The organism is Pseudoruminococcus sp., from assembly GCF_047012705.1.
Taxonomy (GTDB): Bacteria; Bacillota; Clostridia; order Oscillospirales; family Acutalibacteraceae; genus Pseudoruminococcus.
Map to the genome: position 1 here is coordinate 97155 of NZ_JBKXNW010000004.1, position 115343 is coordinate 212497.

Annotated in this window: 111 protein-coding genes, 6 tRNA genes, 2 other RNA genes and 2 pseudogenes (1 of these 121 only partly in view); 55 read left to right on the plus strand and 66 right to left on the minus strand. The window is 40.0% G+C overall.

Features of this window, described 5'->3' with window-relative positions; genetic code table 11:
- Window positions 1–609: 609 nt before the first annotated feature.
- The gene (locus tag ACLU24_RS05125) at window positions 610–1878 is read right to left on the minus strand and encodes a chloride channel protein (RefSeq protein WP_412610791.1); all 1269 of its coding nucleotides are present in this window, start codon (window positions 1876–1878) and stop codon (window positions 610–612) included.
- Window positions 1879–2067: 189 nt separating this feature from the next.
- Between ACLU24_RS05125 and ACLU24_RS05130 the strand changes: the two genes are divergently transcribed.
- The 8 genes from ACLU24_RS05130 (at window position 2068) to ACLU24_RS05165 (ending at window position 12648) form a co-directional block, all read left to right on the plus strand.
- Window positions 2068–3387, plus strand: coding sequence for a DUF5711 family protein (locus ACLU24_RS05130; RefSeq protein ID WP_412610792.1), 1320 nt, complete (start codon window positions 2068–2070; stop codon window positions 3385–3387).
- A 478-nt stretch (window positions 3388–3865) separates the two neighbouring features.
- Complete coding sequence (gene adhE / locus ACLU24_RS05135) at window positions 3866–6502, plus strand: bifunctional acetaldehyde-CoA/alcohol dehydrogenase (protein ID WP_412610793.1); 2637 nt, start codon at window positions 3866–3868, stop codon at window positions 6500–6502.
- Between the two features lie 91 nt (window positions 6503–6593).
- Complete coding sequence (locus ACLU24_RS05140) at window positions 6594–6986, plus strand: hypothetical protein (protein WP_412610795.1); 393 nt, start codon at window positions 6594–6596, stop codon at window positions 6984–6986.
- A gap of 13 nt (window positions 6987–6999) precedes the next feature.
- Window positions 7000–7434, plus strand: a complete 435-nt coding sequence (locus ACLU24_RS05145; RefSeq protein WP_412610796.1) for a YaiI/YqxD family protein — start codon at window positions 7000–7002, stop codon at window positions 7432–7434.
- Window positions 7435–7782: 348 nt separating this feature from the next.
- The gene (locus tag ACLU24_RS05150; protein ID WP_412610797.1) at window positions 7783–8661 is read left to right on the plus strand and encodes a radical SAM protein; all 879 of its coding nucleotides are present in this window, start codon (window positions 7783–7785) and stop codon (window positions 8659–8661) included.
- An 86-nt stretch (window positions 8662–8747) separates the two neighbouring features.
- A complete protein-coding gene (locus ACLU24_RS05155; protein WP_412610799.1) occupies window positions 8748–9605 on the plus strand; it encodes a patatin-like phospholipase family protein in 858 nt (285 codons plus the stop codon).
- Window positions 9606–9616: 11 nt separating this feature from the next.
- Window positions 9617–10615 carry a hypothetical protein gene (locus ACLU24_RS05160; protein ID WP_412610801.1) on the plus strand — a complete coding sequence of 333 codons (999 nt, stop codon included), beginning with the start codon at window positions 9617–9619 and terminating at the stop codon, window positions 10613–10615.
- A gap of 212 nt (window positions 10616–10827) precedes the next feature.
- Complete coding sequence (locus ACLU24_RS05165; protein WP_412610802.1) at window positions 10828–12648, plus strand: hypothetical protein; 1821 nt, start codon at window positions 10828–10830, stop codon at window positions 12646–12648.
- Window positions 12649–12724: 76 nt separating this feature from the next.
- Here ACLU24_RS05165 and ACLU24_RS05170 read toward each other — a convergent pair whose 3' ends face one another.
- The 12 genes from ACLU24_RS05170 to ACLU24_RS05225 form a co-directional block, all read right to left on the minus strand.
- Window positions 12725–13579, minus strand: coding sequence for an IS3 family transposase (locus ACLU24_RS05170; RefSeq protein WP_412610972.1), 855 nt, complete (start codon window positions 13577–13579; stop codon window positions 12725–12727).
- On the minus strand, window positions 13576–14112 hold the full coding sequence (locus tag ACLU24_RS05175) for a helix-turn-helix domain-containing protein (RefSeq protein ID WP_412609989.1): 537 nt from the start codon (window positions 14110–14112) through the stop codon (window positions 13576–13578). Before ACLU24_RS05175 ends, ACLU24_RS05170 begins: the two co-directional genes overlap by 4 nt.
- Before the next feature lie 71 nt (window positions 14113–14183).
- Entirely contained in the window at window positions 14184–15884 is a 1701-nt protein-coding gene (locus ACLU24_RS05180; RefSeq protein WP_412610804.1) for a glycosyltransferase family 2 protein, read from the minus strand.
- Window positions 15885–15960: 76 nt separating this feature from the next.
- Window positions 15961–17073 carry a UDP-galactopyranose mutase gene (gene glf / locus ACLU24_RS05185; RefSeq protein WP_412610974.1) on the minus strand — a complete coding sequence of 371 codons (1113 nt, stop codon included), beginning with the start codon at window positions 17071–17073 and terminating at the stop codon, window positions 15961–15963.
- Window positions 17073–17957, minus strand: a complete 885-nt coding sequence (locus tag ACLU24_RS05190; RefSeq protein ID WP_412610805.1) for a DUF4422 domain-containing protein — start codon at window positions 17955–17957, stop codon at window positions 17073–17075. The genes glf and ACLU24_RS05190 overlap by 1 nt, the downstream gene beginning before the upstream one ends.
- 147 nt (window positions 17958–18104) lie before the next feature.
- Window positions 18105–18359: an LPXTG cell wall anchor domain-containing protein gene (locus ACLU24_RS05195; protein WP_412610806.1), complete on the minus strand. Its 255-nt coding sequence runs from the start codon at window positions 18357–18359 to the stop codon at window positions 18105–18107.
- 143 nt (window positions 18360–18502) lie between these two features.
- The gene (locus tag ACLU24_RS05200) at window positions 18503–19627 is read right to left on the minus strand and encodes an EpsG family protein (protein WP_412610808.1); all 1125 of its coding nucleotides are present in this window, start codon (window positions 19625–19627) and stop codon (window positions 18503–18505) included.
- 14 nt (window positions 19628–19641) lie between these two features.
- The gene (locus tag ACLU24_RS05205; protein WP_412610810.1) at window positions 19642–21039 is read right to left on the minus strand and encodes an undecaprenyl-phosphate glucose phosphotransferase; all 1398 of its coding nucleotides are present in this window, start codon (window positions 21037–21039) and stop codon (window positions 19642–19644) included.
- Between the two features lie 39 nt (window positions 21040–21078).
- On the minus strand, window positions 21079–22377 hold the full coding sequence (locus ACLU24_RS05210; RefSeq protein ID WP_412610811.1) for an Ig-like domain-containing protein: 1299 nt from the start codon (window positions 22375–22377) through the stop codon (window positions 21079–21081).
- A 13-nt stretch (window positions 22378–22390) separates the two neighbouring features.
- Window positions 22391–23521, minus strand: coding sequence for a glycosyltransferase (locus ACLU24_RS05215; RefSeq protein ID WP_412610812.1), 1131 nt, complete (start codon window positions 23519–23521; stop codon window positions 22391–22393).
- Window positions 23508–24296 carry an ABC transporter ATP-binding protein gene (locus tag ACLU24_RS05220; RefSeq protein ID WP_412610813.1) on the minus strand — a complete coding sequence of 263 codons (789 nt, stop codon included), beginning with the start codon at window positions 24294–24296 and terminating at the stop codon, window positions 23508–23510. Before ACLU24_RS05220 ends, ACLU24_RS05215 begins: the two co-directional genes overlap by 14 nt.
- 15 nt (window positions 24297–24311) lie before the next feature.
- A complete protein-coding gene (locus tag ACLU24_RS05225) occupies window positions 24312–25094 on the minus strand; it encodes an ABC transporter permease (protein WP_412610814.1) in 783 nt (260 codons plus the stop codon).
- Between the two features lie 273 nt (window positions 25095–25367).
- Between ACLU24_RS05225 and hemZ the strand changes: the two genes are divergently transcribed.
- From hemZ to ACLU24_RS05250, 5 genes are all read left to right on the plus strand, one after another.
- Window positions 25368–26846, plus strand: a complete 1479-nt coding sequence (hemZ, locus tag ACLU24_RS05230) for a coproporphyrinogen dehydrogenase HemZ (RefSeq protein WP_412610815.1) — start codon at window positions 25368–25370, stop codon at window positions 26844–26846.
- Window positions 26830–27792: a uridine kinase family protein gene (locus ACLU24_RS05235; protein ID WP_412610817.1), complete on the plus strand. Its 963-nt coding sequence runs from the start codon at window positions 26830–26832 to the stop codon at window positions 27790–27792. The genes hemZ and ACLU24_RS05235 overlap by 17 nt, the downstream gene beginning before the upstream one ends.
- Window positions 27793–27877: 85 nt before the next feature.
- On the plus strand, window positions 27878–28321 hold the full coding sequence (locus ACLU24_RS05240; protein ID WP_412610818.1) for a zinc-ribbon domain-containing protein: 444 nt from the start codon (window positions 27878–27880) through the stop codon (window positions 28319–28321).
- 180 nt (window positions 28322–28501) lie between these two features.
- Entirely contained in the window at window positions 28502–30268 is a 1767-nt protein-coding gene (locus ACLU24_RS05245; RefSeq protein ID WP_412610819.1) for a putative polysaccharide biosynthesis protein, read from the plus strand.
- Window positions 30269–30893: 625 nt separating this feature from the next.
- Window positions 30894–33647: a cation-translocating P-type ATPase gene (locus ACLU24_RS05250; RefSeq protein ID WP_412610821.1), complete on the plus strand. Its 2754-nt coding sequence runs from the start codon at window positions 30894–30896 to the stop codon at window positions 33645–33647.
- A gap of 70 nt (window positions 33648–33717) precedes the next feature.
- On the opposite strand, the gene spoVAE is transcribed toward ACLU24_RS05250, so the two are convergent.
- Window positions 33718–34086 (minus strand): stage V sporulation protein AE, encoded by a 369-nt coding sequence (gene spoVAE, locus ACLU24_RS05255; protein ID WP_412610822.1) that lies wholly within the window; start codon window positions 34084–34086, stop codon window positions 33718–33720.
- A gap of 161 nt (window positions 34087–34247) precedes the next feature.
- Between spoVAE and ACLU24_RS05260 the strand changes: the two genes are divergently transcribed.
- Window positions 34248–35210, plus strand: coding sequence for an NAD(P)H-dependent glycerol-3-phosphate dehydrogenase (locus tag ACLU24_RS05260; protein WP_412610823.1), 963 nt, complete (start codon window positions 34248–34250; stop codon window positions 35208–35210).
- A gap of 96 nt (window positions 35211–35306) precedes the next feature.
- Here ACLU24_RS05260 and ACLU24_RS05265 read toward each other — a convergent pair whose 3' ends face one another.
- Complete coding sequence (locus ACLU24_RS05265) at window positions 35307–36683, minus strand: glycine--tRNA ligase (protein WP_412610825.1); 1377 nt, start codon at window positions 36681–36683, stop codon at window positions 35307–35309.
- A gap of 453 nt (window positions 36684–37136) precedes the next feature.
- Here ACLU24_RS05265 and ACLU24_RS05270 point away from each other — a divergent pair, with 453 nt between their 5' ends.
- The 16 genes from ACLU24_RS05270 to ACLU24_RS05345 all read left to right on the plus strand — a co-directional run bounded on the left by ACLU24_RS05270 (window position 37137) and on the right by ACLU24_RS05345 (window position 52232).
- Window positions 37137–37901 (plus strand): hypothetical protein, encoded by a 765-nt coding sequence (locus tag ACLU24_RS05270; protein ID WP_412610827.1) that lies wholly within the window; start codon window positions 37137–37139, stop codon window positions 37899–37901.
- A 16-nt stretch (window positions 37902–37917) separates the two neighbouring features.
- On the plus strand, window positions 37918–39618 hold the full coding sequence (locus ACLU24_RS05275; RefSeq protein ID WP_412610828.1) for a vWA domain-containing protein: 1701 nt from the start codon (window positions 37918–37920) through the stop codon (window positions 39616–39618).
- A gap of 29 nt (window positions 39619–39647) precedes the next feature.
- Window positions 39648–40796 carry a toxic anion resistance protein gene (locus tag ACLU24_RS05280; RefSeq protein ID WP_412610830.1) on the plus strand — a complete coding sequence of 383 codons (1149 nt, stop codon included), beginning with the start codon at window positions 39648–39650 and terminating at the stop codon, window positions 40794–40796.
- 486 nt (window positions 40797–41282) lie between these two features.
- The gene (locus tag ACLU24_RS05285; RefSeq protein ID WP_412610831.1) at window positions 41283–41924 is read left to right on the plus strand and encodes a TetR/AcrR family transcriptional regulator; all 642 of its coding nucleotides are present in this window, start codon (window positions 41283–41285) and stop codon (window positions 41922–41924) included.
- 68 nt (window positions 41925–41992) lie between these two features.
- The gene (locus ACLU24_RS05290) at window positions 41993–42511 is read left to right on the plus strand and encodes a hypothetical protein (protein ID WP_412610833.1); all 519 of its coding nucleotides are present in this window, start codon (window positions 41993–41995) and stop codon (window positions 42509–42511) included.
- Between the two features lie 11 nt (window positions 42512–42522).
- Window positions 42523–42933, plus strand: coding sequence for a hypothetical protein (locus tag ACLU24_RS05295; protein WP_412610835.1), 411 nt, complete (start codon window positions 42523–42525; stop codon window positions 42931–42933).
- A gap of 906 nt (window positions 42934–43839) precedes the next feature.
- Complete coding sequence (locus ACLU24_RS05300) at window positions 43840–44724, plus strand: MurR/RpiR family transcriptional regulator (protein WP_412610836.1); 885 nt, start codon at window positions 43840–43842, stop codon at window positions 44722–44724.
- Entirely contained in the window at window positions 44702–45952 is a 1251-nt protein-coding gene (locus ACLU24_RS05305; RefSeq protein ID WP_412610975.1) for a BaiN/RdsA family NAD(P)/FAD-dependent oxidoreductase, read from the plus strand. The genes ACLU24_RS05300 and ACLU24_RS05305 overlap by 23 nt, the downstream gene beginning before the upstream one ends.
- Before the next feature lie 25 nt (window positions 45953–45977).
- A complete protein-coding gene (locus tag ACLU24_RS05310; RefSeq protein WP_412610837.1) occupies window positions 45978–46535 on the plus strand; it encodes a GNAT family N-acetyltransferase in 558 nt (185 codons plus the stop codon).
- A gap of 65 nt (window positions 46536–46600) precedes the next feature.
- Window positions 46601–47068: a GNAT family N-acetyltransferase gene (locus ACLU24_RS05315; protein ID WP_412610839.1), complete on the plus strand. Its 468-nt coding sequence runs from the start codon at window positions 46601–46603 to the stop codon at window positions 47066–47068.
- 56 nt (window positions 47069–47124) lie between these two features.
- On the plus strand, window positions 47125–47787 hold the full coding sequence (gene cmk, locus ACLU24_RS05320) for a (d)CMP kinase (protein ID WP_412610841.1): 663 nt from the start codon (window positions 47125–47127) through the stop codon (window positions 47785–47787).
- A complete protein-coding gene (locus tag ACLU24_RS05325; RefSeq protein WP_412610842.1) occupies window positions 47787–48407 on the plus strand; it encodes a lysophospholipid acyltransferase family protein in 621 nt (206 codons plus the stop codon). Before cmk ends, ACLU24_RS05325 begins: the two co-directional genes overlap by 1 nt.
- 41 nt (window positions 48408–48448) lie before the next feature.
- Complete coding sequence (locus tag ACLU24_RS05330) at window positions 48449–49099, plus strand: lysophospholipid acyltransferase family protein (protein ID WP_412610844.1); 651 nt, start codon at window positions 48449–48451, stop codon at window positions 49097–49099.
- Window positions 49029–50984, plus strand: coding sequence for a bifunctional 4-hydroxy-3-methylbut-2-enyl diphosphate reductase/30S ribosomal protein S1 (locus ACLU24_RS05335; protein WP_412610846.1), 1956 nt, complete (start codon window positions 49029–49031; stop codon window positions 50982–50984). The genes ACLU24_RS05330 and ACLU24_RS05335 overlap by 71 nt, the downstream gene beginning before the upstream one ends.
- A 104-nt stretch (window positions 50985–51088) precedes the next feature.
- A complete protein-coding gene (locus ACLU24_RS05340) occupies window positions 51089–51640 on the plus strand; it encodes a TIGR01440 family protein (RefSeq protein ID WP_412610847.1) in 552 nt (183 codons plus the stop codon).
- Window positions 51641–51647: 7 nt separating this feature from the next.
- Window positions 51648–52232 (plus strand): hydrolase, encoded by a 585-nt coding sequence (locus ACLU24_RS05345; RefSeq protein ID WP_412610849.1) that lies wholly within the window; start codon window positions 51648–51650, stop codon window positions 52230–52232.
- Between the two features lie 477 nt (window positions 52233–52709).
- On the opposite strand, the gene ACLU24_RS05350 is transcribed toward ACLU24_RS05345, so the two are convergent.
- Genes ACLU24_RS05350 through ACLU24_RS05365 form a run of 4 tightly spaced genes read right to left on the minus strand, consistent with a single transcriptional unit; the run spans window position 52710 to window position 57279 of the window.
- Window positions 52710–55178 carry an ATP-dependent Clp protease ATP-binding subunit gene (locus tag ACLU24_RS05350; RefSeq protein WP_412610850.1) on the minus strand — a complete coding sequence of 823 codons (2469 nt, stop codon included), beginning with the start codon at window positions 55176–55178 and terminating at the stop codon, window positions 52710–52712.
- Window positions 55179–55238: 60 nt separating this feature from the next.
- A complete protein-coding gene (locus tag ACLU24_RS05355; RefSeq protein WP_412610851.1) occupies window positions 55239–56294 on the minus strand; it encodes a protein arginine kinase in 1056 nt (351 codons plus the stop codon).
- Window positions 56295–56311: 17 nt separating this feature from the next.
- Window positions 56312–56806 carry a UvrB/UvrC motif-containing protein gene (locus ACLU24_RS05360; protein ID WP_412610852.1) on the minus strand — a complete coding sequence of 165 codons (495 nt, stop codon included), beginning with the start codon at window positions 56804–56806 and terminating at the stop codon, window positions 56312–56314.
- A gap of 11 nt (window positions 56807–56817) precedes the next feature.
- Window positions 56818–57279: a CtsR family transcriptional regulator gene (locus ACLU24_RS05365; RefSeq protein WP_022265503.1), complete on the minus strand. Its 462-nt coding sequence runs from the start codon at window positions 57277–57279 to the stop codon at window positions 56818–56820.
- A 253-nt stretch (window positions 57280–57532) separates the two neighbouring features.
- On the opposite strand from ACLU24_RS05365, the gene ACLU24_RS05370 reads away from it, so the two are divergent.
- A complete protein-coding gene (locus ACLU24_RS05370) occupies window positions 57533–58201 on the plus strand; it encodes an ABC transporter ATP-binding protein (protein WP_412610853.1) in 669 nt (222 codons plus the stop codon).
- Between the two features lie 66 nt (window positions 58202–58267).
- On the opposite strand, the gene ACLU24_RS05375 is transcribed toward ACLU24_RS05370, so the two are convergent.
- Complete coding sequence (locus ACLU24_RS05375; protein WP_412610854.1) at window positions 58268–58873, minus strand: TetR/AcrR family transcriptional regulator C-terminal domain-containing protein; 606 nt, start codon at window positions 58871–58873, stop codon at window positions 58268–58270.
- Window positions 58874–59044: 171 nt separating this feature from the next.
- Here ACLU24_RS05375 and ACLU24_RS05380 point away from each other — a divergent pair, with 171 nt between their 5' ends.
- Genes ACLU24_RS05380 through ACLU24_RS05390 form a run of 3 tightly spaced genes read left to right on the plus strand, consistent with a single transcriptional unit; the run spans window position 59045 to window position 65278 of the window.
- Complete coding sequence (locus ACLU24_RS05380) at window positions 59045–59380, plus strand: hypothetical protein (RefSeq protein WP_412610855.1); 336 nt, start codon at window positions 59045–59047, stop codon at window positions 59378–59380.
- A complete protein-coding gene (locus ACLU24_RS05385; protein WP_412610856.1) occupies window positions 59368–61848 on the plus strand; it encodes an efflux RND transporter permease subunit in 2481 nt (826 codons plus the stop codon). The genes ACLU24_RS05380 and ACLU24_RS05385 overlap by 13 nt, the downstream gene beginning before the upstream one ends.
- Entirely contained in the window at window positions 61835–65278 is a 3444-nt protein-coding gene (locus tag ACLU24_RS05390) for a GLUG motif-containing protein (RefSeq protein WP_412610857.1), read from the plus strand. Before ACLU24_RS05385 ends, ACLU24_RS05390 begins: the two co-directional genes overlap by 14 nt.
- Before the next feature lie 255 nt (window positions 65279–65533).
- On the opposite strand, the gene ACLU24_RS05395 is transcribed toward ACLU24_RS05390, so the two are convergent.
- Window positions 65534–65620: transfer RNA gene (locus ACLU24_RS05395), tRNA-Leu, on the minus strand.
- Between the two features lie 139 nt (window positions 65621–65759).
- Between ACLU24_RS05395 and ACLU24_RS05400 the strand changes: the two genes are divergently transcribed.
- The 11 genes from ACLU24_RS05400 (at window position 65760) to ssrA (ending at window position 70189) form a co-directional block, all read left to right on the plus strand.
- Window positions 65760–65833: transfer RNA gene (locus tag ACLU24_RS05400), tRNA-Gly, on the plus strand.
- A 3-nt stretch (window positions 65834–65836) separates the two neighbouring features.
- Window positions 65837–65913: transfer RNA gene (locus ACLU24_RS05405), tRNA-Arg, on the plus strand.
- Between the two features lie 4 nt (window positions 65914–65917).
- A tRNA-His gene (locus ACLU24_RS05410) sits at window positions 65918–65994 on the plus strand.
- Between the two features lie 57 nt (window positions 65995–66051).
- A tRNA-Gln gene (locus ACLU24_RS05415) sits at window positions 66052–66127 on the plus strand.
- A 5-nt stretch (window positions 66128–66132) separates the two neighbouring features.
- A tRNA-Lys gene (locus ACLU24_RS05420) sits at window positions 66133–66208 on the plus strand.
- A 396-nt stretch (window positions 66209–66604) separates the two neighbouring features.
- Window positions 66605–66702, plus strand: an RNA gene (ffs, locus tag ACLU24_RS05425) — signal recognition particle sRNA small type.
- 73 nt (window positions 66703–66775) lie between these two features.
- Window positions 66776–68368, plus strand: a complete 1593-nt coding sequence (gene dnaX / locus ACLU24_RS05430; RefSeq protein WP_412610977.1) for a DNA polymerase III subunit gamma/tau — start codon at window positions 66776–66778, stop codon at window positions 68366–68368.
- A 1-nt stretch (window position 68369) separates the two neighbouring features.
- The gene (locus tag ACLU24_RS05435; protein WP_022264169.1) at window positions 68370–68720 is read left to right on the plus strand and encodes a YbaB/EbfC family nucleoid-associated protein; all 351 of its coding nucleotides are present in this window, start codon (window positions 68370–68372) and stop codon (window positions 68718–68720) included.
- Window positions 68721–68722: 2 nt separating this feature from the next.
- Complete coding sequence (recR, locus tag ACLU24_RS05440) at window positions 68723–69325, plus strand: recombination mediator RecR (RefSeq protein ID WP_412610858.1); 603 nt, start codon at window positions 68723–68725, stop codon at window positions 69323–69325.
- Between the two features lie 29 nt (window positions 69326–69354).
- Window positions 69355–69822 carry an SsrA-binding protein SmpB gene (gene smpB / locus ACLU24_RS05445; protein ID WP_412610859.1) on the plus strand — a complete coding sequence of 156 codons (468 nt, stop codon included), beginning with the start codon at window positions 69355–69357 and terminating at the stop codon, window positions 69820–69822.
- A gap of 15 nt (window positions 69823–69837) precedes the next feature.
- Window positions 69838–70189: a transfer-messenger RNA gene (gene ssrA, locus ACLU24_RS05450) on the plus strand.
- Window positions 70190–70793: 604 nt separating this feature from the next.
- Here the strand turns inward: ssrA and ACLU24_RS05455 are convergent.
- From ACLU24_RS05455 to ACLU24_RS05560, 22 genes and pseudogenes are all read right to left on the minus strand, one after another.
- A pseudogene (locus tag ACLU24_RS05455) lies at window positions 70794–71882 on the minus strand (recombinase family protein); the annotation flags it as partial.
- Window positions 71883–72040: 158 nt separating this feature from the next.
- Window positions 72041–72277 carry a DUF4314 domain-containing protein gene (locus tag ACLU24_RS05460; protein ID WP_412610860.1) on the minus strand — a complete coding sequence of 79 codons (237 nt, stop codon included), beginning with the start codon at window positions 72275–72277 and terminating at the stop codon, window positions 72041–72043.
- Window positions 72277–72996, minus strand: coding sequence for a virulence protein (locus tag ACLU24_RS05465; protein ID WP_412610862.1), 720 nt, complete (start codon window positions 72994–72996; stop codon window positions 72277–72279). The genes ACLU24_RS05460 and ACLU24_RS05465 overlap by 1 nt, the downstream gene beginning before the upstream one ends.
- Entirely contained in the window at window positions 72993–73250 is a 258-nt protein-coding gene (locus ACLU24_RS05470) for a DUF7678 domain-containing protein (protein ID WP_412610863.1), read from the minus strand. Before ACLU24_RS05470 ends, ACLU24_RS05465 begins: the two co-directional genes overlap by 4 nt.
- 186 nt (window positions 73251–73436) lie before the next feature.
- Complete coding sequence (locus tag ACLU24_RS05475; RefSeq protein ID WP_412610865.1) at window positions 73437–73697, minus strand: hypothetical protein; 261 nt, start codon at window positions 73695–73697, stop codon at window positions 73437–73439.
- A gap of 5 nt (window positions 73698–73702) precedes the next feature.
- Window positions 73703–73909, minus strand: a complete 207-nt coding sequence (locus tag ACLU24_RS05480) for a DUF5049 domain-containing protein (RefSeq protein WP_412610866.1) — start codon at window positions 73907–73909, stop codon at window positions 73703–73705.
- A 32-nt stretch (window positions 73910–73941) separates the two neighbouring features.
- Window positions 73942–74199 carry a hypothetical protein gene (locus ACLU24_RS05485; RefSeq protein WP_412610867.1) on the minus strand — a complete coding sequence of 86 codons (258 nt, stop codon included), beginning with the start codon at window positions 74197–74199 and terminating at the stop codon, window positions 73942–73944.
- A complete protein-coding gene (locus tag ACLU24_RS05490; RefSeq protein WP_412610868.1) occupies window positions 74192–74656 on the minus strand; it encodes a gamma-glutamylcyclotransferase family protein in 465 nt (154 codons plus the stop codon). Before ACLU24_RS05490 ends, ACLU24_RS05485 begins: the two co-directional genes overlap by 8 nt.
- A 14-nt stretch (window positions 74657–74670) precedes the next feature.
- Window positions 74671–75090: a hypothetical protein gene (locus tag ACLU24_RS05495; protein WP_412610869.1), complete on the minus strand. Its 420-nt coding sequence runs from the start codon at window positions 75088–75090 to the stop codon at window positions 74671–74673.
- A gap of 16 nt (window positions 75091–75106) precedes the next feature.
- Entirely contained in the window at window positions 75107–76135 is a 1029-nt protein-coding gene (locus ACLU24_RS05500) for an amidoligase family protein (RefSeq protein ID WP_412610870.1), read from the minus strand.
- A gap of 294 nt (window positions 76136–76429) precedes the next feature.
- Window positions 76430–76603 carry a hypothetical protein gene (locus ACLU24_RS05505; RefSeq protein ID WP_412610872.1) on the minus strand — a complete coding sequence of 58 codons (174 nt, stop codon included), beginning with the start codon at window positions 76601–76603 and terminating at the stop codon, window positions 76430–76432.
- 104 nt (window positions 76604–76707) lie between these two features.
- Window positions 76708–76959, minus strand: coding sequence for a hypothetical protein (locus ACLU24_RS05510; protein WP_412610874.1), 252 nt, complete (start codon window positions 76957–76959; stop codon window positions 76708–76710).
- Window positions 76949–77215, minus strand: a complete 267-nt coding sequence (locus tag ACLU24_RS05515) for a hypothetical protein (protein ID WP_412610875.1) — start codon at window positions 77213–77215, stop codon at window positions 76949–76951. Before ACLU24_RS05515 ends, ACLU24_RS05510 begins: the two co-directional genes overlap by 11 nt.
- Window positions 77216–77363: 148 nt before the next feature.
- The gene (locus tag ACLU24_RS05520; protein ID WP_412610876.1) at window positions 77364–77588 is read right to left on the minus strand and encodes a hypothetical protein; all 225 of its coding nucleotides are present in this window, start codon (window positions 77586–77588) and stop codon (window positions 77364–77366) included.
- A gap of 141 nt (window positions 77589–77729) precedes the next feature.
- Window positions 77730–78698, minus strand: a complete 969-nt coding sequence (locus ACLU24_RS05525) for a replication-relaxation family protein (protein ID WP_412610878.1) — start codon at window positions 78696–78698, stop codon at window positions 77730–77732.
- Window positions 78698–80863 (minus strand): type IV secretory system conjugative DNA transfer family protein, encoded by a 2166-nt coding sequence (locus ACLU24_RS05530; protein ID WP_412610879.1) that lies wholly within the window; start codon window positions 80861–80863, stop codon window positions 78698–78700. The genes ACLU24_RS05525 and ACLU24_RS05530 overlap by 1 nt, the downstream gene beginning before the upstream one ends.
- Window positions 80864–80878: 15 nt before the next feature.
- Window positions 80879–81076 (minus strand): hypothetical protein, encoded by a 198-nt coding sequence (locus ACLU24_RS05535; RefSeq protein ID WP_412610881.1) that lies wholly within the window; start codon window positions 81074–81076, stop codon window positions 80879–80881.
- 3 nt (window positions 81077–81079) lie between these two features.
- Entirely contained in the window at window positions 81080–81721 is a 642-nt protein-coding gene (locus ACLU24_RS05540; protein WP_412610882.1) for an MT-A70 family methyltransferase, read from the minus strand.
- A gap of 427 nt (window positions 81722–82148) precedes the next feature.
- The gene (locus ACLU24_RS05545; protein ID WP_412610883.1) at window positions 82149–83576 is read right to left on the minus strand and encodes an AAA family ATPase; all 1428 of its coding nucleotides are present in this window, start codon (window positions 83574–83576) and stop codon (window positions 82149–82151) included.
- 3 nt (window positions 83577–83579) lie between these two features.
- Complete coding sequence (locus ACLU24_RS05550) at window positions 83580–84617, minus strand: ThiF family adenylyltransferase (protein ID WP_412610885.1); 1038 nt, start codon at window positions 84615–84617, stop codon at window positions 83580–83582.
- Entirely contained in the window at window positions 84611–85036 is a 426-nt protein-coding gene (locus ACLU24_RS05555; protein ID WP_412610886.1) for a Mov34/MPN/PAD-1 family protein, read from the minus strand. Before ACLU24_RS05555 ends, ACLU24_RS05550 begins: the two co-directional genes overlap by 7 nt.
- Before the next feature lie 472 nt (window positions 85037–85508).
- A complete protein-coding gene (locus ACLU24_RS05560) occupies window positions 85509–85637 on the minus strand; it encodes a hypothetical protein (protein WP_412610888.1) in 129 nt (42 codons plus the stop codon).
- Window positions 85638–85847: 210 nt separating this feature from the next.
- Here ACLU24_RS05560 and ACLU24_RS05565 point away from each other — a divergent pair, with 210 nt between their 5' ends.
- From ACLU24_RS05565 to ACLU24_RS05595, 7 genes are all read left to right on the plus strand, one after another.
- The gene (locus tag ACLU24_RS05565) at window positions 85848–86861 is read left to right on the plus strand and encodes a hypothetical protein (protein WP_412610890.1); all 1014 of its coding nucleotides are present in this window, start codon (window positions 85848–85850) and stop codon (window positions 86859–86861) included.
- A 146-nt stretch (window positions 86862–87007) separates the two neighbouring features.
- Window positions 87008–87211 (plus strand): helix-turn-helix domain-containing protein, encoded by a 204-nt coding sequence (locus ACLU24_RS05570; RefSeq protein WP_412610892.1) that lies wholly within the window; start codon window positions 87008–87010, stop codon window positions 87209–87211.
- Window positions 87212–87270: 59 nt separating this feature from the next.
- Entirely contained in the window at window positions 87271–89817 is a 2547-nt protein-coding gene (locus ACLU24_RS05575) for a type I restriction-modification system subunit M (protein WP_412610893.1), read from the plus strand.
- Window positions 89818–89819: 2 nt separating this feature from the next.
- The gene (locus ACLU24_RS05580; RefSeq protein ID WP_412610894.1) at window positions 89820–91004 is read left to right on the plus strand and encodes a restriction endonuclease subunit S; all 1185 of its coding nucleotides are present in this window, start codon (window positions 89820–89822) and stop codon (window positions 91002–91004) included.
- A gap of 16 nt (window positions 91005–91020) precedes the next feature.
- Window positions 91021–94173, plus strand: a complete 3153-nt coding sequence (locus ACLU24_RS05585; protein WP_412610895.1) for a type I restriction endonuclease subunit R — start codon at window positions 91021–91023, stop codon at window positions 94171–94173.
- Between the two features lie 59 nt (window positions 94174–94232).
- The gene (locus tag ACLU24_RS05590) at window positions 94233–95432 is read left to right on the plus strand and encodes a restriction endonuclease subunit S (protein ID WP_412610897.1); all 1200 of its coding nucleotides are present in this window, start codon (window positions 94233–94235) and stop codon (window positions 95430–95432) included.
- A 75-nt stretch (window positions 95433–95507) separates the two neighbouring features.
- Window positions 95508–96440, plus strand: coding sequence for a site-specific integrase (locus ACLU24_RS05595; protein WP_412610899.1), 933 nt, complete (start codon window positions 95508–95510; stop codon window positions 96438–96440).
- A gap of 4 nt (window positions 96441–96444) precedes the next feature.
- Here ACLU24_RS05595 and ACLU24_RS05600 read toward each other — a convergent pair.
- Window positions 96445–96930: pseudogene (locus ACLU24_RS05600) on the minus strand (restriction endonuclease subunit S); the annotation flags it as partial.
- A 116-nt stretch (window positions 96931–97046) separates the two neighbouring features.
- Between ACLU24_RS05600 and ACLU24_RS05605 the strand changes: the two are divergent.
- Together ACLU24_RS05605 and mcrC are read left to right on the plus strand one after the other, a co-directional pair.
- Window positions 97047–99200, plus strand: coding sequence for an AAA family ATPase (locus ACLU24_RS05605; RefSeq protein WP_412610901.1), 2154 nt, complete (start codon window positions 97047–97049; stop codon window positions 99198–99200).
- Window positions 99197–100237 carry a 5-methylcytosine-specific restriction endonuclease system specificity protein McrC gene (gene mcrC / locus ACLU24_RS05610; protein WP_412610903.1) on the plus strand — a complete coding sequence of 347 codons (1041 nt, stop codon included), beginning with the start codon at window positions 99197–99199 and terminating at the stop codon, window positions 100235–100237. The genes ACLU24_RS05605 and mcrC overlap by 4 nt, the downstream gene beginning before the upstream one ends.
- Window positions 100238–100479: 242 nt before the next feature.
- On the opposite strand, the gene ACLU24_RS05615 is transcribed toward mcrC, so the two are convergent.
- The 22 genes from ACLU24_RS05615 to ACLU24_RS05720 all read right to left on the minus strand — a co-directional run bounded on the left by ACLU24_RS05615 (window position 100480) and on the right by ACLU24_RS05720 (window position 114839).
- On the minus strand, window positions 100480–100950 hold the full coding sequence (locus ACLU24_RS05615) for a zinc-ribbon domain-containing protein (RefSeq protein WP_412610905.1): 471 nt from the start codon (window positions 100948–100950) through the stop codon (window positions 100480–100482).
- A gap of 38 nt (window positions 100951–100988) precedes the next feature.
- On the minus strand, window positions 100989–103268 hold the full coding sequence (locus ACLU24_RS05620; protein ID WP_412610907.1) for a recombinase family protein: 2280 nt from the start codon (window positions 103266–103268) through the stop codon (window positions 100989–100991).
- A 153-nt stretch (window positions 103269–103421) separates the two neighbouring features.
- Window positions 103422–103652 (minus strand): DUF4314 domain-containing protein, encoded by a 231-nt coding sequence (locus ACLU24_RS05625; RefSeq protein WP_412610909.1) that lies wholly within the window; start codon window positions 103650–103652, stop codon window positions 103422–103424.
- Window positions 103642–104361, minus strand: coding sequence for a virulence protein (locus ACLU24_RS05630; RefSeq protein ID WP_412610911.1), 720 nt, complete (start codon window positions 104359–104361; stop codon window positions 103642–103644). The genes ACLU24_RS05625 and ACLU24_RS05630 overlap by 11 nt, the downstream gene beginning before the upstream one ends.
- A complete protein-coding gene (locus tag ACLU24_RS05635; protein WP_412610912.1) occupies window positions 104358–104615 on the minus strand; it encodes a DUF7678 domain-containing protein in 258 nt (85 codons plus the stop codon). Before ACLU24_RS05635 ends, ACLU24_RS05630 begins: the two co-directional genes overlap by 4 nt.
- A gap of 13 nt (window positions 104616–104628) precedes the next feature.
- Window positions 104629–104835, minus strand: coding sequence for a hypothetical protein (locus ACLU24_RS05640; protein WP_412610914.1), 207 nt, complete (start codon window positions 104833–104835; stop codon window positions 104629–104631).
- Window positions 104822–105031, minus strand: coding sequence for a DUF5049 domain-containing protein (locus ACLU24_RS05645; protein ID WP_412610916.1), 210 nt, complete (start codon window positions 105029–105031; stop codon window positions 104822–104824). The genes ACLU24_RS05640 and ACLU24_RS05645 overlap by 14 nt, the downstream gene beginning before the upstream one ends.
- A 1-nt stretch (window position 105032) precedes the next feature.
- Entirely contained in the window at window positions 105033–105317 is a 285-nt protein-coding gene (locus ACLU24_RS05650) for a hypothetical protein (RefSeq protein ID WP_412610918.1), read from the minus strand.
- Window positions 105310–105774 carry a gamma-glutamylcyclotransferase family protein gene (locus ACLU24_RS05655; protein ID WP_412610920.1) on the minus strand — a complete coding sequence of 155 codons (465 nt, stop codon included), beginning with the start codon at window positions 105772–105774 and terminating at the stop codon, window positions 105310–105312. The genes ACLU24_RS05650 and ACLU24_RS05655 overlap by 8 nt, the downstream gene beginning before the upstream one ends.
- A 12-nt stretch (window positions 105775–105786) precedes the next feature.
- Window positions 105787–106206 carry a hypothetical protein gene (locus tag ACLU24_RS05660; protein ID WP_412610922.1) on the minus strand — a complete coding sequence of 140 codons (420 nt, stop codon included), beginning with the start codon at window positions 106204–106206 and terminating at the stop codon, window positions 105787–105789.
- The gene (locus ACLU24_RS05665) at window positions 106193–107161 is read right to left on the minus strand and encodes an amidoligase family protein (RefSeq protein WP_412610924.1); all 969 of its coding nucleotides are present in this window, start codon (window positions 107159–107161) and stop codon (window positions 106193–106195) included. Before ACLU24_RS05665 ends, ACLU24_RS05660 begins: the two co-directional genes overlap by 14 nt.
- A gap of 329 nt (window positions 107162–107490) precedes the next feature.
- Window positions 107491–107643, minus strand: a complete 153-nt coding sequence (locus tag ACLU24_RS05670; RefSeq protein ID WP_412610926.1) for a hypothetical protein — start codon at window positions 107641–107643, stop codon at window positions 107491–107493.
- Window positions 107644–107762: 119 nt separating this feature from the next.
- On the minus strand, window positions 107763–108011 hold the full coding sequence (locus ACLU24_RS05675) for a hypothetical protein (RefSeq protein WP_412610928.1): 249 nt from the start codon (window positions 108009–108011) through the stop codon (window positions 107763–107765).
- Entirely contained in the window at window positions 108001–108264 is a 264-nt protein-coding gene (locus ACLU24_RS05680; RefSeq protein WP_412610930.1) for a hypothetical protein, read from the minus strand. The genes ACLU24_RS05675 and ACLU24_RS05680 overlap by 11 nt, the downstream gene beginning before the upstream one ends.
- A 137-nt stretch (window positions 108265–108401) precedes the next feature.
- Entirely contained in the window at window positions 108402–108623 is a 222-nt protein-coding gene (locus ACLU24_RS05685; protein ID WP_412610932.1) for a hypothetical protein, read from the minus strand.
- An 11-nt stretch (window positions 108624–108634) separates the two neighbouring features.
- The gene (locus ACLU24_RS05690) at window positions 108635–108853 is read right to left on the minus strand and encodes a hypothetical protein (protein WP_412610933.1); all 219 of its coding nucleotides are present in this window, start codon (window positions 108851–108853) and stop codon (window positions 108635–108637) included.
- 19 nt (window positions 108854–108872) lie between these two features.
- On the minus strand, window positions 108873–109838 hold the full coding sequence (locus tag ACLU24_RS05695) for a replication-relaxation family protein (RefSeq protein ID WP_412610935.1): 966 nt from the start codon (window positions 109836–109838) through the stop codon (window positions 108873–108875).
- Window positions 109835–111991 carry a type IV secretory system conjugative DNA transfer family protein gene (locus ACLU24_RS05700; RefSeq protein ID WP_412610936.1) on the minus strand — a complete coding sequence of 719 codons (2157 nt, stop codon included), beginning with the start codon at window positions 111989–111991 and terminating at the stop codon, window positions 109835–109837. The genes ACLU24_RS05695 and ACLU24_RS05700 overlap by 4 nt, the downstream gene beginning before the upstream one ends.
- A 15-nt stretch (window positions 111992–112006) precedes the next feature.
- Window positions 112007–112204, minus strand: coding sequence for a hypothetical protein (locus tag ACLU24_RS05705; protein ID WP_412610938.1), 198 nt, complete (start codon window positions 112202–112204; stop codon window positions 112007–112009).
- Window positions 112205–112210: 6 nt separating this feature from the next.
- Window positions 112211–112762 (minus strand): MT-A70 family methyltransferase, encoded by a 552-nt coding sequence (locus ACLU24_RS05710; RefSeq protein ID WP_412610940.1) that lies wholly within the window; start codon window positions 112760–112762, stop codon window positions 112211–112213.
- Between the two features lie 214 nt (window positions 112763–112976).
- Window positions 112977–114476 (minus strand): AAA family ATPase, encoded by a 1500-nt coding sequence (locus tag ACLU24_RS05715; protein WP_412610942.1) that lies wholly within the window; start codon window positions 114474–114476, stop codon window positions 112977–112979.
- Between the two features lie 12 nt (window positions 114477–114488).
- Entirely contained in the window at window positions 114489–114839 is a 351-nt protein-coding gene (locus tag ACLU24_RS05720) for a hypothetical protein (protein ID WP_412610943.1), read from the minus strand.
- Window positions 114840–115108: 269 nt separating this feature from the next.
- Between ACLU24_RS05720 and ACLU24_RS05725 the strand changes: the two genes are divergently transcribed.
- A protein-coding gene (locus ACLU24_RS05725; RefSeq protein ID WP_412610944.1) for a hypothetical protein crosses the window boundary here: on the plus strand, window positions 115109–115343 show its 5' portion. 797 nt of this gene lie beyond the right edge of the window; the window shows 235 of its 1032 coding nt (coding positions 1–235); it begins with the start codon at window positions 115109–115111; the stop codon falls past the right edge of the window.

The window sequence follows — 115343 nt, forward strand, 5'->3', positions numbered from 1 at the left end:
GATTAAGAAATTAGCAATGAACTACCGCTCAGCCAATAAGTTTATCTAAGACAAATAAAAGTTTTGCTCAAGCTTTTTCAAAAGCTTGCAGGGTCGAGGGACGGAGTCCCTCGTAGGTTTTAAGGGCAAAGCCCTTAAGCGGCGAGTCGCCGCCTCCAAGACGCGGAATCGCTCGACACTTGCAGGGGTAGTTTATTGACGCGGATTAAGAAATTAGCAATGAACTACCGCTCAGCCAATAAGTTTATCTAAGACAAATAAAAGTTTTGCTCAAGCTTTTTCAAAAGCTTGCAGGGTCGAGGGACGGAGTCTCTCGTGGGTTTTAAGGGCAAAGCCCTTAACATCTCTTGCTCTATAAAGGCGGACAAAGTCCGCCCTTATGAAACTAATGTTGTTAACAAAAGAAAAAGTGGCGGATAAAATCCGCCACTCAAAGGCAAAGGAATGTTGAGTTTTGCCCAAAGGTATTTCGCTGTCTGCGGACGACGACCAAAGGCTTTGCCTTAGGTGACTATCCTTTGGAAACTGCGAGCAACTTTCACCAGCTAAGCTGGTGTAGAAAAGGCTCAAGCGAAACTTTTGAGTGTCTTAGGAAGCGATGGCTCGCCGTTAATATTTGGTACGGCGATTGATATATTTTGTTTTGTATTTTGAATATACTATTGTTTGATCGTGATATAATCCATAGTAACCAGACATAAAATAACTTATTGCAACTGCAATCATAAAAAATGGTATGCCGCCTGCACCGAAAAGCTCAAAGCTGATAAGAATAGAAGTTATCGGACAGTTTGTAACACCGCAGAAAAGTGCAATAAGTCCGACGGCCGCACAGACCGAAGGGGAAAATCCAACGATATTTCCGAAAAGACATCCAAAAGTTGCACCAATAAAGAATGTAGGAACAATTTCTCCACCACGAAAACCGGCACCAATAGTTATAGCTGTAAAAATCATTTTCAATATAAAAGCATAGGGAACAGTTTCGCCTTGAAGAGCTTTTGTTATTACAGGTATTCCCGCACCGTTATAATCTCTTGTATTGAATAATAATGTAAGACAAACTATTACTAAGCCGGCAAGAAAAATTCTTATATAAGGATTTTTAAGGTATTTTCTTAGTAAATCGCTTGTTTTATGGAGCATAATGCAGAATGCAATGCTTATACCAGCACAAAAAATTGAAAGACAGACTATTTCAAAGGCGTTGAAGAATGTTAAAGATGGGAATTTTATAAATGTGAAATCCTCGCCGTGAACACCAAAATTAGTTGCAAAGTATGATGCAATCAGAGATGAAAATACACAGGGAACAAGTGCTGCGTAATACATTATGCCAATGCTGACAACCTCCATAGAGAAAACCGCTGCAGCCATAGGTGTTCCGAAAACTGCTGAAAAGGCTGCGCTCATACCACAGAGAACTACAACTCGTTTATCTGCATCATCAAATTTGAACCAGCGTCCAAGCTGATTTCCGATACTTCCGCCAAGCTGTAAGGCAGCACCTTCACGACCTGCTGAACCTCCGAAAAGATGGGTAAGTATTGTAGTTATAAATATAAGTGGAGCCATTCTGAAAGGAATTTCACTTTGTGCATGAATCGTGGACAAAACAAGATTTGTACCTTTATCATTTTTGAATTTAAAAGCGTTATACAGAAAAACAGTTATAAGACCTGCAAGCGGAAGAAAGTAGATGATATAATCATTATTAGTACGAAAGTCTGTAACAACATTCATCATGAAGGCAAATAGTGTGCTAAATCCGCCGACAGTAAGACCTGTTACAATGGAAACAAGCGTCCATCTTAGGAATTTTTTCATCTTGAAATAGATTTTTTTCAGATAGGTTTTAATCAGCTTAAAAAAGGTCAAATACAACACTTCCAATTTTATTTATATAAATAATTATACAGAAGATATTAGATTAAATCAATGATAATATGATTTATTTGACGACTTATAACACCATTATATAGTAGGCTTGAATTTCTTAGGGAATGAATGTATAATAGAGAATATATTGGATTTTTTTATCGAATTGTCGAAAGGATTTAGATATATATGGCAGAAAAAAACAATAGATTTAATGAAGAAAATGAAAAACAAAAAAGACATTCTTCAAGAGGGGAAAGACACGCTGCCGCAAAAGAAAAAAATGTTGCAGATAGACAGGTTGTAAGCTATGAAGATGTTCCTATTGATAAATATGATGAGCCTGCTCCAATTCAGCCTGAACTTATAAAAAAGCTTTTGAAGGTATTGCTGATAATTTTTGGCTGCGTAATTTTACTTCTGGTTATACTTAACTGGGAAAAGCTTTCTCCGGATAATGTTTCAAGATTTATTCAGTATGATTTACTTGGTATATCTCAAGGTGATGGGTATCCTACAAGCATAAACGGAAACGAGATTGCAGACGGAAATTTCGCTCTTATGGACGAGAAAACTCCTGTATATGTAAGCGATACAAGTATTGTACTTTTGAATGATAACGCCGGTCAGAGGCAAAATCTCGGAAATGCCTTCGCAAAGCCTATATTAAGGACAAGTCGCGATTATTCTATGGTTTTCAATGCTGGCGGTACTGGAATTAGAATTTTTAGCCACAGTAATGAAGTTTATAATATATCTCTGAAAAATAAGATTTTCTGTGCTGATATTTCAGCGAGCGGTGTATTTGCAGCAGTAACTCAGTCCGGCGATTATCTCGCAAAGCTTAATGTATATAGCAAGGACAACAAAGAAAAATACGCATATTCTTTTGCAGATTATTATATAAATAATATTTCATTAAATTCCGATGGTACTCGTGCAATAGTTTCAGGTATTTCTGCGCAGAAAGGTTCGCTTGTAAGTGCAGTATATATTCTTGATTTCAGTCAAGAAGCTTATATCGCAAAGTATGAACTCAAGGATAATAGTATTTATGATGTGAAATTCTTTGATAACGGAAATGCGGTCGCAATCGGAAAAAATGAAAGTTATTTTTTTGATATAGAAAATAATAAAAAAAATCTTATAAGCTATGATTCAAAAACAATTACAAATTATGATATCTCAAATGAAAAGGGAATAGCACTTTCTCTTGCAAAATATCCTGATGGTCGAGATTGTGATATTGTAACAATTTCAACAGACGGAAAAACTACTGCGACCATTTCAACAGATATTAAGGTTGAATCAATTTCTAATGCAGATAAAACGGTTGCAGTTTCATTTGGAGATACGATTTATCTTTATGATAAGGAAAGCGGAAAACTTGTTGACCAAAAAAAGTGTGAACAAACACTAAAGAAGATTGCTATGGCTAATGACAATATAGTTTATGCACTTGGAGCAACAGAAGTTATTAAGACTGAGATGAACACTACGGTAAAATAACTGTAAATGAAAGCAAACTTCTCTTTACAGAAATAACACAATAGAGTTACTTTTTAAAACTCTTTTTTTGAAAGGCATTTATTGTTAAAAAGTTTTTTTTGACAATAAATGCCTTGATTTCTGTATTTATAGTCGTTACAAAAAATAAAATATAGCTTCTTATGCGAAAAAGTAATTTTCTACTTTTTTGACAAATAAATTTAAAATTTAAGGCTTAAAATAGCCGAAAAATGGAATTACTATTTTTAAAACAAAATGAATATGTGAAAATTAAACAGAAAATAAAATTATCTCAATATTTTATAAGACAAAATTCCGCAGACAAACTACACACTTTTTGCACCTTAATTAAATTGAAAATTTTTCAGCGAAAATTACATAAAAATGCTTATTGACATTTTTTTAACAATGTCTTATAATCATTCTTGTAAGCAAAACAACTACAAAGCAGATTATATTTATAACAGGAGGACTTATCATGGCTAAGGAGAAAATCCAAGAGGTTGCAGCAGAAAATACTGCAACTGAAACAATCATTGACAACATTGAAGCTCTTCAGGCTAAGATTGCTGCAATGAGAGAAGCTCAGAAAATTTTTGCTAATTACACTCAGGAGCAGGTTGACAAAATCTTTTTTGCTGCTGCTGATGCTGCTAATAAGCAGCGTATCCCTCTTGCAAAGCTCGCTGTTGCTGAAACAGGCATGGGCGTTGTAGAGGATAAGGTTATTAAGAACCACTACGCATCAGAATATATCTACAACTACTACAAGAACACAAAGACTTGTGGTGTTATCGAAGAGGACACAGCATATGGAATTAAGAAGATTGCAGAGCCAATCGGTCTTATCGGTGCTGTTATCCCAACAACAAACCCAACTTCTACAGCTATCTTTAAGTCACTTATCTGCTTAAAGACAAGAAACGCAATCCTTATCAGCCCACACCCTCGTGCAAAGAAGTCTACTATTGCTGCTGCAAAGGTAGTTCTTGACGCTGCTGTTGCTGCCGGTGCTCCGGAAGGCATCATCGGCTGGATTGATGTTCCATCACTCGAACTCACAAATGAGCTTATGAGAGAGTCTGACACAATCCTTGCAACAGGTGGTCCTGGCATGGTTAAGGCTGCTTATTCTTCAGGTAAGCCTGCTCTCGGCGTTGGTGCTGGTAATACACCTGTTATCATCGACGATACAGCTGATATTAAGCTTGCTGTTAACTCTATCATTCATTCAAAAACATTTGATAATGGTATGATTTGTGCTTCTGAGCAGAGCGTAACTGTTCTTAAGGGCGTTTATGACGCTGTTAAGAAGGAGTTCGCAGACAGAGGCTGCTACTTCCTCAAGGGCGACGAGCTCGACAAGGTTAGAAAGACAATCATCATCAACGGTGCTCTTAACGCTAAGATTGTTGGTCAGAAGGCTCACACAATCGCTAAGCTCGCAGGCGTTGATGTTCCAGAAAATACAAAAATTCTTATCGGTGAAGTTGAATCCGTAGACATCAGCGAAGAGTTTGCTCACGAGAAGCTTTCTCCAGTTCTTGCTATGTATAAGGCTGAGGACTTTGATGACGCTCTTGCAAAGGCTGCACAGCTTGTTGCTGACGGCGGTTACGGCCATACATCTTCTCTCTACATTCACCCGGCACAGAAGGAAAAGATTGAGAAACATTACCACGCAATGAAGACTTGCCGTATTGTTATCAATACTCCATCTTCACACGGCGGTATCGGTGACCTTTATAACTTCAAGATGGCACCATCTCTTACACTTGGCTGCGGCTCATGGGGCGGTAACTCTGTTTCTGAGAATGTTGGTGTTAAGCATCTTATTAACATCAAGACAGTTGCTGAGAGGAGAGAAAATATGTTGTGGTTCAGAACACCTCAAAAGGTTTACTTTAAGAAAGGCTGTATGCCAGTTGCTCTTGATGAGCTTGGCACAATTATGCACAAGAAGAAGGCATTCATCGTTACTGACTCCTTCCTTTATAAGAATGGTTATGTAAAGCCAATCGAAGAGAAGCTTGACCAGATGGGTATTCAGCATACTTGCTTCTATCATGTTCAGCCAGACCCAACACTCGCTTCTGCTGAGGAAGGCGCAGCTGCTATGAGAATGTTCGAGCCTGATGTTATTATCGCTCTCGGTGGCGGTTCCGCTATGGACGCTGGTAAGATTATGTGGGTTCTTTATGAACATCCAGAAGCAAACTTCCAGGATATGGCTATGAGATTCATGGATATCAGAAAGAGAATCTACACATTCCCAACAATGGGCGAGAAGGCTTACTTCGTAGCTATCCCAACATCTTCAGGAACAGGTTCTGAGGTTACTCCTTTCGCTGTTATCACAGACGAAAAGACAGGTCAAAAGTATCCTCTTGCTGACTATCAGCTCCTTCCAAATATGTCAATTATTGATGCTGACAACATGATGAACCAGCCAAAGGGTCTTACAAGTGCATCCGGTATCGATGCTCTTACTCATGCTCTCGAGGCTTACGCTTCAATCATGGCAACAGATTACACAGATGGTCTTGCTCTTAAGGCAATGAAGAACATCTTCACATACCTCCCGTCAGCATACGAAAACGGTGCTAACGATCCACACGCTCGTGAGAAGATGGCAGATGCATCTTGCATGGCTGGTATGGCATTCGCTAACGCATTCCTCGGTGTTTGCCACTCACTCGCACATAAGCTTGGTGCTTATCATCACCTCCCACACGGTGTTGCTAACGCTATCCTTATCACATCTGTTATGCGTTTCAACGCTGATCCAGTACCTGCAAAGATGGGTACATTCTCACAGTATCAGTATCCACACGCTCTTGAGAGATATGTTGAGTGTGCTAACTTCTGCGGTATCTTCGGTAAGACAAACGAAGAAACATTCGAGAAGTTCATCGACGCTATCGAAGAACTCAAGGCAAGAGTTGGTATTAAGAAGACAATCGCTGACTACGGCGTAGACGAGAAGTACTTCCTAGATAACCTCGATAAGATGGTTGAGGATGCATTTGACGACCAGTGCACAGGTGCTAACCCAAGATACCCACTTATGAGCGAGATTAAGGAAATGTATCTCAAAGCTTACTACGGTAAGTAATACCGCTTATAAATATTAACTGCTTAAGGAATTCCCACGGACGCTTAGTCGTTTCGTGGGATTTTCTTTAATATCAAAAGGGGGAATTTTGTTGCAATTAGACTTTATCAAGCTTGTAGCGGGTTTAGGCTTGCCTCTTTTGTCAACGATTCTTGGTCTATTTGTCGGAAATATTATACTTTTCGATAGCCTGCTAATTTCGGCTGTCTGTGGCTATTTTTGCTATTCAATTTTAGCAATTCACCCTGCATATTGTATTGCAGCAGCGGCAGTTTTATGTCTGATATTGTTTTTGATACAGCATACGCAGATAGGATTTTGGGCAGTTGCTATGCTTCTTTCGTATTGCTGGGGATTTGCATTTGCGGTATTTGCTTATTTTATAAGTGGAAATAGTCAACTATGGTTTTATTCAGTGCTGATTTCAGGTTTTATAATAATGCTTTTGCTACATATAAAGGCAAATAAAAATAGTTTGAAATAAAAGAGATATAATTATGAAGATTTTTATTGATGGCGATGGCTGTCCTGTTATAGATTTGACTATCTCTACGGCTAAAAATTATGGCTTAGAGTGTATTATAATCTGCGATACTGCTCATTCCATAGAGCGAGATGGTGCAAAAACGATTACAGTTTCAAAGGGCAGAGATAGTGCAGATTTTTATTTGGTAAATATGCTCTCTAAGGGGGATATATGTGTAACACAGGATTATGGACTTGCGGCAATGTGTTTATCAAAAAAGGCGTTTGCACTTAATCAAAATGGACTTATATACGATGAAACAAATATAGATTCACTTTTGCAATCACGCTATCAGGCACAAAAAATAAGGCGAGCTGGTGGTAGGTTGAAAGGTCCAGCAAAAAGAACTGCAGAGCAGAACGAGAAATTCAAAAAATCGCTCGAAAATTTGATTAACATAAATTAAAAGTTTAGCTTGAGTCTTTTCAAAGGCTCATAAGTCAAGGGCAAAGCCCTTGTTGCTCTCCGCAGAGAGCGAAATACTTTATCCTTCTCAAAGCGCAGGAGGGTAGAAAAACATTCTAAAGAAATGTTTTTTCGTAGGGAACCTTCGCAGGGGGTTCCCTGTGGGTATCGACCCACAACGAAGTTGTAAAATTGCTCTACAAGTTTCAATCATGGTGGTATTAGGGAAGGTTATTGATACTGATGAAGTAACTATCAATGAACTACCGCAGAAGTAGAATTATGTTATGTAAATATATACAACAAATTTCGCCTATAGAAGATTATGGTGAAAGAGGGGAGAGTAATTGTGAATGTTATAGAGGCTTGTACTATTTGTCCAAGAAAATGTTCGGCCTATCGAGATGAAAACGGTGGAAAAGGCTTTTGCCATGCTGGAACACTTCCTAAAATAGCAAGAATAGCTCCACATCTTTGGGAAGAACCTTGTATAAGCGGAGAAAATGGTTCAGGAACGATATTCTTTTCAAGCTGTGTGCTTGGCTGCGTTTTTTGTCAGAATAGCAAAATAAGCAGAGAACCTATTGGTAAGATTTTTACAAAAAAAGATTTTATCAATGCTTGTGAAGAATTGATAGAACAGGGAGTTAATAATATAAATCTTGTCAGCCCGACACCTTATGCTGAATTTTTGCTTGATGTGTTCAAGGAATATCGTCCGTCTGTGCCGATTGCTTTTAATACTGGTGGTTATGAAAGTGCTGAAACAATCCGTAAATTCGAGGGCATAGTGGATATTTATATGCCTGATTTTAAATATGCAAGTAACATTCTTGCAAAAAAATATTCCAATGCACCGAATTATTTGGAAAATGCTCTTGCTTCGCTTAAAGAAATGATTCGTCAAAGGGGAGAGGCAAAGTTTGATGATAAGGGGATTATGCAGAGTGGTGTTATTGTTCGACATCTGATTTTGCCGAATAATATCGAAAATTCTCTTGATGTGCTTGATATACTTGACCAATTTTCAGATAAAATTTTATTAAGCCTTATGGCACAATATACACCGCTTGGAAATGCAGAAAAATATCCAGAAATAAACAGAAGGCTTACAGAAAAAGAGTATCAGAGAGTGCTTGATTATCTTGATACCACAGAGCTTGACGGCTTTTTGCAGGAACTTTCATCTGCAAGTGAGGAATATGTTCCGGATTTTAATTTGATATGAAATTGTCTAAATGCTTTTTATGAAATATATGGATTTTTTTCAAAAATAAGGATATAATAAAATTATTACTATAAGGTGGTGGAATTATGTCAGTTGGTTTGATACTTGAGGGAGGAGGTACTCGTGGAGTTTATACTGCGGGAGTGCTTGACTCCTTGATTGATAATAAGATATTTGTTAATGATGTTTATGGAGTTTCGGCCGGTGCTTGTAATTCGCTTAGTTATATTTCTAAGCAGCGTGGCAGGAATTATAAAATATTTGATGAATATATTCATGACCCGAGGTATCTTAGCATTAATTCATACTTTAAAACGGGTTCGGTTTTCGGCTTGGATTTTATATTTAATGAGCTTTCAAGAGAGCTTGTGCCATTTGATTATTATGAATTTTTTAAAAGTCATACAAGACTTACAATAGGTACAACGGATTGCGTTACCGGTAAACCTTTGTATTTTACTAAAAAAGATTTAGACGAGGATTTTATACCTGTAAGAGCTTCATCTTCTTTGCCACTTGTATCACCGATTGTTAATTTCAGAGATTATAAGCTTCTTGATGGAGGTATAGGCGACCCTATTTTGATTGAAAAGGCTATTTCAGACGGCCACGAATATAATATTATTATTTTGACACAGGATAAATATTATAGAAAACCACCGAAACCAGATTTCCCTAAGCCTATATTGAGAAAAAAATTTAAGGATTATCCGAATTTTGTAGAAACTATGTTGGTAAGACCGGCTGTATATAATAGACAAAAGGAGCTTTGCTATAAACTACAAGAACAGGGAAAGGCCATCGTTATTCAACCACCAGAGCCTATGCCTGTCGGCAGATATACACGAAACAGAGATAAGCTTAGAGCTGTTTATGAATGGGGCTTGAATGACGGTAATAATGCCGCAAGAGAAATTAGAAAGTTTATGATAATTCATTCTTGATGAGGTGTGAAATGACAGACTACCAAAAGCTATTAAAAAAACTTTTTGAAAAGTATGATGAAGAATTAGCTTTAGCGTTAGACGGAAATATAGAACAGTATTGTTATAAAGAGATTTATACAAAAGAATATGGTACAAGTGACGCAAATTATAAAAATAGATTGAGATTATCATATGCTATTTTATATACTAAAAAGTATGAGGAGAATTTTAGAATTGATGGCTTGATTCTAAAGCTATTTAACGAGGAATTGTTTGATAGAGAAAGCAACAGCTTTCAGGGAATAGGAAGATGTCTTGAAATTCTTACTGAATTGATGAATAAGTATGATGTTCCAGATAGAGATATGCTTTTTGAGAGGGCAAAGAAAGCTAATTTCGACTGCTATTGTGGATATAATAGCGAATATGTTTCTCCAACGCTTGAAAGTTATAATATTGAAGAAGCAATTGAACTTTTAGTAGAGCTTGATGAAAAGAAACTTGCCCAAAAATTGCTTGTTGAGTATACATATTCAGATGATATATGCGATGAAGCCAAGATGTATTTCTGTATGAGGAATTTTAAGAATATTGGTGATATTGATAATGAGATTTATTGTGCAAAAATGCTCTTAAATATGGAGGTTATGACCGGCAATAACTATGCAATTTGCAACCGTATGCTTGAGCTTCTTACAATCTATAATAAGAACAATCAATATAACGAGGCATCAAAAGTTTTTGATATGCTTATTCCAAGGCTTCATTCTATTGATGAATGGTATAATACTGTATTAGGCAGAAATGCTCTTGAGCAGTGTATGGATATTATTTTGCATTGTGAGGATTTAGCAGAGGATTTGTGGGAATGGTCTGAGCCGATTCTCAAGAAAATTATAGAAAAAATGCACGGAAGGTTATATAATAAGGCATCTTTTGCAGCGTATAAGATGGGAGATTTCCTTTTTTCAGAAACTTTATCTAATAAATATGATGAACTTATGTCTCCGCTTGGTAATAAATACTAATTATTACATATAAAAAATGTGTGATTTGTAGTATTATATCAGTATTGCAAGAATGTTGTTGACAATTAGGTTTTAAGGCTGTATCATTATATATATATGAAAAAATGTAATTTTGTTTTGAAAAATGCTTTAAAAGAATTTATAGTACTAATAAATTCAAAAAATAATTTTACAAATAAATAATATTTATGTTTTAGGAGAGTTTAAAATCTATGGGTCTTGTTACACTAAAGCTTCAAAATTTAGTATTTCCAACTAACAAGTATCTCAACGAACATTGGTGGCTTCAATATCGTGGAGATAGATTATTTTATAACGATGAGCGTGGTTGCTATATGCTTCCACAGTATCGTTTTGTTGAATTTTTTACTTATTTTAATTCATTTTCTATTAAAAAATGGAAACACTTTACCAACATAACAAATGTATCACTTCATTTGAAAATTAAGGGACACTTTTTTGTAAACACTTTTGGCCATTATATTAGAAACAATGTTATAGAAAAAGAAATTTCTGAGGATAAACATTATAATTTCCCAGAACCAACAGAGCTTGTTATTAATTTCGAGCAAGAAAAGAGTTCGGTTATTTCTTTTCAGATTTCTTCACTTTCAGAATGTGAAATATATTCCGGCTACTATGCAACAGAGATTGACGAGGAGCAAATTCGCAATGTAGATATAGCTATTGCTACAACTACATTTAAGAAAGAAGAATTTATTACTAAAAATGCAGAGATGCTAAAGAATGAAATTCTTTATTGTGATGATGAATGCTCAGACCATTTTTATGTTAATATAGTCGATAATGGCAGAACGCTTAATCCCGATGATTTCAATGGCAGTAAGATGCATGTTTTCCCGAACCAGAATGTTGGTGGCTCAGGTGGATATGCAAGAGGCATGATTGAAGCCCTGCGTGGTAAGAAAAAACCTACTCATGTTCTTCTTATGGACGATGATGTTATTATCGTTGCAGAGAGTTTAAAACGTACATTCTATCTTCTCAGAGTCATTAAAGATGAGTATAAGGATAGATTTGTCAGTGGCGCTATGCTTTACTATGAAAAAATGAATGTTCAGCATGAAGATGTCGGTTATGTACATAAAGACGGTTCATATGGTCCTCAAAAGCCTTCATTTGAGCTTCAGAAATGGGATTCTGTTGTTAAAAACGAGGAAAACTATGATAAGTTTGATGACCATTATGCAGGTTGGTGGTACTGCTGTATTCCTACAACATATATCGAGGCAAACAAGCTTCCACTTCCGCTCTTTATTCGTGGTGATGATGTTGAGTATAGCCTTAGAAATGATGCGAAATTTATCACATTGAATGGTATCTGTATTTGGCATATGGGCTTTGTTACAAAATATAATGCCGCTATGGAGCTTTATCAGGTTCATAGAAACAGCCTTATTTTCCAAGCATTCAGTGGAGTATGCCAAGATATAGACTTTGTTAAGAGAATTACAGATTTCTTTAAGGTTGAAATCCGCAGATTTAACTATAATAGTTGTGAACTTTTACTTGAATCTATTGATGACTTTATGAAAGGCCCTGATTTTCTCTTTAAGCCTGAGGGTGAGCGCATTATGAAAGAACATGGTGCGATGAACGAAAAGCTTGTACCAATAGAGGAAAATTATCCTGATATTGAGGTTAATCTTGATAATCTTTATAAATTTGAAGAGCTTGGATTCTGGCAGAAAGTATTTTATAAGATTACAGTGAATGGACATTTATATCCAAAATTTATGCTTACTGATGAGGTTGGCGTAATTGCTTACGACTGGTTTAACTGCCCGAAAAAGCAATATAAAAGAAAGGTTTTACTTGCTGTTAATCCTTATGAAAATACCGGTGCTATGCGTGTTCTTTCAAGAAAAAAATATCTTGAGCTTCGCAAGCATTATAAAAAGACTTTAAGAAATTACAAGAAAAATCATAAGAAGGTTGAAGAAGAATTCAGAAAGAAAAAAGATGAATATACATCTTATGAATTCTGGCTAAACTATCTTGGAATTAAATAATAAATCATAAATAAAAGAGCTAATCTTCTGAATTTAAAGTGATATGTACCCAGAATTCTGGACACATATTTATAAATTAAGCTGAACACATGGATGTCTTCCTGTATTGTACAGGAGGCATCCATTTTGTTTTTGCCTGAATTCTTTTATTGTTGTAATAATCTATATATTCTTTGACAGCTTTTGCAAACTCATCAAATGTTTTATAAGCATTTTCGTACCCATAATACATTTCATTCTTCATCCTACCAAAGAATGTTTCCATAATACAGTTATCGTAGCAATTGCCCTTTCGTGACATACTCTGGATAATGCCATGTTCTTTTAAACAATTCTGATAGTAAGTGTGCTGGTATTGCCATCCTTGATCTGAATGAAAAATCAATCCAGTTACATTTGGGAAACTTCTAAATGCTTGATCAAGCATTCTTTTTATTTGTTCCATATTGGGGCTTAATGAGATGTCATAAGATATTATTTCATTTGTTGCCATATCAAGTATTGGAGACAAATAACATTTACCCCAAGAAAAATTGAACTGAGATATATCGGTTGTCCACTTTTGAAGTGGTTTATCGGCAGTAAAATTTCTATCTATTATGTTGCTAGCAATTCTTCCAATTTCACCTTTGTAAGAATGATATTTCTCCTTTGGACGCTTGCCTATCATTCTAGTTTCGTGCATAATGCGCTGTACTCGTTTGTGATTCACCTCATAGCCTCTATTACGTAGTTCTCTGTAGACACGTCTAACGCCATATCTGCATTTGTTTTGTTCAAAGATAATTTCGATTTCTTTAACCAAATCCGCATTTTTTACAGCAATAACATCTTCTTTGCTAAGCTCAAAGTAGTAAGTGGATTTAGCCATTTGCATAGCTTTAAGAAGATACTTTAATTGATATCCTTTTTCTCTGAGTTCTTTGATTATTGCCGCTTTTTCGCCTTGAGATGCGCAGCTTCCTTTTTTTCTCTCAAGGCGATCTCTTTTTTTATTACTTCAATCTCTGTCTTGATATATTCATTTTCGGCACGAAGTCTAACTAATTCTTCATATTCTGATTCTTCTAACTTCCTTGGCTTATTGTAATTAATCTTCTTCATATCTAGATTCTTTTTGGGACGACCTTTCTTACAATTTACAAGACCATTATATCCCAAAATCATATATTTGTGAACCCATTGATATAATAGACCATCACCTATTCCTGCAGAAAATGCAACAGATTTGTTAGATTCACCAGCCAAAACACGTGCAACTAAGGCATAACGTTCCTCTGGAGTCCATTCTTTGTTATTCCCTTTGTGTCTTAATGCATCAGGACCACATGCATCCTCAATTCTAACCCATTTACGAACTGTTATATGAAACGCCTTAGTGCTTAGACCATCTGGTGTATCAGGCCATTGACCCTGTCGATATAATTCTACGGCATTTCTTTTGTACTCATAACTATAACGCATAAAAATAACCCTCCTTACTGGTTTTGTCCAGCAAAGAGGGTACATATCAAAGAAGATTAGCTCTTTTTGACTTATTTTGAGAAGTAATTTTGCCAATATTGTTTTGAGCTTAGTTTTTTCTGATTACTTATATAAGCTTTTCTAACTTTCTTATATTTTGTTAGAAATTTAAAAAATATGCGAATTGTCTGCCCAACAACCCAAAAAAGTTTTCGTTTTTTGAGTTTAGTGACAAAAGCAAACGAACCATCTGATTTAGTATGTGCAATGTATCTTGCACGAAATGTCTTTCTGACCTCGGTATCTGTCAAGGGGAGTTTTATGCAAATGTTCTTTGATGGAAAAATATTTCCTCCGAAGCTTGGATAATATATTGCAAAATTTACTATCTTAGGCTTAGAAATAACTTTCGCATTGCCAATAATGCTATTATCATTTGAAGGTTTTGCGAGTGAGGAAAGGTAAGTATTATATTCTGCAATATCTATGCTGAGAAGCTTTTCAGGCCCTTCCATAAAATCATCATATGCTTTAACTATTAATTCTGCAAGAAAATATCTTTGTAATAGTGTGAAGCGTGTAATTGATGCAAATAGTTTTCGGATATTTGTAATTACGCCTGTATTTTTGTTATGGAGAGCAGTATTTATAAGTTCGTTTCTTTTTATATAGTATTCAAAGTGTCCTGCGTATTTTCCCTCAAAGCCATCATGCCAAACAGCAATACCATTCATGGTTATTATGGGTTTACGACAGCGAATACCATATTCTACATCATCGCTTTTGATAAAATATGGCATAGGGTAACCGAATTTTTCCCCAAATGCAGTTGGAAAACAACAATACCACCAGGCTTGATAATCTGCTTTTGGAAGTTTATCATTTTCGATAATGCTTTCTTTTTTACGCAAATCTACTTCGTGACCAATAGGTGAAAGGTAGAATCCGTCCCATAAAGCGCCACATTCGTGTTGTAGATATGGAATCTCAGAATGTAGCATTACACCACCAATAAAGCTATCATAATATTCGGGTTTTAGGATTTTTAGTAGGGAATAGGTTTTGAGAATAACATTTGTATCGAGAGTTATGTCATCATCAAGAAAAATGATATGTGAACAGCCAAAATTAACAGCTTCAAGCAAACCTCTTGCAAAGCCTCCACTGCCACCACAGTTTGGATTATGTATAATTGTAATGGTACTGTCAGAAAGTGTTTCAGGCAGTGTAGAGCCATTATCTATAACAAAAACCTTCAGAGGTATAGAATACTTTAAACTGAAATCACGCAGACGTTCCATATTTGAAATAATGTACTTTTCACGCTTATATGTGCAGAATGATGCAGCAAGAAAAATATCTCTTTGTAGGTTTATTTCAGTTTCATAAGAACCAGAAAAAATTTGACAATCACTTTTTGCCAATATTTCGGGATAAAAAATTTCTCCATCTTTAGCCTCTGAAATTGAAAAGCTTATTGAAACAGTTTCAGGATTACTATTTTTTATAAGTTTTGAAGTAATAATGTTGCCATTTTCACGCTTTATAAAAATTTCGGCAGAGCCTTGAATTTTAATTTTAAAGGCAATATTTTTGGCAAGGGTATATTTTTTATATTTTCCTGCGGAAAAGCTGTTAAAGTAACTGCACAAACTACAAGAAGTGCCACATTTGATATTAAGACAGTTATTTTTGTAGTTTGTGTTATTACCATCGAAATAAAGCTTACTTTCATCGACAAGTATAGGAAAAGATAGCTCAAATAACAGCATCTTGCAGTACCCCTTTTGTAAAATGATAGGGAATCCAAACGGATTCCCTATTGAAAATTTATTAGAAGTTTATATCTTATTCACCAAATTCTTTAGCAATAGCCTCGAATACAGCAGCTATAACTTTATCCATATCATAATACTTATAGTTGCCAAGACGACCACCAAAGATAACATTTTCTTCCTTATCAGCAAGCTCTCTGTATTTAGCGAAAAGTGTGTTATTCTTATCATCGTTGATTGTGTAGTATGGTTCGTCGCCAAGCTTCCACTCGGAAGAATATTCACGAGAAATGACAGTCTTAGGTTGTTTGCCAAATTCGAAATGCTTATGTTCGATGATTCTTGTATATGGAACTTCTCTATCGGTGTAGTTTACAACAGCATTACCTTGGTAGTTATCTGTATCGAGAACCTCTGTTTCAAAACGAACAGAACGGTATTCAAGAACACCGTAGCAATAGTTATAAAATTGGTCTATCGGACCTGTGAAAAGTGTTTTCTTTATGCTTTCTGCATTCTTGCTATCCTTAATCCACTCGAAATAATCTGTATCTGTAAGAACATCAATGCCTTCAAGCATCTTCTCGATAATTTTTGTGTAGCCTCCGATAGGAATGCCTTGATAACGGTCATTGAAGTAGTTGTTATCGAATGTAAAGCGGAGTGGCAGACGCTTAATGATAAATGCTGGAAGATCCTTGCAGTCACGCTCCCATTGCTTTTCAGTGTAACCCTTTATAAGCTTTTGATATACATCTGTACCTACGAGTGAGAGAGCCTGTTCTTCAAGGTTTTTAGGCTCTGTGATGTTGAGGTCAGCAATTTGGTCAGCAATAATTTTCTTAGCTTCAGCAGGTGTTTTAATGCCCCAAAGCTTAGAAAATGTATTCATATTGAACGGGAGATTATAAAGTTCATCCTTATAAATAGCGACAGGGGAGTTGATATAGTTATTAAACTCTGCAAATGTGTTGATATAATCCCAAATCTTTTTGTCACTTGTATGGAAGATATGAGCACCATATTTATGTACATTGATACCCTCAATATTTTCGCAGTAGATATTTCCGCCGATATGGCTTCTTTTATCAATTACAAGGCACTTTTTTCCTCTTTTTTTTGCCTCATATGCGAACATAGCACCATAAAGACCTGACCCAACAATTAGATAATCGTACATTTTAATCAACCTTTCATTATTTTTCTTAATATATTTCGTCTGAAAGACCCCGGAGGGAAAATCAAATTTCCAAGCTTATTACACGAGAAATTTTTGGTTGCACCACCGACTTTGGCAAAATGAATCCTTGGTAATTCAGCCCAATTTATAGAACCTTCTTTTTTGATATATGTCATAAATACTCCGAACAGTCTTTCAGCCATCATACCGTCATCTCGTTCAATACGCTGTGGCAGATTTGCATCGACATATTCAAGAATATCAAAAAGCCAACTGCAATAGCTATCAAAAATATCTCTACGCATAACAAACATATTACAAAAATATAAGTATTTGCCAAACATATATTCATCAAATGCAGGCAAAAACTTAGGATAGCTCAATTTCAATTTTTCTTTAATTAATTTATATTCCGCTTCTCCATTCTTTTGTGTTCGTATTAGATTTTGATATGTAGTTTCTGGCATTTTCTCAGGAATAACTCCTATAATAGGATAAACTTTAAGAAGTGATAGAATGTATTCTTCATTATATCCATTTTTTTCAAGAAGTTCTTTTGTCGGATAATCTTTAACTATATATGGTTTTGGCAATTTTCTTTTAGAATGACTTTTATCGACCAAATTTTGTCGATTGAACGATATATATCTTCGGCTATGAAAAAAACCGAGATAATCTGCATCAGAGTTTTTCCAAGCATAATAATGAACTGTAAGTTCACAATAATATGGGTTTTTTTTAGAAATATTATCACCGATATTATCTTTAAGCATATTTAAATCGATATTATTATGTAAAGCAGCACCTGCATATATATTATAAAGAAATGGAAAACAAGGTTTATTATTTAATGCGGAGCAAGAAATATATATTGCAAGTTTACTATTCAAATTATCATCACCCATAGAAATATATCAATTTCATTATAATATATTTTATGGAGCTTGGCAATAGTTTTTTGGCTATAAACAACAAACAGCAGACCGATTGAGCGGCCTGCTGTTTCGAAAACACAATTGAATTTTCGACTGTAAGGATTATTTTGCAGTTTTCTTTGCCTTTACAGCAACAATGATTGTTGTAAGAGCAACTACAGCTACTGCACCAGCAACGAGAAGAAGAGTTGTAGAAGCGTCGCCAGTTGTAGGTACTTTGCCGTTGCTTACGACATTTGAAACTTCACTTGGCTTAACTGATGTACTATCGCCAAGGTTTGCTGCTGAAACGCTTGCTGCAATAGAACTTACTGCTACACTTGCTGTTGCAAGAGCTGCAAGAATCTTCTTTTTCATTTAGGGTTCCTCCTAACATCATTTATTATACATTTTTCAGTACAATAGAATTATATCATTAAGTTACAATATTGTCAATAATAGAAAAACTAAAAAATAACAGTAAAAAGAGGCTATATTGTGAGATTTTATGGTAATTATAATTAAAATGTCCAAGATGTATATGGTATAACGCCATGTGCATTCTTAAACATACCATATGTGAATATAGAATATGATAGAACTAAAATGACTATTGTGAGTATATTTGATTGTCTTTTAAACCTTTTGACATCTTCCGCAGGCGTTTCATTTGGTAACATCGCGTTATTTTTAACACGGCCGAAACCATATTTCTCAACAGACGAAATAAGCTCCGGAACAAGTAATGCAATATAGATAAAGAAATAATATGAGAAACGCTCCAAAATAGAATGTTTTGCCATAATTACCATAAAGAATGTTCCTGCGAATACCATACTTATAATATAACGGTTATTTGGATTTGTTTTGAGCATTTTTTCTGCATTTAATAATGTAAATACAAGAATAATAATCGGAACTACTGCATAAATCAAGGAAATTCCTTCGTTTATGAATTGTGTATTATTATATTCCTGATGGAAAATTTTTGTAATGAGGTTAAGTATTCCTGTTGAAGAAAAATAGAAAACTGTTAGAGCATAGCCATAGAATATTACTTGTTTTCCGGTAGGACGCATTTTTGTTATGAAATAGAATGGAATCATAACAAGTACGGTTGAATGGAAAAGCGAGGCGAAAAGAATTATTAAAAGGAACCAGAAGAATTTCTTTTTTTTGATGAATTGCCAAGCAAGTAATGTTATTGAAACTGCGATAGCTTGACGAATAAAATTCATTTGCATAAAGAAGAGGAAGAAATTTATATACATAAATGTTCCAATCCAGACTTTTTCTGTGTTGCGATAGATAAATATAGCAACAGGAATCAGAGTGAAAATTGCAATTACTGCGAAATAAGAAGTATAGCTTGGAAGAATCATTCCGAGAAGCTTTGTTATAAGAACAAAACCATATTCCCAGTCATAATAGGTGAAATTCCAGAAATCTTGAGTTTGTAAATCCATAAAGGCTTTGGCGTATAAAACATAGTCGTATCCGATAAGAAATCTAAATATAGTTAATAAATAAAGCTGTCCGAAAGCTAAAAATAGAAATATCATATTTTTAGCTTTTGATGGCTTATGAAAGCAGAGTATTACTGCCCAAACTAATATAAGTAAGTTGTTTAAATGATAAATCAGCATATTGTTCCTCCAAGTTAAAATCCATTTTTTGAGAAAATGCCTTTGGTTATGGTCATAAATAGAATTTTTATATCAAACATAAATGTCCAGTTATCTATATAATACATATCATATTTAATTCGTTCCTCAATAGAAGTATTTCCGCCTCTTAGGTCGTTCACCTGTGCCCAGCCTGTCATACCAGGTTTAACATAATGTTTTAACATATATTGAGGAATTGATTTTTGAAATTTCCGAACGAAAAAAGGGGTTTCGGGTCTTGGCCCTATAAGGCTCATATTTCCTATAAGTACATTGAAAAGCTGTGGAAGCTCATCAATACTGAAACGTCTTATGAATTTTCCGACCCTTGTGCAACGTTCATCATCTTTTTCTGTCATTTTATCTAAGATTTCAGAATTTTCTTTCATAGAGCGAAATTTGTACATAACAAATCTTTTTCTGTTATAACCTATACGCTCCTGTTTAAATATAACCTTACCTTTAGATGTAACCTTTATAGCTATTGCAACGCCGAGCATAAGCGGGGAGGTTATTATGATTCCTATAATTGATATGACAATATCGCATAAACGCTTTATAAAGGCATTAAATCTGTTATCAAGCGGGACATTTCTTAGACTCATTACCGGCACAGAGCCAAAGTTGCTGATATATATTCTTGAAGAAAATGAGCCGAATATATTTGGAATGATTGAAGTTTTTATTCCAAAGCGTTCGCAAATATTATAAACTGTCAGTAGGATTTTTTCGTTGTTATCACTTGTCATAAGTACAGCCTCGTCTATGGTATTAGACTCAAAATATCTTGAAAGAGCTTTATAAGAGCCAAGAAAAGGCTTTTTTATGCTGCTTAATGGTTTTTCACTAAAATATCCTGCAATCTCATAGCCGAGGTCAGGATTTTTTTTAATATTCTCTATAAATTTTTCAGTACAGTTATTTATACCAACTATAACTATATATTTTTTATTATAGCCCTTGCTTCTTAGATATCGTAATATTTTTCTTAAAAAAAATCTATATGCGATAGTTATCATCGTATCTGATAGAAAGAAGATAATTAAAAAAAGCTGTAACTGATAGATAGATTCAGTTATAAGCAAGATGAGTTCAAGTATAAAGAAAGCGGTAATATTTGCTTTGATTATATTTATAGCTTCATATCTCAAACGAGTTGTTCTATAAGAGCGATATAGGTCATATAGAGCATATAGCATAAGATGTAGAAGAACTAAACCCAAAGAAAGTATGATTAAAACAAAACCGTCATTTTTTATATGCGTACTGCTAAGGTCTATTTTTTGAATATTAATTGATATAAATAAAGCAATTATAATACTTAAAATAGCAGATAAAGCGTCTACAAAGACATGTATAGTGTTAAATTTTCGTTGGTTCTGTTTTATCATTATCTCACTTCCAATATTGAGAAATCTTGCTTTGCAGTATTAATCTAATGTATCCTCACGAAGCTTTTTCTGAATTATAAATTTCTTGTATAATTTTACAAACCATAAGAATAAGATAAAAACTATCAGAAAAATTGCTGATATATAGATTAAACTATATTGTGTGGATTCTGCTTCAAGTACATTTACTTTACATACAGCACTACTTTTTCCATCAGGAGTTTTATAAGTGATATCAGCATAACCGCTCTTTATTGCAACGAGTTCACCTTTATCATTAATATCTACAACAGATTTATCTGAACTTGTTATTTTTAGTTTAGTAATATCAGCATCGCGAGGTGTAGTTGTAATATTTAGTTCTTTGATATCGCCAATATTCATAGAGAGATATTCTTTTGAAAGACTTACAGTTTTTGGAATTGTATTTTCCTCGGATTTAAGTTCACCCTGAACTGCAATAATAGTTCCTTTATTGAATATAGCAGTGTATTTTATGTCCTTTCCGCTTACAGTAATTTTATTGCTGTGAATTACTTTTTTAGATGAATTATCGTAATATGAAAGAGTATAAGTACCATCTTTAATTCCATTAAAAGTAAAGTTTCCAAATGCATCTGTAGTAGCAGTTGCATAATAATTCTTTTTCTTTTTGGTATATGAGATTGCGATGGTAGTGTTCTTATAGAATTTATTAGAGGCGTTTAAAAAGGTTCCGCTAACTTTTCTGCCCGATACATATTCTGCTCCTTCGCCTACATTAACCTTGCAAAGACGGGTTATTTTGCCAAAGGTGGCATTGATTGTTGCAGAACCATTTTCGATGGCTTTAATTGTGCCATCTTCATTAACAGAGGCAATTTTTTCATCATTGCTTGAAAAGTTTGAAGTTTTTGAGAATACATATTCATCTTTATTAAAATTATAAAAAATTGAAGAAGAACTGCCTTTTCTTAAATAAAGCTCTGATTCTGCAAGATTGATAACCTCGGTGTTTTTATTTTCAGTGACTTTTACCTTGCAGGTTGTAAAATTAAGACCGTCTCCGCTTGTTATAACAATTTCAGTAGAACCTTTTCCAGTAGCAATGATAAGGCCTCCGGTTGAAACATTTGCTATATTGGTATCCTTAGAATAAAAAGTAGCATCTTGACTGTCTTTAGATGGAATAACTGTCCATTTAAGCTGATATGAATTTCCTACTGCAAGGCTTATATCGTTTTTATCGAGTACAATGCCCTGAGATGCTGCATTTGCAGGAAATTGAAACAGCGAAAGTGTTATCAGAATAAAAAGCATAATGCTTGGTATTTTTATAGATTTTAATTTATCTTGCATGGAATGACCTCCATTAAACAGAATGAATTGGAATTGCTTCGGGCAACTGAAGATAGTAACGCAAGAGAACCTCTGTTGCTTCTGAAACTTCGTATTTGCTTTCGAGAAATACATTTTTTTGTATGTCTTTATAAAGCTTAGTATCTGAAATTTCAGACATTTTTACTGATAAGGCTCTTTGGTCGTTATCCGCAAAAAGCATACCGTTAAAGCCGTCAATTATCAAATCTTTGTGTCCTTTAACATTTGATGCAATAACGGGAATCCCACATTCAAGAGCTTCCATTATATTAAATGGCAAACCCTCTATATGACTCGCAGATATAACAACTTGTGCTGAACGATATAAGATATTCGTATCTGAAATATGTCCTAAAAATCGTACTTTATGTGAAATCTCATAATATTCAGCGAGAAGTTTAGCGTTTTCAATAAGTTCACCTTCACCAGCAAAGAGAAGTAACGAATTGGGTTTTACTTTCAATAGCTCAGAAAATGCTTTTATAATAAGCTGTTGATTTTTTCTTTCAGAAAATTCAGCTACGCAGAGAAAAACAAAATCTTTTTCATTTATGCCAAGAGATTTGCGGAAGATATTACATTCGTCAGAACTTAAAGCAGGAAATCTATCAGGATTAATTCCCATGCCATTTATTTGTTGAATGTTTTTGCAGAGAGAATATTTTTTCGCAATCTCAAAGTCATTGTTATTCATTGTAAGCAATAAATCAATTTTTGAGGCAGTTGCTTTTTCAATATTACAATAAAGCTTTGCCTTTCTTGAATTATCGTCGTTGAAAAGATAACCATGACATATGTATATATGATAGGGCTTCTTTTTCATTTTCGGAATTGCAAGTCTTGTAATAATTCCTGCGAGGGTTGTATTTGAAATTATCACATCGTAGGAATTGGCTTTTATTATTTTAGAAAGTTGATTTATTGTTCCGATATTTCTCGGGGAATAGATTTTTTTTCTAAATGTAAGATTATATGAGTAATCTACTAAGTCTTGTTTTACATAACCCTCTGTTGCAGTATCAACAATATGACCGTTTTGACGCAGAGAGTTTATTGCTGAGATATGAAAATTCTCAATATGTGATGCTCTTGATGCTGTAAACAAAAATTTAAGCTTTTTCATCTTTTAATGCCTGAACTTCTTTTGCCATACGGTTTTGTTCTTCTATATATCTTTTGTAGGCGATACATACTTCACGAACATTGCCATTCTGAATAACTCTACCTTTATCAAGCCATAAAGCCTTTTGGCAGGTCTTGATAACTGAATTTATATTATGTGAAACATATAAAATAGTTGTACCCTCTTTAAGCAGACTAGAAATTCTTGTTTCACATTTCTTTCTGAATCTTGCATCGCCAACTGAAAGGACTTCATCAGCAATAACTATATCAGCATGAACAGAAGTTGCAATCGCAAAACCAAGTCTTGCAAGCATACCTGAGGAAAAATTTTTGACGGGAACATCAACAAATTCCTCCAGTTCAGCAAAGGTTATAATATCATCAAAACGCTTTTTCATAAAATTAGTTGAATGACCGTGCATAGCACCGTTGAGGTATATATTTTCTCTTGCCGAAAGTGTAGGTTCAAAGCCACCGCCTAAGGCGATGAGTGGAGCTATAGTGCCTTTTGTATAAATAGTTCCATGTGTAGGCTCCATAATTCCGGCAATAAGTCTTAGCAAAGTAGATTTACCTGAACCATTAACGCCGACAAGCCCTATAGATTCACCCTTTTTTAGCTCGAATGAAACATTTTCCAAAGCCCAAAATTCATCAAAGAAAAGGTTGCCTTTAACCATATCTATGAAATATTGCTTTAGGCTTGTTTGCTTATTTTTGCTTAGGTTGAACATCATATAAACATTGTCAACCTTGACTGATGTTTCAGCCATTTTATTCCCTCCAAATTATAGGTAGTTATAGAATTTACCTCTTTTTTCTTTAAATACAAGTATTCCAAGAGCTAAGGTGAGTACAGCATAACAAGTTGCAACAATCAAGGTTTTCTCATTAGGAACTGTATTATAAATGAAAGTTTCTCTTAAAATTCTTATATATAGATATAACGGGTTGAAATCCCATACAAAACGATATTCAACAGGAATAATATCAATCGGATAGAATATAGGTGTAAAGAAATTAAGCGCATAGGTGAGGATACCATAAAGATGGTATAAATCTCTGAAAAACACGCCATATGCAGCGAGAATGAGCGAACAGCCAAGAGTAAATATAAGAGCAAGTAAAATCGGTAAAGGGAAAAGCAACATTGTAAGATGTAGCGGTACATTTAAAATAAAAGCTAATACTAACATCGGAATAGATGAAAATAGAAGCGTTATAAAAGCAATTATTACATTAGAAAGGCAATACATATATTGTGGGACTTTAAATTTTCGAAAAACGCTGGAATGAAAATAAACCGAAGTAAGCGATTGCTTAGTTGCGGTTACGAAGAAAGTTAATATAAGGTGACCAGAAATATTATAAATAGGATAATATTCAATTGACCTTTTAAAAAGAGTAGAAAATATGATTGTTAAAATAAATGCCATAATCAAAGGATTAAGCACTGTCCAAAGAACACCGAAAAAGGACTTATAATATTTCATCTTGAAATCTCTTTTAATAAGTTCCTTTAAGAATGGCAGATATTCCATAAATTCATATAAAGCTTTATTTTTTATCATTAGATTCTCTCCAATATAGTTTTTAAGTTTAACTAAACTAAATTATAACACTTTTTAGGGTTGTATGTCTATACATATGAACTGACAAATTATTGTTTTTAGATGATTTTAATGTAAAATTATGTTTTTTTATAAAAGGATAAATTGTATATAAATTACATATACTTATCAATTTGCATATATTGTATATTTTGAGTGAAAGGCTTTTCTTGATTAAAATAAATATGTGTGATATTATGAAATTAATAAATTTTTAAATTAAGGATTGCTGTTATGAATATCTATATTATAAATAATCCCTTTCATTATGAGATTGAAAATCTGACTCGTGCATTTTTTAATAATGAAAAAATGAATGTCATAAAATGCGATGAAAATATAAATCGTGAAAAGCCTTTTGTCGCAATAGAACTTATAAAGCACGAAAAAGATTCTGATATAATTGTAAGCTTTGCTGATGAAGATTTTGAAAAGACTTTATCTAAAAAAATAGATGGCGAGTTTGATTCTGAGTATTCGGAATGTGAAAGAGCGGCTGCCATTATGCTTTTTGAGATATTGAGCGAATATACAGGCATAAGACTTCCTTGGGGAATATTAACAGGAGTTCGTCCGATAAAGCTTTTGCATAACCTCGTGAGAGAACTTGGCACAGACGGTGCAGATAAATATTTCAGAGAAAAGTTGCTTGTTACTGAGCAGAAAACAAAGCTTGCACTAACAACAGAAAAGAATGAGCGTAAAATTCTTGAACTTTCAAAGCCTGATTCATTCAGCCTTTATATATCCGTTCCGTTCTGTCCGACAAGATGTTCTTATTGTTCATTTGTTTCTCAGTCGATAGAAAAAGCAAAAAAGCTTGTTGAGCCATATCTTGATTTACTATGTCAAGAGATAAAATATACAGCTGAAATAGCCAAAGAACTCAATCTCAGACTTGAAACTGTATATATAGGCGGAGGTACCCCGACAACTTTTTCCGCTGAACAGCTTACAAAGCTTATTGCTGCGATAAATGCTTCTTTTGATATGAAAAAATGCCGAGAATTTACGATAGAAGCAGGCAGACCGGATACTATAACTCGTGAAAAGCTTGAAGCAATTCTTGATGGTGGCTGTGATAGAATAAGCATAAATCCACAGACTTTGAATGATGAAGTTCTGGAGGCTATCGGCAGACGACACACCGCCGCACAAACCTTAGAGGCATATAAGCTTGCGGAAGAAATCGGCTTTAAGCATATAAATATGGATTTAATTACCGGGCTTCCAAAAGATACTCCAGAAACTTTTAAATATACTCTTGATACCTTGTGCGAACTTTCGCCTGCAAGCATAACTGTTCATACTCTTGCTATGAAGCGTTCGTCTTTCCTTACGCTTGGCGGAGCATTGGTCAAGACAGGTGCAGAGCCACCGGCAGCTATTATGATGAAATATTGCGAGGAAAAACTTCCACAATTCGGCTACCACCCATATTATCTGTATCGTCAGAGCAGAATGGAGGGTAATCTCGAAAATGTAGGTTGGTCTAAAGATGGTTTTGATGGCTTATATAATGTATATGTTATGGACGAAACCCATACAATTCTTGCTTGTGGGGCAGGCGGAGTTTCTAAACTTCGTGAACCGGGAGTAAATCATCTTGAACGAATATTTAACTATAAATATCCATATGAATATATCAACGGTTTTGATGAAATGCTAAGACGAAAGGAGCAGATTAAGACTTTCTATGGTAATCTTAAATAATACATACAGAAGATATTCTTATAATCTTCCTGTAATAAACTACTATGCTGAAAATGAGGCTAAAGACTTTATAGATACAGTAGAGGAACAGTTTCACAGCGACTTGGATAATATTGCTGAAAACATTATGGGACTTGAAAAACAGTGTAATATCATAATGCTTACAGGTCCGTCATCAAGTGGAAAAACTACAACAGCAAAACTACTTGAATCAAAGTTTGAAAGTGCTGGCAGAAATACTCATATAATTTCTCTTGATAATTTCTATACAGGAAAGAAAAATATTCCTAAACTTCCGAATGGTGAGTATGATTTTGAGGCTCTTGAGGCACTGGATATTCCATATATAAAATCTTGTATAAAAAGTATTCTTACAAATGGCAGTTGTATGCTACCTAAGTATAGCTTTACAAAGGGCGAAAGAGAGCCTATTTTCACAGAGCTTAAAGTTGAAAAGGATAGCATTATAATAATTGAAGGAATCCACGCACTTAATCCGATATTCACAGAGGGAATAAATGCAGATGGTATCAAGAAAATTTATATAAGTGTAAAGCAGGGTATAAAAAATACTGAAAAGAAAATTTTGAGAGCGGAGGATATACGCTTTTTGAGAAGACTTGTCAGAGATACGGCGTTCAGAGGTTCTGATGGTGAGGAAACTATATCTATGTGGGATAATGTCTGCCTTGGCGAAAGAAAGTATATTCGTCCGTTTAAATATATGAGCGATTATACTTTGAATACATTTCACCCATATGAAGTATGCATTTTGAAAAATGACGCAATAAGAATACTTTCTGAAGTTGATAGAAGCTGTGAAGATTATAGATATGCTGAGAGGATAATTTCAGCCTTGGAACAGTTCTCTGCGATAGACCAAGAACTTGTACCAAAAGACTCTCTTTTGAGGGAATTTATAGGCGGCAGTTCGTTTGAATATTAACTAAAAAACTATTGAAGATGTAGACAGTTTGTGCTATACTTTAGGATATACTTTAATCGAAAAAATAAAAAAGGAGTGTCTGTTTATGGGAATACTTGAAGATGCAATCTATAATGCAAAGACTGCCGCAGGTTTTGTTGGCAAAAAGGCAGAAAAATTCGTTGATATTTCTAAGCTTACTATTTCAGCCGCAGAACTTAGCAGCGAGATTTCTAAAAAGTGCGAAATTCTTGGACGAGTAGTCTATGAAGCAAAGACAAGCGACAAGTGCTATGATAAAGCAATAGCGGAACTTGTTGAAAAGATTTCAGACCTCAAGGGACAGCTTGATTCTGTAAATGAACTTATTGCAGAAACAAAAAACAGAGCAAAATGCCCTAAATGCAGTACTGTAAATTCTAAAGATGCAATTTTCTGTGGAAAATGTGGCGAAAGACTTAGAAATTCAGAAGATATGCCACAGCCTGATGAAGCAGAAGAACCAGAGGAAACAGCAGAAAATACAGTTGAAACTTCTACTGAAGAATAATATTGCAATTTAAAAATTGTGTTAATTGGTTTCGACGCATATAGCGTGGATTGAAATAATCTAAATTAGTATTTTGACGGGCGAACACAGTTCGCCCCTAATATTTGCAGTATTATTTGCGTAAAAATCTGATTTTATGAGTTTGTCGGAAATTACGCTGCACTGTAGGGAGGTTAATGAGTGCTTAGAAAAAAAAGTATACCAAAAGCAAGAAAAAATCAATCCTTTTTACAGGGAGCTTTTATTCTTGCGGCAAGTATGATTATTGTTAAAACATTCGGAATGGTTTATAAAATCATCCTTGCAAATATGTTCGGTGGTGTTGGTACAGGTCTTTTTAATGCTGCTTATGCACTATATAACCCGCTTTTTATGCTTGCTACTGCAGGATTTCCTATTGCTATTTCACGAATGGTTTCGGAAAGCGTAGCAAACGGTAGGTATAAAGATGTAAAGAAAATACATAGAGTGTCTGTTCCTATATTTATAGTTACAGGCTGTGTGTGTTTTCTTTTAATGGTGGGCGGAAGCTTTATTTATGTTAACCTTATTAAGACACCAAATGCTATTTTTGCAATATTGGCTCTTGCACCGACAGTTCTTTTCGGTTGTCTGATGTCAATATACAGAGGTTACTTTGAGGGTATGCGAAATATGGTTCCGACAGCAATTTCGGAAATTATAGAAGCAACCTTCAAACTTTTTGTCGGACTTACTATGGCATATCTCACAATTAAGTTTGGCACAAATCAGTATGAAACAACGGGTTATGTTCTTGGAATGAAATGCTCAAGTCTTGAACAGGCAACGGATTATATCATGCCTATTGCAGTAGGTGCGGCAATTACAGGAATATCTCTTGGCGGAATTATGGGCTTTGTATTCCTTTATATCCGTTATAGAAAGAACGGTGACGGAATCACTCAAGAAGAGCTTGCAAATTCTCCAAGACCTCGTTCAGACAGAGAAACAATAAAAATACTTGTAAGAACAGCTATTCCTGTCGGTATGGGTGCGATTTTGTTAAGTATTACAGATGTTATAGATACATCTATCGTACAAAGCCGAATCTATGATATTATGCAGACCAATCCAGACGCATTGCTTAATGTTTATGGAACGCTCTTGCCGGATAGTGTATATTATGCAGGCACAACGCACACCTATCTTTTCGGCTGCTATGGTTATAGCTCAACTTTGACTATGCTCATAACAGCACTTACACAGGTATTCGGCTCGAGTGCTTTGCCATCGGTAACTGCTGCTTGGGCAAGTAAGGATAAAGCAAAGCTAAAACAAAGTCTTGAGGCAGTTTTAAGAATAACTTTGGTAGTTACAATTCCATCAGGTATCGGACTTTCGGTTCTTTCTGAGCCTATACTTGGTTTGATTTACAGCAGCCCTAATGTATCTAACGAAGTAGAAATTGCTTCTAAGGTTTTGACCACAATGGGCATAGCTATTATCTTTGTCGGAACAGCAACACCTATATGCAGTATGCTTCAGGCTGTTGGCAGAGTTGATTTACCGGTTAAGCTTATGGCTATCGGCGTTGCCGCTAAGATTGTTACTAACTATGTTCTCGTTGGTATTCCTGAGATAAATATTCAGGGTGCACCTATTGGAACATTCGTATGCTATTTGTTTATATCTGTTGTGGGAGTATTCTTCCTTTGCAGGCATACCAAAATCGTGCCAAACTTTATGTCGATACTTGTGAAGCCGCTTCTTGCATCGCTTGTGTGCGGAGTTGGAGCTTTTGTATCATATCATCTTTTTGATTATTTTATGAGTGGAAAGATTGCTACAATTCTTGCAGTTGTAGTTGCTGTAATAGTATATATATTCTGCCTGTTTATTTTTAAGGCTATACAAAAGGACGATGTTCTTCAGATGCCAAAGGGCGAAAAAATTGCAAGATTTCTTGAGAGAAAGGGAATTTTTTAAACTTAAAAATTTGTTTTTGCAGAATATTTTATTGACAGCTAATATTTGATATGATAAAATACAAATATTAGGAATCCCTTGTGGGGGAGTAGTAAGCGTACTTAATGTGCGTAGTAAGTCAACACTCATGGCTCTTTATAAAAGACCTGGCTTGCTTTAAATTACCAGACTCACACATAACTCTAAACGAGGCTATGTGTTGAGTCTTTTTTATTATCTAAGGATAAGCCACTTAGCTAACGTACTTTCCTAAGACAGTTAAAAGTTTAGGTCAAGCCTTTTTAAAGGCTTGCAGTTTCCAAAGGTAGTCACCTACGGCAGAGCCTTTGGTGGGTTTTAAGGGCGAAGCCCTTAATATCATCTTGCCCACTTAGGGGCGAACTAAGTTCGCCCCTAAATTTCTTTTGGTAGTAACATTAGTAAATAAGGGCGGACAAAGTCCGCCCTCAAGAGTAAAGAATGTTAAGGGCGTTGCCCTTAAAACCTATGAGGGACTCCGTCCCTAAACCCTGCAAGCTTTTGAAAAAGCTTGAGCAAAACTTTTAATTGTCTTAGAGAAAAATATAAACTGATTTGGGTTGTTGAGAGGATTTTTAAATTTTATATAAAGGAGAAATAATAAGTTATGAAAAAACAGCAAAATGTAGAAACTTTTTCGACTTTCAAACTTGCAAACGAGTATGAAACGGACTTGAAAAACGGTTTGACCGAAAAAGAAGCTAAAAGACGCTTGGAGCTTTTTGGCGAAAACAAACTCAAAGAAAAGAAAAAGAAACCTTGGTTCTTGGTTTTTCTTTCACAGCTTAATGACCCTATGATTTATGTACTTTTTGCCGCAATAGCTGTCACAATAGGTGTATCAACATATGAAACAGTTAATTGGCTGAAAGCAGGTAATGCGTTTAATTTTTTAGAAGTCGGCGACTGGCCTGATGTTATAATTATCCTTGCGGTTATCATAATAAATGCAATTATCGGAACAGTTCAGGAATTAAAAGCACAATCTTCACTTGACGCATTGAAAAAAATGTCAAGCCCTGAATCTACTGTGATTCGTGATGGTAAGCGCAAGAAAGTTAAATCAAGTGAGCTTGTTCTTGGTGATATTGTTGTGCTTGAAGAAGGCGATACAATAGGTGCGGATTTAAGACTTATAGAATCGGCTAATCTTAAAGTAAATGAATCAAGTCTTACTGGCGAATCTATGCAGGTTGAAAAGAACGCAGATATTATATTCAGTGAACCTGTTGGCGTTGCAGACAGAGTTAATATGGTCTATATGTCAACGCCTGTAACATATGGCAGAGGAATGGGTATTGTAAGTGGTTGTGGAATGGAAACTGAAATAGGTAAAATTGCTTCTGCTCTTGATAACGAGCAGGAAGAACTTACACCACTACAAAAGGTTCTTGCAAAGCTTTCTAAAGCACTCGGAATAATAACACTTATAATAGTTCTCCTTGTACTTGCAGTTGACCTTGTATGGATTTTTGTTGACGGTAAGGGTACAAATATTGAGGCTTATATAGAAGCTATCCTTTCATCGATTTCACTTGCGGTTGCGGCTATACCAGAGGGCTTGCCAGCAGTTGTAACAATAGTTCTTGCTATTGGTGTGCAAAAGATGGTTAAGGCAAATACGATTGTAAGAAAACTTCCTTCCGTTGAAACGCTTGGTGCGGTTTCTGTTGTATGTTCAGATAAGACAGGTACACTTACTCAAAATAAGATGACCGTTGTTGAGGCATACTGCAATGGTCAGGTTGTAGTTGGTTCGGATTTTAAAGCCCAGAAAAGTAATGAATTTAGATTCCTTGCAAAAGGTATGAGCCTTTGCTCTAATGCTACTGTTGATGATGGCTTATATGGTGACCCGACAGAAATTGCACTTGTCAACTTTGCGAATGAACTTAATCTTCATAAGAAATATCTTGAAACAACTTTCCCAAGAATAGATGAACTTCCATTTGATAGTGACAGAAAAATGATGACTACTGTTCACAATGAAAACGGAAGGAATGTTGGTTATACAAAGGGCGCTTTGGATTCTATCTTGAAGCATACAACTAAAATCCTTGAAAATGGCAAGGTCAGAAATATTACAGATGACGACATAAAGAAAATTTATAGCATAAATAGCTATTTCAGCGATAAGGCTCTCAGAGTCCTTGCTCTTGCATATCGTATGACAGACAAGCCAATAGAGGACGATTTGATTTTTGTCGGTTTGGTAGCAATGATAGACCCTGAAAGACCTGAGGCGAAGGGTGCAGTTGAAAAATTCAAGCGAGCAGGTATTGCAACTGTTATGATTACAGGCGACCATAAGGATACAGCCTTTGCAATAGCTAAAAATCTTGGAATTTGCGAAACAAAGGAGCAGTGCCGAACAGGCGCAGAAGTTGATGCAATGAGTGAAGATGAGCTCAAAGAATGTTGCAATACTGTAAGAGTTTTTGCAAGAGTTTCGCCTGAAAATAAGGTTCAGATTGTTAAGGCATTTAAAGCGAACGGAAACATCTGCGCTATGACGGGTGACGGCGTTAATGACGCCCCAAGTCTTAAAGCTGCTGATATTGGTATAGCAATGGGTATTACTGGTACAGATGTCGCTAAAGGCGCAGCTGATATGGTTCTTACTGATGATAACTTTGCATCTATCGAAAAGGCTGTTGAAGAGGGCAGAGGTATCTTTGCGAATATCAAAAAAACGATTATATTCTTAATTTCAAGCAATATTGCCGAAGTTCTTGCTATGTTCTTTATCATATGTCTTGGTTTGCCTGCACCACTTATTGCTATTCATCTTTTGTGGGTAAATCTTATTACGGACAGCTTGCCCGCGATTGCTTTGGGTATGGACCCTAAAGCACCTGATGTTCTTGATGAAAAACCAAGAGACCCGAAAAAGGGTATCTTTGCCGACGGCGGAGTTAAGCTGACGGCCGGTTTTGGCATTGTAATAACAGTAGCAGTTCTTATCTCATATTTTGCAGCAGGTTGGCTCAATGGTGTTTTCTCTCTTGGAGATATAAAAGCACTTTATGAAGGCAATGCAGATATACTTCATCAGGCACAGACAATGGCATTTACAACCCTTGCATTCTGCGAACTTTTCCATATGGTAGGTATGAGCAATGTCAAGAAATCATTTATTCATGTTTTCAGCAACAAAAACTGGATGATGGCACTTGCATTTGTAGTTGGTATCGGACTTCAATTTTTGGTTATTGAAGTTCCTGCTGTCAGAGCTGTTTTCTCAACAGCAAATCTTACAGGCAACGAATGGGTTATAACAGCAATATGTTCTATACTTCCGTTGATAATACATGAGATAGTAGCTCTTGGTTATTCTATCCGCAGTAAAAAATCTAAATAAATACAAAATTGCATTAGAACACAGATTCTAATGCAATTTTATATAGCCTAATGTTTTTGTTGTTTTAAATTTATTTTTTTGCTCTTGGCTTTGAAATTAACGCTGCTAAATATCCAAAGAAAATTGCTGCGGCAATTCCTGCTGCACATGAACTTATTCCACCAGTCAATACACCAAGCCAGTTATCTTCTTCTACAGCAGCTTCTACTCCTTTTGCAAGCGTGTATCCAAATCCCGAAAGAGGAATAGTAGCTCCCGAACTTGCAAATTCAACTATTGGTTCATAGATTCCGATTGCAGTAAGAACAACACCTGATACTACAAAAATTACAAGTATTCTTGCGGGGGTGAGCTTAGTTTTATCTATAAGTATTTGTGCGATAAGGCATATCAGACCACCTACTGCAAAAACCTTGACAAATTCCCAAAGTATATCCATATGATTTTGCTCCTTTTTTTATTATAAATTTATATTTTACTGTTTTTAGAAAACTATTCATATATTTCAAAGAAAATGTTCATGTTTTAATGTGAAATATAGATTTTCGGAATCTGATGTGTTATAATTTTTATATAATTGATTCAACGGAGGATTTTATAATGAATATAACCTTGCTTGGCTGTGGAAGATGGGGTTCTTTCATTGGCTGGTATCTTGATAAAATTGGTCATAAAGTTAAGATATGGGGTCTTGCAGATGCTCCACAATTTATAGAACTAAAAACAACAAGAAAAAATAATATGCTTAGCTTTCGTGAATCTATTGAATTTACGGATAATCTTGAAGAAGCTGTTGCTTCTGCGGATGTTATGATTATTTCTATAAGTTCGCAAGCTTTGCGCTCGTTTATGGCAAGGCTTTCTAAGTTGGATTTAAAGGGTAAAACAATAGTTCTTTGCATGAAGGGAATAGAGGTTGCCACAGGAAAGCGTCTTACTGAGATTGTTTCAGAATTTATAACAGATGAAACAAAGCTTGCCGTTTGGGTTGGTCCGGGACACCCTCAAGATTTCAGTAATGGTATTCCGAACTGTATGGTTATCGATTCAAACGATGATGAAGTTAAGCATTTCCTTATTGATGAATTTTCAAGCGAACTTATTCGTTTTTATGTTGGTAAAGACTTAATAGGAAGTGAAATTGGTGCTGCATCTAAGAATACTATCGGAATAGCGGCAGGTATGCTAGATGGTATGCGTCTTTCATCTCTGAAAGGTGCTTTGATGTCAAGAGGTACACGAGAGATTGCAAGACTTATCAAGGCGATGGGAGGAAATGAACTTTCTGCCTATGGCTTGTGTCATCTTGGCGATTATGAGGCTACATTGTTTTCACCATATAGTCACAATCGTCGCTATGGTGAAATGCTTGTAAAGGGCGAAAAGTTTGCACAGCTTGCTGAAGGTGTAGATACAACGAAGGCACTTGTATTTCTTGGTGAAAAATATAATGTGGATTTACCGATATGTAAGGCGGTTAATAAGGCACTTCTTGGTGAGTATACGCCTAAGGAATGTTTGGACGAACTATTTTTGAGAAGCCTTAAACCAGAATTTTATTAATAGATTTTTATGCGAATCCGAAAGGGTTCGCATTTTTTGTGCAAAAAAATAACGGTAAAGCTGTTTAGCCTTACCGTTATAATTCAGAATTTTATTTTAGAATGAAATCTTTTCATTGATATAATCAACAAGCTTATCAATGGAAATTCTTTCCTGTGCCATAGTATCTCTGTCACGGATAGTTACGCAACCATCATCAACAGATTCAAAGTCATATGTTATGCAGAAAGGTGTACCGATTTCGTCCTGACGGCGATAACGCTTACCGATAGAACCTGCATCATCATATTCAACCATAAAGTGCTTTTGGAGCATCTCAAATACTGCCTCAGCCTTGTCATTAAGCTTCTTAGAAAGTGGAAGAACAGCAGCCTTGAATGGTGCAAGAGTTGGGTGAAGTCTTAATACAACACGAGTATCCTTTTCGTCAATAACTTCCTCATCATAAGCCTCTGTCATAAGTGCGAGGAAAAGTCTTTCTACGCCAAGTGAAGGCTCAATAACATAAGGAATATAACGGGAATTGTCTGTTGGGTCGAAATATTCAAGACTCTTACCAGAAGTATTCTGATGCTGAGTAAGGTCATAATCTGTTCTGTCAGCAACGCCCCAAAGTTCGCCCCAACCGAATGGGAAGAGGTATTCAAAGTCTGTTGTAGCCTTAGAATAGAAGCAAAGTTCCTCTTTGGAGTGGTCACGAAGTCTAAGGTTTTCCTCTTTGATATTGAGAGAATAGAGCCAATCACGGCAGAAACCTCTCCAGTAATCGAACCATTCGAGGTCAGTACCAGGTTTGCAGAAGAACTCAAGCTCCATCTGCTCAAATTCTCTTACTCGGAAAATGAAGTTACCTGGAGTAATTTCGTTTCTGAAAGATTTACCAATCTGAGCAACGCCGAAAGGAACTTTTTTACGGCTTGTACGCTGAATATTAGCGAAGTTTACGAAAATACCCTGTGCTGTTTCAGGACGAAGATAGATTTCGTTCTTGCTATCCTCAGTAACGCCTTGGAAAGTCTTGAACATAAGATTGAATTGGCGAATATCTGTGAAATTGTGCTTGCCGCAGAGTGGGCATGGAATTTGCTTTTCTTTGATGTAGTTCATCATTTCCTCGTTAGACCAACCTGCAACATTAGTGCCGTCAAAGTCTTCGATAAGGTTATCTGCTCTGTGACGAGTTTTGCATTCACGGCAATCCATAAGAGGGTCAGAGAAACCGCCGAGGTGACCTGATGCAACCCATGTCTGTGGGTTCATAAGAATAGCAGAATCAAGTGCAACATTATATTTATTTTCCTGAACGAATTTCTTGTGCCAAGCGGATTTGATGTTATCCTTAAGTTCTCTGCCGAGAGGGCCGTAATCCCAAGTATTAGCAAGACCGCCATAGATTTCAGATCCTGGGTAAACAAAACCTCTGTTTTTACAGAGAGCTACAATTTTGTCCATAGTCTTTTCAGTATTTTTCATTTCAACGCTTCCTTTCATTGTGCGTGATATTGACATATGAATTTATTTTACCATTTTATCGGTAAATCTTCAATAGCTGAAAGGCAAATTTTATAAAAATGGTGGTTTCTTAACTCAAAATAAGACTATCATTTAGTTGGTGGATTTTATATAATATTATATAAAAAGTTTTGCTAAATATTTTTCAAAGGATTGCAAGGGTGAGGATAGAGTGTCTTGTAAATTTTAAAGTGGCTGAGTAAAGCTTGTACATATAAGTCTTATTCGTTGAATTATTATATGTTTTGCTTATAACCTGTAGTAAGTATATATTTATTTTTGAAATATATTGAAATTTATAAACGAAAGTGTTATTATATATTTGTTGACAAATTTTATGCAAAATAGTAAAATTAACTTGATATTATATGATTGTTGCTCCGCTACAACATTATTATTTTGGGAGGATATAAAATGTCAAAAAAACAGATAATCAAACTTCTTTGTTTGAATCTGGGAATAGCCTTACTTAATGTAATACTCTTTTCAGCAGGTTTTGTAGGGTTGAATTTCAGCGGTAATGCTTTTACTACCGCTCTCGGCGTAACTGTTATAGTGATGAGTATAGTAGCATTTTTATATGGAAACTATACGATACTCTTTAAACAGCCGTCTATACAGCTTTTTAAAAATACCGAGCTTGTTGATGATAAGGATTACATAGATGCTTTGGAGGAAAGACGAGAGAAAAAAGTTTTTGATGAGGAAATTTCAAATGCAATAGACCAAGTTTATCGTTTGCAAGATAAGGACAAGGCTTTGGATAGTATTCTTGCACAATATTTCTCACCACAGGAAATGACCTATACGAAATTTCAAAGTGTTATAGATTCTGTACAGGCTCTTTTCTATAATAATCTTAAAAAAATGATTAACCGAATGATAATCTTCGACTATAAGGATTATACCAAACTTATAAATAAGCTTAAAAACGCCCCGACTTCTGATGGTATAACAGTTGCTTCAAAATCGGCCGGTACACAACTTAAAATCTATAATGAACATATAGATTATGTTAAGGGACTTGTGGATATGAATGAAAGCATTTTAGTAAAGCTCGATAGCCTATTGCTTGAAATCTCTAAGCTTGATGATATTGATGAGGCTGGTCTTGAAGAACTTACAGCAATTCAGGAAATCAATGATTTGATTTCTCAGACAAAATATTATAAGAATTAATTTTAGGAGGTAAAAAATGACTAATTTGTCTAATGGTAAAAAAATTGCGATTTTCGCAGGCATTGCTATTGTTGTTTTCGGACTTGTTTTCGGCGGGATTATGTTGACTAAAGATGTTGGAAAAAGCCAAGAAACAATAACAAGTGAACAGGCTGAAAATCAGATGAACAAACTGCTTGGTGGAATCAGTGTTACAAATGTAGACCCTATAAAAGCATCTATAAGTGATGATGATATATTGAGCGAGGAAGAGGAACTTCCTGATATATCCAAAACACCTTTGACAGTAACAGGTAATGGCGAAATCAATATCGAAATTTTTGCCTCTCCTGAAAAAGCAGGCGAAGATACTGACGGTTGGATAAACGAAGTTGCAAAGAATTTTAATAATGAAAATTATAAAATTAATGGTAAGACTATTTCCGTTTCAATCCGTTCCGTTACATCAGGTCTTGGTGTAGATTACATAACCTCGGGAAAATATGTTCCAGACGCTATCACACCATCAAATGAATTTTGGGGTAAGATGATAGAGGCAAAGAATGTAAATGTTAAGCTTAAAGAGAAAAAGCTTGTCGGCAATGTTGCAGGCGTTCTTATCTCTAAAAATAAGTATAATAAGATGATTAAAAAATATGGTTCTGTAAATATGAAGGTTATCACAGAGGCTACTGCAAATAACGAAATTGCAATGGGTTATACCAATCCTCTTGTTAGCTCCACTGGTTTTAATTTCCTTGTAAGTACGCTTTATTCATATGATACTGATGACCTTCTAAGTGAAACAGCTACTGAGGGTTTTAAGAAATTTCAGCAAAATGTTCCGCTTGTTTCTTACAATACTTTGCAGATGAGAAAATCTGCTGAATCAGGCTCTCTTGACGCTTTTGTTTTGGAATATCAATTATATGTTAATGACCCTACATTGAAAAATGACTATGTTTTTACACCATTTGGTGCAAGACACGATAACCCAATGTATGCAGTTGGAACACTTTCAGCTGATAAAGAATCCGTTTTGGATAAATTCTGCGAATATTGCCTTAATGACGCATCTCAAAACCTTGCAAAGCAGTATGGCTTTAATCAGAATGATTCTTATAAGTCAGAACTTCCTAATGATATTGACGGCAGTAAGCTTTTAAGCGCTCAAAAGCTTTATAAGAAAAATAAGAATAGCGGTAATCCGATTATAGCAGTATTTATTGCCGATACTTCAGGAAGTATGGCGGGCGAATCTATCAACGCGCTTCAAACTTCACTTATAAACTCTATGCAGTATATAAATAAAGAAAATTATGTAGGACTTGTTTCATATAATAGCAAGGTTTATGTAAATCTCCCAGTAGCAAAATTTGACCTTAATCAGCAGGCTCTATTTAAAGGCGCTGTGCAAAGTCTTGAGGCTAATGGGCAGACCGCTACATATGATGCAGTTATAGTTGCACTTGATATGCTTAATAAAGCTAAGAAAGACCATCCCGATGCTAAGCCGATGCTTTTCCTTTTGAGTGATGGTGAGCAAAATACAGGCTGTTCTCTTAATGATATTTCGTCTGTGCTCAGCAACTATGAGGTTCCGGTATATTCAATCGGATATAATGCAAATATCGCTGCGCTTAATCAGATTTCTGAGATAAACGAGGCGGCTACAATCAATGCGGATAGTGATGATATTGTCTATCAACTTAAAAATCTTTTCAATTCAGAAATGTAATATAAAATATATAATAAGGAGGATTACAGATGGGATTTTCAATGGATTTACCTGATGTAGATGCGGTTAAAGAGGAAGTTAAGGTTGAGCTTGCGCCAAAGCCTGAGACAGAGGATAAGCTTGAAAAAATTGCCGACAACAACACACAGTCACTTTTTACAGTTGATTTAGGTTCTCTTGAAGGTAGGAGAGAGATAGTTTCTTCAGTTGACAGCTTTGGCAATGATGTTGTTGAAAAGTCAACAAGAAAGAATGAACTTCTTAGTGTCCGTCTTGCAGATTTAAGCAAGATGGGCGGAGAGAATGGCGAGGTCGTAAATGGTCTTGCACAGCTTCAAACTCAGATGAAGGACCTCGACCCATCAGGCATAGACTTTGTCAAAAATGGTGTTTTAGGAAAGCTTTTCAACCCTATTCGCAATTATTTTGCAAAATTTGAAAAGGCTGATACTATTATAGCAGAAACAATCGAGTCACTTGGCAAGGGTAAAGCAACTCTCAAGAATGATAATACAACACTCGAGATTGAACAGCTTGCTTTAAGAGATTTAACACAAAAGCTTACACAGCAAATCGACCTCGGAATGAAAATGGACGAATCCATTACTTCCGCAATCGAACAAGCTAAGGTACAAAATGTTGATGAGGAAAGAATAAAATTTATTGAAGAAGAGGTTCTCTTCCCATTAAGGCAAAAGGTTATGGATTTACAACAGATGCAGGCTGTTAATATGCAGGGTATCATTGCGATGGAAATTGTTCGCCGTAACAATAAGGAATTGATTCGTGCGGTTGAAAGAGCAGAGAGTGTAACGGTTTCAGCTCTTAGAATAGCAGTTACAGTAGCGAGTGCTTTGTATAATCAGAAGGTTGTGCTCGAAAAGGTTAATGCCGTAAATGAGGCAACAAATAAGATTATTGGTGCAACAGCAAAGATGCTCAAAGACCAAGGAGCAAGTATTCAACAACAGGCTATGGAGGCAAATATTTCTGTCGATACACTTAAAAGTGCTTTTGCAGATACATTTGATGCCCTTGATGCTGTTACTGAATATAAATCTAAGGCTTTGCCACAGATGAAAACAACTATTGAGCAATTCAAAACTTTGGCTGATGAGGGTCAGAAGCGTATCGAAAGTATGGAACATAGAGAAAGTGAGCTTGATAAGCTTAAATAATCTATAAATAAAAATCTAAAAAGACGCTATATGAATAGTAATTCTATTTATATAGCGTCTTATTTTTTAGATAAAACTAAGATATGATAAATAAATTGATACTCGCATAATGTAATAAATGGGATAAAAACAACAAAATGCTTAAAATTTGGAATTAGTTGAAATAATTGAATATCAAGGATATTTAACTTGATAATGTCTTAAACTTTCGAAAAATTAGAAAACAAGGTGTAACATAAAAATAATATTTTGCTTATTTCAATATGGCATAAAAGATTGCAAATTATGATTAATAAAATACATTATTTGGTGATAACTGTATTTGAAGGCTAAAAATTTAGTGATATTTATTTTTAAGTGTAGGACAACAAATCCTGATATTATTTTTGAATTATTTTAATTTTTTTTTCACAAGTGCTTGACAAGTAACCATTCGGTAACTATAATAAAGTTACCGAATGGTTACTTATGTAAAGGAGGACAATTATGGCCGGAGGCACAAAAGAGCGTATCATGGAGACTGCATTGGAACTATTTGCACAAAGTGGTTATTTGGGAACATCTATGAACGACATTGCAAAGCAGTTGGGAATTACAAAAGCTGCCCTATATAAACACTATAATAGCAAGCAGGAAATTTTGAATCGAATTGTGGAACAAATGAATGAAACGGATTATGAACGAGCGAAAGAATACGAAATGCCGGAAACAGAACCTGAAAGCTTTGCAGAAGCCTATTTACATACGTCGATTGAAAAAATTCGTATGTATAGTATGGCACAGTTTCGGCATTGGACAGAGGAAAAATTTTCTTCCTGTTTTCGTAAAATGCTGACATTGGAACAATATCGTGACCCGGATTTATCTAAGCTATATCAAAATTATCTTGCAACCGGACCATTGAATTATATGTCAGCTATTTTTAGAAAAATGACAAACTCTGATGAAATGGCAAAACAACTTGCACTGGAATTTTATGGACCAATATTTTTTCTCTATAGCGTTTATGATGCTGCAGATAACAAGGCACAAGTTTTTGATATGCTGGAAACGCATATTGAACGATTTATTGCACAGATAGAACTAATCCGTGGAAAGACGGTTGAAAATATTGTAGAGGAAAAGTAATGTTTTTATACCTAATAGAGTGAAAATTATGATTGTAACTCATTCTGAAAACAAGGAGTGGTTAATTTATGAATGTAATCATTTATACAAGCAATACTGGAAGTACGGAACAATATGCAAAATTATTGTCTCGTGAAACAGAGCTTCCTGTATATTCGCTGAAAGATGCTAAGAAAAAGGTTTCTGCCGATTCAGATATTATCTATCTTGGGTGGATTATGGCAGGTAAGGTTAAAGGTTATACCTATGCTGCCAAACACTACAAGGTACATGCTGTCTGTGGAGTCGGTATGGCTCAGACTGGAACACAAACGGATGTCATTCGGAAAAAGACGGCTATTCCTGTTGATATTCCGATATTCACACTGCAAGGAAATTTTAACTTAAAAAATCTTCGTGGTATTTATCATTTAATGATGGAGATTATGGTAAAAACTGCTGGCAAAGGTCTCAAAACCAAGCAGAATCGAACACCCGAAGAGGACGATATGCTTGATATGATGTTACATGATGGAAAGCGTGTAAGAGTTCAAAATTTAAGAGATATTCTTGAGTGGTACATAAAACAAAAAGATAATAAGAAATGAGGTGTTAAGCAATGAAACTTTATTTTGGAAATACAATTACAACGATTACAACTCTTATGCTTATTGCTATTTTAGGATTTATAGGATATTCTGTTTTTAATCGCAATAATATTCAGTATTGGGGACGCAGAAGTTTAATCTTATTAATTTTTGGTCTTATAGTCTGTTGCCTTGCAGCAACGCGAGATGGCTTAGATAAAACTATTCAGCATACTATTGACGGAAGTTGTGAACCAGGCATTTTTGAACTTATCAGCGTTCCAACCATAATTGGTTGTGTTGGTGCACTGATGATTATCATTGCTGCCATTGCGACACTGTTTGCAAAATCTCAGCATATACGAGAAATTTGGTTCTATTTGATGTCTATTGGTACAGTGCTTAAAATACTGACAATGGAGATTGCAAGAATCTTACTATGATGTATCTAATTTATGACTTATAATCCTGTTTAGGAGTATATATTTTCTATAAGGATACATATTACTTTATTTACGGAAATGCAATGCCAAATTTCTACAAAGCGTTTGTAACTGAATATTTTTTGAAAATACGGCTTTAATATGATATTTACGAATTTCAGATAATACCACTTGAATATCTTTGGTTTGATAAATGGTTATGGTCATAATCTCACTTAATGACACTGATATTTTCGGGATAACCTTTTCTTTGCTCATCAAAAGATGCATTTGTCAGTATTCCTCATAAGCTTTTCAAAAGTCGTCAACATCGCAAAATATTGCTAATAGTTATTCTATGAAAAGCTGTATTTTCTTTTGGTTGATGTTTGTTTTGTGTTTCCATTACACCAAATCCTGGGCAGATTTTCTTTTTTCATCGAATCTACGTTATTTAAGTATTAAAAAGCAGAAAGCTTGAGAACTGTCGTAAATAATACCGTTTTAGTTATTCAAGAAGAAAAAGGTTTATGTGAAAATTCCAACTGAAACCAAAACTATTATAAAAATTACCTGTTAATGAAGACTATTGACAAGGTTCTTAGAAAATATATAGAAGATAAGTAATATAATATATATATCATTAAATATGCAAAGTTACATCTTAGTTTTATGTGATTTTGCATATTTTTTATCTTACAAATTTTCTGCAATTTATATTTCAAAGAATATATGAAAATTTTATATAGCTGCCATTTATACCAAATTATATCATATTTTACTTATTTTTCATGTGATTACTTTGAGATTTTTAAATTATATGACTTGATTTTATTAATAATTAGTAATAAAATATTTATAAGTATGCCAAAAGGGGCATAAATAACGCTGTTTCGGTAGATTGATATGGCGTTCGGAGGGTTAAAAATGGCGGAAAATCTTGTTTCTAAAATTGAAAAGCAGTTACCAAGTTTTTCAAAAGGACAAAAGCTCATAGCTGCATATATAAGCAATCATTGTGATGAGGCGGCATTTATGACGGCTTCTAAGCTAGGAAATGCTGTTGGGGTAAGTGAATCTACTGTTGTTAGGTTTGCAACAGAGCTTGGATATGATGGATACCCCAAATTACAACACGCTATGCAAGAAATGATTCGTGAAAAGCTGACTTCGGTACAGAGAATTGATGTTACGGCAAAGCGTATCGGCAAAAAGGATATTCTTGAATTTATCTTGCAAGAGGAAATTGATAGAATAAATTCAACAATAGAAGAAACTTCCAAGGAGGATTTCTATAATGCTGTTGATGCTATATCAAAAGCAAGAAAAATTTATATATTTGCAGTTAGAAGTTCGGAAGCATTGGCAAATTTTCTTGGATATTACTACTCTATGATTTTCGGAAATGTCACAGTAATAAGTACATACAGTGAAACAGAAATAAGTGAAAAGCTTATGCGTATGTGCAAAGATGATGTTATAATCGGAATAAGCTTTCCAAGATATTCAAAGGCTGCTGTTTTTGCTGTTGAAACAGCAAGAAAGCGTGGAGCTAAGGCAATAGCACTTACCGATAGTCTTATAAGTCCATTGGCTGATTCTGCGGATTATTTGCTTCTGGCAAGAAGTGGCATGGCAAGTGTTGTTGATTCTCTCGTAGCACCTCTCGGAATGATTAACGCACTTATTGTAGCTACTGTTCTGAACAGGCGTGAGGAGTCTGAGAGGACATTTAATACACTTGAAGAAATCTGGTCGCAATATAATGTCTATAAAAAAAGCGGAGAGGATGACGCTCTTGACAAAAAATAAAAGTGTAATAGTTGTCGGGGGAGGAGCGGCAGGACTTATGGCAGCAATCCATTCGGCATGGAGTGGAGCAAAAGTTATAATTTTTGAGAAAAATTCTCGTCCTGCAAGAAAAATTCTCATAACCGGTAAGGGCAGATGTAATGTCACTAATAATTGCAGTATCGAAACAGTTATGAGTAATACGCCGACAAATCCTAAATTTCTTTATAGTGCATTGAATCGCTTTTCTCCTGAGGATACTATGAACTTTTTTGAAATGCTTGGAGTAGAGCTTAAAACAGAGCGTGGAAACAGAGTTTTTCCTGTTTCAGATAAGGCTAAGGATATAGCAGATGCTTTGATAAACTGTGCAGAAGGTGCAGGCTGTTCAATCTATGAGAAAAATATAAAATCTCTTATAATAAAAGATAATACTATAAAAGGTGTCAAGGATTCAAATGGTATTGAATATTTTGCTGACAGCGTGATTTTAGCTTGTGGCGGTGCTTCATATCCTAAGACGGGAAGTGACGGTTATGGCTATGTTCTGGCTCGTCAGGCAGGACATACTGTCACAAAGATAAAGCCCTCGCTTGTACCGCTTGAATCTATTGAAAGCTATTGTCGTGATATGATGGGACTTTCACTTAGAAATATAAAAATAGACCTTTTAGATACAAAAATAGAAAAAACGATTTATTCGGATTTCGGAGAGCTTTTGTTTACACATTTCGGACTTTCAGGACCGGTTATTCTTAGTGCCTCATCTCACATACAAGAGATGGAGAGCGGAAGATATAAGATTGTTATAGATTTAAAGCCGGCGCTATCTGAGGAGCAGCTTGACGCAAGAATACTTCGTGATTTTTCAGAATTTAAGAACAAGGATTTTATAAATTCACTGGGCAAACTTTTGCCACAGAAAATGATACCTGTAATCATTTCACTTTCGGAAATATCTGAACATAAGAAATGTAACGAGATTACGAGGGCAGAACGACACAGGCTTTTGAAATTGATTAAGGCTTTTCCGATTACGATTAAGGCTTTCAGACCAATAGCTGAAGCAATCGTCACATCAGGTGGAGTAAGCGTTAAAGAAATAAATTCAAAGACAATGGAATCGAAATTAGTCAAGGGCTTATACTTTGCGGGAGAGCTTATAGATATAGATGCATATACAGGTGGATTCAATCTTCAGTTAGCCTTTGCGACAGGTGTTATTGCAGGGGAGTCGGCTGCGGAATAAAATAGAATTTTAAGGATGAAAATAAATGCTTAATCATTTTGGAACTCAATCAGTAGAAACTGAAAGATTGATATTAAGGCGATTTAGATATTCAGATAATGAAGCTATGCTTAAAAATTGGATAGCTGATGAAAAAATACAATCTATGTATTCAGAACCCACATATACAACTATTGAAGCTATAAATGAACTTTTGAAAAAGTATATAGATTCATATGAAAATTCAGACTATTACAGATGGGCAATTATTCTGAAAGATAGTGGTGAATGTATCGGGCAAATTGCTTATTTTTTGGTTGACACAAAGAATAATTTTGCAGAGATAGAATATTGTATAGGTTCGGATTTTCAATGCAAAGGATTGGCAACTGAAGCTACAAAGGCTGTAATTGAATATGGTTTTTCAAAAATCAATCTCCACAAAGTACAGATTTGTACTAAAACTATAAATATTCCATCTCAAAAGGTTATTGAAAAATGTGGATTTCATTATGAGGGAACTTTAAGAGATTATTTTTATATGAATGGCGAATATGTCGGAAGATTGTATTATTCAATTTTGGAAACAGAATATAAAAGATGATTAGTGTAATAATTAACAATATTTTAGAGGAACTATATCAATTTAAGTTTGGAGAGGTGCTTTAGGTGATTATCAGAAAATTTAAAAATGAAGATAGTGTAGAATTGGCAGAAGTTATTGCTAAAACACTACGAACAACAAATTCAAAAGATTATTCAAGTGAGTACATAGAAAATGACATTAGTTTTTTAACTGCCGATAAACTAATTGAGCGTTCAAACTGGACAAATCTGTATGTGGTCTGTGAAGATGAAAAAATAGTTGGCTGTGGTGCGATTGGTTCTTATTGGGGCAAAGAAGATGAAAGCAGTTTGTTCACAATTTTTGTATTACCTGGATATCAAGGACAGGGAATTGGACGAAAGATTATGGAAACACTTGAGCAAGATGATTATTTTTTTAGAGCAAAGAGAATTGAAATACCTTCATCAATTACAGCGGTAGAATTTTACAAAAAATTTGGCTATGATTATAAAAACGGTGTTAAAGAAATTGATGATGAACAATTATATCGACTTGAAAAATTCAGATAAATCTTATAGTGCTTTTACAATTTTCAAGAATGACAATTTTGAAAGGAAGTTTAAAAATGATTTCAATAGCAATAGACGGACCTGCCGGTGCAGGAAAAAGCTCAATTGCAAGAGCTGCTGCCGAAAGACTCAACTATATTTATGTTGATACAGGTGCTTTGTATAGAACTATTGGTCTTGCAGTTGCAAGAAATAATACCGATATTCAAAACGAAGCAGAAATTGAGAAACTTTTGAAAAGCCTTGATATTAACATAGTTTTCTTTAATGGCGAACAGCATGTTTTGCTTGGTGATGAAGATGTTTCAGGCGAAATTCGTACAGAAAAGGCATCAATGATGGCGTCTAAGATTTCTGCAATTCCTGCGGTAAGAGCATATTTGCTTGATACACAAAGAGATTTTGCAAAAACGGATAATGTACTTATGGACGGCAGAGATATTGGCACAGTTGTTTTGCCTAATGCAAGCGTTAAAATTTTCCTTACAGCCTCACCGGAAATCCGTGCAAAACGCAGAGTTAAACAGCTTGAAGAAAAAGGAATTAAATGTGATTATGACGAGGTTCTAAAGGACATAATAACAAGAGATTATAACGATTCTCATCGTGATATTGCTCCTTTAAAGCCAGCAGAAAATGCCATTATTCTCGATACCTCAGATATGACGCTTGAGGAATCCATAGATGCCTTGGTTAAGCTTGTAGAGGAGAGAGTTTGATGAAACGAAATCCACTTTATGTAGTCGGAAGAATTGTTGTAATCCCAATATTTAAGCTGTTATTTTTCTATAAAGTTAAGGGAAAGCACAATGTTCCTGATGAAGGTGCGTTTGTTGTTGCATCAAACCACCTTTCAAACTATGACCCTGTACTTCTTGCATTAACTCAAAAGCGTCAAATATTCTATATGGCGAAAGCTGAACTTTTTCAGAATAAATTTCTTGCAAAGCTGATAAGAACACTTGGTGCTTTTCCTGTTGAAAGGGGAGCGGGTGACGGCAAAGCTATAAATGAGGGCGAAAGACTTATTTCAGAGGGAAAGCTTCTTGGTATTTTTATAGAAGGTTCTCGCTCTAAGACAGGAGAGCTTTTAAGACCTCGTTCAGGAGCTGTTATTGTTGCACATCAGATGAATGTTCCGGTAATTCCTGTATGTATTACTCCGAAAAATAAGAAAATCAAAGTCTTTCAGCGTGTAACTATCTCGTGGGGAAAGCCTATTTCTGTAGAGGAGCTTGGAATTAAAAATGGTGATCGTCAAGAATACAGATATGCAAGTAACGTTGTAATGGATAGAATTAAGGAAATGCGTGCAGAAGAACTTAATTTGAGAAAATAACGGCCTATTGGGATATATTTCCCGAAAGGACAGTTGTACTAATGTACCATTTTTTAAAAGTATTGTGTAGGGTCTTGTTTTTTTCTCTGTTTCGAGTTAAAATAATAGGAGAGCAAAATTTTCAGGGGAGTGCAATTTTATGTGCAAACCACCGTTCACTGCTTGACCCTATAATTATTTCCTGCGTTATGAAGCGGAAGGTTTATTATATGGCTAAGTCAGAGCTTTTTGATGACCATGGTAGAATTTTTGCATGGTTTTTAAAAAGTGTCGGAGCTTTTCCTGTTGCAAGAAGCAGTGCTGATAAATCGGCAATGCTAAGAGCAGAAAAACTTCTCGATGATGACTGTATAGTGGGAATTTTTCCTCAAGGAAAAATTGTTAATGATGAAACGAGTTTTAAAATTAAAGCTGGTGCATCGCTTCTTGCTATGAGAGTTGGAGTGCCGATAATTCCTGTTTCAATATATTTTGAAGGGAAAATTTTTCCGTTTAAAAAGATAACGGTAAGAATAGGCGAGATTATACAAGTTGAAAAAGAAAACGGTGCTTGTGCAAAGAAATGTCGGGTTCTTTCGGAAAGGCTTTCTAAAACAATAGAAACTCTCTTGGAGGTGAAGCATGAAAATAATTTTAGCAAAGTCAGCGGGATTTTGTTTCGGAGTGAACAGAGCCGTTACGATAGTAAATAATCTGCTCGATGAGGGCAAGAAGGTTACTACACTCGGTCCAATTATTCATAATCCGCATATGGTTGCGGAGCTTGCAGAAAGAGGCGTCGAAATTGCTGATACTCCGGACGATTTGAGCAGTATGGATAGAACGCTTGTTATACGCTCTCATGGAGTTCCTCAAAGTGTGATTGATGAAATCGAACAGAAAGGAATTTCATATGAAAACGCCACCTGTCCATTTGTTTCTAAAATTCATAAAATCGTAAAAGATAATTCCCATGATGGCAAGGTTGTACTTATTGCAGGAGATGAAAATCACCCTGAAGTTCAGGGTATCGTAGGTCACTGCGAGGGCGAGCATTATATCTTCAAAGATCATGAAGATTTAGAAAAATTACTGAAAAAATTTAAAAATGTTGAAAACATTTCTATATGCGTCGTTGCACAGACTACTTATGATGTAAAAGAATGGAAAAATTGTTTAAAACTTCTCAAAAAAGTATATACAAATGCTAAAATATTTGATACAATATGTAGTGCCACATCAATTAGGCAATCAGAGGCAGAAGAACTTGCCTCTATCTCCGATATTATGGTTGTCATAGGCGGAAGGCAAAGCTCTAATACGGCAAAGCTTTTCTCGGTGTGTAAAAGCAAATGCGAGAGAACTTATCTTATTGAGAGTGTTGCCGAGCTTGATGACATTGCTCTGATTGATGCTGATATAATTGGCATAACTGCAGGGGCTTCTACTCCTGCAAGGATTATTAAGGAGGTATTTAATACCATGACAGAGAACATTGAAAAAACAGAAAACACAGCAGAAAACTTTGCAGAGCTTCTTGAGGAATCTCTCAAAAATTTTAATACAGATGAGAAGGTGCATGGCGTTGTAGTTGGCATAGCTCCTAACGAAGTCTATGTTGATGTCGGCAGAAAGCAGGCAGGCTTTATTCCTCTTGCAGAGCTTTCTAACGACCCTAATGCTAAGGCTGAAGATCTTGTTAAGATTGGCGATGAGCTTGACCTTTTGATTATGCGTACAAATGACCAAGAGGGTACAATCATGCTCTCTAAGAAGCGTCTTGACGCTATCAAGGGCTGGGACGAAATCATTAAGGCTAATGAAGAAGATACACCTGTAACTGGCTTTGTAACTGATGTTGTGAAGGGCGGCGTCATTGCAGTAGCTAATGGTGTTCGTGTATTCATTCCTGCATCACAGGCAACTGCTACAAGAGGCGAGCCACTTGAGAACCTTCTCAAGAAGGAAGTTACTTTCAAGATTATTGAAGTAAACAAGGGCAGAAGAAGAGCTGTTGGCTCAATTCGTGCTATCCTCAAGGAAGAGCGTCAGAAGCTTGCTGATAAGTTCTGGGAAACAGCAGAAATCGGCAAGAAGTACACAGGTACAGTTAAATCCCTCACTTCTTATGGTGCATTCGTTGACATCGGCGGAATTGACGGTATGATTCATATTTCTGAGCTTTCATGGGGACGCATTAAGCACCCATCAGAGGTTGTAAAGGTCGGCGACACTGTTGAAGTTTACATCAAGGACCTTGACCGTGAAAAGGGCAAGATTTCTCTTGGCTACAAGAATACAGAGGATAACCCTTGGGAAATCCTTAAGCGTGATTATCCAGAAGGAACTGTAACAGAGGCTACTATCGTAGGTATGACAGACTTCGGTGCTTTCGCTAACATTCTTCCTGGCATTGATGGTCTTATCCATATTTCACAAATCTCTACTGAGAGAATCGAAAAGCCACAAGATGTTCTTAAGATTGGCGATAAGGTAACTGTTAAGATTACTAAGATTGACTTCGATAAGAAGCGTATCAGCCTTTCTATCAGAGAGCTTCTTGAGGACCAAAAGTCAGAAGAAGCAACTGAGGAATAATTCAGTTGATTAAGTAAAATAGTATAACTATTGGAACATAGGCGTTCTGCTGATATGGCAGAATGCCTTATGCTCTATTTGAGAGTTTTATTGGGAGTGATTTTATGTTTGAAGAGCTTACACAGCAAGCAAAAACGGCAGTACTTGAAATTATTGAACAGGCAAAAATCGGCAAGGGAAGTATTTTTGTTGTTGGCTGTTCCTCAAGTACAGTTAAGGGTGAAAATTACGGCAAAGCATCAAGTATGGAAATTGCACAGGCAATTTTTGACGGAATTTATCCTGAACTTAAGTCAAGGGGAATTTTCCTTGCGGCTCAATGCTGTGAGCATTTGAACAGAGCAATCATAACAGAGCGTGAAGCTGCCGAAAAGCTTCGTGAGCCGGAGGTTAATGTTATACCTCAGCCGAAGGCAGGCGGTTCGTTTGCTACGATTACCTATAATACACTTGAAAATCCTGTTGCGGTTGAGCATATCAAGGCTGACGCAGGAATCGACATAGGCGGAGTTCTTATCGGTATGCACCTTAAAGAAGTTGCTGTACCACTTGTAATTTCAGTTAAGAATATCGGCAAGGCACATATTACAAGTGCAAGAACTCGTCCTAAATTTATCGGTGGCGAAAGAGCCCATTATAATGACGATATGAAATGAGGTATCTATGACAAACAAGGAAGAATTTTTGCAGATTTATAACGAGTATATCAAGCGTCAAGGTTCACAGGAATTTCTTGAGTGGCTTTTAAAAACAGACTTTTTTACAGCACCTGCAAGCACAAAATATCATGGTGCTTGTGAGGGTGGGCTTTTACTTCATAGCCTTAATGTCTATAAGACACTTCGTGAAAGATATTTCGAGGAGGGCAAGGATAGCGAGGAAAGTTTCGCTATTTGTGCCTTGCTTCACGATTTATGTAAGGCTCAGTTCTATAAGGTTTCGACAAGAAATGTCAAAAATGATGTTACAGGTCAGTGGGAGAAAGTTCCTTATTATACGGTCGAAGATGCATTCCCTTATGGACACGGTGAAAAGTCGGTGTTTCTGATTGAACGCTTTATGCGTCTTAAAACAAGCGAGGCTATGGCTATTCGTTGGCATATGGGCGGCTTTGACGATTCAGCAAGAGGAGGAAGTTTTGCGATAAGTCTTGCTTATGAGAAATATCCACTTGCTGTCAAACTGCATCTGGCAGACCTTGAATCTACATATCTAAAAGAAAAGAACACCAGTACGGTTAATAAATAAGTGGCAAACCACCAGCGGAATCGCATCAGATGACTACCTGCGACAAGCCTCGTTTGGAATGTATATGGTAGGTTTGTTCACATGTAGGAAGTAAATATCAGATTTCCTAAGACACTTAAAATTCAAGTAAAACCTTTTTAGGCTTGCGGATTCCAAAGTCAGAGCCTTTGTTGGGTGTTAAGAGCAACGCCCTTAACATTTTTTGTCCGAACGGGCAAACGCAGTTTGCCAATACAATTTAGTTTTTAGTGAAATGAAAATCGCTTACAGAGTTGTTGTCTGTAAGCGATTTTTTTATTTATTATAGCTATAATATCTTAATAAAATTTTTGATGTATCAGGGTAGTGAACTGAATGAAAAAATAAAAAAGAAAATCTGCCCTAATTTGGTGTAATGAAATTACTAACCAAATTAAAGGACAGATTTTTTAAAGAACTATTGGTGATATTTTAAAATGCTAATAGTTTTCTCAAACTTTATTCTGATTTAGGTGTAAAGGTAAACTTGTTATCTACAAATTCGCAGATATATTTGCCACCCTTAGCAATAGAGCCATCAAGAATTTTTTCGGAGATATCATCTTCGAGCTTAGATTGAATTGCACGACGGAGAGGTCTTGCACCATAAACAGGGTCAAAGCCTTCCTTAGAGATTTCATCAATAGTGCTATCAGCAAAGGTAATGTCGATTTCCATATTTTCAAGTCTCTTTGTGAGGGTCTTGAGCATACGCTTAGCAATATTTTTGATATCTTCATCATTCAGTCTGTTGAAGACAATTATATCGTCAATTCTGTTAAGAAATTCAGGCTTAAAGGTATTTTTAAGCTCGCCCATAACAGCTTCTCTGATTTCCTCTGCGGTTTCTTTTTCGGACTTTGGCTTATCTGGGTCATCGCTGAGGAAGCCAAGACTCTTTTGCTCGTTAGTGATAAGTTTTGCACCAACATTAGATGTCATAATGATTACGGTGTTACGGAAGTCAACCTTTCTGCCTTGAGAATCTGTCAAACGACCGTCATCAAGAATCTGAAGGAGCATATTGAATACATCAGGATGAGCCTTTTCAATCTCATCAAAGAGGATTACTGAATATGGCTTCCTTCTTACTCTTTCAGTAAGTTGACCGCCCTCGTCATAACCAACATATCCTGGAGGTGAACCGATGAGTTTAGAAACCGTATGCTTCTCCATAAATTCCGACATATCGAAACGAATCATAGCGTTTTCATCACCGAACATTGCTTCTGCAAGAGTTTTGCAAAGCTCTGTTTTACCTACGCCTGTTGGACCTAAGAAGATGAATGAGCCTATTGGACGATTAGGGTCTTTCAAGCCGACACGACCTCTACGGATAGCCTTTGCAACAGCCTTAACAGCTTCGTCCTGACCGATAATTCTTTCGTGGAGGATTGATTCAAGCTTGAGCAAACGCTCGCTCTCTTCTTGAGTAAGCTGTACAACAGGGATACCTGTCCAACCGGAGACGATTTCAGCAATATCTTCAGGTGTAACCTCATCGTTGGTATGGTCATTTTTATCACGCCAATCACGCTTTGCAGCTTCGATCTTATCTTTGAGAGCCTTTTCTTTATCACGAATTTGTGCGGCACGCTCAAAATTCTGCTCATTGATAGCGGATTCTTTTTCTTTCTGGAGCTGTGAAAGTTCGTCCTCAAGTCCCTTGACATCAGCCGGAGGAGTAAAGTTCTTTAAACGAACCTTAGAAGCAGCCTCATCTATAAGGTCGATAGCCTTATCAGGAAGGAATCTGTCTGCAATATATCTTGATGAAAGCTTTACAGCAGATTCTATAGCATCGTCTGTGATTTTTACCTTGTGGTGAGCTTCATATCTGTCACGAAGTCCTTTAAGGATTTCGATAGCTTCTTCTTCTGAAGGTTCGCCGACCATAACAGGTTGGAAACGACGCTCCAAAGCACTATCTTTTTCGATATACTTTCTATATTCGTTTATGGTTGTTGCACCGATAACTTGGAAATCACCCCTTGCAAGAGATGGCTTTAAGATGTTTGCAGTATCGGCTGAACCTTCTGCTGAACCCGCACCAATAATGGTATGAAGTTCATCAATAAAGAGGATTACATTACCGGCCTTTTTAAGCTCACTGATGACATTGTTAATTCTGTCCTCAAAATCGCCTCTATATTTTGTACCAGCAATCATACCTGTAAGGTCAAGAGCGATAACACGCTTATTTTTAAGTGTTTCAGGAACATCGCCTGAAACAATCTTCAAAGCAAGACCTTCAGCAACGGCTGTTTTACCAACACCAGGTTCACCGATTAAGCAAGGGTTATTCTTGGTTCTACGAGAAAGAATCTGGATAACACGCTGAATCTCATCCTTTCTGCCGATGACAGGGTCAATACCACCCTGTGCGGCAATAGCTGTTAAATCTCTGCCGTATTTATCAAGGGTTTTAGTATTACCTGAACCTTTTGATTGCTTCTTATCAGGTGATGAAATATTTCCTTGTTCATCGGAGCTGCCAAGAAGATTTTGAAGATTATCTATAAGATCGTTAGCTCTTACACCCATTTCGCCAAGGAATCTTACAGCATAGCTATCTGTATCAGCAAGTATTGCAAGTAAGATATGCTCAGTGCCGACATAGTTATTACCGAGTCTTGATGCCTGCATAATTGATGTTTGAATAATACGCTTTGTGCGTGGTGTGAAATCATCAGGCGAAAGTGTAATATATTCGCCTATGCCGATTTCAGATTTGATAAGTTCTTCAAGCTTATCGGCAGATGCACCTGCTTCTGTAAGAGCAGTATAGGCAACACCATCATTTACTTTAAGAAGACCAAGCAGAATATGCTCGCTTCCGATGTATGTGAAGCCTAATTCTTGTGCGGATTCGATTGCAAGATTGATTGCACTGTTTGCCTTTTCTGTAAATCCATTAAACTTATACATAAAGCAATACCTCCCATTTATAATATACAATAAACTTAATCAATAATTTCTCGGAATTTGTTAGTTTTCGAGTCGTCTGTTATTTGGAATGTTCGTTTTGAGCATTGTGGAACGGACAACATCTGCTCTGATTCTATCTCGTTCTGATGGAGAAAGTTTTTTGCCGACATTCTTCATAAGTGTTGCAGGCTGTGTTTCAATCATAAGCCTGTTGATAATATCGAAGTCGATTTTGTCGATAATTCCTGTTGCAATACCGAAACGAATGTTAGAAAGAAGTTTCATACATTCTTCGTTAGACATAAGCCTTGCGTATCTTGAAAGACCATAGGAACGGCTGATAGCATCTACAACCTCAATGTTTTTAGTAAGATTGTTTCTTGCCTCACGCTCCTGTGCAACAAGCTGAAGTGCTACATCTCTAAGATTGCTCATAGCCTGCTCTTCGGAGATACCAAGTGTAACCTGATTAGAAAGCTGATACAAAGCACCTTTTGGTTCGCTGCCTTCGCCGTACATACCACGAAGGACAAGTCCAAGCTTTGAGAGAGTGGAAGCTATTCTATTCATAGCCTTGCTCTGTTGAAGTCCCGGAAGATGTAACATAAGAGAAGCTCTCATACCTGTGCCGAGGTTTGTCGGACACTGGGTAAGATAACCAAGCTTATCATTGAAAGCGAAGTTAAGACGCTCATCAAGTAGAGTATCAATCTTATCAGCAATATCATATGCGGCTGCAAGGTCAAGACCCTGATGCATAACCTGAATACGGATATGATCCTCTTCGTTAATCATAACGCTGACGCTTTCGTCATCAAGGAGAAGAAGCCCTCTGCCTTGTCTGTCGGAAATAAACTCAGGACTTACGAGGTGACGCTCTACAAGAGAAACTGCCTCTTCCTGAGTAAGCTCAGGCATCTGAATGTATTCAAATCTGCTTGCGAGAGCGGAATTGCCATTAAGAATGGCGTCCTTTACAAGTGCGGCAACTTTGCATTTTGTTTCGTCATTAAGTCGGCAGGGGAAAGGATATTCTTTGAGATTTCGTGCGAAACGAATTCTCGTGCTTATGACTACATCGCCCTCATTACCGCTTTTGTTATACCACTTATCCATAATTAAATCCCCCTCTCTTAGCCTTTAGCTTCAAGCTCTTTGATTTGGTCACGGAGCTTTGCAGCTTTTTCAAATTCTTGTTCTTTAATTGCGGCTGTAAGCTCCTCTTTGAGCTTTGCGAGTGTGCTCTTCATTTTAACCTCGCTGCCCGCAGATTTTGCAAGCTTGCCGATATGAACTGTCTTGCCGTGTATTCTTTGAATTGAAGGAAGAAGCTCATCATAGAATATGTCATAGCAGTTTGCACAGCCGACCTTACCACTTTTTGCGATATCCTCAAAGGTACTACCGCAACAGTTGCAACGTTTTCTGCTTTTTAAGGTTCTGCTCTCATTGCCACCCATAAGACTTCCTAAGAATTTATCGAAATCCATTCCGAAATTTCCGAAGAAAGAATTATATCCGAGCTTCTGGGCACATTCACGGCAAAGATTTACTTCTGCAAGTTCACCGTTAATTATTGTTTTGATGTGAGTAGTTGCTTGGTTTTGACCACAGGATTGACATAGCATAAAGATTCCTCCTATTCATTTATTATCATATGTGTTATAAGCAAATTTTTGAAGATTGAGGCTCTGAGCGAATCACGCTTTTGCGGTGGAGTATCGCCATAAGCCTTATCGGAAAGTGCCGCACTCATCAATGCTGAATCATATGCGGAAATTATACCGCTATCCTTCATATTCCTAAGCATAATTGCTGCGGAAGATGAACTTAGCTTATCGCCAATGGAATTAACTATGTGCATAATAGCGGAGCGTCTGTCGGTGGTAACTCTTGTGATTCTGATGTAGCCGCCGCCGCCACGCTTGCTCTCTACGATATATCCCTGTTCAGGAGTGAATCGGGAAGTTATAACATAGTTTATTTGGCTTGGTACACAACCAAGCTCACCAGCAAGGACATTACGCTGAATTTCTGCATTGCCATCGCTTTCATCAAGCGCACGCATTATATAGTTGGCAACGAGGTCACTCATTCTCATTTATTCTCACCTCTTATTTTATCTCTTGTCTTTGACTTTCCTTGACCTTGTGATTGTATTGTACAGCAATGGTCAAAAAAAGTCAAAGTCAAATAAAGTCAAAAACATACTGTAATATACACAAAAACTCTCGAATACTCTCTTTTTCTATCAAATACTAATTATTTTAAATTTTTTGAAAAATTTTTAGTCGGTATTTTTGCGGAAATATTTGACCAATCTGGGTTAATACTATTATCAGGAGTGATGTTTTATGCAGAAGCTTATTGAAATAAAAAATATTTCTAAGGTTTATAATACTGGCTGTGCAGAGGTTTATGCACTTTCAGACATAAGCCTTAATATAAATAGGGGAGATTTCACTGCTATTATAGGCAAATCAGGTTCAGGTAAATCAACACTGCTGAATATTCTTGGCTGTCTTGATATTCCGACAAGTGGAAAATATTTTCTTGACGGCGAGGAAGTTTCTAAATTAAGCGAACGGAGACTTTCCTATATAAGAAATAAGGTTATCGGTTTTATCTTTCAAAACTTTAATCTTGTGCCGACAATGACGGCACTTGAAAATGTAGAACTTCCTCTTATATATAGAAAAACTGAAAAGCAAAAGCGTCATAGTTTAGCAATATCTGCACTTGAGATGGTTGGGCTTTCTGAAAGAATGAATCATCGTCCCTTTGAGCTTTCCGGGGGACAGCAACAGAGAGTAGCAATCGCAAGAGCCATTGCCGCTGAACCGCCACTTATTCTTGCAGACGAACCAACAGGCAATCTTGATGAAGGTTCAAGTGCGGAGATTATGAGAATTTTATCTGAACTTCATAATTCTGGCAAAACAGTTGTAATAATTACACACGATAATTCAATAGCAAATATGGCGGATAATAGAATAAAAATCAGTGACGGAAAAATTATATAAATGATAACGCTTTCGAGATTTTCTAAGGTCTTACCAGTTACGAAAAGTGATTGGTACATATGTAAATTATATAGTTGCAGTATTTTCCTGTAATCGCATTTTTGCACCACGAACATGGTCTTGCAAGAGTTGGTCGGCAAAAGAAACTAGCTCCTGCGGAGTTCTTTCAATCTCACCCAAAAGCCAGCTTTCCATTATACCTACCAGAGAAACCACATAGAAATGCGTCAAAAGGTCTATATCGGCTTTAGTTATTTTTTTATCCAAAATGCCAATATCCATACCGATTTGCTCTATAGTGTGATGAATAATATCATAAATATCCGACGCAAAAAATCGTTTTATATGTTCTCTTCCAAGAGATTTCAATGCACAATAGCACACAGCATGATTTTCTTCAATATATTGAAAAAGTTGCAGAAGTCCATCTTGCCAAAGAAGCATTCCTTCATGACGACGCAATAGTGAGATTGCCTCTTCGTCAAACATCCAGCGTAACAACTCGTAAACATCTGAAAAATGGTAATAGAAATTCTGACGACGCATTCCGCATAGTTCTGTTATTTCATTGATTGTTATTTTCTCGAAAGGTTTTTGTGCCATTAAAGTTTTTAGCGCTGCGGCTAAAGCGTGTTTTGTGTTGTTTGATGTGGTGTAAGTTTTCTTTTCCATTTCGATGCCTCCCAACTTATATGTTTTTATTATAGCATAAAATTATACCGATTTCATTCGGTCAAATTAGGGTTGATTGTCATAATTCTGACATAGCACTTTTGTTTGACCTTTGAAATTTGAAATGTATTGAAGTAGTATTAAATCGATTTTTAAAAGGAGGAAATTTCTATGAAAACGAGCTATAAAATTTTTCTGGATAGTCAACTTGGTGTTCGTGAAGGGAAACTTGCTTTGAATACAAAAGAAGGAAAAGTCGATGGTATTATGACTTTGCTGGAGTTTGATAATCTTATAAAAGGTGAGTATGTAGGGCAGATTTATCACTTGAGGCATAGTCTGCACACTATGACACGAGAACTTTCCTGCAATACCACATTTGAGATAGTAGGAGATGAATTATCTGGAATTATTGAAACAGAAAATGCAAGAATGAAATTATGGGGGCATAAGATTTATGATGAAAAACATTTGGAAAGAGGCGAGAAAAGAGAATGCCGAAAATGAAAAATCACGCAAAGCAAAGTACATCTTTTATGCTGAAGCTTTCTACACTAATTGTAGATAAACGAAATCTGATTTTTTTGATTACTGTTATTCTATTGATTTTTTCTGCTTTTTCACGAAATTGGGTTGAAGTAGAAAGTGATTTGACCTCTTTTTTACCAGATACAGCCGAAACCAAGCTGGCGTTAAATGTTATGGAAAATCAGTTTACAACCTACGGTACAGCGGACATTATGGTAGCAAACATTACATATAAAGACGCCGAAGCTCTTAGTGAAAAACTTTCTGATATCAAAGGAGTACAAGGAGTTGCTTTTGATAATTCTACCGACCATTATGAAGATGCCTCAGCTATGTTTTCAGGGACCTTTGATTATGATGAAAACGATGATGCTTGCCTTAAATCGCTTGACGCAGTAAAAGAAGCACTTGATGGATATGATATTTATGTTTCCACAGGTCTCGGAAATTCGATAAAGGATACAATCGCATCTGAGGTCAATATGATTATGATTTATGTGGCAATTATTATTGTTATCGTTCTAATCTTAACCTCACAAACTTTCGGAGAAGTTCCGGTTTTATTGCTTACATTTATTATTGCAATGGTACTGAATCAAGGCAGTAATTTTTTGCTTGGTAAAATATCTTTTGTATCAAATTCCGTAACAAGTATTTTGCAACTTGCACTTTCACTTGACTACGCAGTCATCCTCTGTAACCGCTTTAAAGAGGAGAGGCAGACAATGTCAATCAGAGATGCAGCAATAACAGCTTTGAGCAAAGCAATTCCGGAGATTGGTGCAAGCTCACTTACTACAATCGGTGGTCTTGCTGCTATGCTCTGTATGCAATTTAAGATAGGTCCGGATATGGGAATATGCCTTATTAAATCAATTATATTTGCATTGCTTTCTGTATTTCTTGTTATGCCGGGATTATTAGTGCTTTTCGGTCCTCTTATTGAAAGGTCGAAACATCGAAACTTTATTCCAAAGGTATCATTTATCGGTAAGTTTGATTACGCCACACGACATATAGTACCGATTATTTTTGTGGTTTTGATTGCATTTGGATTTTGGTTTTCAAATAAATGCCCTTATGTATACGGTTATAGCTCTCTTACCACACCAAAGCTCAGTGAGTCGCAGGTAGCCGACAAAATGATAGACGAACATTTCACCTCGTCTAATATGTTGGCACTGGTTGTTCCTGCTGGAGATTATGAAAAAGAGGCAAAGCTACTTGAAGAACTCAAAAAGCATGATGAGATTGATTATACAATAGGGCTTGCTAATACAGAAGCTATGGACGGTTATATGCTTGCGGATAAACTGACGCCAAGACAATTCTCAGAAGTTGCCGGACTTGATTACGAAGTAGCACAGACAATCTATGCGGCATATGCTGCAAAGGACGAGGACTATGGTAAACTTGCCGGAAATCTTGCATCTTATAAGGTGCCACTAATTGATATGTTCTTATTTGTTAGTGAACAAGTGGATTCCGGGATTGTGACGCTTGATGATGAGCAGACAAAGACACTTAATGATGCAAAGAAACAAATGTCAGCAGCAAAGGCGCAGCTTTGCGGTACAGATTACGACCGTATGTTGCTTTATCTGACACTCCCAGTCAGTGGAGATGAAACTTATTCCTTTATTGATACAATTCACGAGATTGCAGAAGGTTATTATCCCGATGGCACAGTCTATGTGGCAGGTGACTCCACCAACGAATATGATTTTCAAAAATCTTTTGTTCGTGATAATTTGGTTGTCAGCATAGTTTCAATTCTAATCGTTCTTGTGGTTTTGCTATTCACCTTTAAATCGGTTGGAATGCCAATTTTACTTATTATAGTTATTCAAGGAAGTATATGGCTTAATTTCTCTGTTCCATATTTCACTGGAAATGGATTATTTTTCATGAGTTATCTTGTAGTAAGTTCTATTCAGATGGGTGCTAATATCGACTATGCAATCGTAATTGCTAACCGCTATCAGGAGATAAAAAACACTATGAATCACAGGCAGGCAATGATTGAAACATTGAATTTTGCATTTCCTACGGTTCTGACATCTGGTACTATACTTTCAGTATCAGGTATTCTGATAGGTCAGATGACCTCCGAGGCTGCAATCGTTGGTATTGGTCAGAGTCTTGGTCGTGGAACTATTTTGTCTATGATTCTTGTACTATTCGTTCTGCCACAGATTTTGCTTATAGGAAGTGGTATTGTAGATAAGACGTCCTTCTCTGTTAAGAAACCGAAACGCCAAAAAGCAACAAGTGGGCGTATTTATGTTAGCGGAATGGTCAAGGGCGAGATAAATGGTTCGGTCAACGGTATAATGCACGCAAGTATAGATGGAGATACAGAGCTACATTTGATATCTGGTGAGATTACAGAAGAATGTGATACAGAAGAAGTGGTAGGGGAGGAAATAGAAAATGAAAAGAAATAGTACGATTATTCGATTTATGGCATTACTGCTTGCAAATGTTATGCTGCTATCTCTTTGCCCAATCGCTTATGCAGCAGATGATACACTTCGTATCGGAAGCCTGAATGAACTACAAAACTTTGCAAAGAGATGTTCCTCTGACAAATATTCAAAAAACCTTACAGTTATTCTTACGCAGGATATAGACTTAAAAGAAAGTGAACTGTCTATTCCGATATTTTTAGGAACATTTGATGGTAACGGACATAAAATTACCGGATTGAAAATAATATCAGAAAATTCTCGTTCGGCATTATTCGGTCGTATAGAAAAAGGTGCTGTTGTTAGAAAGCTTCAGCTAGAGGGTGATGTATCTCCTACGGGAGAGCAGAATTATATCGGCGGTTTTGCTGGCGAAAACTACGGAACGATAGAAAATTGTAGTTTTTCAGGAGTTATATCCGGCTCTGAACAAGTAGGCGGTATTGCCGGAATCAATAAATCAAGTGGCGTGATTACGGGTTGTAGTGTTTCTGGCGTGATTTTAGGAAAAAAGTTCATTGGAGGAATAGTTGGTGAAAATTCAGGAAGTATAGTCAACTCTTCTAATAAGGCGGCAGTTAATACAACTATTACAGATGAAAATATTACGCTTTCAGAGCTTACTGAACTTGATAGTGTTATATATGATTTGTTGAAAAATAAAAATTTAGACCATGAAATACCAGTAACAACCGATACCGGAGGTATTGCAGGATATTCAACTGGCGTTATTCAGAGCTGTGAAAATAGCGGTGCAGTTGGTTATTCCCATGTTGGTTACAATGTTGGAGGTATTGTAGGTCGTCAGAGCGGTTATATCAGCAACTGCCAAAATCATGGCAAGATACTCGGAAGAAAAGATGTAGGCGGTATTGTCGGACAGATGACGCCGAATATTACCTTGCAAGTATCCAATAATAGTCTTGATGAATTACAAAATGAATTAAATAAACTTCATTCACTAATTGATCGGACATTGAGTGATGCAGAATCTACCTCAAATAGTGTGTCTGAACATCTTAATCAAGTGTTAAGTTATACCGATAATGCTCGTAGCAGTGCAAATAATATGACAGACCAACTTGGCTCTTTTGTGGATTCAAATATTGAGTCGGTAAATGGACTTTCACTTATGATTGAGAGATATTTATCAAAGCTTTCGCCAATTACAAGTGATATTGCGAATACCTCAAGCGGATTAACTGATACGATTAGTGAGATACGCAAGCTTTTTGATATGCTTGACGGAACAACTGAGTATAATGAGCAGATTTTGCGTGAACTTCAAAATTTCTGTACAGAAACATCGCAGACTGCAAAAGACCTAAGTGATGGACTTGATGCTTTTAATCGTGCTATTGACCTGTTGAAAAATGAATCCGCTAAGCCGGATACCACACAGCTCTCTGCAGATATTGCAATGCTGAAAGAGTCTTCTGATAAGCTTAAAACCACAATAAATCAGGCAATTAAGGAATTGAAAGATAATGGCACTATTACAAAGGAAACCAGTTTGGCATTGGCAAACGGATTTCGGACAGTTCTTGATTATAATGTTGCAGTGGGTCGTGATTTTACAGATGTTTTGAAGAATACAGATTTTTCCGCAATCAGAAATCAGAAGCTCCAAACGCTTCGTAAATTTGCGAATGAAATGCAAACATCAATCACCTGTTTTTCATCGTCATCATCACATTTTAGTAAGGCCATGGACGCTCTTGGCAAAGGTATAGGCAGTTTGCGTGATTTGAATACAAAGCTTAGCAAGGTATCAAAACAGTTTGATGCTGTACTTGAAAGTGTGCAAGAAACTTCTACATCGCTGAAAAGTGCTTTGAAAAAAGCATCACAGTTGGTAGATGAGTTTTCAAGAGAAGAACCTATTACTTTTACACCACTTGGTTCAGAATTTACAAATTCATCAGATGCTTTGAACACTGCACTTAGTGGAATTGGTAATGAACTTTCTGAATTAAATACATCTATCTCATCTTCAAGCACTGCATTGTTATCTGATGTTCGTGCAATAAATACACAGTTTATGAAGGTTATGAATTTATTCTTGAACCTTATCAATGAAACAAAAAATATAGATTATACTGATATATTTGAAGATGTTTCGGAGGATAGCATACAAAGTGCTGTACGAGGTAAAGTACAAGAATCGAATAATGATGGTGAAATTTCAGCAGACCGAAATGTTGGTGGTGTTGTAGGGTCTATGGCTATCGAATATGACCTTGACCCAGAGGACGATTTATCGCTAAATAATTGGTCCGGTAAATTTACATATCAAAGTCGTGCAATCCTTCTGAACTGTAAGAATACAGGCAATATTACAGCAAAACGAAGCTGTGTAGGCAGTGTAGTCGGTCGAATGGATATTGGTACAATTTATGGCTGTGGCGGCTTTGGAGATGTCACAAGCAATTCTGGAGACTATGTAGGTGGGGTATGTGGTTTCTCACTTTCATCGGTCAAAAACAGCTTTACTAAATGTACACTTTCCGGTAAAAAATATGTTGGCGGTATAGTCGGTTCTGGTAAGCGTGTTATAGATTGTGTTTCTATGATTGAAATTTCTTCTGATAGTTCATTTTGTGGTGCAATCACTGGAGAAATTACAGGAGAATACAAGGGAAATTTATTTGTATCGGAATATCTGGCTGGGATTGATAGGATTAGCTATGCGAAAAAAGCGGAGTCAATTTCTTATCTTGAATTATTAAAGATTAATGGTCTTCCGGACGAGATGAAACAGCTTACTTTGCGTTTTGTGGCTGATGGTAAAGAATTAAAAACACTATCATTTAATTATGGAGACTCATTTTCTATGGATGTTGCGCCGAAGATTCCCAAAAAAGATGGAAATTATGCTGTTTGGAGTAGGACGGAACTTTCTGAACTTCATTTTGACACGATTGTTAATGCGGAATATATTCCATATGTAACAACAGTGGCCGGCAATGCAAAGCGTAAAGATGGTCGTACGGTATTTTTTGTTGAAGGGAATTTTGATGAAAAAGCAACTATGTCTACAGAAAAATGTGTTGTGCAAGATAGCGAGATTCCATTGAACAAATGGTGGCAGTCGAGAGAATTGCTCGAAAGTTGGACACTGAAATTAAGCAAGGACAATAAAACTATGCACAAAATACATTATCTTGCGCCAGACGGAAATATAGACGGCGTGTGCATTTTTGTTAAGCAAAATGGAGAATGGAAAAGGGTGGAAAGCTCTGAGTTTGGAAGTTATCTTGTTGCAGAGCTTGACGGAGAAAAGATAGAAATTGCTATTGTGCGTGAACAGACTCTTTGGTGGATATTGTTCATTCCTGTACTCATTTTGATAGTTGTGGTTTTATGTATTATAGGTTTGATATTATATAAGAAGAAACACAAAATGTAAAAATTCTAAAAAATTGAATCTAAAGCTGGAAAAATTAATTAGCGTTGTGAATATAAAAAGAGCAAGCAGAAATTTCCGTTCGCTTTTTTGGCTTGTAAAAATATTTCGTATATAACAAATCAACAAACTGTATTTAGGTTTCCGAGAAGCAAGGGAAATATAGATTAAAAATTCACTTACAAAATATTAGAAATACTACAAAAATAAAGAAAGCTCGTAAACGCTTTATATGATTGCGTTTACGAGCTTTTTAATTGGTGCCGGTAGTGGGACTCGAACCCACACACCCTTGCGGATAACAGATTTTGAGTCTGTCTCGTCTGCCAATTCCGACACACCGGCAAATAAGTGCTTAATTAGTATATAATAAAGCCAAGAAATTGTCAAGAGATTTTATTAAAAAATAAAAAATTAGAAAAAATTTTAAATTTCCTATTGACATTTAAAGAGCAGTATGATAATATAATGTTCGTCACGAAATGCGGGTGTAGTTCAGTGGTAGAACCCCAGCCTTCCAAGCTGGTTGTGTGGGTTCGATTCCCATCACCCGCTCCATATGCGCCAATAGCTCAGCTGGATAGAGCAACTGCCTTCTAAGCAGTAGGTCAGGGGTTCGAGTCCCTTTTGGCGCGCCATATGGTGGGTATAGCTTAGCTGGTTAAAGCGCTGGTTTGTGGCACCAGAGAGCGTCGGTTCGAATCCGACTATCCACCCCAATATTTTTATGTTTTCGTTCAGCATATGAAGTGTTCGTATGCTGAAGAAAATTTTTCTGGGGTGTAGCCAAGCGGTAAGGCAACGGACTTTGACTCCGTCATCTCGCTGGTTCGAATCCAGCCATCCCAACCAATTATGACTCATTAGCTCAGTTGGCAGAGCACTTGACTTTTAATCAAGGTGTCCGGAGTTCGAATCTCCGATGGGTCACCAAACTTCAAAGGCAATAGGTGTATACCTGTTGCCTTTTGTTTATATATTGATGGTATTAAAAAATAAATAGGCGTCGTCAATTAATAAAAATTGAATGGCAAAAACAAACAAAATTATTTTAGTTGCAAATAAATTATCAAAATACGATGAACAAATGCTTTTTAAAATATTGATTACTTATTTTGAGTAGAATTATTATTCGGCAAGAAGCATAATAAGTTATTTAAATCGATGAATTTATCATATTTATTGGATTTTGTTTTTATTATATTATTACAAGCTAATTTAATAAATTTTTAAAAAAGGCTTGCATTTTGTGAAGATATATTGTATAATAGCACTACTGCCGAAGAATATCGGTATAACAAGACAGAATGTGCTTTTTGATATGCTGGCGGATAGGTGCTGTACGATGAAGCACCGTGAACCATGTCAGGCGGGGAACCGAGCAGCATTAAGCGGTTGTAACATGCGATACAGTTAATCTGTTCGTCAGTATACCAAAGAGCATATGACCGACTTCCTCGGCTGTCTTGTTTTTTTGAGCCAAAAGGAAGGTGAGCTTTGATGTATCGTGTGCTTTATAGAAAATATCGCCCGAAAACCTTCTCGGAGGTTTCAGGTCAGCCACAGGTTACTGTTACGCTGAAAAATGAGCTTAAAGCCGACAGAATAGCTCACGCATATCTCTTTACAGGCTCGAGAGGTACAGGAAAAACCTCTTGTGCAAAAATTCTTGCCAAGGCTGTCAACTGTCTTGATTTGCAAGATGGTGACCCTTGTGGAAAATGTGCCGCTTGTAGAGGTCTTGATGACGGTTCAATTCTCGATGTTGTAGAGATTGATGCTGCAAGTAATAATGGCGTTGATGATATTCGTATGCTTCGAGAGGAGGCAAATTTTACCCCTGCAGGCGTAAAATATCGTGTATATATCATTGACGAGGTTCATATGCTTTCTCCGGGAGCTTTTAATGCTCTTTTGAAAACGCTTGAAGAACCACCTCCTCATGTTGTCTTTATTTTGGCAACGACAGAGGTTCATAAACTTCCTGCAACAATACTTTCTCGTTGTCAGCGTTTTGATTTCCATAGAATCTCACCACAAGCTATTGCGGATAGACTCGAATATATTTGCAGTCAGGAAAATGCAGAGATTGAACGTTCAGCGGCTTTGCTTATTGCCTCTATTGCTGACGGCGGTATGAGAGATGCAGTTTCTTTGCTCGACCAATGTATGGGCAGAAGCCGACATATTGACGAACATACAGTTCGTGATACCGCAGGTTTGGCAGATAGGGAATATCTTTTTAAGCTTGTTGAATCAATTCGTAAAAGAGATTCCGCAGAGGCTCTTGCGATAATTGATAAGCTACACACAGATTCTAAAGATATGGCTCGACTTTGCGATGAACTTTGTTCTCAGCTAAGAGCTATGATGCTGATTAAAACTGTAAAAGATGCAAGGCCTTTTGTTGTTATGACCGACGAGGAATTTGCCCAGACAAGTGAACAGGCTCTTGCAATGTCACTTAACGAAATTATTTCAGCGATAGATACTCTACAAAAAGCATATGAGCGTATGATGAGGGGAGTTAACCGCAGGATAGAAATGGAAATGACAGCAGTTAAGCTGTGCTCGGAAATTTCTAAGCCGGAAATAAGCGGAGATGTTGCAAAGCGTATTGACGAACTTACTAAAGAGGTAGAAAGGCTTAGGGCTAATCCGCCAATAGTTCAACAAGTATCTGTCAATAAAACTCATTCTCAGACAAGAACGCCACCGATTAAGCGCCCTCCTGATATGGAAAAGCTCAGAAGTGAAGCTGTACCAATGAAAGAATGGCCTGAAGTTATAGATGACATAAAGCAATATTCAAAGATTATCGGTGCGTCATTTGATGGAAGTAAAGCTTATATAAGCGGAAAATATGTTCTTGTTGATTCAACAAACGATATATGCTTTGAAATTTTACGCAAGCCTGAACAGCGAGAAAAAATGCGTAATTCAATCAGAAAAATTACCGGAAAGGATTATAGTCTTGGAAGATACTCATATCCGGATGAAGTTAAGCAAGATGACCCACTTTTAAAATTTGCTTCAGATGCAAAAGCATCAGGAATACCAATAGAAATAAATAATAATTCGGAGGAAAATTAATATGAAAGCAAGAATGCCAAAGGGATACGGAAACGCTGGAGCAGCTAATATTCAGCAGCTCGCTCGTCAGGCACAAAAGATGCAGGCTGAAATGGACGTTGCTAATCAAGAACTTGAGCAGAAAGAATATTCCGCAACAGCAGGCGGCGGAGCAGTAACTGCTACAATTACCGGTAAACTCGAAATTCAGAAGCTCGAGATTCAGAAAGATGTTGTTGACCCGGAAGATATTGATATGCTTAGCGACCTCGTAATCGCAGCCGTTAACGAAGCTATCAGAAAGGCTCAGACTGATAAGTCACAGACTATGGATAAGATTTCTGACGGTCTTAATGTTCCGGGATTATTTTAATTATGGCTGAATATAGTGTAGCTCCGCTGGCAAAACTTATAGAGCAGTTTGAGCGTCTGCCCGGAATAGGGCATAAAACAGCACTCAGGCTTGCATATCATATTTTGCGTATGCCGGAAGCAGAAGCACAGAAATTTTCTGATGCGATAATGGAGGCGCACTCCAAGATAAAATATTGCAGTATTTGTTGTAATCTTACTGATAAAGATGTTTGTTCCATATGCAGCGACCCTTGTCGTGATAGGTCGCTTGTGTGCGTAGTAGAAGACCCTCGTGATGTTATGGCACTTGAGCGTACGCACGAATATAATGCTTTATATCATGTTCTTCATGGTTCACTTTCACCTGTGAATGGTGTTACAGCTGATATGATTCGCATTAAGGAGCTTCTTGCAAGATTTAAGACGGACGAAATCAAAGAAGTAATTATGGCAACTAACCCTACTGTTGAGGGTGAAGCAACTGCAATGTATATTTCTAAGCTTTTAAAGCCATTTGATGTAAAAGTCACGCGCCTTGCGTATGGTGTTCCTGTCGGCGGAGATATAGAATATGCCGATGAGGTTACACTTACAAAGTCCTTAGAAGGACGCAAGGAAATTTAATTTCAAAATAAACAGAGGGGGGCTTTTTCGTGCCTAAGAAAAACACAAAAACAATAGCACAAAATAAAAAAGCCTTCCATGATTATTTTGTGATAGAAAGTATGGAGACCGGCATAGAGCTTTGTGGTACAGAAGTTAAATCTATTCGTAATGGCAGAGTAAATTTAAAAGATTCATGGTGTAGCATTGACGATGGAGAACTGTATATCAAAGGTATGCACATAAGTCCATATGAGCAGGGAAACATCTTTAATCGTGACCCTATGAGAGTTCGTAGATTGCTTATGCACAAGCGTGAGATTATGCGTCTTTTTGGGACGGTTAAGCAAGATGGATATTCGCTGATTCCACTTTCATTATATTTTAAAGGTTCTAAGGTTAAGGTTCAGTTGGGTCTTTGCAAGGGTAAAAAGCTTTACGATAAGCGTGAAGATATGGCAGCCAGAGATGCAAAGCGTGATATGCAAAGAGCCATTAAGGAGCGTTCAAGAGGCTGATTCCTCTTTATATATGGGGATGTAAAGGTTTCGACGGGGAATGTAAGCTCCGGTAAGCGAGCAGCGGTGCGGAACCGCTATAAAATCCGCAACTTAAACAATAATTGACAACAATAAAACTGTTGCTGTCGCTGCTTAATTAAGCACGACCGTCTGTTATAGAAGTACCACGGTCTTTAACAGGCGTCGATTAGTGGTGAACGTGAACAGGGGAGTGCCTTGTACCTTGTCATGAATTTAAGGATACCGAAGTTGATAGCCTGTCTTTGGGCGATTAGCTGAGGGAATTTTAAAACAATGACTACGCTCGAAGAAAGCCGTTGTAAGCATTTTTCGGACACGGGTTCGATTCCCGTCATCTCCACCAAAAGTTCGTTATTCAAACCCTGCCCAAAAAAATTTGAGTAGGATTTGAGTAACTTGTCGATAAAATCAGCGTCTGTTTCGGCAGGCGCTGATTTTATGTTCTGATTAATCAAATCTCTCTCAATAGGGCCGACGATATTCTTATAGATATCCGTAAATTCTGTGGTTACTGTTCCATCCTCGTGTATCCAGATTCTCTTAAATATAGCCTGGCACATGAGCTTTTTAATGTTGTCGTTAGCCTTGCGATAAGTCCTTCCACAGTCCTCGAGGAGATCGAAGGCGAGAGATAAGTTCTTGAGAATATCATCAAACGTAGTGCTGCGGACGCTGATTTCGTGCTCAATAGCCGCAAGCTGTTTGGATAAGGTTTGCTGCTCGCGCTTCATTAAGCTCATAGGAATAGCGTCGTTAAAATGCGCCTCAAGCAGTTTTTCCTGTTTATGTTCAATCTTTTCCTTTTCTCGGCGCAATGCATCCAACTCGGTCTTGAATTTCTCGTTTTCTTTATTAATGAAACCTTGAATTTGTGCTTCCAGTAAGAGTCTATCATCGGGCTTTATCGTGTAGTTGTCGAATATCTTTTCAAGTTGATATTCGACTTCGTCAATTAGTATAGAGCGCATCTTGCATGTCTGCCTTGAGGATTTTGTTCGATGCCTTCCGGCACATATAAAATATGGATACACATTCCCTGTATGACTTTTCGCGTGAGTCACGACCATTCTGGATTTGCAATTCCAGCAGTAAACTAAGCCTTTCAAGAAGTGTGGGTGCTCCCTTGTTCGCTCTCCATTATGATGCGACTGTATAATGTTTTGCACTTTGTTGAATGTCTCTAGATCAATGAGTGCTTCATGAGCTCCGTCATATTCAATGCCGTTATACCGGATTACTCCAGCATAGTAAGGGTTCTTAAGCATTTTCTCGATTGATGTTTTTGTGACGGGCTTGGATGGAATCTTGGGTGTTGGTCTTGTATTCAACCCTAATGCGGCCATATATTCGGCAAGACTAATAATTGACCATTCGCCGGTCGCGTATTCTTCGAAGGCCTGTTTAACAAGTGGAGCTCGCTCGGGATCGAGTTCGACCGTGCGTTCTTCGCGTCCTTTATCGTCGACTCTTCGCACGTTAATGTATCCGATTGGGGCTCTGCCTACAGTTCCGCCACCTTTTACTTTTTCGCCCATGCCTTTCTTAACTTCCGTCGCGAGGTTTTGGGAGTAGAACTCGGCGATTGAGCTCATGATACCGTGCAACAACATGCCAGATGGCGTTTCATCGATGCTCTCCGAGGCTGATACTAGTTGAACGCCGCACTCACGCAATACGCGCATAATGTCGCTGTCATCGTCACGGTTACGTGCGAGACGATCGACCTTGTGTACGATTACGTAATCCACACGATCGGCGTTTTCTCTGACGTATTCAAGCATTGCCTGGAGTTGCGGGCGGTCAGCGGATTTAGCCGATGCACCGCGGTCGACAAATTCTTTCCCGACCATTGCGCCTAAGGATGCTGCCTTCTTTTTGTTTGCTTCACGTTGCGCTGGAATCGAAAAACCTTCGTCGTGTCCGCCACCACGTTCGGCCTGTCCGCGAGTTGATACGCGAAGATAGGATACTGCGAATTTTGGCGTCATAGATTCTGAAAGAGCCTGCGCCGTATTCGCCATTGCTGAAATGCTCATAGAGCGTTACCTCCTTCCATGGGTAGTCATCGCATGATAGCTCTCTTTGCAAGAGAAAGCCAGTCTTTCTGCGGAGAATTAATAGTTATTTTTCTTCTTATAATTGTTGGGTTTATCTTGAAAAAGCCAGTCCCAACCGGGGCTGGCTTTGATGTGGATCATTCTACGATCCTGAATATATCATCCCCGTAAATGAGTCCAAGTGACGATCCGCAATCCCAATCGACAAAGATTGTTCCTTGCGCATCGATAAAGGTGACTGTGCCTTGGTCGCCTGGTTTCAGTTTTGTGTTATAAGGATCTTCCATCGAAATCAGCTCCACGCGAGTTCCTTCAGGATATCGTTCGCGTAGCTGGCGGATGAAAGCCTGAGTATAGACTCGGCCATAATACATTAGGGTTCATTCCTCCTTTCGGAATCATCGGCTATGTTGCGCCGTTCTGGTGCGTGTCCGGCCTTCCAACTGCAGTTCCCGGATAAGTCCCGGAGTAGTATTTTTCTCGCCTGTTTGTACTCGTCCCCGACGAATCCGAGTCGGACCAGAAATAGCCGCATGGCATATTTAAGGTTCTCTTGCGGTCGTTCGACGGGTGAGATACGTTTCTGCTCACAGGCTGTTCTAGCGAGTGCTGAAATTAGCTTCGTGTAAGCGTCGGCTTCTCCATCTACTCCGCTGATCGTGAACCACGGAAAATAGATCTTGTCCTCGTATTCTTCAATCTGAAGGCTACGAGCTCCAAGAGCAGTCTTTAAAAGCGTTTCCTTAGATTTGACGAGACTACAAAGCCTGACAAGCGAATCCTCATCAAACATCGATCGAGGCAGTGAAACGACAAACAGCATCAGGTTTGAACCGGTATGCTCAAAGCCACGTTCCTTGAGTTTTAGGATGATCTGTTCGACGATTTCTCTTGTGCAGCTTTCCGGGCAAATAATCGCACCGATTTTAGTAACAATATAATTGCCTACTTCATAGCTGAATGTGGGTGCTCCGAGATATTTCGGCTCCCAGAGTAAGATTTCGCCGAGCGCTTTGACTAAGTCTTTACGACGTTGCCCTTCTAAATCGTAGTAGATTCGGATAGACGGGCCTTCGTCAACAAAACTCTTCATTCCTCATTCCTCCCATCATATTCATAAAGTAAAATCTCCAACGCAACTTCAGCGGCTTTACATGTAGGGCGTACATCCCAACCACGATCATAGTTACATACGATTTCCCCATCGATCTTAAGCATCACTTTTGAGATGCGACCGTTGTTGATTCCGTATTTGCTTGGGTTTTTATAATGTTTGACCCAATAGTGTACAGCAGTGGGCTTACCGGCAACGCTGGCCGGAACGCCAATTGTTCCTTCAGACCACATATTTCCTCCTTTCCGTTATTCGTCATAAAGATCATCGTATTCATCACTCTCTTCGAGAGATAAAGCAATAGCTTCTTTGATTAATCTGACAATATCCCGGATAAAGCCAGTTTTAGGCCGATCGCCGGAATCTTTACGATTCCGACGATCTTCGAGATACTGATGTATCTGAATTATCTTTGACGTTTAGATCACCTCGCTTCCAACAAGTAGAGTTCCGCCCTGATAGCTTCCAAGCTCAGAGTTCACATCGTGAATGAGCGAGGATATCTGATCAATGACGTCAGTAATACGTTCGTGGTGGATCAAACACCATTCTTCGAGCAACATGCAGTAGAACGCCCCGAAGGCCGGATAGTCCATACTGTTGGTAATCGGGAGTACTTCCTGTAAAGCATTACAAGCAGATTCCATACTCGGACACATAGTCATAAACAGTTCATCCATAGGCATTAGTCCTCCTCATCTTCGTCAGCCATCGGAGCTTCCCCGGTCATAATGAAATTCCAATATTCCCGGCTGTTCTCTTCAAGGTAAATAACGAGTTCGAAGTAGTTTTCGCGATTAGCGATCCACTGTACGGTACGGGTGTCCAGCATATTGGTTTCTCCAGAGTCCCGAATAGCCATAATCTGTTCCTTGATTTTCTTAGTCATCATAGTTTTTCACCTTTTCCTTTCCGTGAGATTACTCACATGGGCATGAATGGCGGATTGCCATTTCTATTGTTCGTAAAACGACGTATCATGGCGAGACCATGGATGTTCCGAATACAGAAGTCCACATCTTCGCCGTAGTGATCACACCAGAACTCAATGAGTTGGCAGATAAACTGTTGAAAATACGGAGATCTCAGTTTATTTATGATTGGAGCCGTATCCTCCGCCATGCAACGGCAAAGGTACGCGAGCTTATCTTCAGAAAGCTCTAACTCATGTTCATCAACCATAAAGCCTCACCTCCGTACAGTTTTCGGCAACTGCTTGATGAAGCAGTTTCGGGTCGAACCCGGCAGAAATATAGCCCTCACGGATAGTTTCGAAATATGCTTTCGACGGCTGGCCGTAGAGCATCTTTTCTCCGTTGATGATGTAGACCATCGCGGAAAATGTCTTTTTGCCGAGTTTCAGTTTCAAGGTTTCCTTGCGATATAGATGCGGGTATCCTTCGTAGATATCCAGATTCCGTTCATCTTCGGGATAGATTTCCCAGACAGTAATCGGAACCAGATCATCATCTGAAGGCTCGATCGTTGCGACTGCACTATAATGGCCTCCCATAAAGCGAAGCCGGTAGCCCTCCAGAAACATACTGGTGACTACCTTGGCGGTAGGACAACGATGCTGCATCTGCTCGACATTCATATTGGAACCATAGGCGACATACAATGTTTTGTTCTTCTGCATGACTTTCCTCCTTATTAACCCCGGCGAATTAATCCGCCACTCTGTGTACGTTCGACGATAATGCTGCCCATATCCGAGCAGATTGGGTAATCCTGATTGATCGTCCAGGACAGCACATAGCCGTCCTTCAGTTCTTGGCTTGCGAATTCCCATTCGTCCTGATAGTTATCTATGAACAACAGCGAATCCAGCCATCCATAAGGAGATGGAGTACGGATGACCATATAGACAAGGTCATCCCACTGCTGTTCAAATTCACGAATCTGGGCTTCAAGCATAGGATCGGCAAGCGGCAGATATGTTCCGGTAGTTCCAGAACACGCCATAACGATGTCATGATCCTCGAATAGCTTGACGACATCTTTGTTGACGCCAAGGATGTTCATCCAGCGGATGGCTTCCGCTTTTTTAACTTCACGTTCTACTTTCGGCATAAACAACTCCTTTCCGTTAATCGAAAGGGATGTCGGTATCATCTTCAGAGTCCGGTATATGTACCGTTGATTCGTGCTCAGATGTATCGACGATCGATTCGGTTTCTTCATCATCTTTAGGTTTCTTGCGGCGGCTGTGGCAGTTTTCTTTAGAGCCATAACGCCAAGCGGCATTGCCGTCCAAGTGTTCATAGAGATGCTTACGGCAGGATTTGAATTCGTCGCCGATGAAGCCGATCCGATTAAGATAGACTCGCATAGCGAACTTTTCGTTTTCCTCCTGCACTTTACGGTAGCTGGCGCTCTTTTGGGTGAGTGCCTGATGATTCATCGCAAGCGCGAACACGATGTACGCACGAATCTTTCCGGCATGAAGTTCGCTGTTAAAACCGCGAAGTTCAATCGTGTGATTGCCATGAAAGAAACAGTGGAGATTGAGAAAGTGATATCGGCTGTTATGGTAGTGACCGTTACGGTTACCGCTATAGCCGGAATACCAGATGTTCTCTAGATGAGCGAAAGTCTTTGGTTTGGAGTGATTCATTTTCTCCACCAGATATTCGTCCATCTTTTTGCAGTAGTGCATGCGTTCGGGTTCGATCTGAAGTGCCTTGTAGAAAAGGTCGTTGCGACTGGCGATGAGATTAATGAAGTTGCGGATAGATCTCGGAGTGTGGGGTTCTCCGTCGAGATGGACATGGATGCCACAGGAGTTGTTTGTCATGCCACCAGCTTTTCGCAAGCGGCGAACAATATCCTGCAAGGCTCCAATGTCTTCATGGTAAGTAAGGATTGGGCTGACCAACTCGCAGGCATATTCTGATCCTGCCGGTCGGCTGCGACGCCCTTCCCGTTTGCGACAGGTTATACTGCTGTCGTACATGAGCTTCCATTCTCGCCCGTCAGAAGTTTTTACGATGTAGCTGTCATAGTAGTCGTGGGTGCGGTAATATTCGCAATCGAAATACTTTGACACTACTTCCGCAGCCTCATGACGAGTGATCCCGGTAAACTCAATCTCGATACCGAATTTACTGGATAGCATTCTTTACCTCCTTCAAAATGAATGTGTTCGTACACGGTTTTGAAAGAGGCTCTGCGGTACACGCAGAGTTCTTTCTACGTGTACCCAGAATGAATAAGTGGGGTGGTGATATATTTTTAAGGTGCGTCCGAAGAACAACTTCGGAATGTTGTTACAAGGAAATCTGTTGCCCTCCTCCCGGAGACTTCCTTTTACCGCTTTTAGCGATTTATCTGTGTACCAGATTCTCGCAAGGAACCAATCAGGCGCGGTGTGCTTTATATTTGATTGGCTCCAGAACGAGAGTCTGATGAATTATGTTTGTGTTGGCTTGTCGGGTGGAGTAGTGGCCTGTTCTTTAGCGATGCTCTTGGCGATCTCGATCAGTGCCTGACAAAGTTTTTCGATATCTACTTGTTCGCGGAACTCGGGGACAACGCGAACATTGTCCGATTTCATTTTTCGACCACGAGTATCTTTATCTTTCACGTTGCCTCCTTTCTCTGAGGTATTAGTTGTTATTGCTTGCCTGGCTCGAGGGCCTGGGGCATGTAAGTCGGGCTACACTTTCGATCCTGATTCACAGAATATGGTCAGGGATTTTGAGTTTTATTTTCTTTTTTGTCCTTGAGGCGCTCTATGGCTTCACAATAGGCATGAAGTTCCATGGCAAATTCTTCGATGGGCTCCGCCATGCTTTCAGGCGTTGCGCCGTGCTTGATCGCAGCATCTATGACACGACGGGCGCGTTCAAAATCTTCATCAAGAAGCCTGAGCACCATATCGAAAGACTCATAGATTTCGGTCAGTTCAATCACGTTCCAATCAATTTCTTTATTCGTCATGTCCGTCCTCCTGTTCATCCATTTCACTGAGTACCTCTTCGAAGGTCTTCGGTGTTCCGATTACTTCGTACAGCAGCTCCACGGCAAGCGGACGAATCTCCCGGCGAATCTCCAGTTCCTTTTCCGGCGCATGCTTCTTTGCGAAGTCGATCAGCCGTCCGATTCCCCAGATGTCCGTTTTGAGAAGTCGTATCGCGAGTTTTACGTCGCTATCGAATTCTTCGAGAGAGATCTTCTTGTTGTTTTGTTCTGTCATATAAATCCTTTCAGATTAAAGTTAATAAGGTTCAATGTCTCGACGTATCCTGCTACTCAGTATCTAGGCGCATCCGGCTTACATGTCCCAGACCCTCGAGCTGAGAGGTGTTAGCTCTTTGGGTCTGAAACGCGAAGGAGCGCTTCTGTTATGATCGGTCTGCAGATGCCCCAGCTCCGACAATGGTTTTCTTTAGCTGTTGGAGTTCTGAGATGTACAAATCAATCTGCTTAAGCAGAAGATCGTCACAAGAACCACCGAAGCGGCTGGCGTAAAACCTCAGATCCTCTATCTTGCTAATTGCTTCATCGAAAAAGATTCTGTTTTTTTCGAGGGACTGCTTGGTCATAGTTTTAAGGTCAGATGCGGCCATGAAATTCTCCTTTCTGAATCCGACCCACGCATCCCGAGCCTCATGCCCACGTATGTAAATGCTATGAGAAGGTAATATGCGTTAAGGTGCTTGGAAAGCTACAGGCTCGGAGTGTGCGAGCCGGATTCTTCAAAAATGTGGTTAGTATAGAGTGACATCACTTGCGCCAGAGCGGATGAACTCTTCGAATTCCTCTGCCGTAATGACGGCGAACATACTCGGCGCTTTCTTGAAGTTTTCTTTGATCGCTTCGATCATTTTCTGTTTACGTTGTTCGTCTGGAACGATCCAGACGGTTATAGGAAAAACACCATTATGCTGGCGCTGTTCGATACCGGAGTTGAGGTATTGATGATAGCGCTTGCACTTATCCATCACGACGGGCATCGCTTCTGTGCTCAGGTCGATTTCGATGAACCATCTATCCTCATAGCCATCGTTATATGTGACTGCGAAGAGGTCAGGCTTAAGTTGAATGTCGTGACCTTTGTGTTGAAATGGTCGCCAGCAATCTGGCTCCCATTCGACCTGAGTGAACACTATCTTTCTGTACTTCCGGCTGATCTCGACTAGCTGCACGTAGCATTCTGCTATGGCTAGTGTGTGCCGGATATGGACATAGGACGGTTCAAGATAGCGATGGCTGCGAGTACGACGAGGCTCATATTCGCCATGATGTAAATCGAGAAGGCGTTGTCCAGGCTCAGTCAGACACCAAATATAAGATGCCGACCCGGCTCGGATTCCACCGATACGACGCTCAAAAGTTTTCACCAGACCGTATTCTTTGAGCTTGAACATGTTCCTGGTCGTGGAGCGTATTCCGACTTGGGGCTTTGGTGACTCCGAAAAGTGAAGTCGTTTGACCTGCCCTGTTAGAAGGTACTTAGCATATTTGAGGGAGATAAGAATCTCGAAGTCTCGGTCGCTAAGTTTGTCCAGAAGCTTAGCAAGTTGATTCTTGCCAAGATTACGAGGTGGCTCCGCGCCGGTGGGGAGTATATCTGCTGAAAAGCAGTATGCCTCTTTTCCAACAAAGCTCATGTTTGCCGGAAAACGCCGGGATTCAGGGGGCATTTGTTCGATGCGATCGGTCTGGCGACCGGACATCAAGATTTCCTCCTTCCGAAAGAGGTTTCGGCTATATCTGGCGGTACTTCGTCCTCACAGCTTCGGAGGAGTTTAAGAAAATCTCGCTCAGTGTCTTCATGCGGTATGCCATAGCTGGCTTGACTGACTGCTCTAAATTCCGCTGGTGAGCGGAGCGCCTCCATGGGCGGCATGGTTACACCCCTGATCCATCCAGTGGCCTTACCGCCTGACATGAAGTTGGCGTAGACCTCATATCTCGGCAAGGTCATAAAGTCCAAAGCATCAAGCTCGGGTGCCATCGCCGCGACCTCTTTGGCGTCGGTCGCATTGAGTCCGAACACGATTTTGCTTCTGGCGTTGGCATCAATTCCGGCACGAATATCTGGCGGCAACTGTGCTCGATACTGATGCGCCATTGTGATACCTACACCGAGTCCTCTAGCCTGTGCGAGAGCGTCAGATAGGTCGGTCGGTAAGGCAAGATAGTCTTGGAGCTCATCGATGTAGAGTGATATGATGTGGCGCTTATAGGCTGGAATATTGGCGCGGGATAGTGCGAGCGTCCATGTTAATCCGACAATCAGCGAGCCAAGAAGTCTTGCTGATTCTGCTCCAATTGTTCCCTTGTTGAGTGGCACAAGGATGATTTTTCGTTTATAGAAAAGATCGGTAAGCTGAAACTTTGGATTGCTCTGTCCGAGGATATTTCGCAGCCCTGGACGGTACAGGAACTGTCGAATCTTATTCAAGACTGGTGCGATTTCAGTGCGGCGTTCCGAGTCGCGCATCGCGTCATAGTTCTTCCAGAACGGCTTTAGGACGATCTCGTCTGTGAGTTTATCTGTGATGCTGTGCCTGAATTTTTCATTGGTCAGCAAGGCTGGCAGCCAAAGAAGTGAAGCATCTTTTGTCTGAGCTAGCGTAAGCAAGGCGGCACTTAAAATATCCTGTGAGCGGATGCCCCAGTTCTCCGCGAAGACCTCTTTGAACACTGCAAGAATAGCGTCCGCAATGAGAGTCTTGTCTCCGGGTAAAGCTAGCGGATTAAAGCCAACCGGACAAGGGTCCGACGGGTCGATGACGACGATATCTTCTTGTCGATTCTCTGGCGCACATTCAAGGATACGGTTGACCAGATCCTGCTTCGGATCAATGACTAGAACGCTTCGTCCAGCATAGATGTCCGATAAAATCAGATGCTCAAGCATAGTAGATTTACCGCTTCCGGTTGGGCCAGTGACAATTAAGTGTTCCAGCGACGACTCTGGATCGATACTTAACTTCATGCTTCCCAACACATTGATGCTGTTTGCGAAGGTGCGATCGTTGATTCGATTCGTTGGCTCACGGTACCACTTGGGTGGCAATGTAAGTCTCGGATGGAGACCTATGGTGCCGGGGAGTTCCTCTTCGCCGAATGGTAAGAGTGTGAAGCTGGTCAGTTCTTTTACTGACAGCCTCAGTGGAAAGTGCCAAGGCACCTTTGCGAAGTTTAAGTTCGGTGCCTTTTCCGGAATAAGCTTGGCGCGAACTCCGGCAGATTCTAAGGTGCGAAATGCATCAAAGATATTGTTGATACGACTGACGCGGCTGACCTGGTTTTCGCCGGATGCTCCGATGCGAATACAGGCTTCAAAACAGTATTGTTCATTCTTTTCCTTGATGGACTTCCGAGTCTCGGTCGGCGCTTCATCTACGCCGAACATGATAAGGCGAAGCCATGATTCATCAGGATCAGGAATAAACTTTGGGGTGAATTGCGGTTTGAATGACTTGCCCAAGATGACTTGGACGACGGATTCTTCTTCGCCCCGGACTGCCGCAAGAGCGGCAAGCCCGGCTCGAATTGTGGCTGAAGTGGTTTCGGTCTTTAAGGTCAGACCGGGATGTGAAACAGTGAGTTGTCTTGCGGTGCCAACAGGCGCACGCTGGTGTTCTTTGGCTGAATAAAACTGAATGTCTCCATGCGCCTTGATTGTATTTTCAAGTTTGGTAATATATTGTGTGTCAGCACCAATGTAGTGTTTGACGTAACCTCCGTGGCTGCGTGCTTCCAGAATTACGGGGCCACGGGGTGTTACTACCGCTATGTGAGATAGGATCTCACATATTTTTTCTTCGTCGAAAGGTCGTGGATACGACACCTCCTTCCAGACGAGTTTCGTAAATGTTCGCTTAGACATGTACGCCCTCCTGTTTTACCAGTTGGAGTCGTGCTTCCTCTTCCAGATCCGGTAGGCTATCACGCCTCCAATTACAACTGTAGCAAGTATGACGAGTACCGGCCAAACGCATAGGATATAGCAAACGCCGAGCTTGATGAGGTAAGTTGCGATGACGAAAATGATCGCGGCTTCCAATAACTTTTCCAACAAACGTTTCGGTTGATTTTCCATAGGTCATACATCCTCCTCCATTTCTTTAGGCAAGGTTGCCTTGCTTGAGTATTTCGGAACTGGATAACCCGGAATGTAGATGTCGGATTCGATCTCGTTGCCCCAGACGCTCCAATTATCTCGGCAGTATGTGGTGGGCTGCCTGCGAGAGAAGAGTTCGAGACAAGGCGCTTCGGACATCCGTTCAATGATCGGGAAGAATTCTTCCGGCTTATGACTATGATCCTGACGAACTGCCCTGACGAGTGAAGCTTGATTCCTGCACAGAATTGGCGGCTTTCCCTTCACGCCGAGCAATAATGGTTCATGTGTGTGACGAAGGCGTTGACCAAGTCCGAGATAGTATTTATCCCAAACCATTTCATCGACATACCTGAATCCCCAGGATTCGATAACTTCAATACCTTCCTTCATTAGCCCCGGCGTGACCCAGAGGAAAAGCAAAGCATCGTCTGCGGCAAGATGACCGATTGGCATCTGCTTGATTTGTTCAAGCGTCATTAGATCATAATGCTGAATAGCTCCGAGCTTTCCTTTTTGATGCTTGCTCCATGGCGGGTCTCCATAGATCGTCTTGAACTTGTGGTAGGTTCCCAGCTCCTTCAACTGGTCAATCGTTATTTGTTCTTTATTCGACTTGTTCATTCGGTAATGAATAACCTCCTTCCTTTACGTCGCTTTCAGTGGCAGCAATGACGGCTTTGCGGCAGACATCAAGCGACATGTATTTATATCGTTTCTTACATGCGTGTTTATGAAGACGGCTCCATGGCGGAGTGCAAGACATCGAAATGACGTGATCGGTAGCAAAAGCATTTGGCGAATCAAAAGAATCTCGATTAGTCATGGTGTTTTTTCCTTTCTGTAAATGTGCTGTGACGCATTCCGCATACGGTTGCGCCCCTTGCAGTGATTAAAGCACAAAACATTGTTGACTTGTCCGCAACAGTATGTTGAGATTTGGAGCGACCGGACACCCCGCAACAGAGGTCAAAAGGCCTTTTTGCGTGCGCGTTTTTCGATGCTGTAATCTTGACAATATAGCTGGTTTTATGGTGTTATATAGGGCTTTCTATGCCGGATTCAACTGTGGTTCGGCGAGAGTACCCTCCAGCCGATATTCCCCGCTGTCGGGGCCAGAAACGGCCTGTGTCGCCGAGAAAGTACCAGAGAGGTATCCTTCCGCGATGGTGCGGTAACTGCGCACAGAAAAGCCATCTTTGCCCGCTGCGTTTGCCATCTCTTGGATAATGGCCGGGGCGATATATTTGAGCTTGATGCCATACTCGAAGCCGGTGGTCAGGATAGTCTTCGCGATGATACGAATCTTTGCAGTGTCCGAAAGTGGTTTGAACTCGGCAAAACCAGAAAACCTAGTTGCGATCTCCGGCAGGACCCCGGTTCTTACCAAGGCGCGACGAGCCTTCTCGTTCTGATCGTAGATACGCTGAACCAAAGATTGTTCCGCTTCTTTGGAACCTTCCATATATTCCACATTCACAGCGTCATCCTCGTAGGAAATATCTTTGATGTCTGTACTGGTAGCAAAACCAATAGGTCGCTTATTGACGCTCAGTTCCCCGATAGGACTGTTGGTAGTGAAGATATGGATGGAATGCCTGAAGTCATACTCACGGGTGTGGTCAGGAAGTTCCTTGTTGGAGGCGCATCTGCCTTCGTCCATGATTCCCATGAACAACTTCAAGACCGCCGGATGACTTTTCTCCACTTCGTCCCAGATGAATACCGTATAAGGATTCTCAACTACGGAGTAGAACACTGGCGTTTCGTCATGCCCGATATAGGAGGCTGGAGCACCGGTCAGATTGTGGACAGTATGCGCTTCGGTATAGGTGTTTAAATCGACCCAGACAACACCGTACTTATGGCTGCAGTATCTGGATAAAAGGTCACCGATGGCTTTGGCTAGTTCGGATTTCCCCGTTGCCGGAACGCCATGGAACAGAAGCGTCAATGGCCGTTTGGGGTTGGGCTTGCTGAGATGCGCAGTCAACTGATAAGCAACGATATCCACTGCCAAGTCCTGTCCGATAACAGTTTTACGGAGCTCGTTTCGGATGAAGTCAAAACTTAAGGTTACAACTTCGTCCTTTGGGATAGTAATGGCATCAAAGTCCGTAATGTCGTCCTCTACCGTTACTACCGGTGATGTGTCCGGCGGTTCGTTCACGGATTCATCCGGTAGCTGTTGGCAAAAAGCCTGAAGGTGATCCATAGTATCCGCAACGATCAAGCCGTCTGAGAACAGGCGATTTAGGATCTGGTTGCCTCCTGAGTATGAGATTTTTTCATTGAAGAATAATGCATAGCCCTGTTCGTTCCGATAAAAACCGATGGTCGTGCTTTCCGGTGTGCAATCTGGGTACAAGGAGATGTTGTCGAAGAGGTATGGCTTCAAGAGCGGCAAGCTGTCGATCTTGTGCTTAAGCCATTCAAACTCTTGCGTGGTTACATTGCGAAGATCTGAAAGCTTCTCCATATATCAGACCTCCCTTGTATCAGCTATCTTGTCCTTAAGCGCCAGAAGGTCGCCGGTACCGCCACAGAGCGGACAAGTCTTAAAACCATTGGCCTCATTGTTCGGCACCTGCGGAATCCAGACCGTATCATCAAAGAAGCCATAATCTGGAGTGATGGTTCGATCGAAAACATGCAGGCCCAGATGCTCTCCAGCGAAAGGCGACATCCGCACCTGAACGAAATTTCGATCCGCTACCATGTCCAGCATGTTGCTGTAACGAGAGCGTTCATCCTCGTGGTGCATCAGGAGCATCAAGGCAATCTTACCCTCAATGGAATTCATCCTCAGCGAAGAAAAGAAATCCGAGGCGTTCGACGTGACATCATTCTGAAATCCAGCCTCATAAGCATCGTATCTGCTGCCAAGCGCACATCTGGGGCAGCTATTATTTGTAACGCCGGGATAGCTGAAGTACACCTCGCCACCTTCTCCGCCAGCGTAGAGCTGAGCGGCAAGATAAGGAGTTCCGTACTTCATGGCAAGATTAGCTGTACGAGCCTGGGCTTTAAAAGAATCTGTCAGTCCACAGATTAGGATGTCGGTAGGATGCGTGATGAGCTGTTCACCGATCAGGGACTCGAAGCCTTCGTCAGAAAGGCTGTCATCTAACTTCAGTGAGATTGCAGTTACATTCGCCTGCGGATTTATATCTAAGATGCGTTCTTTGAGAACATTAACTTTTCGTTTGCCAATTTCGGATACCGTCGAATGCTGCGTAGCAACATTCACGTCTTCGACGTAGTCGTGATCCATGAACATGAAGTTGATAAAACCGCATCGCGCCAAGCCCTCATATAAGCCGCGACCACTGCCAACACCTACACCTATAACCATCTTTCGCTTCAAGATCTCCAAAGGAAGTTCGGACTGGATGCGGGCGAACAGATCGGGAATTGGTTCATCTGCAATTTCCTTAGCTATGGTCGGGGGCGTATGGGACTTTAGCGTAATCTCGCTTACGTGGCCGTCTTTTGTGATGTGATAGGTATTTACTAACATGCTTTTTGCCTCCTTTCGTGTTCAGGCTGAACGATGAGGATATAGAACTCAGGAAGATCTAAGGCTTCCATGATCCTTTGGGCATACTTTACGTCTGCACTAGAGGGTCGGGTATATCCTTCTGGGTGTGAATGTACATTGCCAATCAGGCGAACTCCGGCTTTGTTCCATTCCTTGAGCTTCCGGTTTACAGCCGCGACATTGGGCGTATAGGTAGCTGCTGAGGTCTCTGCAGTGTGGTCGAAGTAGAAATGATCAATAGTTTTGCCGTCGCTCGTCCCGAGGAAGCCACCGGTTTCTGCAGGAAGACTGCCAATGGTTATTTCGATCCGATTGGCTACTTCGTCCGTAATGCAAAGACAAGGCGGAATCGGCGGTTTAGGCGGCTTGGGTTTTATGAATGGGATTATTTTAAACATGTGTTGCTCCTTTCAGTTTTTTAGATCAGATACGATTTGATTGAAACTTCTGTACTCATCTGGCTTGACATATAGCGCCGTGGCGTCTGCCCAGAGAGAAGCAACGGCTTTAGCCTGATCGAAGGTTTCGATTGTCCCTGCCCAGCAGATGTACGGGTATGTATCTCGGAAGTCGTGTAACCAATGCGCGTAATGCGAGCTGTGGTCATGGGAGCCGTAGTCTATCTTATTGATTATGTAGATCCGCCATCCTTCATCCTGCGAAAGATGCCAGAACACAAAATCAAAGGTCAGAGAGTCGTCACTGCTCCGATACTGTAGTCGCTCATACGGGCGTCTCTGGCGTAGTAGCCTCGGAATGCGTAGCATGCATTTCCTCCTTTCGAAGAGTGGGAGGGAGTCTCGAGTCGAAACTGAGACTCCCTCAGTTGGGGATCAAGAACAGAGCCCCGAAGAGATTGGCTGGTTAGGTTTAGCAGAAAGTGCCAGCCGGGAGTTCCTGACCTTCGCGACCGCCGCAGAAAGTGCCGGCTGGAAGCTCCTGACCTTCACGGCCACCCTGAAATGTTCCTTCAGGAATAGACAGATAGAACTTCGTCATACGTATTCACCTCCTCTCTAGTGGATTGAAGAAAAGCGAGAAAAATGCTATAATATAGGCACTTTCGAGGCTCTTAACCTCTGGCTTTTCTTTCTGGGCATATTCTCTCATAGCTGTCACAAAACAGGGTTGATACATAGTTGCCAGAAATGTTGCGGTGGAATTGCCGAAAAAGTTGTTAGAAAGTTGTACGAAGGGTGGCAATATGAAATGGCAAAGGATAAGAAGCCGGAGGATTTCAGAAAACTGACATTTGAAGCGTTCGAGCATACCGTAAGACCTAGGTGTCATGGGTATATTAGTTATAAAGATGAGTATGGCAATGAACGACGTAAGAGTGCACATTACAGAAGTATCTTTGATATGTATGTCCTGCTTCGTGCGGGGTACTCTGATGAGGACTGGCTAGCATTTTCTTATGGCCGAACTGTAGATAATACCAAAGCTATGCTTTCGCACATGCGCGACGGTAAAGAAATAGCGCAGTCGATTATTGATATCTATCTAAAAGATGGCGTGGAAGGGAGAATTAGGTTATTCTTTGAAAGAAATCTTTTACCAATTCTTTCGTTAGAAAATCGAAGAGTCCTTAAGGATGACTTATTTGGAATAATTGAGAGAGATCTTACTTTACCCGGTGAGGATTACTATAAACTTTGGGAGCTCTACAAACAGAAGGATGAGTTTGCGGCATTTATATCAAAAGCCTATCTCGTTGCAGTACTTCGTCAGACTATGCCATTTAGTGTAGTGCCTAGTCGGTTTATGTATGAGAATGATGACTTACTACCTGAGATGGCTACATATATTCAGCTAGTGTGCGAAAACGGTTTTCAGATTGCGCCGTTTGAAGAGATGGTTAATATGCTTGCCCGTGAGATATCAGAGAAGCAAGATATGGGACCGGAATATAGGAAGTTGCAATGGAATATGGTCTCATTTTGGAAAACAGTGCATGAATTTGTGGATCGGGAACAGCTAAGCGCTGATCTTCGAAAAAAATACGATGATATTCGATACAGAGCGTACCTTGGCGAATTGTCTTACTTTATCCAAGAGACTGGGGTAGCGGCAGAAAAGATGCTGGAGCGATATGACCTAAAAAGTGAACTTATTGTCAATTACGCACGCTACGGCAAAGCAGATTCTTGGAAGATTTCTTTCATAAACAATGTGTCAGATGAGGATCTTAAAGGAAATCGACGAGAGACGAAAAGCAGATAAAAAGCAAAATGCCACAACCGACCTTGGTTGTGGCAAAATTTTGGCAACTAATGTTCTCGAACGATAACAAATAATTGAAAATCCGGACTCGAAGTGATATAATAAACGTTAGCAGTTTACTGAGAAGAATCAGAGAGGTCATGATTATGAATGTAAGCTACAAAAAGCTATGGAAGCTACTTATAGATCGAGATTTGAAAAAGAAAGATCTCGAAGAAATGGCCGGTGTAAGTCACTATGTAATAAACAAGCTTACGCACGGTGATAACGTTACGACGGATGTTTTGGGGCGAATATGTAAGGCCCTTGATTGTTCGTTAGATGACATCATGGAGTTTGTAGATGATTAGGCCGGAGCCTGTCTCTCTTAATGCTATACTAAATACAGTGATTGAAAGGAAAATGGTTCATGAATAAGCAACAGCTTGCTTCGAAAATTTGGGAGTCCGCTAATAAGCTCCGTTCTAAAATTGAGGCTAATGAGTATAAAGATTATATTCTTGGTTTTATTTTCTATAAGTTCCTGTCGGACAAAGAGGAACAGCTTCTCCGAAAGGATGGCTGGGAGGCCGAAGACCTAAAAGAGCTTACAGAGGAAGATGCTGATACAGTTGGATACTGCCGTCGTCAGCTTGGCTACTTCATTTCCTACGATAATCTTTTCTCTACTTGGCTCCATAAAGGCAAAGACTTTGATGTTTCTAATGTTACTGATGCCCTTTCCGCCTTTAATCGCTTGATTGATCCAAAGCATAAAAAGGTCTTCGAGAAGATTTTCGATACTCTTGATACTGGACTTACAAAGCTTGGTGATACCTCCGGAGCACGAACCAAAGCAATCAGCAATTTACTTCAGCTTATTAAAGATATTCCAATGGATGGCAAAGAGGATTATGACGTTCTTGGTTTTATCTATGAATATTTGATTAGCAACTTTGCGGCTAATGCTGGTAAAAAGGCCGGTGAGTTCTATACCCCGCACGAGGTCTCCCTGCTAATGTCCGAGATCGTGGCGGATCATCTTAGCGATCGCGACAAAATTGAGATTTACGACCCGACGAGCGGTTCAGGCTCGTTGCTTATCAATATTGGTCAGAGCGCCGCAAAGCATATGGGAAGCAAGGACAATATCAAGTATTATGCTCAGGAGCTTAAAGAAAACACCTATAACCTTACCCGTATGAACTTGGTCATGCGTGGTATTCTTCCGGACAATATCGTAACGCGTAATGGCGACACGCTCGAAGAGGACTGGCCGTTCTTTGATGAAGAGCATGTTTATTCCCCACTGTACGTTGACGCTGTAGTCTCGAATCCGCCGTATTCTCAGCATTGGGAGCCGACTGAGGATAAGAAGCATGATCCTCGTTATGCCAATTATGGCATGGCTCCTAAGAGTAAAGCAGATTACGCATTCTTGCTCCACGACCTGTTTCATCTTAAACCGGATGGCATCATGACGATTGTCTTACCTCACGGTGTTTTATTCCGTGGAGGTGAGGAAGGCGATATTCGTCGCAACTTGATTGAGAAGAACAATATCGATGCCATCATTGGCCTTCCTGCTAACATTTTCTTCGGCACCGGTATCCCGACGATTATTATGGTACTGAAGCAGAAGCGCACGAATACGGATGTTCTTATTGTTGATGCTTCAAAGCACTTCGAGAAAGTCGGTAAGAACAACAAGCTTCGCGCATCGGATATCAAGCGCATCGTTGATGTTGTCACTCAGCGCAAGAGCGTTGAGAAGTTTTCTCGTGTGGTTACCCGTGATGAGATTCGCCAGAATGATTACAACTTAAACATCCCGCGCTATGTTGATTCCTCTGAAGCTGCAGAGTCCTGGGATATTCTCGCGACTATGTCCGGTGGTATTCCTAATGCCGAAATTGATGCGCTTCATGAGTATTGGGAGGCATTTCCAAATCTTCGTAAAGAGATTTTCCATTCTGACGGAACTCCTTATTCTACACTTGCGGTTGATGATGTCGCGGCTGCGATTAAGAACAGTGGCGACGTGAAAGCATTTACGGATGGATTTAGTGGTGTTTTCGGTGACTTTTCTAAATATCTGCGCGAGAAGATAATCAATAATCTACATAGTATGGAGATAACGACGAATGAGGAAGAAATCAGTAGCAATATCTTTGGTAGACTTGCGACTGTCCCGCTTGTAGACAGATATGAGGCTTATCAGTTGCTTGATGGTTCTTGGTCAGTTATCTCTTCCGACCTTGAAACAATTCAACGTGATGGTTTTTCGGCTACAAAAGCCGTAGATCCGAACATGGTATTGAAGAAAAAAGGCGGTACTGAGGAGGAAGTTCAGGAAGGCTGGGTTGGCCGCATTATTCCTTTTGAACTGGCACAGAAAGAATTCCTATATGCAGAGTTGGCTGCATTAAAGGCTCATGAGGATAGACTTACCGAGATAGCATCCTCTTATGAAGAAGAGCTTGATGGTCTTTCGGAAGAGGATAAAGAGGCCGAATTCGTCAATGAAGATAAGACCGCTTTTGTATGGCCGGAAGTAAAGAAGGCTATTAAAGCGAAAGAGGTAGAACCGGAAGTCTTAGCTGTTCTGAAAAAAGTTGCGGCTATGAACGACGAGGAGAAAACGCTCAAGAAGCAGATTAAAGATGAGGGCACGCAACTTCATCAGAAGACGAAAGAAACCATTGAATCGCTTACCGATGAACAGGTACTCACTTTGCTGGAGCATAAATGGATAACCCCGCTTGTGAATGCGCTAAATGGTCTGCCAAAGGCGGTCGTAGATGCAATGGCGAAGAAGGTTGCGGATTTGGCTCAGAAATATGCTACCACCCTCAACGATCTGGAGTCTGAAATAGAGCGTACAGAAAAGGAATTTAGTTCCATGCTTGATAATTTGACTGGCTCCGAGTTTGACATGAAGGGATTAGCTGAGCTCAAAAACCTGCTGAGGGGGTGAAAATGATGGCTGAAAATAAAAACATTCCTGAGATTCGCTTTGCCGGATTCACTGACCCTTGGGAACAGCGTAAGGTTGCAGAGATGTTCAAAATTACGCGTGGATATGTACTTGCTGCGCCGTTAACAGACGAGAATCCATCCGATGCTAAACCTTACCCCGTATATTCATCTCAGACAAAAGATAATGGCCTGATGGGCTACTATAAAGATTATTTGTATGAGGATGCGATTACGTGGACGACTGACGGCGCAAATGCCGGAACAGTCAACTACAGGAGCGGAAAGTTCTATTGCACCAATGTTTGTGGCGTTTTGTTGGCCGATAAGGTTACGCCAAACCAAATGATTGCAGAAGCGTTGAATAATGTAGCGAAAGGTCATGTTTCTTATGTTGGCAACCCTAAACTCATGAATAACGTCATGGCCGAAATCACTATTTCATTGCCAACGAGTGAGAAAGAACGGGAGGCTATATCTGCATTCTTCGACCAAATTGATAACCTTATCACCCTTCATCAGCGTAAGTATGATCGCCTGAAAAATGTCAAAAAGTCTATGCTTGAAAAAATGTTTCCGCGTGATGGCCATGATGTCCCGGAAATTAGATTTGCTGGTTTTACTGACGCTTGGGAACAGCGTAAGCTTGACGAATTCGTTTCATTTTTCAGCGGCCTGACATATTCACCGGCGGACATCCGTCCAGCTGGGACTCTTGTCCTTAGATCCTCGAATGTAAAAGACGGCGAAGTTGTCGATGCGGACAACGTCTATGTCAACCCAACAGTTGTTAATTCCGAAAATGTTCGAGACGGAGATATTATCGTTGTTGTTCGAAACGGATCGCGTGCTCTAATTGGAAAACACGCTGAAATAAAGGGGTTTAAGCCTAATACGGTCATTGGAGCGTTCATGACGGGAATCCGTTCGGAGCATCCTTCATTTTTGAATGCCTTACTAAATACGCCCCGATTTGACAAAGAAGTCGAGATGAACATGGGTGCCACGATTAATCAGATTACTGGATACATGTTCTCGAAAATGGAGTTTATGGTTCCGTCTTCGGATGAGCAAGATATTATTGGAGACTATTTCAAGAAACTCGACAACCTTATCACCCTTCATCAGCGTAAGTATGAAAAGCTCAAACAGATAAAGAAATCTATGCTTGAGAAGATGTTTGTATAATAGGAGTAGGAGCAATATGGTATTTGAATCGGAATTAGATTTTGAAAACGCATTGATTCAGAGACTGGCTAACGCTGGCTGGGTGAACCATGCCACTGGTCAGCCCGAGATTTTGCGCTATAAAACAGAAAAAGACCTAATCCGAAACTGGGCGGACATTCTTTTCGAGAATAACAACAGTCAAGACCGTTTGAATGATGCCCCGCTTACGGATGGCGAAATGCAGCAGATTATGGAGCAAATAAAGAATCTGCGCACACCGGTCAAGCTGAATGGCTTCATTAATGGCAAAACCGTTATTGTAAAGCGTGATAATCCTGCTGATCAATTACACTTTGGCCATGAGGTGAGCTTGAAGATATATGATCGTCAAGAGATTGCCGGAGGTCAGAGTCGCTATCAGATTGCGGAACAGCCAGTTTTCCCTGCTAAGAATCCGATTTTGAATAGCCGTCGTGGGGATTTTGTATTGCTGATTAACGGTATGCCAGTTATTCATGTAGAGCTCAAAAAGAGCGGCATTCCGGTCAGTCAGGCATGCTACCAGATTGAAAAATACGCCCACGAAGGTGTGTTTACTGGCTTGTTCTCGCTCGTCCAGATCTTTGTCGCTATGACGCCGGAGGAAACAATCTACTTTGCGAATCCTGGCCCTGACGGAAAGTTTAATCAGGATTATTATTTCCACTGGGCAGATTTTAATAATGAGCCTGTCAATGAATGGGATAAAATTGCAGCAAATTTGCTGTCTATTCCAATGGCGCATCAGATGATTGGTTTCTATACCGTGGCGGATAATACCGATGAGACACTGAAGGTTATGCGCAGCTACCAGTATTATGCTGCATCTGCGATTTCTCAGGCCGTTGCAAAGCGTAAATGGTCGGAACCTGGTCAGCGTGGTGGATATATCTGGCATACGACCGGCTCCGGAAAGACGATGACGTCCTTTAAGTCTGCACAGCTCATTGCAAATTCCGGTGATGCGGACAAGGTCGTATTCCTGATGGATCGTATTGAGCTTGGTACGCAGTCGCTTCAGGAGTATCGCGGTTTTGCTGACGACTCGGATTCCGTGCAGGCCACGGAAAATACCGGTGTGCTGGTTACGAAGCTGAAAAGTAGCGATCCAGCAAATACTCTGATCGTAACTTCCATCCAGAAGATGAGCCGCGTTATGGAGGAAGGCGGTTACAAAGCTAAGGATATTGAAATCATTAATCGAAAGCGTCTTGTATTCATTGTCGATGAATGCCATCGCGATACTTTTGGCGATATGTTACTTAATATCAAGAATACATTCCCGAACGCGATGTTCTTTGGTTTTACCGGTACGCCAATCCATGACGAAAACAAGAAGAAAATGAACACTACAACGGACGTCTTTGGTAACGAGCTTCATCGCTATTCGATTGCTGACGGCATTCGTGACAAGAATGTTCTTGGATTCGACCCGACCATGGTCATGACCTATGCGGATAAGGAGCTTCGTGAAGCTGTAGCATTGGATAAGGCTAAAGCAGAAACAGTAGCAGAAGTCTTTTCTGACCCCAAGAAAGAAGAAATCTACTATACCTATACGGATCCGACGAAGGTTCCAATGGCTGGATATCGTGGAGATGACGGCAAGTATGTCCGTGGCATAGAGGATGATTTGCCAAAAGCGCAATATGATCGCGACGAACATCGGAAAGCCGTAATTGAAGATATACGTAGTAACTGGATTCGGTTGAGTCATAACGGAAAATTCCATGCTATTTTTGCAACGAGTAGCATTCCGGAGGCAATCAAATATTATCGTATGTTCAGGCAGATTGCTCCGGAGCTGAAGGTCGCTCCGCTGTTTGACCCGAATATAGACAACAATCCGGGCGCAATTTTCAAAGAAGATGGCCTTGTTGAGATACTGACCGATTACAATGCTACTTATGGAACGACCTTTACGATTCCAACCTTTACGGCCTATAAGAAAGACTTATCTTTGCGGCTGGCACATAAGTCTCCATATACCGGCATAGTAAAAGATCGCTCGAAACAGATTGATCTTTTGATTGTCGTAGATCAGATGCTAACAGGCTTTGACTCAAAGTGGGTGAACACACTTTATTTAGACAAAGTTCTCCGCTATGAGGGATTAATTCAGGCATTTTCACGTACTAACCGCCTGTTTGATCCAGCAGAAAAGCCATTCGGCATCATTCGTTATTATAGAAAGCCGCATACAATGGAGCGGAATGTGGAGGAGGCGTTTAAGCTATATTCCGGTGACCGTCCATATGGTATATTCGTCAGCAAACTTGGAGATAACCTCAAAAAGATGAATGGCGTTTATGACGATATCGTTTCTCTGTTCAAATCTTCTGGATTAGATGATTTTGAGAAGCTACCGGACGACAAGGCTGCGCGTGGACAGTTTGCGAAGCTATTCAAGGAATTCAATACGTATTTGGAATCGGCGTCTATTCAGGGATTCACTTGGGATAATCTTGAATATAAGGTCGAAACCGAAGATGGAAAAACTGAAAAGATCAGAGTTAATGTTGACGAGACGGCATTCCTATCTATGGCACTTCGTTACAAGGAACTCTTTGTCCCTGGTGACGAACCGGGCGGTGATACCGGAGAAGATCTGCCTTATGAGATTGACCCCCATCTTACGGAGATCAATACCGGAGCTATTGACCGTAACTACATGGAAACACGTTTCCGTAAATACCTCAAACAATTGCAGGACGGCGTAGAGGCAACCGCCGCATTGCAGGAACTGCGCAAGTCATTTGCTGTGCTTTCGCAAGAACAGCAGAAGTATGCGCGGATCTTCCTCACGGATGTTCAGCAAGGAAATATTGTTGTCGAAGATGACAAGACATTAATTGACTATATTAACCAATACCAGTCTGAAGCGCACAATGACAGGATTCATCGTTTCGCGGTAGCTATTGGCGTCGATGAAGTGATGCTCCGTGATTTTATGGATCGTGGTGTGTCGATGGATGAATTGAATGCCTTTGGACGCTTTGACCGGCTGAAAGACTCTGTCGATAGAGATGTTGCCAAAGCATATTTCGAAGAAGCGGAAGGTAAGCCGATTAAGGCATTTCGCGTGCCGGCGATGATTGACAAGATTCTGAGGCTATTCATTTCAAGCGGTGGTTTCGATGTAGATTAAACGTCTTCCCTGGCAATAATCTAAAAGAGGGCTTGCCGTATGCTACAATAAAGTAGTATATGACAAGCCCTCAAACGTTAGTTCCTGAAATTCGCTTTGAGGGTTTTTCTAGCGCTTGGAACCGATGTAGCGTGGGCGATGTTGCGAGTGTCTTAGGTGGCAATGCATGGAAGTCATCCGAATATGCGGACGATGGTGATTATCTCGTTGTGACGATTGCAAACGTTTCTGGAGAAGTATATATCGATGATACTATTGGGAATCATATCTCATGTGAATCTCCTAATGGGTATCTTCTACATGAGGAGGACATTCTTGTTTCTTTGACAGGGAATGTTGGGCGTGTGTCAAAAATGTCGAATACTAGTGGATTACTCAATCAGCGTGTCGGGAAAGTTATACCGAATCAGTCCAATATAACTCCTGATTATCTGTTCCATGCTCTCAGAAACCCGATTTTTGAAAAGGCCATGATTGAGGCTGGACAAGGCGCAGCGCAGAAGAATATTAGTAATAAAGATATATTGGCATATTCATTAGTTGCACCGTCTGAAGTGAAGGAACAAATAGACATTGCAAATTTCTTGAATTCAATCGATTGCCTTATAAATCTCTATCAGCGAAAGTATGACCGACTGAAAAATGTCAAAAAGTCTATGCTTGAAAAAATGTTTCCGCGTGATGGTGCTAATGTTCCGGAAATTCGATTTACTGGTTTTACTGACGCTTGGGAACAGCGTAAGCTAGGTGATGTTTGCCAAGTGACTATGGGGCAGTCTCCTGACGGCTCTACATATAGTGATACACCGTCCGATTATATTTTGGTTCAAGGCAATGCCGACTTAAAGGATGGATGGGTTTCTCCAAGAATTTGGACGACACAGAAAACGAAGACCGCAGAGGCTGGAGACTTGATTATGAGTGTCCGCGCACCTGCCGGTTCTATGGGAAAGACCTCTTATAATGTGGTTCTTGGACGTGGTGTTGCCGGTATTAAAGGCAATGAGTTCATATATCAGTCGCTCGTAAAAATGGACTCGGATGGTTACTGGAAGAAACTTGCAGCCGGGTCGACATTTGAGTCAATTAACTCCGATGTAGTCAATGGCGCAGAGCTAATGGTGCCACAAGATATTGATGAACAAAACAAAATCGGCGATTACTTCGCTTCAATCGACGCCCTTATCACCCTTCATCAGCGTAAGTGCGATAAATTGAAAGATCTTAAGAATTCCTTGCTGCAAAAGATGTTTGTATAATATTGCGGCCTATTACCCTTATGTTTTGCTTTTCATCAGCGTAGGCGTATTTTTTGTGCAAGGAGGACAAGTAATATGTCGAAAAAACAGTCGTCAGACGACCTGTTCTGTGATTTTTATGCTGAATGGGTCAAAGTTTACAAAGAGGGAGCGGTTAGGCCAATTACGCTCAACAAATACAATATGGCACATTCATGGATCTGCAAGCTGGCTCCAGATTTGAAGCTGGGTGATCTTGATCGGATTAGGTATCAGGAAATCATCAATGCGTATGCCGAGAAACATGAGCGGCAGACTACGATGGACTTTCATCATCTCATCAAAGGTGCGATTCTTGATGCCGTTGATGAGGGACTTATCGAACGCGATCCTACGAGGAAAGCGATCATTAAGGGTAAAGCTCCGACTCCAAAGAAGATCAAGTATTTAAACCAGTACGAACTTCATACCTTACTGTCCGGCCTTAGTTTAAAAGACAGTATTAACTGGGATTATTTTATCCTCCTCGTCGCGAAAACGGGAATGCGTTTCTCGGAAGCACTTGCTCTGACGCCGGAGGATTTTGATTTCGCGCATCAGACGCTCACGATCAATAAGACATGGGACTATAAGGGGTCTGGCGGATTTCTACCGACGAAGAATAAGTCGTCAGTTAGGAAAATACAGATCGATTGGCAGACAGTTATTCAGTTTTCAGAACTCGTGCGCGGCTTACCGAAAGATAAGCCGATTTTTGTCTGCGATGATAAGGATGTCTATAATTCTACAGTAAATGGGATCCTCGAACGCCATTGCTCCACAATGGGGCTTCCAGTGATATCTGTACATGGTTTGCGTCATACGCACGCATCACTGCTGCTATTCGCGGGTGTTTCAATAGCCAGTGTTGCCCGAAGGTTGGGGCATGCAAGTATGACTACAACGCAGAAGACTTACTTGCATATTATTCAGGAACTCGAGAATCAGGATATCGACCTTGTAATGAAGTCGATGGCGACCCTAAATTAGTTATTCACCGCTTACGCTGATGAAGGGTGATAAGGCTGTCGATTCCATCAAGCATCTCTGCAATTTTCGTCTGTTCCTGCACGGATGGGAGCATTACCTCGGTCTTCAAGATGTTGTCATTGTAAAGCCTCTTAATAGTACTGCCTTCAATCCCGGCCCATTCTACTACCGAGTAGAGGTGTCTAAGAAATGGATTGATGATGCTCTTATCGTGCTTTAGCCAGACGATGTTGGAATCCTGAAAATACTCATTTTCCCCAGTAAATTCAACGGTTCTGCCTATGCTGCCGGATGCCGAAATCAGGATATCTCCTTTATCTGGATACGGATATTTCGCCTTAAACTCTTCGAAGAGCTCACGAGTAATGAAAGCATCCGGTTCACCGCCAAATGTTCCGATTTTGAAAAATGGAATTTCACCAGACTCTGAAGTCTGATGTTTGAAAATCCTTCTGCACATTGCGACTGAGCCGATGTCACCCAACTTACGCTGTTCCCAAGTGTTCGTTAACTATACATGGTTGACTCAAACTGATATACTATAAAATAAGCATTAGATGGATTATATCCGATAGAATTCATCGACGAATGAGGGAGAGTTTGATAATGGATAACATTGGAACATTTGATTGGGTCGACTTTTATAAGGAGCTGGCCGGAAAGCTATTGCAATACAAGGACAACCGTCCTGCGTTAGTCGAACAGATTCGGAAGATTTATGAGATGACAGGGATTAATCTTCCTACCCTCGAAAAAGATAATCAGATAGTAGATATTGATCCGTTTACTTTCTTTGGCCTCTTTAACAAGAAACTTACGGACGCTAACCGTCTTGCTATTTTACAAGCGATTGCTTCCCTGTTCGATATTAAAGAGCCTGTTCCAACAGCTTTTGACAGTATTCCTGTCCTTAATCCTCAGAATGCAACATTCTATTATTTTCTCCCTGATCGCGGAGAGAATGACATCCCTGACCTGTGGGGTCTGTTTGAGGCTGCATTAGTTTATTCTAGTAATCCGACTCCGGAAAATAGAGAGACCGTATCCCGCTTCTTTGATCTTGCTATTAACAAGAAGGGCAATGGTAATAGTAAGATCACGATGGGATTGTACTGGATTGCTCCAAACTCCTTCCTGAATTTGGATAGCCGGAATGAATGGTATATCTATCGATCTGGTAAGATTCCGGCAGATGTCGTACAGGGGCTTCCAGCAATTGAGGCGAAGATTGCTGCAAGTAAGTACTTCGATATTGTAGAAAAACTCCGCAATTACTTACAGAGTGAAGCCTCTAGCCTTAAAGACTTCAAGGACTTGAGTTTTGAGGCATGGCGCTACTCTGAAGAGGTGAATGAGGAGCAGCGAGCTGCGGCTAAAGCGGAAAGCGAAAAAGGTGCGGCAGTTGCAGATGAAGATGTGGAAACTACCCATTACTGGATTTATTCGCCGGGCGATGGAGCAGCCTATTGGAATCAGTTCTATGAAGCCGGTATCATGGCGATTGGCTGGGATATCGGTAATCTGAAGGACTATTCCAGTAAGGAACAGATGAAACAGACCATGAAGGATCGTTTCGATCCGAGCCTGTCTTACAAGAATGCTGCTCATGCTACTTGGCAATTCGCAAATGAGATGAAGCCGGGGGACATTGTATTTGTAAAGAAAGGCATGCATCTGGTAGTAGGTCGCGGCGTCGTTGACTCTGACTATTATTATGACGAGAGTCAATCGGATTTCAGGAATGTCCGCAAGGTGAAATGGACACATAAAGGCGAATGGCAACACCCTGGTCAGGCCGTCATGAAGACGCTGACGGATATTACCCAATACAGTGAGTATGTAGAAAAGCTCAATGCACTGTTCGAGAGCGAAGTAGATGATGACGTTGAGGAAAAGGAAGTAAGTTATCCGGCATATGATGCTGACCAGTTCCTCGAAGACGTCTATATGAGCAAAGCGGATTATGATACGCTCGTTTCCCTCGTTGCGCACAAAAAGAACGTGATACTGCAAGGAGCGCCGGGCGTCGGTAAAACCTATGCGGCTCAACGACTTGCTTATTCCATCATGGGCGTGAAAGATAAAGAGCGCGTAATGATGGTTCAGTTCCATCAGAGCTATTCCTATGAAGATTTCATTATGGGCTATCGTCCGACGGAAAACGGTTTTGAGCGTAAAGCTGGCGCATTCTATAACTTCTGCAAGAAAGCGGAAGTCGATAGCGATAATGATTACTTCTTTATCATTGACGAAATCAATCGTGGTAATTTGAGTAAAATCTTCGGCGAGCTGTTTATGCTGATTGAAAACGACAAGCGCGGCATCGGTCTTCAGCTTCTATACTCTAATGAGAAGTTCTCGGTTCCTGAAAACGTGTATATCATCGGCATGATGAACACTGCCGACCGTAGCCTTGCGATGCTGGACTATGCACTTCGTCGCCGTTTTGCATTTTATGAGATGAAGCCTGGATTTGAGACTAAAGGATTTAGGGATTATCAGGAAGGTCTATCAAACTTGAAATTCGATCGATTAATTGCCACCGTGCAGACTCTCAATGAGGCTATTGCAGCCGACGAATCTCTTGGTGAGGGCTTCTGCATTGGGCACAGTTATTTCTGCAATCTAAAGGAAGTTACCGATCAGGCTCTGTCTGAAATCGTAGAGTTTGAACTTATTCCGCTACTTAAAGAGTACTGGTTTGATGAGCCGACAAAAGTAAAGAGCTGGGTCAATCACCTAAGGAGTGCTATTAATTGATACCGATTAAAAACATCTTCTATATGCTCTCATATGCCTTTCAGGTGTTAAATGAGCAAGGCTTCAAGAGTATAGAGACCGAAGAATTCGAAAATGTAGCTGATCTCTGTGCGGCTATTCTTGCCAAGGGTGTATCGAAACAGTTAAAACAAGGCTTGGGGCGAGAATACATAGAGCATTCTGAGCAGTTGTCTGCTTTGCGTGGGCGGATTGAGATTACGGAATCCGTCAAGGCTCGTACTATGCTCAAACGTCAGATGGTCTGCACTTACGACGAGTTCTCTACGAATTCCTATATGAACCGAATAATCAAGACTACAATGGAGCTCTTGATTCGTTCGGATATCTCGAGAGTTAGAAAGAAGGAGCTCAAGAAGCTGTTGGTTTTCTTCGGTGAGGTGGATACGCTTGATCCACATCTGATTAATTGGAACCAGCAATATAACCGAAATAACCAGACATATCGAATGCTTATCTCGATCTGTTATTTAGTAATAAAGGGGCTGCTCCAGACGAATTCTGATGGCTCCGTTAAGCTGATGGATTTTATCGATGAGCAGCGGATGTGCCGGCTGTATGAGAAATTTATATTGGAGTACTTCAAAAAAGAGTACCCACAGATAAAAGCTAGCGCATCGCAAATTCCGTGGATCGTAGATGATGGCGTGCTCGAAATGTTACCTATCATGCAGAGCGATGTCATGCTCGAGTATGGCAATAAAGTTTTGATTATTGATGCGAAGTATTATGCTCACAACATGCAGGTGCAGTACGATGCATATTCGGTTCATTCCGGAAACCTATATCAGATTTTCACTTACGTGAAAAACAAGACTGCAGAATTGAATGATCCCGAGAAGGCTGTTTCTGGTATGCTTCTGTATGCTAAGACGGATGAGATGACTCAGCCTAACGGAACCTATAAGATGACCGGTAACACGATAAGCGTCGGTACGCTGGATCTTAATTGTGATTTCTCGGAGATATCCACACAGCTTAATTCTGTCGCAGAGCGGTATCTAGGCGTGTCAGCCTAATAATAAAAATATTGAATTCATGCTTTCTTTGTTTCTCGATTCGCGTTATCGTTTGTCGGTAAACTAAACAGGAGATCTATCATGATCGAGAAAATTGTATGGTGGGTTGATGCGATATGGGGACGATATAAGTTGATTAGGAAAATGAAGAAAATGTAACAAAAGAAGCTCGCTTGGTAGCGAGTTTCTTTGTTAGGAAAGGAAATGGTTTTCTTTTTTTATGTCAGCTTAAATTGTTGAGCTCACTGTCGTGCGCCGCATTTTGGGCAGAATTTGTCGTCGTTACTTATTGCTTTTTTGCAGTTTTGGCATTTCTTGCTATCTGCCTTATCAGGAGTGCTTTCGGGTAAGCTGAGAGGCGTTTTAGCTTTTTTGTAAATATAGATGGCAGATGCACCAAGTAGCGTTATAATGCCTTTCGCCATGCTGAGCAATCCTAGCAATGCCAATACGTTTGTAGGTGAACTTCCGCCAATAGCAAATCCAATCATGGTAACTGCAAATCCGCCCAACAATTCACCTAGGCCCTTAGGAAATGAAAAGCGATCGTCGAGACTTTTCTTTTTTGGTTTAATGGAGGCTTCTGTATCTACGGTTTCTTCTATTTTTTGACTTTTTTTGAATGATGTCGGTTTTATTTCCTCAAATGATACAGGAAGATCTTCATAGTTATCTTCATTTGCTTCCAGCTTTTTATTGGATTGCGTGGCCATATTGCCATTATAACATGAGGTGTTTTACTAGTGGTTGATTACTTCTTTTGATACTCCCAGCTCCTCCGGATATAAACATTATTATCTTTAAGGATTTGTCGAACCGTTCCCTCGTTGATGCCTACAATTGCTCCGACTTCCTTCGGCGTTTTCATTTCAGCATATAATTCAACTACTTTTTTGACAAGTTCTGGCTTTTTGGATGCTAGATGAGTTACTTCTACGCCATTACGTTTTAATACTGCACTTATGGTACTTCTATGGCACTCAAAGTCTTTAGCTAGCTTATATACGGAGTCTCCTGACTGATATCTCTTACATACCGTTTGGACTTCAATCTTCGATAGAGTCTTTTGCTTTTGGCGGATACGGCATACTTCGGTCTCGCCATAGACATTTTGGCGTTTTGGTGATATATTATCTGCAGTTGGCAGGTTTGATTTTTTGACAGAATCGCCTGAATTAGCGCCAAAACTAAGTGGATTAAGCTTTTCTTTGAACTTCTTTATCTGTAAAAAGGGGTTTGAATAAAGTTGCGATAGGTCCACCAAAAGTACCTTACTCAAACTATTATGCCTAAAAAAATATCCATCGTTTGAGTAAGTTGACATATTTGATGGATTTTCAACGTCAGAAAGGCCACATTCAAGAAATTCTTGGATGTGGCCTTTTGCTATAGTTAAAAAATTGCCAATTCTGTTCGAAGATTTGTTCTTGTTGATTCGGGCAATATCGTCCTTGATTGGTTCCAGGAGCTTGTCGAAAGGAGGTCTAAATGAGAATTCTATATCCAGATCAACTTCGTCATTGCTGATTATGTAAAATTTTTCGAAGATTGCCTGATTCATTAATCTCTTAATAGTGTGACTTGCGTTGCGATATGCCTCCCCACAATTCTCGACAATATCAAGCGTTAATTTGAGATTGTTCCTGATCTGCTTAAATGTCATATTATGCATTTTGAGCTCATGGTCGATAGCTGCAAGCTCCTTTGCGATTTTCTGTTGTTCCGATTTAAGCAGATCGAGCGGAATTGCATCGCTATAATGAGCCTCAAGTAGTTTCTTTCGTTTGTTCTCTAGCTGAGCCTTTTGGCCTTTCAGGCCATCTAGCTCTTTGTCGTATTTTTCTTTTTCTTTAGCAATGACTTCCTGAATCCGCGATTCTAATATCTCACGTACACATGACGGTAGTTGGTACGAATCATAAATCTTTTCAATTTCCTTCTCGACAACACTTATTAATACGGAGTGAGTTTTGCAATCCTTTCTGCGACCGCTATGGCGACCGGCACAGTAGAAATACGGATACACCATCCCATTCTTTTTTGTTACGTTTGTTACAAGCATTCGCTCCCCACAATAGGCGCAGTAAACACTGCCTTTTAGGAAGTGAGGATGTTTTAAGTTTCGCTCACCATTTAGTCTCGAAGCGAGAATTGACTGGACTTTATCCCATGTTTCTTCGCTTACGAGAGCCTCGTGACTACCCTGGTATTCAATGCCTTTATATTTTATAACCCCTTTGTAATACGGATTAACTAGAACCTTGTGTAGCGTTTTAAGGTTTACGGGCTGTGATGGGATTTTGGGGGTTGCCCTGGTATTTAGCCCGCAAGCAGCTAAGTGATCAGCCAAATCAGCGACCGTCCATTCTCCAGTTGCATATTGTTCAAATGCTAACTTAATGAGTGGGGCGCGTTCTGGATCTGTGATAACCGTTCGCTCCTCACGGCCTTTATCATCGACATAGCGAACGTTTTGATATCCAATCGGAGCACGTCCGACTGTGCCGCCACTCTTAATTTTTTCACCCATGCCTTTCTTGACTTCAGTTGCTAGATTTTGTGAATAGAATTCAGCGATGGAACTCATGATGCCATGAAGTAGCATGCCAGCTGGAGTATCATCGATGCTTTCTGATGCAGATACGAGTTGAACGCCGCACTCACGCAATACGCGCATAATGTCGCTGTCGTCGTCACGATTGCGTGCGAGACGATCGACCTTATGTACGATTACGTAATCAACGCGATCGGCATTTTCTTTGACATATTCAAGCATCGCCTGAAGCTGCGGACGATCAGCGGATTTGGCGGATGCGCCACGATCGACAAATTCCTTGCCGACTATTGCGCCTAATGTAGCAGCCTTCTTTTTATTTGCTTCACGTTGCGCCGGGATCGAAAAACCTTCGTCGTGGCCGCCGCCACGTTCAGCTTGTCCGCGAGTAGATACGCGGAGATAGGATACAGCAAATTTTGGCGTCATGGAGCCCATGAGAGCCTGTGCGGTATCTAGCATAGTTGAATTGCTCATAGAACGTTACCTCCTTTCATAGGTCGTCATCGCATGATAGCTCTCTTCTCGAGAGAAAGCCAGTCATTCTGCGGAGAATTAATAGTTTATTATCTTGTTCGGGTTTGTCATGAAAAAAGCCAGTCCCAGCCGGGGCTGGCTTTATAGTTGAGGTCACAGTTTCCTTATATGATCTACCCGATATGCGACTCCAAGGCTGGAACCGCAATCCCAGGCAACGTGGATAGTACCGATATCATCAACGAAGATGACGGTACCTTGATCGCCCGTTTTGAGCGTTGAGTACGGATCGTCCATGTAGATCAATTCTACGCGAGTTCCTTTCGGATACCTGCCGCGTAAGTTTTCAATCGTTGCACGATCCGGAATATTGTTATTCCTCATTTGTTTCCACCCCCATTTCATCAGGCGTTGTCCTTTCTGGCGCATGGCCACTTTTCCAGCTGCAATTACCAGACAGTTCCCGTAAGAGAATCTTTCTGGCCCGCTTATACTCATTTCCAACGAATCCGAGACGAACCAGAAACAGGCGCATGGCATATTTCAAGTTTTCTTGAGGTTTTTCGGTTGGAGAAATACGTTTCTGTTCACGAGCTGCTTTGCCAAGAGCCGCGATGAGCTTGTTGTAAGCATCGGCTTCTCCGTCTGCTCCGCTGAGTGTAAACCAAGGGAAATAGACCTTTTCATCGGTCGTTTCGATCTGAAGGTCCCTTGCTCCGAGAGCAGTCTTCAGGATGGTTTCCTTGGATTTAACGAGATTGCGAAGACGGGCGAGAGATTTATCATCGAACATGGAACGAGGCAGCGACACAACATAAAGCATCAAATTGGTGCCAGTATGTTCAAAGCCGCGTTCTCTAAGTTTCAGCATAATCTGCTGGGCGATTTCTTTTGTACAGCACTCAGGGCAAATAATCGCACCAATTTGGGTGACAATATAATTGCCGACCTGATAGCTGAAAGTGGGGGCTCCGAGATATTTCGGTTCCCAAAGTAGAATCTCGCCAAGTGCTTTGACTAAGTCTTTGCGACGTTGACCTTCCAAATCGTAGTAGATACGAATGGACGGGCCTTCATCAATGAAGCCTTTCATTCTTTATCCCTCCCATCTATTTCATAGAGTAAGATTTCCAACGCAATTTCAGCAGCTTTATGTGTCGGGCGAATATCCCAGCCGCGATCATAATTACATACGATCTCATCGTTGATCTTCATCATTACTTTTGAGATGCGCCCATTATTAATGCCGTACTTGCTAGGGTTTTTATAATGTTTAACCCAATAGTGCACGAAGACTGGTTTACCCATGACATCTTTCGGTATGCCGATAATGCCTTCTGACCACATGTTTTGCCTCCTTTCAACTTGAACCGAGGTTATCATCCTCGAAGCTAACGTATTCATCGCTCTGATCCCGAATAGATGCAAGTACGAATCTGCAGAAATTGCGGATTCCGCCGTTGCGCCTATATGTCCGGTAAAGAGCGTTTGTATCGGCTTCGTCGGGAACATAGAACCTGCGGATGTTTAGGAGAGAGTCTCTCTTAAATAGTTCAATCCATGCCATCGTCATCATCCTCCATCGGAGCTTCACCGGTCATAATGAAATTCCAGTACTCACGGCTGTTCTCCTCGATATAGATGACGAGTTCGAAGTAGTTCTCGCGATTGGCGATCCACTGTACGGCACGGGTATCAAGCATGTTGGTTTCACCGGAATCCCGGATAGCCAGAATCTGTTCTTTGATCTTTTTAGTCATCATGTTAGAAAATCTCCTTTCTGATTTTTTCAGCGTTTTCTCGATCAATTTCGCTATAGATTGCGATCTGCATCATATTAATCACGCGGCGGACGTCCATGTGATGGTCGTCACACCAAGAGTGGATAATGGCGCAGAAAAAGCTCGTGAAACATTCAAGTGACAGTGCCAGGAACTTGGGATAGCTCTCGTCCATTAGAGAGAACATAGCCTCCAACTCGGGCATTTCGGTAAATGGGATGACATTGATCCGGGCATTGAACAGTTTGTTATCGGGTGTATTATCCATAGATTCTTTCTCCTTTCATGTTTTCCGCGACTGCTTGGTGAAGCAGTTTAGGATCGAAGCCGGCGGAAACATATCCTTCACGGATGGTGTCAAAGTATGACTGTGACGGGTATCCGTATGGGTGCTGTTCTCCGTTCATGATATAGATCATGGCCGGGTGCTTTTTCCTGCCGAGCTTAATACGAAGTGTCTCTTTCCGGTAAAGCCGAGGATAGCCCTCATAGAGGTCCAGATTCGCCTCGTCTTGCGACTTGAGCTCCCAGATAAGGATTGGTACCAAATCGTCGGGAGAAGGTTCCACGGTGGCCACAGAGCCATACGAGCCGCCTCTAAAGCGGAGTCTGTAGCCTTCGAGCCAACCGCTCGAAACAACTTTTGCCGTCGGGCAGCGGCGAGCCATCTGTTCGATGTTCATATTCGATCCATAAGCGACATATAGTCCAGCATGTTTACACATAGCATTTCCTCCTTATCCGCGGCGGATCAGACCGCCGTTTTTTGAACGCTCAACTACGATGCTTCCCATATCTGAACAGCTGGGATAATCTCGATTTAAAGTCAAGGTCATTACGTACCAGTCTTTAAGTTCTTCTCTTGCAAACTCCCATTCGTCAGAATAGTTGTCCATGAAAAGAAGAGAGTCCAGCTGCCCATAGGTTGAAGGCGTGCGGACGACGAAATAAACAAGATTGTCCCATTCCTGCTCAAAACGATGAATTTCTTCCAACAGTTCGGGATCATCAAGAGGAACAAAAGCTCCCGAGATACCAGAGCAGGCTGAAACAATACCTTGATCTTTAAACTTTTGAATAACATCCGGGTTAATGCCGAGGATGTTCATCCAGCGAATAGCTTCTGCTTTCTTAGTTTCATAATCAATCTTCGGCATAACTGCCTCCTTCCTGTGCTTCAGTTGCGGGTTTCTTGCGACGGCTATGACAGTTTTCTTTTGAGCCATAACGCCAAGCGGCGTTGCCGTCGAGATGTTCATAGAGATGCTTACGACAGGATTTGAATTCTTCACCGATGAAGCCAATCCGATTCAGATAGACTCGCATGGCGAATTTTTCGTTCTCCTCCTGTACTTTGCGGTAACTGGCGCTTTTTTGTGTAAGTGCCTGATGGTTCATAGCCAAGGCAAATACGATGTATGCACGGACTTTACCGGCATGGAGCGCGCTGTTAAAACCGCGAAGTTCAATCGTGTGGTTTCCATGAAAGAAACAATGCAGATTGAGAAAATGGTAACGGCTGTCATGGTAGTGACCATTACGGTTTCCGCCATAACCGGCGTACCAAATCTCTTCAAGCTGTGCGAATGTTCGTGGTTTCTTTTGGTTCATGCGTTCTACCAAGTAGGCATCCATCTTTTTGCAATACCGCATACGCTCATCCTCAATTTGAAGTGCTTTATAGAACAGATCATTGCGGCTGGCGATGAGGTTAATGAAATTACGGATGGATCTCGGAGTGTGTGCAGAACCATCGAGATGGATATGGATACCACAGGAATTGTTTGTGAGGCCGCCAGCTTTACGCAGGCGACGTACAATGTCCTGCAGGGATCCAATATCTTCACGATAAGTAAGAATTGGGCTGACGAGCTCACATGCATACAGTGAGCTGCACGGAATGTTCGTACCATTGACGCGGTGACGACAAGTGATACTGCTATCGAACATGACTTTCCAGGTGCGCCCGTCCGGAGCTTTGATAATGTGAGTGTCGTAATAATCCCCGGCGAGAGTAGCCTCTCCTCCGAGATAATTTGACACCACCTCCGCAGCTTTTGAACGAGTGATCCCGGTAAATTCAATTTCGATACCGAATTTACTGGATAACATTCTGCTTTGAACCTCCTTCAAAATTGATGTGTTGTACACGATTCTGAAAGAGGCTCTGCGGTACACGCAGAGTTCTTTCTGCGTGTACCAAGCCTGAGAAAAAGGGGTGATTTTAAGGTGCTTTCGCGGCATAGGCCACGAACTACTATTTGATGCGACAGTTAAACTGCCGTGATGAGAGACTTGGGGTAAATCCTCCTTTCGGGTTGTCTCTCTTTAAGGTTCGACCGCCTGTAACGGCGATGAATCTGTGTACCAGATTCTCGCAAGGAACCAACCAGGGCGGTATGCTATATGATTGGTTCCAGAACGAGAAGCTGATGAAGTTTTTATTCTGGGTCTGATGGATCTGTTTCTTTTTCCTGATCAGACTGTTTCTCTGGGGCGAGGCTTTTTGCAATCTCAATGAGTGCCTGACAGAGTTTGTCTATATCTATCTGTTCGCGGAACTCGGGGATAACGCGAACATTATCTGAACGCATTTTCCGACCTCGAGTTTCTTCTTTGTTCACGTTATCCTACTTTCCGTTGTTAATGTTCTGGCTTAAAGGTCTGGAACATGTAAGCCAGACTATGTAATTCTTGCTAATGCATAGAACCGTCAAGTTTTTTGTGTTTTGTTTTTCTTTTGATCTTTGAGCTTATTTATTTTTTCACAGCAGATTTGCAGTCCTATGGCGAATTCTTTAACCGGCTCCGTCATGCTTTCCGGTGTTGCTCCGTGCTCAATAGCCGCGTCTATAAGCCGCATGACACGCTCAGTGTCTTCGTCAAGAAGTTTGAGTGCCGCATCGAATGACTCATAGATTTCGGTGAGCTCAATCAGGTTCCAGTCAATTTCAGTCGTCATTTCCGTCCTCCTGTTTATCTATTTCACTGAGTACCTCATCAAAGGTTTTTGGTGTGCCAATGACTTGATACAGCAGCTCTACGGCAATCGGACGTATCTCCCGGCGAAGCTCAAGTTCTTCAGTCGGACTGTTTTCTCTGGCAATATGGATGAGTTTTGTAATAGCCCAGACGTCGGTTTTAAGCATTCGCATCGTTAGCTTTTTATCGCTTTTGAATTCTTCGAGAGAGAACTGTTTCTTTTGTTCGATCATAAATATCCTTTCGGATTAAAGTTAATAAAATACAAAGAGCGGACGTGCCATGCATCATGAAGTCCTACACAGCTGGCTTACATGTGCCAGACCTTTAAACCAGAGCAGCTTAGGTCTGATATAGAGGGGCGCATCGGTTAGTGTTCGTTTGCGGTAGTTCCAGAAATGGATTTTTTGAGCTGCTGGAGTTCTGAGATATATAGATCGATCTGCTTTAACAGGAGATCGTCGCAGGACCCGCCGAAGCGGCTGGCATAGAATCTCAGATCCTCCATTTTGGAAACCGCTTCATCGAAGAAGATTTTGTTCTTCTCCAGAGTCTGTTTTGCCATGTTCTTTAAGTCGTTTGCTGCGGCCATAAGTCTTCCTCCTATTCTTTGTCTTTAGAGAATGCATCCCGGTGATAGAGATACAAGAAGTTGGCGAGGTAGAAAGCAATCTCATCACGAATCAATTGCTTTGCCTCCGGGCTTTGTTCCTCGGCTTTATCGAGAAGTGTTTTGATATCCTCATAGCAGGCATGGAACTTAAGTGTAGCTTCATCGATGCCATCGAAAAAATATGAGGGTATATAGGTCTTCTTAGTCATATAGTCCTTTCGATTAGAGTTAATGTAGTTGCTTTTTGGAAGCACCATGAGTTACCAGGTGTTCGAATTCGTCTGGAGTGATCACGACGAACAGCTTCGGAGCTTTCATGAAACGTTCAGTAAGGCCGTCTAGGATCTTTTGCTTGCGGTTCTCGTCTGGAACAATCCAGACCGTGATCGGAAAGACTTCATGCTGCCGCTGTTCGATGCCAGTACGAAAGTACTGATGATAGCGAGCGCATTTGTCTATCACGACCGGCAAAGCTTCAGTGTTCAAATCCATTTCAATGAACCATCTGTCCTCGTAACCGCCGTTATATGTAACGACAAAGAGGTCCGGTTTCATCTGAAGGTCGTGCCCGCTGTCCGTAAATGGACGCCAACAATCCGGTTCCCATTCCACAGTGTTCAGCACAAGACTTTTGTTCCTGCGAGAGATTTCAACTAATTGCACATAGGTTTCTGCGATAGCGATTGTGTGCTTCATGTGGATGTAGGATGGTTCAAGATGGCGTTTAGCTCGACCGACGGTGTAGGCATAACTCCTGAGATCAAGTAGACGATAACCTGCCTCAGTGAGATGCCAAACATAAGATGCTGACCCGGCGTGGATGCCACCGATGCGGCGCTTAAAAGTTGCTACTAGTCCATGACCTTTCAGTTTACTCATGTTCTTTGTGGTAGCGCGCATGGCGGCAGATGGAGTAGAAGCCTCAGGGATATGTAGGCGTTGGATCTGTCCGGTCATCAGGTACTTAGCTTGACGAAGAGAGATCAGGATCTCAAAGTCTCGTTCGCTTAAGTGGTCGATGAGCTCCAGCAGTTGATTCTTACTGCGCCTGCCGGGAGTTGCCTCCTCCGGGATGGGGAGAGATTCCGCTAGAATGCGGTAATCGTCTTTTCCGTTAAAGCTCATGTTTGCCGGAAAACGGCGGCTTTCAGGGGTCGTTTGAACGATGCGGTCGGTCGGGCGACCGGAACTCATAGTTTCCTCCGACCAATAGCGGAATCATCGAAGTCTGACGGTGGTTCGGCCTCGGTATTTTTGAGTAGTTTAAGGAAATCCCGATCAACAGTTTCCGCCGGTACGCCATAGGTTGCCTGACATAAAGCTCTAAGTTCGGCTGGGTCACGAAGGCTTCGAGGAAGCTTTGAAGTGACTCCACGAATCCATCCGGTGGCCTTGCCCTCGGACATAAAATTCGTATAAATCTCATAGCGAGGTAAGGTCATAAAGTCCAGTGCGTCGAGCTCTGGGGCCTGAGCTGCCAGTTCTTTTGCGTCGCCAGCGTTAAGACCAAAGGCAATTTTGTTCCTGGCATTTGCATCGATACCAGCTCGAAGATCGGGTGGAAGTTGGTTGCGATACTGGTGCGCCATAGTGATGCCGACTCCCAGACCTCTGGCCTGCGCGAGCGCGTCAGAAAGATCGGTTGGCAGAGCCAAGTAGTCTTGGAGCTCGTCGATATACATAGAAATGACATGACGTTTTTCTGGTGGAATACTTGCTCTGGACAAGGCCAGTGTCCAAGTGAGGCCGACAATAAGGGAGCCAAGAAGCCGAGCGGATTCCGCACCGACCGTACCCTTGTTAAGCGGGACCAGAACAATTTTGCGTTTATACAACAGGTCTGTTAGCTGGAACTTTGGATTGCTTTGTCCGAGTACACTGCGGAGCCCCGGACGATACAGAAACTGTCTCATCTTGTTTAAGACCGGTGCGATTTCCTGCTTGCGCTCAGAGTCCTTCATTGCATCATAGTTCTTCCAGAAAGGCTTTAAGACGATCTCATCCGTAAGTTTGTCCGTAATGCTATGGCGGAACTTTTCGTCGGTCAGAAGTGCTGGCAGCCAGAGCAAAGATGCGCCTTTAGTCTGCATAAGTGTGAGTAGTGATGCGCTCAGCACGTCCTGCGTCCGGATGCCCCAGTTCTCTGCAAAGATTTCTTTAAATACTGCAAGAATTGAATCTGCAATGAGAGTGGGATCTCCAGGTAGAGACAATGGATTGAAGCCAACCGGACACAGATCTGCCGGTGAGATTACGACGACATCTTTTATACGACCTTCAGGAACACGTTCGAGAATGCTGTTTACGAGATCAGCTTTCGGATCAATAACTAAGACGCTGCGACCGGCATTGATATCTGCAAGAATAAGATGTTCCATGACGGTGCTTTTACCTGAACCGGTCGGGCCGAGGATAATAGTGTGCTCCAAGCTATCCTGACGACTGATCGAAAGTTTCTGACTCCCGATATTTATCCTGCTACGAGCGAAGGTGCGACCATGGATATCGTTAGTGGGTTCACGATACCATTTCGGCGGCAATGTGAGCTTCGGGTGCAGTCCGTTTGTGCCGGGAAATTCATCCTCGCCGTAGGGCAAGAGCATGAAGGCGGCAAGTTCTTTGACGGAAAGCCTGAGTGGAAAATGCCATGGAATGTTGACGACATTGAGGCTGTCTGGCGTGTCCGGTTTTAGGCGAATGTGAACGCCGGCCGATTCTAAAGTACGCAAAGCACTCAAGATGGAGTAGAGTCGACCTTCTGTATGCTCGCCCGAAACACCAATCCTGATGCAGGCTTCGAAACAATGCTGCTCGTTCTTTTCCTTGATGGATTTACGGGTTTCCTGCGAGGCATCCTGAACACCAAATAATGCGGTATGTAACCATGAAGCGTGCGGATCGGGAATGTTCTTCGGCGTCGACTTCGGCATGAATGACGCGCCGAGTAAGATTTGTACGACAGATTCTTCTTCGCCGTGAACATTCGCAAGAGCGGCAAGGCTGGCACGGATTGTAGCGGAAGTGACTTCAGTATTAAGCGATAAGCCTGGATGTGATACAGTAAGTTGCTTAACTGTACTTACGGGCTGACGGATATGATCTTCGGTAGGATAGAGCTGAATGTCTCCATGCACCTTGATTACGTTTTCAATTTTGCTAATATATCTAATGTCAGCACCGACAAAGTGTTTGACGTAACCTCCGTGGCTTCGCGATTCCCAAATTACTGAGCCACGGGGCGTTGTTACAGCTAAGTGAGCTAAGAGCTCATATATCTGATCCAGCTCATACGGACGCTGCCAGACCACTTCCCTCCATGCAAGTTTGTTGATAGAGTGTTTAGCCATGGTAGCCCTCCTTTCTTACCAGTTTGAGTCGTGCTTTTGTTTCCAAATGCGGTATGCAACGACTCCTGCTATTACTAGCGTACCAATAATTACGATTACTGGTAATGCTTCGACAATGTAACAGGCGGCAAGCCTGATGAGAAAAGCCGACAGCGCGATGATGATCGCGGCTTCCAAGAGTCTTTCGAGCCAATGTTTTGGTTGATAGTTCATTTATCATCACGCTCCCTCCGTAACTTTATTTGAATATTTTGGAACGGGATAATCCGGAATGATGATATCTGAATCTATCTCGTTGCCCCATGCGTCCCATCCGGGCTGACGGCGACGGGCAAACAGTTCGAGATACGGTCCCGGAGAAACACGCTCAATAATGGCGTATTGTTCTTCGGGTTTATGCGAATGATCTTGGAGTGGTGCAAACACCCAGTTCGGCTGAGCCTTAAACTTTACTGGTGCTTTTCCGCGCGTCCCAAACAGAACGACCTCGCTCGCATTTCTTAAATAGGTTCCGAGACCAAGGCGAGGTTTGATCCAGTAGAACGGTGAGCGGTAGGTAAAGCCCCAGGACTTCATGACTTCGAGTCCTTCCGGGATGAGTCCGTTGGGAACCCAGAGCCATAAATGTGCATTGTCTTCGCAGAAGTCTGCGATAGGCATGTCCTTGATTCGATCGAGAGGCATCAGATCATAATGATTGATGGCTCCGAGCCGACCCTTCTGGTTTTTATCCCAAGGCGGATCAGCGAGGATGGTTTGGTACTTTGCCATAGACAAATTTTCCTCCTTTTCGTGTTGTGTTAATGTGCGCCCCTCTTGCCGGGCATTAAAACATATTTTGCAAATTTTCCAAATGGGTTTTTGATCAAACTATTGGAGCGACCGGAACCATGCTAACAGAGGTAGAAGCCTCATTTTTTGTAGGTCCGTCGGCACTGTTGTTTTATTGACATATACCGTGTTTTATGGTTTCAAAATGGCATTTTTACACTTGTTTCAGTACTGGATTTGCCAGTGTCCCGCCCAGCCGGTAAGTGCCGCTGTCGCCGTCAGAAAGGCCCGCTGTCGCCGCAAAAGCGCTGGCGAGGTATCCTTCTATAACCGTCCGGAAAGATCGCACTGTGAGGCCGTTTTCTGCGGAAACGGAGTTAACGAGTCCTTGCATGATTGCATTGTCTATCTTTGAGAGTTTGACGCCGTACTCGAAGCCTATATGCAGTACAGTTCTGGCCAGGATCTCCAGCTTAGCGGTTTCAGACAGAGGTTGGAATTCTACAAAACAGCCGAAACGGGATGCAATCTCTGTAAGAACGCCGGTACGGACAAAGGCGGCACGAGCTTTCTCATTGTTGGAGTAGATAGCCTGAACCAACTCCGGATCGGCTGCTTTTGACTTCGCCTCATAGGACACGGCGATACCTTTCTTTGAGGCGGAGATGTCTTTAATTTCGGAATCTGCACAGAAACCAATCTTCGGAGTGGAGCTGTTCAGCTTCAGGTTGGAAGTAAAGACAAAGATACAGTGCTTGAAGTTGAACTCACGGGAACCATCATCCAGCTCCTTACGGGAGGCTAGAACACCGTCATCCAAGATAGACATGAATGCTTTTAAGATTACCGGGTGGGCTTTCTCGATCTCATCGAAGCAGTAGACCATATACGGGTTATCTACGACGGTCTCAAACACACCTTTTTCCTCGTAACCCACGTAGCCGGGTTCGGCACCAAGCAGTCGTGAGATGGTGTGACTTTCGGTAAAGGTGTTGAGCTGGGTCATAGAGTAGCCATACTCTGGGGCGCAGTATCTTTCGAGAATCCTAGCTAGTACCTTGGCGGATTCGGTTTTACCTGTTCCCGGCTGTCCATGAAGAAGAAAAGACAGCGGACGCTGTGGATCTTTCTTACACAAATGAGCATGTACCAGATGGGCAATGGTCGCAGTGGCCATGGGCTGACCACGGATGTTTTTGCGAAGTTCCTCGAGTATCGTGGACTCGTTGGGATGAGAAAAACTGTGTTCCGGGAGTTGAATTTTGAGTTTATCTATTAGATCCTCCAGACGAACAGTGTCGGCGTAGTCTTGCTCAATAGCATGTCCGTCCGAGCTGATAACGTACTGGGAGCCATTCGAGGAATAGTCCTCACTATCTCCGAAGTCATTTGGAAGGTTAGAAATAAACTGCTCAAGCTCAGGCCAGGAATCAAAAGGGACAGGATTACCAAGGGAAAGTTGGTTGAGCTTATGGCTTCTTCCTGCATAGAGAACTTCTTCTGAGAACTGGAGCGCATAACCATAGTCCGTTCTTAAAAACCTTAGATACACTTCCTCATCCATAGGAAAACAGCCCGGGAGCGAAATGCGGAGTTGAGGAAACACGTCTGATGAACAGAGATCTGCTTCCTTCTGGATCTCTGCGCTATGCTCCGCGAAGAGTTGTTTCATCTGAGGGATAGTGAGCGGGTGATTGCCATCATAGTGGATCATAGAATCACCTCCCTAATCCACGTAAGGAAGCCAGTGCCAGAAATGAACGAGATCATACCAGCTGTCGAAGATGATCATGCGATCACGAAAAAGCTGGTAGAGATTAGGGTCAGTGCCGTAGTAGTAGACGTTAGTGTCTACCATCATGGCATACTGGCCTTCATGCCCAACGAAACAAAGATCAGCGCGACGAGGCGTACAGCGAGAAGGAAGCTCCAGGGTGCGGCGAACAACCCGTCCGTCGGGGCAGCTGTCGATTTCTCGCTTCAAGGAGCGATCTGAAGTTTCCATGTTCATCTTGAATTCTGAAAGTGTGTAAGTGCGGCTACCATAAGCCGTAGCGAGCAGGTTCATAAGGTTCATGATAAATCCTCCTTTTTTGAAGAATGGAGAGAAGCCTCGGGGCCGAGGCTCCTCTGGTTTAAAGACCAAGAATTTGATCTTTGATGGGTCGACGCATCCTTTAGTGGATTGAAGTAAAGCGAGAAAAATGCTATAATATAAGCGTTTTTAGAGGTGTAGCATCTCTAACTTTTCTTCTTGGGCATAGGGTATCAAAAATTTTTCTCCGTTTATATGCAAGCGGTTTTCCTATGACTTGACTAACTATTGACTAAATTGGAGTGATACACGTGAAGGTGAAGTCCGAATTATCTTACGGCACATTCGAAAAGACCATTTACCCCTACTGCGCGGATGTTTCCGGAATACAGGAAAAAATAATCGACAGATTCAGTACTATCAATGAACCTGTCGAAACTATGACTATGGATTTTTTTGATAAATATATCCTACTCGCAGCGGGACTGGATGATGCCGACGTAGATCGCTTGCTGGAAGGTATTGTGCGCGATACAGGTGGAGTAA

Bases quoted from the DNA above. Each gene is read 5' to 3' on its own strand.
- ACLU24_RS05130 (WP_412610792.1), top strand. From the start codon at position 2,068: ATGGCAGAAAAAAACAATAGATTTAATGAAGAAAATGAAAAACAAAAA.
- adhE (WP_412610793.1), top strand. From the start codon at position 3,866: ATGGCTAAGGAGAAAATCCAAGAGGTTGCAGCAGAAAATACTGCAACT.
- ACLU24_RS05145 (WP_412610796.1), top strand. From the start codon at position 7,000: ATGAAGATTTTTATTGATGGCGATGGCTGTCCTGTTATAGATTTGACT.
- ACLU24_RS05155 (WP_412610799.1), top strand. From the start codon at position 8,748: ATGTCAGTTGGTTTGATACTTGAGGGAGGAGGTACTCGTGGAGTTTAT.
- ACLU24_RS05160 (WP_412610801.1), top strand. From the start codon at position 9,617: ATGACAGACTACCAAAAGCTATTAAAAAAACTTTTTGAAAAGTATGAT.
- ACLU24_RS05165 (WP_412610802.1), top strand. From the start codon at position 10,828: ATGGGTCTTGTTACACTAAAGCTTCAAAATTTAGTATTTCCAACTAAC.
- ACLU24_RS05175 (WP_412609989.1), bottom strand. From the start codon at position 14,112: ATGCGTTATAGTTATGAGTACAAAAGAAATGCCGTAGAATTATATCGA.
- ACLU24_RS05180 (WP_412610804.1), bottom strand. From the start codon at position 15,884: ATGCTGTTATTTGAGCTATCTTTTCCTATACTTGTCGATGAAAGTAAG.
- ACLU24_RS05195 (WP_412610806.1), bottom strand. From the start codon at position 18,359: ATGAAAAAGAAGATTCTTGCAGCTCTTGCAACAGCAAGTGTAGCAGTA.
- ACLU24_RS05200 (WP_412610808.1), bottom strand. From the start codon at position 19,627: ATGCTGATTTATCATTTAAACAACTTACTTATATTAGTTTGGGCAGTA.
- ACLU24_RS05205 (WP_412610810.1), bottom strand. From the start codon at position 21,039: ATGATAAAACAGAACCAACGAAAATTTAACACTATACATGTCTTTGTA.
- ACLU24_RS05210 (WP_412610811.1), bottom strand. From the start codon at position 22,377: ATGCAAGATAAATTAAAATCTATAAAAATACCAAGCATTATGCTTTTT.
- ACLU24_RS05215 (WP_412610812.1), bottom strand. From the start codon at position 23,521: ATGAAAAAGCTTAAATTTTTGTTTACAGCATCAAGAGCATCACATATT.
- ACLU24_RS05220 (WP_412610813.1), bottom strand. From the start codon at position 24,296: ATGGCTGAAACATCAGTCAAGGTTGACAATGTTTATATGATGTTCAAC.
- ACLU24_RS05225 (WP_412610814.1), bottom strand. From the start codon at position 25,094: ATGATAAAAAATAAAGCTTTATATGAATTTATGGAATATCTGCCATTC.
- hemZ (WP_412610815.1), top strand. From the start codon at position 25,368: ATGAATATCTATATTATAAATAATCCCTTTCATTATGAGATTGAAAAT.
- ACLU24_RS05235 (WP_412610817.1), top strand. From the start codon at position 26,830: ATGGTAATCTTAAATAATACATACAGAAGATATTCTTATAATCTTCCT.
- ACLU24_RS05240 (WP_412610818.1), top strand. From the start codon at position 27,878: ATGGGAATACTTGAAGATGCAATCTATAATGCAAAGACTGCCGCAGGT.
- ACLU24_RS05250 (WP_412610821.1), top strand. From the start codon at position 30,894: ATGAAAAAACAGCAAAATGTAGAAACTTTTTCGACTTTCAAACTTGCA.
- spoVAE (WP_412610822.1), bottom strand. From the start codon at position 34,086: ATGGATATACTTTGGGAATTTGTCAAGGTTTTTGCAGTAGGTGGTCTG.
- ACLU24_RS05260 (WP_412610823.1), top strand. From the start codon at position 34,248: ATGAATATAACCTTGCTTGGCTGTGGAAGATGGGGTTCTTTCATTGGC.
- ACLU24_RS05265 (WP_412610825.1), bottom strand. From the start codon at position 36,683: ATGAAAAATACTGAAAAGACTATGGACAAAATTGTAGCTCTCTGTAAA.
- ACLU24_RS05270 (WP_412610827.1), top strand. From the start codon at position 37,137: ATGTCAAAAAAACAGATAATCAAACTTCTTTGTTTGAATCTGGGAATA.
- ACLU24_RS05275 (WP_412610828.1), top strand. From the start codon at position 37,918: ATGACTAATTTGTCTAATGGTAAAAAAATTGCGATTTTCGCAGGCATT.
- ACLU24_RS05280 (WP_412610830.1), top strand. From the start codon at position 39,648: ATGGGATTTTCAATGGATTTACCTGATGTAGATGCGGTTAAAGAGGAA.
- ACLU24_RS05285 (WP_412610831.1), top strand. From the start codon at position 41,283: ATGGCCGGAGGCACAAAAGAGCGTATCATGGAGACTGCATTGGAACTA.
- ACLU24_RS05290 (WP_412610833.1), top strand. From the start codon at position 41,993: ATGAATGTAATCATTTATACAAGCAATACTGGAAGTACGGAACAATAT.
- ACLU24_RS05295 (WP_412610835.1), top strand. From the start codon at position 42,523: ATGAAACTTTATTTTGGAAATACAATTACAACGATTACAACTCTTATG.
- ACLU24_RS05300 (WP_412610836.1), top strand. From the start codon at position 43,840: ATGGCGGAAAATCTTGTTTCTAAAATTGAAAAGCAGTTACCAAGTTTT.
- ACLU24_RS05305 (WP_412610975.1), top strand. From the start codon at position 44,702: ATGACGCTCTTGACAAAAAATAAAAGTGTAATAGTTGTCGGGGGAGGA.
- ACLU24_RS05310 (WP_412610837.1), top strand. From the start codon at position 45,978: ATGCTTAATCATTTTGGAACTCAATCAGTAGAAACTGAAAGATTGATA.
- cmk (WP_412610841.1), top strand. From the start codon at position 47,125: ATGATTTCAATAGCAATAGACGGACCTGCCGGTGCAGGAAAAAGCTCA.
- ACLU24_RS05325 (WP_412610842.1), top strand. From the start codon at position 47,787: ATGAAACGAAATCCACTTTATGTAGTCGGAAGAATTGTTGTAATCCCA.
- ACLU24_RS05330 (WP_412610844.1), top strand. From the start codon at position 48,449: ATGTACCATTTTTTAAAAGTATTGTGTAGGGTCTTGTTTTTTTCTCTG.
- ACLU24_RS05335 (WP_412610846.1), top strand. From the start codon at position 49,029: ATGAAAATAATTTTAGCAAAGTCAGCGGGATTTTGTTTCGGAGTGAAC.
- ACLU24_RS05340 (WP_412610847.1), top strand. From the start codon at position 51,089: ATGTTTGAAGAGCTTACACAGCAAGCAAAAACGGCAGTACTTGAAATT.
- ACLU24_RS05345 (WP_412610849.1), top strand. From the start codon at position 51,648: ATGACAAACAAGGAAGAATTTTTGCAGATTTATAACGAGTATATCAAG.
- ACLU24_RS05350 (WP_412610850.1), bottom strand. From the start codon at position 55,178: ATGTATAAGTTTAATGGATTTACAGAAAAGGCAAACAGTGCAATCAAT.
- ACLU24_RS05355 (WP_412610851.1), bottom strand. From the start codon at position 56,294: ATGGATAAGTGGTATAACAAAAGCGGTAATGAGGGCGATGTAGTCATA.
- ACLU24_RS05360 (WP_412610852.1), bottom strand. From the start codon at position 56,806: ATGCTATGTCAATCCTGTGGTCAAAACCAAGCAACTACTCACATCAAA.
- ACLU24_RS05365 (WP_022265503.1), bottom strand. From the start codon at position 57,279: ATGAGAATGAGTGACCTCGTTGCCAACTATATAATGCGTGCGCTTGAT.
- ACLU24_RS05370 (WP_412610853.1), top strand. From the start codon at position 57,533: ATGCAGAAGCTTATTGAAATAAAAAATATTTCTAAGGTTTATAATACT.
- ACLU24_RS05375 (WP_412610854.1), bottom strand. From the start codon at position 58,873: ATGGAAAAGAAAACTTACACCACATCAAACAACACAAAACACGCTTTA.
- ACLU24_RS05380 (WP_412610855.1), top strand. From the start codon at position 59,045: ATGAAAACGAGCTATAAAATTTTTCTGGATAGTCAACTTGGTGTTCGT.
- ACLU24_RS05385 (WP_412610856.1), top strand. From the start codon at position 59,368: ATGCCGAAAATGAAAAATCACGCAAAGCAAAGTACATCTTTTATGCTG.
- ACLU24_RS05390 (WP_412610857.1), top strand. From the start codon at position 61,835: ATGAAAAGAAATAGTACGATTATTCGATTTATGGCATTACTGCTTGCA.
- dnaX (WP_412610977.1), top strand. From the start codon at position 66,776: ATGTATCGTGTGCTTTATAGAAAATATCGCCCGAAAACCTTCTCGGAG.
- ACLU24_RS05435 (WP_022264169.1), top strand. From the start codon at position 68,370: ATGAAAGCAAGAATGCCAAAGGGATACGGAAACGCTGGAGCAGCTAAT.
- recR (WP_412610858.1), top strand. From the start codon at position 68,723: ATGGCTGAATATAGTGTAGCTCCGCTGGCAAAACTTATAGAGCAGTTT.
- ACLU24_RS05460 (WP_412610860.1), bottom strand. From the start codon at position 72,277: ATGTATTATGGCCGAGTCTATACTCAGGCTTTCATCCGCCAGCTACGC.
- ACLU24_RS05465 (WP_412610862.1), bottom strand. From the start codon at position 72,996: ATGAAGAGTTTTGTTGACGAAGGCCCGTCTATCCGAATCTACTACGAT.
- ACLU24_RS05470 (WP_412610863.1), bottom strand. From the start codon at position 73,250: ATGTGGTCTGAAGGAACAATTGGCGTTCCGGCCAGCGTTGCCGGTAAG.
- ACLU24_RS05475 (WP_412610865.1), bottom strand. From the start codon at position 73,697: ATGGATGAACTGTTTATGACTATGTGTCCGAGTATGGAATCTGCTTGT.
- ACLU24_RS05480 (WP_412610866.1), bottom strand. From the start codon at position 73,909: ATGATGACTAAGAAAATCAAGGAACAGATTATGGCTATTCGGGACTCT.
- ACLU24_RS05485 (WP_412610867.1), bottom strand. From the start codon at position 74,199: ATGGTTGATGAACATGAGTTAGAGCTTTCTGAAGATAAGCTCGCGTAC.
- ACLU24_RS05490 (WP_412610868.1), bottom strand. From the start codon at position 74,656: ATGCAGAAGAACAAAACATTGTATGTCGCCTATGGTTCCAATATGAAT.
- ACLU24_RS05495 (WP_412610869.1), bottom strand. From the start codon at position 75,090: ATGCCGAAAGTAGAACGTGAAGTTAAAAAAGCGGAAGCCATCCGCTGG.
- ACLU24_RS05500 (WP_412610870.1), bottom strand. From the start codon at position 76,135: ATGCTATCCAGTAAATTCGGTATCGAGATTGAGTTTACCGGGATCACT.
- ACLU24_RS05510 (WP_412610874.1), bottom strand. From the start codon at position 76,959: ATGACGAATAAAGAAATTGATTGGAACGTGATTGAACTGACCGAAATC.
- ACLU24_RS05515 (WP_412610875.1), bottom strand. From the start codon at position 77,215: ATGACAGAACAAAACAACAAGAAGATCTCTCTCGAAGAATTCGATAGC.
- ACLU24_RS05520 (WP_412610876.1), bottom strand. From the start codon at position 77,588: ATGGCCGCATCTGACCTTAAAACTATGACCAAGCAGTCCCTCGAAAAA.
- ACLU24_RS05525 (WP_412610878.1), bottom strand. From the start codon at position 78,698: ATGTCCGGTCGCCAGACCGATCGCATCGAACAAATGCCCCCTGAATCC.
- ACLU24_RS05530 (WP_412610879.1), bottom strand. From the start codon at position 80,863: ATGTCTAAGCGAACATTTACGAAACTCGTCTGGAAGGAGGTGTCGTAT.
- ACLU24_RS05535 (WP_412610881.1), bottom strand. From the start codon at position 81,076: ATGGAAAATCAACCGAAACGTTTGTTGGAAAAGTTATTGGAAGCCGCG.
- ACLU24_RS05540 (WP_412610882.1), bottom strand. From the start codon at position 81,721: ATGAACAAGTCGAATAAAGAACAAATAACGATTGACCAGTTGAAGGAG.
- ACLU24_RS05545 (WP_412610883.1), bottom strand. From the start codon at position 83,576: ATGGAGAAGCTTTCAGATCTTCGCAATGTAACCACGCAAGAGTTTGAA.
- ACLU24_RS05550 (WP_412610885.1), bottom strand. From the start codon at position 84,617: ATGTTAGTAAATACCTATCACATCACAAAAGACGGCCACGTAAGCGAG.
- ACLU24_RS05555 (WP_412610886.1), bottom strand. From the start codon at position 85,036: ATGTTTAAAATAATCCCATTCATAAAACCCAAGCCGCCTAAACCGCCG.
- ACLU24_RS05560 (WP_412610888.1), bottom strand. From the start codon at position 85,637: ATGACGAAGTTCTATCTGTCTATTCCTGAAGGAACATTTCAGGGTGGC.
- ACLU24_RS05565 (WP_412610890.1), top strand. From the start codon at position 85,848: ATGGCAAAGGATAAGAAGCCGGAGGATTTCAGAAAACTGACATTTGAA.
- ACLU24_RS05570 (WP_412610892.1), top strand. From the start codon at position 87,008: ATGAATGTAAGCTACAAAAAGCTATGGAAGCTACTTATAGATCGAGAT.
- ACLU24_RS05575 (WP_412610893.1), top strand. From the start codon at position 87,271: ATGAATAAGCAACAGCTTGCTTCGAAAATTTGGGAGTCCGCTAATAAG.
- ACLU24_RS05580 (WP_412610894.1), top strand. From the start codon at position 89,820: ATGATGGCTGAAAATAAAAACATTCCTGAGATTCGCTTTGCCGGATTC.
- ACLU24_RS05585 (WP_412610895.1), top strand. From the start codon at position 91,021: ATGGTATTTGAATCGGAATTAGATTTTGAAAACGCATTGATTCAGAGA.
- ACLU24_RS05590 (WP_412610897.1), top strand. From the start codon at position 94,233: ATGACAAGCCCTCAAACGTTAGTTCCTGAAATTCGCTTTGAGGGTTTT.
- ACLU24_RS05595 (WP_412610899.1), top strand. From the start codon at position 95,508: ATGTCGAAAAAACAGTCGTCAGACGACCTGTTCTGTGATTTTTATGCT.
- ACLU24_RS05605 (WP_412610901.1), top strand. From the start codon at position 97,047: ATGGATAACATTGGAACATTTGATTGGGTCGACTTTTATAAGGAGCTG.
- ACLU24_RS05615 (WP_412610905.1), bottom strand. From the start codon at position 100,950: ATGGCCACGCAATCCAATAAAAAGCTGGAAGCAAATGAAGATAACTAT.
- ACLU24_RS05620 (WP_412610907.1), bottom strand. From the start codon at position 103,268: ATGAGCAATTCAACTATGCTAGATACCGCACAGGCTCTCATGGGCTCC.
- ACLU24_RS05625 (WP_412610909.1), bottom strand. From the start codon at position 103,652: ATGAGGAATAACAATATTCCGGATCGTGCAACGATTGAAAACTTACGC.
- ACLU24_RS05630 (WP_412610911.1), bottom strand. From the start codon at position 104,361: ATGAAAGGCTTCATTGATGAAGGCCCGTCCATTCGTATCTACTACGAT.
- ACLU24_RS05635 (WP_412610912.1), bottom strand. From the start codon at position 104,615: ATGTGGTCAGAAGGCATTATCGGCATACCGAAAGATGTCATGGGTAAA.
- ACLU24_RS05640 (WP_412610914.1), bottom strand. From the start codon at position 104,835: ATGGCATGGATTGAACTATTTAAGAGAGACTCTCTCCTAAACATCCGC.
- ACLU24_RS05645 (WP_412610916.1), bottom strand. From the start codon at position 105,031: ATGATGACTAAAAAGATCAAAGAACAGATTCTGGCTATCCGGGATTCC.
- ACLU24_RS05650 (WP_412610918.1), bottom strand. From the start codon at position 105,317: ATGGATAATACACCCGATAACAAACTGTTCAATGCCCGGATCAATGTC.
- ACLU24_RS05655 (WP_412610920.1), bottom strand. From the start codon at position 105,774: ATGTGTAAACATGCTGGACTATATGTCGCTTATGGATCGAATATGAAC.
- ACLU24_RS05660 (WP_412610922.1), bottom strand. From the start codon at position 106,206: ATGCCGAAGATTGATTATGAAACTAAGAAAGCAGAAGCTATTCGCTGG.
- ACLU24_RS05665 (WP_412610924.1), bottom strand. From the start codon at position 107,161: ATGTTATCCAGTAAATTCGGTATCGAAATTGAATTTACCGGGATCACT.
- ACLU24_RS05670 (WP_412610926.1), bottom strand. From the start codon at position 107,643: ATGCGTTCAGATAATGTTCGCGTTATCCCCGAGTTCCGCGAACAGATA.
- ACLU24_RS05675 (WP_412610928.1), bottom strand. From the start codon at position 108,011: ATGACGACTGAAATTGACTGGAACCTGATTGAGCTCACCGAAATCTAT.
- ACLU24_RS05680 (WP_412610930.1), bottom strand. From the start codon at position 108,264: ATGATCGAACAAAAGAAACAGTTCTCTCTCGAAGAATTCAAAAGCGAT.
- ACLU24_RS05685 (WP_412610932.1), bottom strand. From the start codon at position 108,623: ATGGCCGCAGCAAACGACTTAAAGAACATGGCAAAACAGACTCTGGAG.
- ACLU24_RS05690 (WP_412610933.1), bottom strand. From the start codon at position 108,853: ATGACTAAGAAGACCTATATACCCTCATATTTTTTCGATGGCATCGAT.
- ACLU24_RS05695 (WP_412610935.1), bottom strand. From the start codon at position 109,838: ATGAGTTCCGGTCGCCCGACCGACCGCATCGTTCAAACGACCCCTGAA.
- ACLU24_RS05700 (WP_412610936.1), bottom strand. From the start codon at position 111,991: ATGGCTAAACACTCTATCAACAAACTTGCATGGAGGGAAGTGGTCTGG.
- ACLU24_RS05705 (WP_412610938.1), bottom strand. From the start codon at position 112,204: ATGAACTATCAACCAAAACATTGGCTCGAAAGACTCTTGGAAGCCGCG.
- ACLU24_RS05710 (WP_412610940.1), bottom strand. From the start codon at position 112,762: ATGGCAAAGTACCAAACCATCCTCGCTGATCCGCCTTGGGATAAAAAC.
- ACLU24_RS05715 (WP_412610942.1), bottom strand. From the start codon at position 114,476: ATGATCCACTATGATGGCAATCACCCGCTCACTATCCCTCAGATGAAA.
- ACLU24_RS05720 (WP_412610943.1), bottom strand. From the start codon at position 114,839: ATGAACCTTATGAACCTGCTCGCTACGGCTTATGGTAGCCGCACTTAC.